Raw genomic sequence first — 115343 nt, forward strand, 5'->3', positions numbered from 1 at the left:
TTTCTTCCAAAAGCTGCCAAAAGGTAGCAACAATTGCATGTTTTGTTCGATTCATCTTTGCCCTCCTATTTTTTATATTATACAGAAAAAACCTCCTTCACACAATTGTATATCAAGCTTTTCAGAAGCCAAACCTTATAGAATAACAAGAAAAGCCTGCAATACCACCCTTTCAGGAGGTATCGCAGGCTTCCTTTACGCTACGACACGATAAGCACTATGTGCTTATACTATATATTTATAATGCGGACTTGCCGCGGGTGATTCTTATTCCTCTGTTCCGTACAGAGTGATCAGCTTCTGCAGATACTCATATCTTGCCTTAGCCTCAGACTGGTTCTTAGCGAACAGTCTTGCAGCCTTCTCAGGATTCTGACGCTGTAAGGAGTTGTAACGAACCTCACCATTTAAGAATTCCTGATAATCTGTCATATCCGGTGCTTTGGAATCAAGGCTGAACTTGCTTCCTTCTGCAGCAGGATTGAAGCGGAAGTTGTGCCAGTATCCACACTTAACAGCCAGCTCTTCCTCTGTCTGAGCTTTGGACATACCCTTCTTGATACCATGGTTGATACATGGAGCGTATGCGATGATAAGTGATGGTCCCGGATAAGCCTCTGCCTCTGCAATTGCCTTAATAGCCTGGTTGAAGTCAGCTCCCATGGAGATCTGAGCAACATATACATAGCCATAGCTCATTGCGATAGAAGCCATATCTTTCTTCTTGGTCTCTTTACCGCCAGCTGCGAACTGTGCGATTGCACCTGTAGGTGTAGACTTGGAAGACTGTCCGCCTGTGTTGGAATAAACCTCTGTATCGAATACCATAACGTTGATATCACGTCCGCTTGCGAGAACATGGTCAACACCGCCGAATCCGATATCGTAAGCCCATCCGTCACCACCGAAGATCCACTGGGATTTCTTAGCGAGGAAGTCTTTCTGTGTAAGGATGTCTTTTGCCTTGTCACATCCGCATGCCTCAAGAGCTGCAACCAGTTTCTCAGTTGCTGCACCGTTGGTAGCGCCGCAAGCGAAGGTATCCAGCCATTCCTGACCAGCAGCCTTAACGTCTTCGTTATTTCCGTTAGCTACAGCATCTTCAACCTTTGCTTTCAGACCATCACGAATAGCCTTCTGAGCAAGAAGCATACCATAACCAAACTCAGCGTTATCCTCGAATAAGGAGTTGCCCCATGCAGGACCCTGGCCCTTAGCATTTACGGTATATGGTGTAGAAGGTGAGGAGTTACCCCAGATAGAGGAGCATCCTGTAGCGTTTGCAATGTACATTCTGTCACCGAACAGCTGGGTGATCAGTTTTGCGTAAGGTGTCTCACCACATCCAGCACAAGCTCCTGAGAACTCAAGAAGCGGCTGTTTGAACTGGCTTCCCTTAACAGTTGTCTCTTTGAATTTTGCGATAACGTCTTCTTTAACCGGAAGAGTTACACCGTAATCAAAGTATTTCTGCTCTCCCATGTTTGCTTCAAGGTTTTCCATAGCAAGTGCCTTAGCACCCTTCTTACCTGGGCAAACGTTCGCACAGGAACCACATCCTGTACAGTCAAGAGCGGATACAGTCATAGTGAACTGATACTCTTTCATACCAGTCATTGGTAATGTCTTGATTCCCTCTGGAGCATTTGCAGCCTCATCAGCTGTAAGAGCTACCGGACGGATAACTGCGTGCGGGCAGACATAAGCACATCTGTTACACTGGATACAGTTCTCCGGATTCCATACAGGGATATTTACAGCGATACCACGTTTCTCGTATGCAGCAGCACCGGATGGTGTAGTACCGTCAACATAATCTTTGAATGCGGATACAGGCAGTGTGTTACCTTCCTGAGCATTAACCTTAGCCTGGATGTTGTTAACGAAATCAACAACTTCCTGACGTCCCTCTGTAGCGTGGGTCATGTGCAGACCTTCGTCAGCAGCATCTTTCCAGCTCTCCGGAACCTGGATCTCAACAACCTGCTTAGCACCAGCATCGATAGCTGCCCAGTTCTTCTGAACAACGTCATCACCTTTACGTCCGTATGTTGCTTTCGCAGCAGCCTTCATCAGCTCGATAGCCTGATCCTCCGGAATGATTCCGGTAAGTTTGAAGAATGCGGACTGAAGGATTGTGTTGATACGTGTTGGTCCCATGCCAGTCTCGATACCGATCTTAACACCGTCGATGGTGTAGAACTTGATACCGTGGTTAGCGATGAATGCCTTAACCTGTCCTGGAAGATGTTTCTCAAGGCCTTCCATATCCCAAGCACAGTTCAGAAGGAATGTACCGCCGTCAACTAACTCCTGTACCATGTTGTATTTATTAACATAGGAAGGATTGTGACATGCTACGAAGTTTGCTTTGTGGATCAGATAGGTAGACTTGATCGGTTTCTTACCAAAACGAAGGTGGGACATTGTAACACCACCGGACTTCTTGGAGTCATAATCAAAGTATGCCTGAGCGTACATATCTGTATTGTCACCGATGATCTTGATGGAGTTCTTGTTAGCACCTACAGTACCGTCAGCACCAAGTCCCCAGAACTTACAGTTTGTAGTTCCCTCTGGAGTAGTTACAAGCGGAGCGCCTGTCTCAAGGGAAAGGTTAGTAACATCATCCACGATACCAAGAGTGAATTTCTCTTTCTCAGTATTGTCATATACAGCTACGATCTGAGCCGGTGTTGTGTCCTTGGAACCAAGTCCGTAACGTCCGGTGAAGATCTTAACGCCGTCAAATTTGCTGTTCTTAAGTGCAGCAACAACATCAAGATACAGAGGCTCGCCCTGAGCTCCTGGCTCTTTTGTTCTGTCAAGAACTGTGATCTGTTTTACTGTCTCAGGAATAGCATCGATCAGAGCCTGTGCGCAGAATGGTCTGTAAAGACGAACTTTTACAACACCAACTTTTCTGCCGGCTGCCATTAAGTAGTCGATTGTCTCCTCGATTGTATCGTTTACAGAACCCATAGCTACGATAACGTGCTCTGCGTCTGCTGCTCCATAGTAGTTGAACAGCTTGTAATCGGTACCGATCTTAGCGTTAACTTTGTCCATGTACTCCTGTACGACTGCCGGAAGAGCATCGTAGTACGGGTTACATGCTTCTCTTGCCTGGAAGAAGATATCCGGGTTCTGAGCGGAACCTCTCTGACATGGATGATTTGGATTCAGTGCGTGATCACGGAATGCCTGGATAGCGTCCATGTCTGCCATATCTTTCAGGTCTTCATAATCCCATGTCTCGATCTTCTGGATCTCGTGGGATGTACGGAATCCATCGAAGAAGTTGATGAATGGAACTTTACCCTTGATTGCTGCAAGGTGTGCTACTGGAGTAAGGTCCATAACTTCCTGTACGGAAGACTCGCACAGCATTGCGCAGCCGGTCTGACGACAGGCCATAACGTCGGAATGATCTCCGAAAATGGAAAGTGCGTGGGAAGCAAGTGCACGAGCGGATACGTTGAATACGCCCGGAAGCTGCTCACCAGCGATCTTGTAAAGGTTCGGGATCATCAGTAACAGACCCTGGGATGCTGTATAGGTAGTAGTAAGGGCACCAGCTGCAAGAGATCCGTGTACTGCACCAGCAGCACCAGCCTCAGACTGCATCTCTGTTACCTGTACTTCCTGTCCAAAGATGTTCTTTCTTCCCTGGGTTGCCCACTCGTCTGTAGCTTCAGCCATAACAGATGAAGGGGTGATCGGGTAAATTGCAGCTACATCAGAAAAAGCGTATGATGCATGAGCGGCTGCATGGTTACCATCCATGGTTTTCATCTTTCTTGCCATAGTTTGTTTTTCCTCCTTAAAGGTATGTTGAAAATAATATCTCTAGACACATCGTGTCTAAAAGTCCATATAACATTATAGCATAATCTTCCATTGATGTCCATTTTGTTTTTTGTACATTATCACATACAAAAAACGGTCATGAGGGAAAATCTCATGGCCGCTTCTGGCTTTAGCAGATATCCTGCTGCCAAAGCATTTATTCACTTCTTTTTAATTCTCCGGAGCAAAAACCTCCTGAAGATTCTTTCTTTTGAGCATTTTCCAAACACCCTGCTGAATCTCACAGAGCTCCCTGTGCATATAGCAGGGAAGGTGATCTCCCCTTCCATCTACCGGACATTCGTAACCGGATGCCATGCACTCAATGATAAACAGATCAGGGTCAATGGCACTGTACACATCGAATAATGTCAGCTCCGTCATAGATTTATTCATGGCATATCCGCCATGTACACCGCGGTATCCTTTTACAATGCCTGCTTTCTGAAGTTTCTTAAGGATCTTGTAGGCAAAGGGTGCGGTAATGGATTCCTTCTCACAGATTTCATTAACGCTAAGGCGGGTTTCCGCTGACAGTGCCCGAAGAACTCTTGCTGCATAATCGCATTCTCTCGTAATAAACATATCTGTAACCTTTCTCCTTACTGGACACGAATCATAATAAGATGTTAGGGTTAAAAAGTATTCTGGCCCTGACATCATAATAAAAAATGTATACTGTCCTTATGTGGTCTTCTTCCCCCAAAAACTTCCTAAAGTATAACAATTATTCTTACAATTTTCAACTGTTATTTAATTTTTTTAACATTTATTTCACGTTATTTTGTATTATCGTTAATTTCAAGACGTTCCTTTATTTCCTGGCAGATCTCTTTTGCGGTGCGTCCGTCGGTTTTCACTATGATGTCTGCGGCTGCTTCATATTTCGGTCTTCTGGCCTCCATCAGCTGTTCTATGTACTGGGGATTCATGTTTTTTTCCAGGAGGGGACGGTTGTGGCTGCCCTTTACCCTCTCGTAAACGGTCTGAGGGGTGGCGGTAAGAAGCACAATGGTTCCGTTCTTCTTCATTTCCTCTACGTTGCACTGGCGCATTACGGTACCGCCGCCGCAGGAAACTACAATGTTGTCCATGTGGGAGATTCTCTTCACAAGCTCTGTCTCCAGATTGCGGAAAGTTTCCTCGCCTTTTTGCGCAAAAATATCAGGAATGCTCATTCCCTGTTCCTGGACGATCTGCTCGTCCATCTCTATTTTCCGAAGGCCGCACAGCTGGTGCAGGCAGTTTAAAATGGTGCTTTTGCCGGTTCCCATAAATCCGGTCAGATAGATCTGTCTTTTCGGCATATCTTTTCCCTCTCTGTATTTCCTCATGGAAAAGCTTCCTAGCAAAGTTTTTCCACGTAAATTTTGATATTCCAGATATTATAGCAGTGGTTTTTTTCTTTGTAAAGAGCCTTATTGGGCTGCCGTCCCCTGTTTTAGCGTGTTTCTGCTACAAAACAGCGAAAAAACCAGAAATAATTGTTGCATATTTGCCAGTTTACGATAAAATGAAAATCGGCTATACTTATTATTATGTGTGTTCATTTCATAAGGATGACTTATTTAATAGGAGGATAATATGATTTCAGCAAACAATATTACTTTGCGAGTTGGAAAGAAAGCTCTTTTCGAAGATGTAAATATCAAATTTACAGAGGGGAACTGTTACGGCCTGATCGGTGCCAACGGCGCAGGAAAGTCTACTTTCCTGAAGATCCTTTCCGGCCAGCTTGAGCCGACTAAGGGTGACATCGTGATCACACCGGGACAGCGTCTCTCTTTCTTGCAGCAGGACCACTTTAAATATGATGCTTATACGGTTCTTGATACCGTTATCATGGGTAACCTTCGTCTCTACGAGATCATGAAAGAGAAGGAAGCCATCTATGCCAAAGAAGACTTCACCGATGAGGACGGAATCCGCGCCAGCGAGCTGGAGGGCGAATTTGCAGAAATGAACGGATGGGAAGCAGAGTCTGACGCTGCTACCCTTCTGAACGGTCTTGGAATTGACACGGAATTCCACTATGCGCAGATGGCTGACCTTACAGGAAGCATGAAGGTCAAGGTTCTTCTTGCACAGGCCCTTTTCGGAAATCCGGATATCCTGCTTCTTGACGAGCCCACCAACCATCTGGACCTTCCGGCTATTGAGTGGCTTGAGGAGTTCCTGATCAACTTTGACAATACCGTTATCGTAGTTTCCCATGACCGTTACTTCCTGAACAAGGTTTGTACACAGACTGCAGATATCGACTATGGCAAGATCCAGCTGTACGCAGGTAACTATGACTTCTGGTATGAGTCCAGCCAGCTGCTGATCAAGCAGATGAAGGAAGCCAACAAAAAGAAAGAGGAGAAGATCAAGGAGCTGCAGGAATTTATTTCCAGATTCAGTGCCAACGCTTCCAAATCCAAGCAGGCAACCTCCCGTAAGAGAGCCCTTGAGAAAATCCAGCTGGATGACATGCGTCCTTCCAGCCGTAAATATCCATACATCGACTTCCGTCCTAACCGTGAGATTGGAAACGAAGTTCTTATGGTGGAGAATCTTTCCAAGACCATTGACGGCGTGAAGGTTCTGGATAACATTTCCTTTACTCTTGGCCGTGAGGATAAGGTTGCTTTCGTTGGTGCAAATGAGCAGGCCATTACCACTTTCTTTAAGATCATTACTGGCGAGATGGAGCCGGATGAAGGAAATTACAAGTGGGGAATCACAACTACTCAGGCTTATTTCCCCAAAGATAATACCAAGGAATTCGATAATGACCTTACCATTACAGACTGGCTGACCCAGTATTCTGAGATCAAGGATGCCACTTATGTGCGTGGATTCCTTGGACGTATGCTTTTCCCGGGCGAGGACGGCGTGAAGCGTGTGCGCGTGCTTTCCGGTGGTGAGAAGGTTCGCTGCCTTCTTTCCAAGATGATGATCTCCGGTGCCAATATCCTGATTCTGGATGAGCCGACCAACCATCTGGATATGGAGTCTATCACAGCACTGAACAACGGTCTGATCAAGTTCCCAGGTGTGATCCTGTTTACTTCTCATGACCACCAGTTTGTTCAGACAACTGCAAACCGTATTATGGAGATTCTGCCAAACGGTACTATGATCGATAAGATCACCACTTATGACGAGTATCTGGCTAGCGATGAGATGGCTAAGAAGCGTCATGTATTTGAGATTAATGAGGAGGATGCACAGGATAACTAAGAGATGGGATTCCTGTGAATCTGCCATATAAAAAATAGGACGGTGTACAGATTTGTACGCCGTCCTATTTTTATAAATCTTCAATTGTATGTGACAAAATCAGGATGCTCTTCTTTTTTCTCCTGTTACTTTCAGATAATCGGATGGATAATAGTATGTGATCGTACCTCTCTTGGTAATCATATCTCCAGTGTAGGCTACACCCTTGGAATTTGCAGGGATCAGGCAGGAATAATACCTGGTAGAGCCATAGGCAGATGCATAAGAGCGGTTTTTCTTCATGGTACGTTTATTATTTACATATCTTCTGAAATACATATATTTGTCCTTGAAATCATACCGCTCAAAAGCATTCTTGTTCAGATTTCTCTGCATAACCACAGTGGAATTTCCGGAAATGATCAGCGGTAAGGTTGTGATGTTGCTGCCGGTACCCTTCAGCCAAAGCTTTCTGCCTTTTGTAACCTTCTGAGATTTCAACGGGCTGTGGTTTTTCATAATGCTTTTCTTAATTTTGACATTGGATTTCCTGGAAGTCGCTACCACACGGATTTCTACAGTACCCGAATTCGCTTTCACGCATGCGATGATTCCACGGTTCGCACTGCGGTTCGCCTTAAAATAAGTGGAATTGGTGATGCTGGATTTCTTGCGGCAGTCTTTCATGGCCATAGCTTCCGTGCCATACGCATACACAATATCATATCTCGCACCGGATGTTTTCGGAATCACCTGCAGCTCATATTTACTGATCGCATTTCCACTGATGTTCTCATTTACAATATGAAGGCAGTTTCCTTTCTGAACAGTAGCTGTGAATGTCTTCCTGGCTGCCGATACTGGTATAGCGCTCATCATAGTCATCACCGCAACCGCTGCTCCAAGCAGCCATTTCTTAATTCTTTTTCCTTCTTTCATAAATCCTCCTTGCCGCCCTTCGGGCTGACTATTTACATTGACAGGTAAGAGTTGTTTTCGGACACGTCTTCGTGTCTGCCGTTTTTATTTATGGATATTCTAGCATACTCTTTCCCTGTTTTTGTAAATTGGGATTACTTGGGATTACTCTTCCCTGGCTGTAATGTTGGCTAATTTTCCACCGGTTACTTTCAGAAGATCTTCTACCGGAACTTTCAGGGTCAGTCCGATTCTTCCGCCGCTCACATAAATTTCCTGGAAATTGCCTGCGGATGCGTCAAAAACGGTGGGAAACGGCTTCTTCATTCCAATGGGGCTGCAGCCGCCTCGAACGTAGCCGGTGATCTTGGTGATATCTTTTACATGGATCATATCTACCGTCTTCTCTCCCACTGCCTTGGCTGCGGCTTTTCGGTCCACTTCTTTTTCAATGGGGACTACAAAGACATAGTATCCGCCGCTTTTGCCCTCCATCACCAGAGTTTTAAAGGACTGGTCATAGGGCGCACCTGTAATGTCCGCGCAGTGGATTCCGTCAATAAATTCATCGCACTCATAGCTAAGTGCTTCATACTTTACTTTCTGTCTGTCAAGCATTCTCATTGCATTTGTTTTTGCTTCTTTTGCCATTCTGGGTCAACCTCCTGTTGTGTATTGGCATACTAATCATAATATGGCATGAGTGTCAAAAGGTCGATTTGATGATCTTTTAACTGCCTGGGAATATTCACAAAACAAAAGCACCTCCAATTTTGTTGAAAGTGCTTTGTTTTATCAGATAGTATTTATCCTCTTATTCAATTATCAGAACTTACCAGCCTTAGCAGCTTCCTCAACGGAAACAGCTACAGCAACAGTAGCACCAACCATCGGGTTGTTACCCATTCCGATAAGACCCATCATCTCAACGTGAGCCGGTACGGAAGAGGATCCTGCGAACTGTGCGTCAGAATGCATACGTCCCATTGTATCTGTCATACCATAGGAAGCAGGACCTGCTGCCATGTTGTCCGGGTGAAGAGTACGTCCTGTACCACCGCCGGAAGCAACAGAGAAGTATTTCTTACCCTGCTCGATACATTCTTTCTTGTATGTACCTGCAACCGGATGCTGGAAACGGGTTGGGTTAGTGGAGTTACCTGTAATGGAAACACCAACATTCTCATGATGCATGATAGCAACACCTTCCTGAACGTCATCTGCACCGTAGCATTTAACAGTAGCACGAAGTCCGTTGGAGTATGGCTTCTCATAAACAACATTTAATTTTGCTTCTTTGTAATCATACTTTGTCTCAACATATGTAAATCCGTTAATACGGGAAATGATCTGAGCAGCGTCTTTTCCAAGACCGTTCAGGATAACACGTAATGGTTTCTGACGTACTTTGTTTGCTTTCTCAGCGATACCGATCGCGCCCTCAGCAGCTGCGAAGGACTCATGTCCGGCTAAGAAGCAGAAGCACTCTGTCTCTTCCTCAAGAAGCATTTTACCAAGGTTACCATGTCCAAGACCTACTTTTCTGTGGTCAGCAACGGATCCAGGAATACAGAAAGCCTGAAGTCCTTCACCGATTGCAGCAGCAGCGTCAGAAGCTTTTCTGCAGCCTTTTTTGATTGCGATTGCAGCGCCTACTAAGTAAGCCCATGCAGCATTCTCAAAGCAGATCGGCTGAATCTTCTTAACCTGCTCGTAAACATCAAGACCAGCGTCTTTTGTGATTTTCTCAGCTTCTTCGATGGAGCTGATTCCATAGCTATTTAATACAGAATTGATCTGGTCAATTCTTCTCTCATATCCTTCAAATAATGCCATTTCTGTTCGTCTCCTTTCGCTTGTGGCTTACTCTTGTCTCGGGTCGATAATCTTAACAGCATCAGCTACACGGCCATACTGACCTTTTGCTTTTTCCCATGCAGTGTTAGGATCATCACCTTTTTTGATAAAGTCAGTCATTTTTCCAAGAGAAACGAACTGATATCCGATTACTTCGTTGTCTTCGTCAAGAGCGATACCTGTTACATAGCCCTCTGCCATTTCCAGATAACGAACTCCTTTTTCCTTGGTAGCGTACATTGTACCAACCTGGGAACGAAGGCCTTTTCCAAGGTCCTCAAGACCTGCACCTACAGCAAGACCGTCATCAGAGAAAGCACTCTGAGTACGTCCGTAAACGATCTGAAGGAACAGTTCTCTCATTGCTGTATTGATAGCATCACAGACAAGGTCTGTATTTAAAGCCTCAAGAATGGTTTTGCCCTGAAGAACCTCTGCTGCCATAGCTGCAGAATGTGTCATACCTGAACATCCGATTGTCTCTACAAGGGCTTCCTCGATTACACCGTTCTTAACATTTAAGGACAGCTTACAAGCACCCTGCTGAGGAGCACACCAGCCTACACCATGTGTAAAACCAGAGATATCTTCAATTTTTTTTGCATGGACCCACTGGCCTTCTTCCGGAATCGGAGCTGGCTCATGTTTTGCGCCCTTAGCTACTGGGCACATGTTTTCAACTTCCTTAGTGTAAATCATTTTAAGACTCCTTTCAGTGTTGATTACTTAATCGTTGTTAAAGACCTAACAACCTAGTGTTATTTTCTCACAAAATCCTCAATTCGTCTAGTCATATTTTGCAAAATTTACGAAAAAGTTGTCGGTACTGTTTAAAGGACTTCTATTGTGCAGTTTGCGGTTTCGTGTTAAAATATTCAAATATCTAATAAATTTCATTTACCGGAGGAACCATGACATTACAAACATCCACTTCATTTATTCCTGAAAAATACAGAATTTTAAGCGGAAGCGCCCTGAAGGTGCTGGCTATGGCGATTATGCTTATTGATCACACCGCTTCTTTTCTTCTGCGGTATTATCCGCCAGTCACCAGAGCCTGGTTTCAGATTGGAAGCACCTCCTATTCTTTGTACCGGGTGATGCGGAATGTGGGGAGGGCTGCGTTTCCCATTTTCTGTTTTCTTCTCGTTGAGGGCTTTCTTCATACCCATGACCGTTTTAAATATGGAAGAAATCTTCTGATTTTCGCATGTATTTCCGAGATCCCCTGGAATTTTGCGCAGAACGGCACATTGCTTTTTGCAGACAAGCAGAACGTATTTTTCACACTGTTCCTTGGTTATCTGGCATTCTGTCTTATCGACCGATTTAAAGAAAATCCAACCATGCAGCTTGTAAGCATGTTGGCGCTTCTGGCGGTTTCCTATTTCCTGAAGGCAGATTACGGCTACAAGGGCTATGTTTTCCTGCTGATCATGTTCTGGCTGCACCAGTATAAGCCAGCTCAGGCGCTGATCGGAAGCTGCTGGCTGATTTACGAATGGAAGGCATGCTTTGCTTTTATTTCTCTGAACATGTACAATGGCAGACGTGGCTTCATAAGAGGAAAATGGGCGAAATATTTCTTCTATGCATTTTACCCGGTTCATATTGCAATATTAACAATCATACGCAAAAAGTGGTTTGGAATTTAACCGAATCAAGTAAGTCCCCTGCTGGGGTTGCGAAAAGCAATAAGCAGTGGGTGGGGACTTGCTTGTATCAGGAGGAGTGCAGCTTCTTCTGATAAACTGCGGAGCAGTTATTCGGTTATGAGCAAGCAGCGAAGCGGATTGCGAATATCCGCTTGAACGCAATCCCGACAGCCTGCCTATCAACTGCAAGCTGCCGGGATTATTTTTTATTTATCTGATTTCACTGTTTGGTTACAATCTCGTCCTTGTTTTTATAAATACTGTTGGCCGGAACGCAGCCGCGTACCGGGGAAAGTGGATAGATGTTTGTGTTTCTTCCGATTACAGTTCCCGGGTTTAATACAGAACCGCAGCCAACTTCCACGTGATCTGCCAGCATTGCTCCGAATTTTTTAAGTCCGGTCTCAATCTTCTCATCACCGTCTTTTACCACAACAAGCTTCTTGTCAGATTTCACATTGGAACAGATGGAACCAGCTCCCATATGAGATTTATAGCCAAGAACTGCATCCCCCACATAGTTGTAATGCGGCACCTGAACATTATTAAAAAGCACTACATTCTTAAGCTCTGTAGAGTTTCCCACCACGCAGCCTTCTCCCACAAGGGCATTTCCGCGGATAAATGCACAGTGACGAACCTCTGTGTTTTTTCCGATAATAGCCGGCCCGTTAATAAAGGCAGTAGGTGCAACCTTTGCAGTTTTGGCAATCCAGACATTTTCCTCCACACAGTCGTATTCATCCGGGTCAAGTGTCTTGCCAAGCTTCACAATGAAATCACCAATCTCAGGAAGTACTTCCCATGGATAGGTCTTTCCCTCAAAGAGCTCTCCTGCAATCGTCTGGCTCATGTCCAGCATATTTGCAATTGTAAAATCTTTTAACATAATACATATCCTCCTCATTTCATTCTGGTTTTCTGTCCGGCTTTTTCGTGGTCTTCGCCGCAGCAGGCTTCTCCGGCTTCTTATAAAACTGAGCTGCTGCATCAAAAAACTGGCGCAGCGCATACTGGAAGTTGCTGTCCTCCACCTGCTTGGTGCGAAGGCGCACAAAACGCTCCAGCTTGTCCATGTACTCCTGCTCTGTGATAGAACCCTCAGCCACATAGGTAAGACCCTTTTCCCAGCTGGCTGTCAGCTCCGGATTAAGAAGCTGGCGGATGGAGCAGTTCACCACGTCATAGATCATTTCTCCCTGAAGGGTAGGTGTGATCACCTGAGTCTTCTTATTCAGGGAAAGATACTTAATGTTAAACAGCTTTTTCAGGATCTCCGCCCTGGTGGCACTGGTACCGATTCCGCTTCCCTTAATCTGGGAACGCAGATCCTCATCCTCGATCAGCTGTCCGGCATTTTCCATAGCCAAGATCATAGAACCGGAATTATAACGCTTGGGCGGGGAGGTTTCTCCCTCTTTGATACCCAGACCGTTTATGTTCAGTATATCACCCTTTTTCAGTTTCTGCAATGCAGCTAACAAAGCTTCGTCGCAGGAAACCTCCTCGCCTTCTCCCTCAGACGCTTTGCCGACATCTGCAGCCGTTTTTTTCGCAAAGGAATTGGTGGAAATCTTCAGATAACCTTCACTTAACAATACCTTGAAGGAAGAAAAGAAGGATTCATTCTGGATCTTTGTCACAAGGCTTACCTTCTGGTAAACAGCCGGTGGATAAAAAATACTCAGAAAACGTCTCACAATGGTCTCATACACCCGCTGGGCGGTTAGGGAAAGTCCCTTCAGGGCACCAAGCCCCTGTCCGGTGGGAATGATGGCATAGTGGTCTGTGATCTGCTTGTCATTGGTATAACGAGTGTTGGCAATGTTTTTGTAAGTGCCAAGCTCTAACACGCCCTGGACGGCATCTCCTGCCTGGGGATAACTGCGAAGTCCGGAAATATTCTTATAAATCTCCTTGGCTACAGCTGTGGATAAAACCCTGGCGTCGGTTCTTGGGTAAGTCACCAGCTTTTTCTCGTATAGATCCTGCACAATGGAAAGAGTCTCATCCGGACTGATCTTAAACAGTTTGGAGCATACGTTCTGAAGCTCCGCCAGGTTGAATAACAGAGGCGGGTTCTTATTTTCCTTCTTTCGCTCCACCTTTTCCACAATGCACACAAGGGGCTGTTCCCTGCTTAATTCCTGGATCAACCTTTCGGCGTCTTCCTTTTTCTTAAAGCCATTCTCTTTATATAAAACAGGGGATTGGAAATAACGGCTGCCTTCTGCAGCTCTCCACTCTCCCTCAAAGCTTTCTCCCTCAAGAGCAATGCTGCTCATAACTCTGTAAAAAGGGGTTTTCACAAATGCGCGGATCTCACGTTCCCGGCGCACCACCATTCCAAGGACGCAGGTCATGACACGGCCTACGGAAATCGCCTGGTATTTTCCCCCGAGATAATTAGTTACGCTGTTTCCATAGCGTAGGGTCAGAACACGGGAAAAATTAATTCCCATAAGATAATCTTCTTTTGCCCGAAGATAAGCGGCTGCGGCAAGGTTGTCATACTCGGAGATGTCCTTTGCCTCACGGATACCTCGTAGAATTTCCTCTTCTGTCTGGGAGTCGATCCACACACGCTTCTGTGTTTTATTCTTCACTCCCGCCATCTGTGCCACCAGGCGGTAGATATATTCTCCCTCACGCCCGGAGTCTGTACACACGTAAATAGTATCAATATCAGGTCGGTTCAGAAGCCCTTTGACGATCTGGAACTGTTTTTCCACTCCAGGAATCACTTCATACTTAAAATCACGCGGCAAAAAAGGCAGGGTATCTAAACTCCACCTTTTATACTTCAGATCATATTTCTCTGGATAACTCATGGTGACCAGGTGTCCTACACACCAGGTCACCACGCAGGTATCAGATTCCATATAGCCATCCCGTCTTTGTCCGCCGGATTTCAAAGCTTTAGCAAATTCCTGAGCCACGCTGGGCTTCTCTGCTATGTATAAAGCTTTTGACATATTATTTATCTGCACTCATCTTTCTTAATGGCCATGCCAGTAAAAGGGCTCCGCCCACCATATTTCCAATGGTGACAATCAGCATGCTTTTCAGCATAAGACCTACGGAAACGCCGTCTACCAGATTCAGGCTTATTACGAAAATTCCCATGTTTGCAATGCAGTGCTCAAATCCGCTGAAAACGAATGCGGAAATGCACATTACGATCATCAGGAATTTACCTGTTTCACTTTTCAGTTTGATTCCGCAGAGCACACCAAGACATACAAAGAAATTACAAAGTACTGCCCTAAAAAACATCTGACCCATTGGAATGGTCAGCTTGTTGTTGATAAAGCCTGCGAAATAATCACCAGTGCCGGATGCTCCTGCCCATACGAAAAACAGGCCGAACAGTGCACATCCAACAAAGTTGCCAAGGTAGCTCACCAGCCATACCTTGCCTGCATCCCCCCAGGATACGCTCTTGTCATAGGCGCCAAATGCCATTACCAGGTTGTTGCCTGTGAACAGCTCTCCGCCAACTAAGCTGATCAGAAGAACTGCGATGGAAAATACCAGTGCCCCCAGGAATTTCCCCCATGCCGGATCGGATCCTGAGAATACATTTCCCGCAACGTTGCTGTAGATCACGGCTACATCAATAAAGAAGCCAGCCATTACAGCCCGAAGGAAATACTTCAGGAAACTGGTGTTCAGCAGACCGATCTTGTTTTTGGCTGCGTTTGAGACTTTTTGTACATCTTCATAGTTCATGAAAAAACACCTCCGCTTTGTTTTTTCTCATTATAGCACTTTCGTATATTATTCACAATAGATAATGATAAAATTTTATCAATTAAGAGTTATTTCACAAATATCAGATGTTTTTTTTGTAAATCTGTCACTTTTCCTATGATGGCGCAGGGAAGGGACAGGGTGGAAAGTCTCTGGATTGCGGTATGGGCATCGGCAGGGTCTATGCTAAGAAGAAGGCCGCCTGAGGTCTGCGGATCAAAGACAAGGTCTTCGCGGGCTGCAAGCTCAGACAGAGCATCAGCTGTCTGTTCTCCGGATTCTTCCGGAAGGAATTCAGACAGTCTATTGTCCGGATTCTTCCATGCAAATTCACATTCCGTTCCTGCAAATTCCCGGTTGCGGTATGCACCTGCAGGAATCAGTCCCATTGATGCGTAATCAAGAGCGCCTGTCATAATCGGAAGGGCACTCAGGGAAATGGACAGGGTCCGTCCGCTTCCTTTGGCCATTTCCAAGGCATGTCCTGCAAGGCCAAAGCCCGTCACATCTGTGCAGGCGTGAATCTTCAGGTCTGCCACCTGGTCTCTGGCATATTTGTTCAGGGTTGCCATCACAGAAGCCGCATAAGCAGCTTCTTCCTGGGATGCCATCTCTCCCTTCACTGCAGTGGAGAGGATTCCGGTTCCCAGGGGCTTGGTCAGAATCAGGATGTCTCCTGTCCGGGCTCCCACATTTTTCCACATGGAGGCGGGATTTACAAAGCCAGTGACGCAAAGGCCGTATTTGGGCTCTTCGTCCTGAATGGTGTGTCCGCCAGCAAGGGTGGCACCTGCTTCCAATACTTTGTCTGCTCCGCCTCTTAAGATTTCTCCTAAGATTTCCGGGTCCAGGCAGTTTGGAAATGCCGCAATGTTCAGGGCAAGCTTGGGCTCGCCGCCCATGGCGTACACGTCGCTTAATGCGTTGGCTGCTGCGATCTGTCCGAAAGTGTAAGGATCATCCACGATCGGCGTGAAGAAATCTACCGTCTGGATCATGGCCAGCTCATCGGAAATGCGGTATACAGCAGCATCGTCGGAAGACTCGGTTCCAACAAGTAAATTTGGATCATAAAATTTCGGCAGCTTACCCAGAACCTGGGCAAGGGTCCCCGGACCAACTTTCGCCGCTCAGCCGGATGTATGAGAATACTGGGTAAGACGGATTCGCTCTCTGTCGCTCATGGATTCACCTCCCTGATTTTCAAACGTGTTATCTATTCTAACATGAATCCTCAATTACGTAAACGGTCATTTTTTAATTCAGTCGTTTATCCCGTTGAAGCCAAAAAAAAAGAAGAATGCCATCATTTCTGATCGCACTCTCCTGATTTTCTTTTCTTATATCATTCTGACAGCTTCTTATTTCGCCTGGATATATCCCTGAGCCTTCAGTGTCTCAGCGCAGAGAACAGCACCGCCAGCGGCACCTCTTACGGTATTGTGGGAAAGTCCGATAAACTTCCAGTCATATACAGTATCCTCGCGAAGTCTTCCGATAGATACGCCCATTCCATTCTCAAAGTTTACATCCTCTGTAACCTGAGGACGGTTGTCCTCCTCAAGATACTGGATAAACTGCTTCGGTGCGCTTGGAAGGTTCAATTCCTGCGGAACTCCCTTGAATTCAACAAGTGCTTTTACAAGCTGCTCCTTGGTAGGTTTCTTTCTGAATTTCACAAATGCAGCTGCTGTATGGCCGTTCAGAATCGGAACACGGACACACTGGCATGTGATAACAGGCTCTTTCGCCGGAACGATCACGCCGTCCTCAACTTTACCCCAGATACGAAGGGGTTCTTTCTCACTCTTCTCTTCCTCGCCGCCGATGTATGGAATGATGTTGTGTTCCATTTCCGGCCAGTCCTTGAATGTTTTTCCAGCTCCGGAAATTGCCTGGTATGTAGTGGCAACTACTTCATATGGCTCAAATTCCTTCCATGCGGTAAGTGCCGGTGCATAGCTCTGAATGGAGCAGTTTGGCTTTACAGCAATAAATCCGCGCTTTGTTCCAAGGCGCTCCTTCTGATGCTCAATAACCTTGAAATGCTCCGGATTGATTTCCGGGATTACCATCGGAACATCCGGTGTCCATCTGTGGGCACTGTTATTGGAAACAACAGGTGTCTCGGTCTTTGCATATGCTTCCTCAATAGCCTTGATCTCGTCCTTGGACATATCTACAGCAGAGAATACAAAGTCTACAGTTTCTGCAACCTTCTCTACTTCATTTACATTCATAACAACAAGCTTCTTAACAGCCTCCGGCATTGGGGTATCCATTTTCCATCTGCCGCCAACAGCTTCCTCATAGGTCTTACCTGCACTTCTCGGGCTTGCTGCAACAGTCACTACCTCAAACCATGGATGATTCTCTAACAGGGAAATAAATCTCTGTCCTACCATTCCGGTAGCACCTAAAATACCAACTCTAAGCTTTTCACTCATAATATGCTCTCCTCATTCTTTCCTCTGCGTACATGTGTATTTCTATGACATACTATACCATGTATGAGAAAAATGCAAGTACTTTCTTGAATTTTATTGAATTAAAGTGATAAAAAATGAAATTTATTATTTCATGCAAGCCATTTCGGCATAATGGAAATGGCTGAACTGCTGGATTTCTTAATTTTCTTCCAGGTATTTCTTATTACCAGCAATAACTTTCTCCATCACATCCGGTCCCGGTGCACCGAGGGTGATACGCTTCTCCACACAGGTTTTCATGCTGATAGCCTCATAAATATCCTGCTCAAAGACCGGACTGATTTCCTTATATTCCTCAAGTGACAGCTCATCCAGGGAAATTCCCCTGTCAATACATTTGAGCACAAGCTGTCCTACGATTCCATGTGCATCACGGAAAGGAACACCGTGATTCACCAGATAATCTGCTGCATCTGTGGCATTGGTAAAGCCATTCTTTGCGCTGGCTTCCATGTTTGCCTTATTAAACTGCATAGTGGATACCATTCCGGTAAACAGCGCAAGGCAGCCCTTTACTGTGTCAATGGCATCAAAGGTCAGTTCCTTGTCCTCCTGCATATCTTTGTTATATGCAAGGGGAATGCCTTTCATGGTAGTGAGAATAGACATCAGCGCACCGTAAACACGGCCTGTTTTTCCTCTTACCAGCTCTGCAATATCCGGATTCTTCTTCTGCGGCATAATACTGCTTCCGGTGCTGTATGCATCATCAATTTCCACAAAACGATACTCATTGGAATTCCACAAAATGATTTCCTCTGAAAAACGGCTGAGGTGCATCATAATAGTAGAAAGGGCACATAACAGCTCAATGACATAATCTCTGTCAGATACGGAATCCATACTGTTTCTGGTTGGCTCGTCAAAATCCAGAAGCCTGGCGGTATATTCTCTGTCAAGAGGATAGGTAGTTCCTGCAAGGGCACCTGCTCCAAGGGGACAGGTATTCATTCGTCTGCGGATATCAAAAAGACGTCCTCTGTCACGGCGGAACATCTCAAAGTATGCACCCACATGATGTGCCAGGGTTACCGGCTGTGCCTTCTGCAAATGGGTAAAGCCAGGCATATAAGTATGCACATTCTCTTCCATGATCTTCTGAAGAGCCTCAAGAAGTGCCTTCACCTCCTGGTCAATGGCGTCAATCTCATCGCGCACATACAGCTTCATATCCAGCGCCACCTGATCATTACGGCTTCTTCCGGTGTGAAGCTTCTTACCCGGATCTCCGATTCTGTCAATGAGATTGGCCTCCACAAAGCTATGAATATCCTCGTATTCAGATGTGATTGCAAGTCTGCCTGCCTTTACATCTGCAAGGATTCCCTCAAGTCCCTCAAGGATCTTGTCTCTTTCTTCTTCTGTCAGAATGCCCTGTTTGGCAAGCATTTTTACATGTGCCTTACTGCCGCGGATATCCTGCTCATAAAATTTCTGATCAAATGAAATGGACGCATTGAAATTATAAACCAGTTTGTCGGTTTCTTTTGTGAAACGTCCGCCCCAAAGCTGTGCCATATATTTTTCCTCATTTCTTTCTAACTTTACTACATTCAAGTGCTAGTTTAACACACTTTATCTAAATTGCAAAGAGAATTTCCAGGTTTCTTCTACTTTACTGCATTTTAGAGCCACATTCGCATTTTTCCTCTTCTTCCCTTTGTCGCTGCTTTTCCATGCTCTCCCGTTTGGAAAATACACAGCCGCAGTAATTCTGCCTGTACAATCCGTATTCATGGGAAAGCTCAATAGAACGTTTATAGCCGTTTTTCTTTTTAAAATCAGAAGGCAGATGTTCCACCTTGTAAATTTGGGACAGCTCCTGTCCAATCTCATTTATTTTTCCGGCATTTTTCAAAGGACTGATAGAAAGCGTAGTTGTAAAATAATCGTAGCCTCCCTGTTCTGCCAGTCTGGCAGCCTCCTCCATGCGAAGGCGGTAACATCTAAAGCACCGCTCCCCGCCTTCCGGTACATCCTCAAGTCCCCTTGCCATTTCATAAAAATCTTCTGGCTTATATTCTCCCTCTACAAATGCTACCGGATGAACAAATTCCATCTCACTAATCAGGCGTTGAATCTCTGATACTCTTTTTTCGTATTCCTCTTTTGGAGAAATATTGGGATTATAAAAAAATACTGTAACAGAAAAAAACCTGGAAAGATATTCCAGGACGTAACTGCTGCAGGGTGCGCAGCAGGCGTGAAGGAAAAGTCTGGGGACTCTTCCCGCCTTCTGCTGCCCTTCAATTAATTTTTCAAGCTCTTTTTGGTAATTTACATTTGCCAATTCTCTCACCCATTCTTACAATTGTTTCGTAACCGTTCTCTGAATTCTCCACAAGATCCGCATCCAGTCTTACCTTTCCATGCTGAATCAGCAGCACAATAGTGGAACCGCCGAATTCAAAATAACCTTTTTCTTCGCCTTTTTTTACCTGGCAGGCTTCCGGATGCAGGTTGGTGATCTTTCCTACCATCATAGCTCCCACTTCCATCAGCACAAGCGTGCCGAACTGCCCCGTCTTTAATAGGCAGTACTCCCGGGTGTTCTCATGGTAAATGGGATACACCTCATTGGCAGCCGGGTTCACTGTGTGGAAAACCCCAGGAATCTCCACTGCCTGTGATTTCATTCCGTCTGCCGGATAACAGTAATGATGATAATCGTCTACAGTCAGGCGAAGGATCAGGGCATAGCCACCAAGATACCGCTCTGTCAGCTTCTTATTTCCCAGAAGCCGTTCCAGAGTGTAGGGAGTATCTTTAATAAAAAACCGGGAATCACTTCCGATCCGGCTGACTGTCACCTTGCCGTCGCAGGGACTAACCAACACGCTTTCGTCCTCTGCAATCGGACGCTGGCCATCTTTCAGCCGTCTGGTGAAAAAATCATTATAAGAGCGGAAGCTGTCTCTGGTGCACACAGACAGATCAATGCCGTTTCGCTGTACAAATCCCGGCACCATTCCGGCAGAAAACCTGGTATTTAAAAACCAGCCGCCCAGCTTTGTCACAAAGGGCTGCACCAGGATCCGAAGACAAAGCCGACCGCCCCAGTCGTTGTAAAGGTGGCGGAGGAATTTGTCCTGCTCATTCTCTTCTATGGTAATGTTGCCTTTTCTGTCTATATACTTCATAGGTACCTCCCAAACTTCTCTGAAATCAGATAGTTTCTGATCCTGATGCTGAAAATCTTACAGCAAATGGAACATCATGGACAGCGCAAGTGCCACCAGGGCAACCAGGAGGATCACCATAGGATTCTGAGGCTTCTTCACTTTAATGTCACTGATAAAAAGTACGCCGACCACAACCACTGCCACATGGATCACCAGAAGGAAGTTCGCTCCGCAGCCCTTCCGCAGAAGATAAATAAAGGGAAGGATAATCGCCATAGAGGTGATAGGCAGTCCCTGGTAATACTGACGCAGCTCAGAAGTCTCATTCTGGCGCTTCTCTTCCATTACATTAAAGTAGCCAAGACGAATCACGGATGCCACACAGTACAGACACAAAATGATGATTCCAGGAATGCGGTCCATTCCCAGACAGTAGCAGATCAATGCCGGAAATACGCCAAAACATACCACATCGCACAGGGAGTCGATCTGAATTCCGAATTTCTTCTCATCCTCTGTACGGTCCTTCTTGGTCCGCGCGATCTTCCCGTCAAACATATCACAAAGTCCGGACAGTGCCAGACACAAAATTGCAACCTTAAAATCCCCGGCCAGTGCCCTTGTCATGCCAAATACTGAAATTACCAGGCTTATGTAAGTAAGCACCACCGTATAATCATAAAATCCAAGCATATCCTGTTTCTCCTTCTTCAAACGTTCTTCTTCCTTCATAGCAGCAAATCATATCCTTATTTTCTATTTCTGTCTTCCTATGGTCATGTGGGCCACGCAGGTCATCACTGCACTGATCAACATCTGCCCGTAATAGGAAATTCCGCGGCTCAGCAGCATGGACGGCAGCATCAGGCTTCCAAATACGGGAACAAACATCACCATATACAAGGTCTCGCTGATTCCCATGCCTCCCGGCAGAGGAAGCATATCCACAGACACAGAGATCACGGCTTGCAAAATGGTAATCGTCAGGATTCCATAAGAATGAAGTCCCAGGGCACGGTATACCCAGTAGGTCACAGTAAACAAAATGCATCTCTGGACAAAGGTGATCAGAAACACATTCAGGATCACTCTTTTGTGGCTGGCCCAGAATGCTGCAGTCTCGTGGTACTGATCCATGGAAGCCTCCAGCTTCTCAAGTCTGCTCTTCCTTGGCTTCAGAATCCGGATGTGCTCGATAAGCTTCAGCCCCGTTACCATGATCCATTTGGCAAGCCCGGGAGCAAACACCAGTATCATCATAAAAGTGACGCAAAATACATTCAGGCCTACCCCAAGGTAGAACACCCACATGTAATCTCCCAGATAACCACGAAGAAATCCTCCGCCAAACAGGCAGATCACAAGGCCGATCACAACCAGCACCGCCTTGTAGGTGATGGTGACGATCATCAGCACCAGGGTGGTAACCGGAATGGGCAGCTTATCCTTCTTCATATAAAAAATCTGCATAGGCTGTCCGCCGGAGGCAGACGGTGTGATGCAGCTGAAGAAAAATCCTACAAAGGAATACAGTGCACAGTGTCCCATTTTCACACTGGTGCCAAGGGTTCTCATCATATAAAAGATGATCACCGATTCTCCCAGTATAAAAAGCACCACGCACACAATGCTAAGAAGCAGATATCTTGCATCTGCTTCCCTGGCTGTACTGATAATGTCCCCGATATCCTTACCGCGAAATACCAGATACATGGTAAGTCCGAAAACCACAACCAGAAATAAAAGGTTAAAAACCGTTTGCTTCTTACTCATAATATTTTTCTTTCCTGAAATCAAATTATTTCGCTTCACGGGAACCGCGAACTCCGCTTCGCTGCGTTTGCGTAGCGTAATATATTCGTGCTATGCCCGAATATATTACTTCATTATATCATACCCACCACCAAAAGCATATCATAAATTATAGAAAAATGGAGGTTTCGATATGAATCCGCTTCTGGAAGTAAAGGATGTCAGCCTTTCTTACCATAGTCTTTCCGGGGAGACCGCTGCCCTTTCTCATATATCCTTTGATCTGATGCCCCAGGAGTTCCTGGCAATTGTAGGGCCCTCCGGGTGCGGCAAATCCACTTTGCTGAATCTGATCTGCGGACTGCTCCGCGCGGAGCAGGGAACCATTCTTATGGATGGAAAGCCTCTCACAGGCGGCAGCTCCCGCATTGGCTATATGCTGCAAAAAGACCATCTCTTAGAGTGGCGCAGCGTCTATCGCAATGTTCTCCTTGGACTGGAAATACGGGGGGAGCTTACAAAGGAAAAGCTCTCCTATGTAGATGAACTGCTGAAGCTTTATGAACTGGATAAGTTCCGGAACAGCCGTCCAAGCCAGCTCTCCGGCGGCATGCGTCAGCGTGCGGCACTGATCCGTACCCTGGCGTTAAAGCCGGATCTTCTGCTCCTTGATGAGCCCTTCTCGGCACTTGACTACCAGACACGGCTGAATGTAAGTGATGACATTGGAAAAATCCTAAAAAAGCAAAAGAAGCCGGCAATTCTGGTTACTCATGATATTTCCGAAGCCATCAGCATGGCAGACCGGGTACTGATCCTTTCCCGGCGTCCTGCCTCTGTGGTAAAAATCGTTCCCATAGATCTGGATATGGAAGAGCGCACGCCTCTTGCATCAAGAAATGCGCCTGCTTTCAAATCCTATTTCACCTTAATCTGGAAGGAGCTGAATCAGAATGCATGAGCCCTCCCACGCACAAAAAGCATATCTTGCGCGGCAGAAAAGGGACCGTTGTCTTGTTGTTGGTGCAAGGCTTCTGGTCTTTCTTATTTTCCTGGCACAGTGGGAGATCTTCTCACGGCTTGGCTGGATCGATTCCTTTATTTTCAGCAGCCCCTCCATGATCTTCCAGACCTTTGTGAAAATGGCACAGGACCAGTCTCTTTTTGTCCACATTGGCGCTACCTTAAAGGAAACCCTTCTTAGCTTCGCCTTTGTAGTTCTGGCAGGGCTTGGAATCTCCGTTTTACTGTGGAGCTGTCCCCGTCTTGCAAAGGTGCTGGAGCCGTACCTGGTGGTCCTGAACAGCCTGCCAAAGTCCGCCCTGGCGCCTCTTCTCATTGTATGGCTGGGTGCCAGACAGCGCACCATCATTGTGGCCGGAATGTCCGTGGCCATCTTCGGCTGCATCCTGAACCTGTACACAGGCTTCGGGGAAGTGAACCCGGAAAAGCGGAAGCTGATCCGCACTCTCGGCGGGGGCAAAAAGGAGGAGCTTCTGAAAATCGTTCTTCCTTCCTGCATCCCTCTGATCCTTGCAAATATGAAGGTGAACATCGGCCTTTGCCTGGTGGGCGTGATCATCGGGGAATTCATCGGCGCCAGACAGGGACTTGGGTACCTGATCATATATGGCAGTCAGACATTCCAGCAGGTATGCATTCTGAAGCTTTTTCGTATTCTATTTTACACATTTCATCTTTCAAGCTGTTATTTCCAGTTACAGCTGTGTTCTCTTTTCTTTCCACTTCTTATAACGAATCGTTTTCCAATTTTCCTTCAAAAAAGAAAATATTTTTTTCAAAAACAGGGTGTTCTTTTTTTACCCTTCCAGGCAGTCAAACGCGATTCTTTCATCTCCTCTTTCCAGGTGAATGATTCCGCATTCCTGAAAGCCAAATTTCTTCAAAGCCCCCTGCATAGGCTTGTTGTCCCTGTGGGTGTCGATGCGCAGATAGCCGCTTCTTTCCATTCCAAAAGTAAAGGCGGCACGGGTGACGCCTTTGGTCTCTCCATCAGATGCTACTCTGTGGATTACGCCGTAGGGCTTCTGGCTGCTGTGCCATGCACCGTTTTCAATCACGCGGTAAGTTGGATCCTCTCCCATAAAAAATACGAAGGTGCCCACGATTTTGCCTTTTTCCTCGCACACGTAGGAAATCCCCTGTTTTACATCATTTTCTACCGTAGAGACCTCCGGGTAGCGGTCCTCCCACTGGTTGGGGTTTCCGTTGTTTTTCATAAATTCTCTGGCGATTTTATATAAATTCAGAATCTGGGGCAGATCCTGGGAAGTGGATTTTCTTATGTTCATTGTTTTATATCCTTTCTTGTTGATCCGACTTTTTGTTTCCTATCTTCGGAAAAATAGTACGCCGTCTGGCGCTTAATCTGTAGTATAGCATATTCTGCAAAGCTCACACAAGAATATTGTCTGTCCCAGTTTTCCTTTTTGGAGAACTTCCAGCCTTTCCGGGAATACCGTGATTTTTTCTACAGTTTCCAGCATGCCAAAAACACAGGCTTTTGAAATGCACTGATTTTGCAGGAGAAACTGACGGATCGTTTCCAAGCGTTCTTCCGGCGTGGGGAAAGATCTGTGAGAGTTTTCCTTTGGAATATTCCGTATGTTTTGTTCCTGTATTTTACTTTGCAGGTCAAGCTGTTTTTCTTTGTAAAGGGATTCGTCAATGAGACCTTCTAAATATTTTTCCAGGAGAAGGGACTGCTGCTGGCGGAGCTTTTGATGGTATTGCTGGGAGTGTGCCTGTTCTTTTTGCCGGGTTTCCTGCAGGCATTCTTTTAGAAGCTTTAGAAAGATTTTTGCCAGTAACTCTTCTGCTTCACAGCAACTGCTGTTAGTAAAAATAGAATTCGCCAGAAAAGAAAACAGACCGTTTTCTTCCAGATGAATATTATCACAGCCGCCTTCTTTTCCGGGTTTGGTTCTGCCTTGTTCCAGGTAGGTACGGCATTTCCACTGACAGATTTGGTCATGCTTTCGCTTTCTGGTAGTGCGGTAAAAAGGAGCGCCGCACAGACCGCAGACCAACTTGCCGCTTAATATATGTTTTCCAGGGTTAATGCCTACTGTTTTTTTTCCTGCCCGTTTATCGATTTCCCGATTTGCTCTCTCCCACAACTCCTTGGAAACAATGGCGGGAATCCGGTTTTCGTAGACATATTGGTCCTCATTTGGATTTTTCACCATCTGTTTGGTGTCGAAATCAAAGTGCCTGCGGTTCATCACCACTGTCCCTTTATTGATGGGATTGCGGATCATCCGGCGGATGTCGGAGTCGGAAAAACAGGTTCCGTTTCGTTTTCGAATTCCTTTTTCCCGGAGGAGCCGGGCGATGGTCCTGCTGCCGTAGCCCGCGGCACACAGCTCATACATCTGGCGTTTCACCTGCGCTTCCTCTTCGATGATTTCGAAACTTTTATCTGGCAGTTTCCGGTAGCCGTAAGTGTTGGAAGTGAGCATCAGGGCATTCCCCGTCTGCTGGCGGTGCTTATGGGCATTGTTTATTTTGCGGCTTAGCTCCCGGCTGTACTCCTCTGCCAGAATGGCCTTGATCCCTGTGATCAGACTGTCATCTGCCGTGTAAAACCGCTGTTCCAGGTACAGATACAGCTTTTTCCTGCAGGATACCAGCCGGTCGATAAAAATGTACCAGTCTTTTGTGTTGCGCATGAGACGGTCCTGGGATTTGATCACCACCACGTCAAACCGTTTTCCAAGAAGATCCTCAAAAAGCCGCTGGTACTGTTCCCGTCCCCGAACGCTGGTGCCGGATCTGCTTTCAATGTATTCGTCTGCCAGAAACCAGTTCAGGCGGCGGACGCATTCTCTTGCCTCCGCCGCCTGTCTTACCAAGGCGTCCCTCTGGCACTCTTCCTCCGTGCTGCATCTGCAGTAGATTACGGCGCGGATCATAAAAAAGTGCCTTCGTATTTATTTATTTTTTCTTTCAGGGCTATTTTCTCAAGAGGAGATATCAAATTCTCGTCCTCTAAAATGTCCGCAAGATATTCCAGAATTTTCCTCTTGGAAAAAACGGCAGACCTTTCTTCATCACAAACATTTTTCCCATTTCCTTCACTTCTGTTTTCACACGGAAGCATAGCACATTTCTCCTCTGGCTGACAGCAGATTCAGGGAATCCGTCTCCTGTTCCCTAATTCGCTTTTTGTCATTATATGCAGGCCGCTTAACCAAATAGCACTCCCATATTTGCATCAACTACTGCCGCCGGCTCAGTTGCAACATATATGGACTGTCGTCTCCAGGCAAATTATTTGCTTGGCGGCGTATCGATCATGTGCCATTCCCACTCCGGGTCGATGACTGCATCCGCACTTTCCAGAACTGCACAGTCTTTATCGCATCCGTCCACCGCGCAGGAACAGGCCATGCCAGCCTTCTCAAAATGTCCTGGTTCTCCCTCGTAGCGCACACACCACAGTCCCCGGTAATGCATCCGCTTGCAAAGACCGTATTCATACTCGTATTTTACTGTTTTTTCTCCCATATTCTATGTGTCTCCTTCTACTTTAGTCCGTCCCACAAAATGTTCTTTCCATTCTTATATTTGCAATTCATTGCCAGTCGTACCTGGGGTCTGTCAGTCATAGGATCTTCGATTCCTACAGACAGGCGGTAACCTTCCCTCAGAAGATTTGTCACCTTTTCTGTGGCGAACAAGATGGCTGTCTTCACCTGTTCTCCGGGCAAAATCTGTGACAGCGTAATGTCTGCCTGTGGATTCTCCACAATTTTGCCTTCTGGATTTTCCAGATACAGATACACCTTCCAGTCTCCATAAAAAGGAGCCACCCCGTCATTTTCCCAGGTCAGTTCCAGAAGGTTTCTTTTCCATCTGGCTTTCGAAATCCAGAGCCGGTATCCCATGTTTCCCAGAAGCTGGTCGTAACCCTCTTTATAAGTCTTATCTGCAATATTCGGTCCCAGAAATGTAGTGTGGGACGAACGAATCAGCTCCATTGTCTCCTCAAGATCTATCTGCAGCATTTTTTCCATAGACAGGGCACTGGTCAGTTCCCCTCCGGAAGGTGCCTTTTTCCAGAAATCCAGCATAGCACACAGAGCGTTTTCCTCCATGGTCTGGCTGTAGGTGCCGCCCTCCCGGATCCACTGAAGCCACTCCTCGGTATCCTCTTTTTTCCCGGCAACGTCATTGTACAGGCCCATACTGCACGCTTCTGCAATGGCAAAGGGCCTTCTCATAAGGAAAAATGCTTCTGGAAAAGCTTCCAGCCAGGGCGTTACATACTGGTTTCTCACCGACTCCTTTGGCATCCGTCTGATGCCCTGTCCATAGTTCACATGCCACTCACCCCAGTGTCCCAGGCTTCCAAGCTCAACAAAGGCAATGAGTCCGTCTTTGCCCAGATGCTCTCCCATCGCCTGTACCGCAAGGCTGTGATACCGAATCAGAAGTTCATTGTTATAGTCCGGGGCAAAGCCTTTTCCGTAAGCACCCTCATACCAGGTTCCGTCTCCCCCGGTCTTTTCGTACAGCCACTTGGGAATGTCCATATGAGGCTTGTCCCCTGGAAGATCACAGACAAAGCGCAGCACCAGATGCCTGCCCTCGCTTCGCCATCTTGCCAGCTGGTTTTCCCTCTCGATGGTTTCCCAATCAAAAACGCCTTCCTCTGGCTCAAGCTTTGCCCAGGTAATGTCCATATAGAGAAGGGAAATATCCTGGCTGATTTCCAGGTTCCACGCACCGGGCGCATATCCCATAAGAGGATTGCCGAACGCTTCCTCTGATTTTTTAAATTGTTTTATGTTTTTCCTTCCAAACTGCCACATAGTTTCTCCTGCTGCCAGAGCGTTTCTGCACTTTTTTTCCTGTCAGAATGTGCAGTCACTGCTTCAAGCTTACCTGGGTTCTCATGTCCATTGTGATCCTTTGCATCATTGCCATGCTTCTCTACGGCATCCTGGCTTTTATTGAAAAATACTATCAGAAAAAGCTGTAAAAAGCACTGCTTTTCTTTCTGAATGTAATAAGGCAGGGAATGTGCTTTCATGGAACATTCTCTGCCTTCTATACAACTTAGATTATAGTTTCTGCTGCATCCAAACTCGCCATGGATGCAAAACCGTTAACTTTCCTTCCTGACGATGCCGCACATATTCCTTTCCTCAATCCGCCATCTCAGCCAGTGCGCTGATCCAGGTTACTGCGTTTTCTGTGTGTTCGGAGTTTACCAGGATGCTGATCTTGATTGGTTCGTATGCTACCTCAAGCTCAGATGCCAGTTCCTGGGAGGTAATGGAAATGCTGTAGGGATCTTCCGGGTCACCTAACTTCTCGAAAACATCTTCCGGAAGAAGATCTCTTAAATTGGCGAAATACTCTTCCTTGTTCTCAAAGCTGTCGATATAGATCTCGGAACCTACCAGCACATCTATGGCCCTTGCCGCCACCTTGGTGGTAAAGGACATCTGGCTGTAGGATTCCAGGGCTGCCCCGTCTCCTTCTGTGCGAAGGCTCTCATCTACTGCAACGATCTGGTAAGGGTCATCCTGGATTCCCAGAATATTTTCAACCGCTTCCTCTGCACCGGCCTGTTTCATGCCATAGGAATCAATGACCATCATCGTAAGGGCAGTTTCAATCTGGGCATTGTCATAAATATCCTTCGCCGCAAAAATAAGTACGATCACGCTTACGATGGCTGCCATCTGCGGCTTATAATAAGCCCAGATATAGCCAAGCTTGGCGCCAAGGCCCATGCCTGCCAGCTTCTCTTTTTCTAACTGGCGCTTCTCCTTTTTCGTCAGATCAGATTCGTGTTTGTTGTGGATATCATTCTCATCGATCTGCTTTGGTTCTTCCTGATTCTCATCCTTTAATTCGATTCTCATTTGTTCTCCTGTGTTCTGTGATCTTAATGTTACTATTCTAACACCATTTTAAAGTTTTGAACAGTCTCACATGAGAAATCACAGTTCTTTCACACTTTTTCACAAAACGGGCATGTCGCCTGCCGGCATCACTTCTCATGCCCGCAGCCAGCTTGTATCCAGTCTTGCCAGCAGCCTTGCGTTGTGGTACGCCATGCGAAGGGTCAGGCATGTCCTGCCAAGATATTTGGTACCGTCCGGGGTTTTCATACAGGCAAGGGCAAGGTCCGGGACGCCGGGATTTTGCAGGCAGATGGGAATCAGGAGCTGGATGGAATGATTATAATACTGAGGGATTGCCGCCTTGTAGTCCGACTCCAAGATTCGCCTTGTCTGCTGCAGCGCCCCGTCAAAAAGCTGCACCCGCATGCCGCTTTCCCGCACAGCCGCAGGCAGGCGCTGCACATTTTCCTCATCATCAAAAATATGCTCATACTGGGGCACCACAGGCAGCTTGGTGTCGAACACCAGATCCGAAGGATTTTCCACGTAGCTGGCACGCGGAGGCAGGTCCTTTATTTTGATTTTCAAAAGCGAATAGTCCGTGTAGAATCCTTCCAGAAACCATTTCTGTCTGTCCGGCACAACATTGGGAACAAAGTAAGCATAAATAGGCTGATAATACTGATTAAAGAGTCCTGTATGAAAAAGGGCGTATTCTTTTTCCTCTGTCACCTTGCCCTCCTCATACAGTCTGCGAAAGGTGTTTTCCAGATACCCTTTCAGGATCCCGTTGTCCCCGGAGTCTCCGAAACTCCACTTTTCCGGGGCGATCCTGGCCAGGTTCTGAATCTGACGGTTATAATTTCCGCAGTAGGTGAAATCGAATAGATTCATATTGACCTCCTGTCCGTTTTTCTTCTCTTCTTTACATTTTATTGTGGAAAATAGCTGGCAGAACTGCCAGTTTCAGGAAAAGGTCCCGCGTTTGCGGCCTTGGATAAAGGGTAGCATATTCGGTGGAAAAGCTCAAGAAAAAACGTTCGACTCATTGTGACAACATAAGCCGACAACACTCATAATCGTGCAAAATCAGCGAAAAAGACGGCATTAGACTGCATACGGTTGTCTGCAGCTATCCTTCCCCCTTGCGCATCGAACTTATATTTCTTATAATACTGCTATAGAAAAAGGGTCGGGCAGCTTTCCCGGCCCGGGAGGTATCCTTTGAAAAAAGACGGCTACTATTCTTCCGGTCAGTTCGCGCGGATGGCAGGGGTGACCCTTCGCACCATCCGGTACTATGACCAGCACGACATTCTCAAACCATCCCTTGTCACAGAGGCAGGGGCAAGATTTTATACAGACGGGGATTTTGCAAGGCTGCAGCAGATCCTGCTTCTGAAGTACCTTGGCTTTTCCCTGGAGGATATCCAGGAAATGACAATCGAAGACCCGGACAGCCATTTTATGCTGAATGCCTTAAATATCCAGCTGAAACTGGTCCAGGACCGGATCGAGCAAATGCAGCTGGTGGAAAAAACCTTAAAGGACACGGCACAGGCCATTTCCGAGGAACACACCGTGGACTGGAGCCGCATGCTGGACCTGATCCACCTGACCGTCATGGAAAAAAGCCTGAAAAACCAGTATCAGAATGCATCCAACATCTCCTCCCGGATCAACCTGCACAGCCTTTATTCCGTAAATAAGGAAGGCTGGTTTCCCTGGATCTTTACCCGTTGCCAGATTCAGCCGGGCATGCGCATTCTGGAGCTTGGCTGTGGAGACGGCGCCCTTTGGACCCAGAATCTTTCCCGGCTTCCAAAAGATGTGCACATTACTTTGTCGGATATTTCAGAAGGCATGCTCCGTGATGCCAGACGTGCCATCGGAGGAAAAGATCCCCGCTTTTCCTTCAAGGCATTTGACTGCCACAATATTCCATCCAAGCTTGGCACCTTTGATCTGGTGATCGCCAACCATGTGCTTTTCTACTGTGAGGATGTGGGAAAAGTGTGCCAAGGCGTCAGCAAAATCCTAAATCCAGGGGGAAGGTTCCTTTGCAGCACCTACGGCTCCGGCCACATGCGGGAAGTCAGCCTGCTGGTCCAGTCCTTTGACGAGCGCATTGTCCTTTCCGCGGACAGCTTGTACGAGCGCTTCGGCCGGGAAAACGGCGCAGATATCCTTTCCCCGTATTTCGGAAAAATCACCTGGCAGTCCTATGAGGATGAGCTGATCGTCACAGATGCGGAGCCTTTGATTTCCTATATTCTGTCCTGCCACGGCAACCAGAACCAGTATCTGCCCGACCGCTACAAGGATTTTCGCGCCCATGTGAAGAAAAAAACCGAGCATGGCTTCCACATTACCAAAGACGCAGGGGTGTTTCTTTGTGAAAAAGTAACAAATTTGAAATAATTGTAAAAAAGCCCTTGAAGGTAACGTAAGGTCACCTTTTATAATGTAGTTACACAGCAAGGGTCAGGATCTGCGTAAATTTTGTCCTGACTGTAGAAATCATGCAAAGGAGAATGTTTTATGAAGGGAATTATTTTAGCCGGAGGATCCGGTACCAGACTTTACCCGTTAACCATGGTTACTTCCAAGCAGCTTCTTCCAATTTATGATAAACCAATGATCTACTATCCAATGTCCGTTCTCATGAACGCAGGGATCCGTGACATCCTGATCATTTCCACACCGCAGGATACCCCTCGTTTTGAGGAGCTTCTTGGCGATGGTCACCAGTTCGGCGTTCAACTTACCTATGCGGTACAGCCAAGCCCGGACGGACTTGCGCAGGCATTTATCATCGGCGAAGATTTCATCGGGGATGACTCTGTTGCCATGGTTCTTGGCGACAATATTTTCGCAGGACACGGCCTGAAAAAACGTCTGAAAGCAGCGGTTGAGAATGCAAGCACAGGCAGAGGCGCTACTGTATTTGGCTACTATGTAGACGATCCGGAGCGTTTCGGTATTGTGGAATTCGACCAGAACGGCAAGGCCGTTTCCATTGAAGAGAAACCGGCTCATCCAAAGAGCAACTACTGCGTAACCGGACTTTACTTCTACGACAACAAGGTAGTAGAATATGCAAAGAACTTAAAGCCAAGCGCAAGAGGCGAGCTTGAGATCACAGACCTGAACCGCATTTACCTGGAAAAAGGCCAGTTAAATGTAGAACTTCTTGGTCAGGGCTTCACCTGGCTGGATACTGGTACACACGAGAGCCTTGTAGATGCTACCAACTTTGTAAAAACCGTAGAGACTCACCAGCATCGTAAAATCGCATGCCTGGAGGAAATCGCTTACTTAAACGGATGGATTTCCAAAGAAGAGGTTATGGAAGTTTACAATATTCTCAAGAAAAACCAGTACGGCCAGTACTTAAAGGACGTTCTTGACGGCAAGTACATGGATGTACTTCACTAAGCACCTCAAATTAGGGGCAAAATATCTTTTGCTTCTAACTTTATAATGACACGAAAAGGAGAATTCACAATGAACATTATCGTTACCGGCGGCGCCGGATTCATCGGAAGCAACTTTATTTTCCACATGTTAAAAAAATACCCGGACTACCGCATCATCTGCCTGGACTGCCTGACCTATGCAGGCAACCTTTCCACTTTAGCTCCGGTTATGGACAACCCCAATTTCCGTTTTGTAAAAGAGAGCATCACAGACCGTGAGGCCGTTTACAAGCTTTTTGAGGAAGAGCATCCGGATATGGTTGTAAACTTCGCAGCAGAAAGCCATGTTGACCGTTCCATCGAAAACCCGGAGGTTTTCCTGAACACCAACATTATCGGTACCGCAGTGCTGATGGACGCATGCCGCAAATACGGCATCAAACGTTATCATCAGGTTTCCACTGACGAGGTTTACGGCGACCTGCCTCTTGACAGACCGGACCTGTTCTTCACAGAGGAGACCCCGATCCATACAAGCAGCCCGTACAGCTCCTCCAAGGCATCCGCTGACCTTCTGGTACTTGCTTACCACAGAACCTACGGCCTGCCGGTTTCCATCAGCCGCTGCTCCAACAACTACGGACCATATCATTTCCCGGAAAAACTGATTCCGCTTATGATCGCAAACGCATTAAATGACAAGCCTCTTCCAGTTTACGGAAAAGGTGAGAATGTCCGCGACTGGCTGTATGTTGAGGACCACTGCCGTGCCATCGACCTGATCATCCACAAGGGCCGTGTCGGTGAGGTTTACAACGTAGGCGGACACAACGAGATGAAAAACATCGACATTGTCAAGATCATCTGCAAGGAGCTTGGCAAACCGGAAAGCCTGATCACTTACGTAACAGACCGTAAAGGACATGACATGCGCTACGCCATCGACCCGACCAAGATCCACAACGAGCTTGGCTGGCTGCCGGAGACCAAATTCGCTGACGGCATCAAAAAGACCATCCAGTGGTACCTGGACAACAAGGAGTGGTGGGAGACCATTATTTCCGGCGAATATCAGAATTACTACGAAAAAATGTACGGCAACCGCTAAGGAGGGCTGACAGATATGAAACTGTTTGTAACAGGTGTGGCAGGTCAGCTTGGCCACGATGTAATGAACGAGCTTGATAAGCGCGGATACGAAGGGGTAGGCTCTGACCTTGCCCCCCAGTACAGCGGAATCCAGGATGGATCTGCTGTTACCAGAATGCCTTACGTTTCCGTGGATATTACAGATGCAGCTGCTGTAGAAAAAGCCATCACAGAGGCTGGCGTGGACGGCGTGGTCCACTGCGCGGCATGGACAGCTGTAGATGCAGCTGAGGATGAGGACAAGCAGGAAATCGTCCGCCGCGTCAACGTTCTTGGCACAGAGAACATTGCAAAGGTCTGCAAAAAGCTTGGCATCAAAATGATGTATCTTTCCACAGACTATGTGTTTGACGGTCAGGGCACCACTCCGTGGGAGCCGGACTGCAAGGCATACAAGCCTCTGAATGTTTACGGTCAGACCAAGCTGGACGGCGAGCTTGCCGTTTATCACAATGTTGATAAATTCTTCATCATCCGTATTGCATGGGTATTCGGCAAAAACGGCAAAAACTTTATCAAAACCATGTTAAACGTGGCAAAAACTCACGATACCTTAAAGGTTGTCAACGACCAGATCGGTACCCCTACTTATACCTATGATCTCGCCCGTCTCATGGTGGACATGATCCAGACAGACAAATACGGCTATTATCACGCAACTAACGAGGGCGGTTACATCAGCTGGTATGATTTCACAAAAGAAATCTTCCGTCAGGCTGTAGAGCTTGGACATACAGAGTATGCAGAAGACAAAGTTACAGTTCTTCCGGTAACCACTGCAGAGTACGGCATTTCCAAGGCTGCACGCCCATTTAACAGCCGCCTGGATAAGAAAAAGCTGGTGGAAAACGGATTCACTCCTCTTCCAACCTGGCAGGACGCACTGTCCAGATATTTGAAGGAGATTGAGTTCTAAAGCACAGCGGAGCCGCGACAGTTCACACTTGCTTGATATACGAAACTCAAAATAATAAAGAAAGCAGCCAGTTCTTTCAGGTTCTGAACACAGAACTTATATATTAAAAGAATTGGCTGCTTTTTTATCTGCATTTTCGTCAGCATCAGAAGCCGCGAAACCGCCTTTTATTTTCTTGTTTTTCTCTGGTACGGACTGGCGCTGTTTTTCTTCTTTTTCTTTTTGTTTTCGCCGTAGTAGTCCTCTAAGTACTCTTCAATTACCTCATCCTCATCCACCGAATATTCATCCAGAATCTCTTCCATAGCATCCGGGTCATCCTCCGGAAGCTCATCATTTTCCAGGTCAAAACCGTTCACTCCATAGTCCAGATCATCCTCCTGGTCATATTCCTCGTAGGTGTCCCGGCGCTTTCTTCCTGACTGGCGAACTTTCCTTGGTGCTTCGTCCTCTTCCTGGAAATCGGTGTCCGGTTCTTCTTCGTATACTGCAGGTCTTCTCTTTTGGAAAGTTCTTCTGGAATTCTCAGCTTCTCCCTCGTCCTCATCCTCGTATTTCAGCCTGTTGATTGCAAACTGAATCAGCATTCCCACCAGGGCAAAGCCGATGGAAAAGATGATTCCAAAAGGAATTTCCTCCATATTTGTCAGCTTGGCAGTGGCAAAGCCGCTTAAAATTCCGCCGAGGATACTGGTTCCCACAATGATCACTTCCCGCTCATAGCGAAGGGCAAGAAAACCAAGCCCCACACCGGTCAGCAGGCACAGGAAAAAGGTAAAGGATGTGGTAGGATGGATCAGGTAAATGGTTACTGTCAGCCCAATTCCGGCACCGATGATAAAAATACCAGCCTTAAAGATGGCAAAGGATATTACCGCAAGGACTACGCCTGCGATCAGCATAACCACCACATAAATGGTTTTGTCGCTGGCTCCCGCCTCATATACGCCGAAGAAGCCAGCCCCGGCGCCCATCAGAAAGCCAAAGATCATCATCCAGAACCGAAGAAGCCGGTAGCCCAGAATACAGTTGACCAGACCAAATACAAGCACGATTCCAAAGAACGCCATTGCCAGCGTCCCGGCTGCCTGCATGTCATGGATTCTGGCGGCAATATTTAAAACATTTTTCAGAATATCTGTCATAAGTAACGCCTCCTCCCACAATTGATTCTATGATGTTAGGGGCAAAAGGTCTTTTGCCCCTAACTTGATATCCACGAATTGCTCCACTGCAAAGCAGCTTCCGCAATCCTCATTATATACTATTTTTTTCAAAACACTGTAATCAGAACATATAATAAATAGTTTTCATATTTTCCAGAATGCCATAGTGATATTCCACCTGATTCATTCCATATAGGGTCATATAATATCTGGCAGTTTCCTGAATGGAGTCCCCGTTGATCCACTCTGCCTTGGCCGCATCAAAAGCTTCCTGAGTGGAAAACTTAAATCTCACTACCGCCGCCCCGTTATTCAGCCGCATCTGACAGTACGCCAGGATCTCCTGGTAATCATAGGTGTCAAAGTACCCCTGGTTCAGCACATAGAAATTCTTAGCAGTAGCCGTACATTCCGGTAAAGTAAATTCACTGGACGGCGTGTAAGTCATCTCATATTCCTTTGGGAAGGGACATAGATAATCATACAGGATCGTCTTGTGTTCTGCAAGCTGAACCGCATCTCCTTCCAGAAATTCCGGCTGATCCCCGTTGGTGGCATCAAAATAATAGTAATCCCCATCCAGCAAGATGATGTTCCAGGCATGCCCCTCTGTGCTTCCCGCCGTGCTGCCCTCCACATAGATGCAGGGAACTCCCAAATATTCCAGAAGATACTGGGCAGCGCCTGCGTACCCGGCACACACCGCCTGTTTTTTCCAGAAGATGCCTGCCATGCTCTGGTCATCCTCAGACTCCTGGTACTCTGCGGTATTGATCAGATAGGTATACACTGTTTTGGCTTTTTCGTAGTCATCTGCCCCCTCTGGAAGCAGCGCACTTACCTCCTGACAGGCATTTTCCGCCGCCTTTTGGATTTCTTCGATCTCTTCCTCTGTGTAGCTGTATCCCGGGGAAAAGGTACAGTAATTGCCGTCTGAGAATGTGGTTTTGTAAACCGACTTCCGGTTATGGACCCAGAACAGTTCCGGGTGATCCATAAGAACCGCATGATAGACCCGGTTTACCGTGTCATCTTCATAGACCGTAAGGTAAAATTCCTTCTCCCGGTTCTGGATCCCGGTAAGCATTTCCCGGTATCCCCGCTGCTCCTCCTCTGTCAAAAGCCCGAAATAATATTCCTGGCGGCCGGACTGTTCATCCGTCCCGGCAATCTCCTGCTTTCTTAGCTCCCGCACTTCTTTGGGCTCTCCCGAAAAAATCTCAGGAGCATTTTCAAAAAGCTTTTCTCCCGCATTTTCCAGCAGGCTTCCAGGCTCATACTGCTGCTGATACACATAAATTCCCACCAGAACCGCCGCTGCAAACAGAATGATAAAAATAAGCTTCCAGGGATTTCTTTTTCGCATTTGGCCTCCTTATCCCAGCTGCCGGATCCGCTCCAGAATGTCTCTGGTATTTTCCCGGAACAAAAGTTCCTTGTTGTAACGGTAATATCTCTCGCAGGAGTACTCCTGAAGGAAGGAAACTGCCGGGCTGCTGGTATTCAGCTCTGTGATAAACACCACCAGCTCCTGTCCTCCTGCAAAAGCGCTTTCCATAAAATCAAAGGCATATTCCAGCTGTCTGGCTGCCTGGTCAAAATCTTCGTCATACTTTTCCTTAGACTCATTAAACCACTGGCGAAGAAAAGCGAAGGCTGCTTCCCCGTCCTGGACATTTTCTTTTTTCAGGTTCATCACGTAGCGCTCCAGAGTGTCCAGCACCTGCTGGTCGTGATGAATGTCTTCCCTGGACAAAAGCCCTGCCTTCTTTCGGGCGGCGGACTCTGCCTGATAACGGTTCTTCACATCCTCAAGATAAACCACAGGCTGCTCCCTCTGGCCTTCCATAAGAGGCTCCTTGCTTTCCTTTAAAATATCAAAAACAGCGGCAAGCACATCTTCTTCCTCGCGGACCATTCCAAACCCCTTGTTCAGCCCGGAAAGAAGAAGTCCGGTGACGCTCAGCTTCTCGTCAAAGGATGCGTGAGCTGCCTTTTTCACCAGAATATCGTCGATGCGGCCATTTAATACCTCATTGATCGGATAATCTGTACGGTACTTATAAAACAGCTCCAGATAATTGGCAAAATCACGGGCGATCTGAGGATGCTGGATGTACTGGCCAGCCACCTCCCGATCCACCGTTTTATCCAGCTTCTCGTAGACCTGGATCAGCCTGGAAAGATCCTCCCAGCCTCTTGGTGTGGCGAAATTTTTGCCGTCCACAGTACTTTCCATCTTGTAGAAATTGGCAGGCCTTGTGTTCAGATAGGAAATCACGGCAGGGTGCACACCAGCTGTATAGGCATACTCTCTCCACGCATCAAAATCCGGCTCCACCTGGATCTTTTTCACACGGTCCATGGTCACCACATCAAATTCCCGGACGGATTTGTTGTATTCCGGCGGGTTTCCTGCTGCCACGATCAGCCAGCCCTCCGGGATCTTATGGCTTCCGAAGGTTTTGCACTGGAGAAACTGCAGCATGGCAGGGGCCAGCGTCTCGGAAACGCAGTTGATCTCATCAATAAAAAGGATTCCTTCCCTTAGTCCGGATTCCTGGATTTTTTCATAAATGGAAGCCACGATCTCACTCATGGTATACTCTGTAACCGCCATTTCCCTGCCGTCAAATTCCTTTTTGGAAATAAAGGGCAGGCCGATGGCGCTCTGTCTGGTGTGATGGGTGATGGTGTAGGATACCAGGCCCACCTTGCATTCCCTGGAAATCTGCTCCATGATCTGGGTCTTGCCGATTCCAGGTGCCCCGATGAGAAAAATGGGACGCTGTGCCATCACCGGGATCTCGTACTCCCCGTACTCATTTTTCAGAAGGTAAGCTTCTATTGTATTTCGAATCTCTTCTTTCGCTCGCTTAATATTCATAATCTCTCTCCTCGTATTGCCAAAATCCACATCCACGTCTGGATCATCTTACTTCTCCAGATCCTCACTGTCCAGAATCAGTTTAATAGCCCAGGGCGGCACATCAATGTCCTGGTAATCCTCCTTCATGAAAACGAAAGCCGTCTCGTAAGGAGGCATTTTGGCAGGATAGATTCCATAGCCGTCTGTAAAATAGATCAGTCCCCGAAGCTTTGTAAATTTCTTCGCCCTCATCAGCTGCTCCACATAGGCAAAGGCCGGTCTAAAATCCGTACCCCCTCCCCCTTTCACAGTAAAATGGGACATATATTCCTTTAACTGCATGGCATTCTCAATGACCACATCGGACTGGATCTTCTCATCGCACTGGAGAATATGCACATGGATCCGCCTGAAATAGCTCTCCGATTCACTGAGCACGCTGTAGGTCTCCTCCAGAAACTTCTGTACCAGTTCACCCTTACAGGACATGGAAGTGTCGATGACGATGACGAAATCCTCCACCTTCCGTTCTTCCTTGGTCTCCAACGGCTCGATCAGGGGCATGTTGCCATACAGATTCATTCCATAATTGTAAAATATATAATCGAAAGTGTCCATATCCACTTTCATTTCTTCTTTCAAAACAGAGAACTTCCGCAGAAATTCCCTGTAATCATAGCGGTTCCGGTTCTGCGCCCGAAGCTGGTCCGCAAGGGTCTCCCCGCCCTGTCCAGCTTCTTTGGAAAAGGTCTCCATCTCGGTCTGCATGCGATTCCTGATGTCATCCCAGTTCTTTTTCCTCTGGGACATCTGAGGGCTGTTTGGATGGTTCTCGTACCATTTACTATGGTCATCCTGGGAAAATTCCCTTCGCAGCTCCTGCATTTTGTTCTCCGGCAGATGCAGGGTCTGAAGCCGTCTGTAAATCCGCTGAGCGGTAGGCACTTTGCCCTCTTCTAAGATCAGGGAAAGTGCCTGGCGCTTCACCATGGAGGCTGGCTGATGGACGCATTTCAGATAAAGGCCGTCAATCATGTTCTCCACCGCAATGTCGCAGGCAAGATTCCAGTACTGGACATCCACTGCCGGATTCCCCTCACTGTCCCGCTCTGGAAACACATGGAGAAAAATACAGTGCAGCAGGCTGTGCAGATAAACACGGTTCACCTTCTCCGTCCCTTTTTTGAACAGCTCCATCAATTCTTCCGGCTGATAATACAGCACGTTTCCATCCGTTCCCACAGGATGTATGCCCATCTCCCCTACAAAAGGAAGGGCCGCCAGCGCACTGTCCAGAAACCGCATGTTCAGATACAGCTGGTTCCTTGCTCCGGTCAGGATATCCTGGCAAATGGCCTCTGCCGCAAGGGCCCGCTGCTGGGCATCGTGAATGGGATTTACCTTAAATGTTCCTGAATCACTCATAAGTCAAAGCTTCTCCTTCTGGATGGAAAATGGACTCTCTGGTATTCCATCAGCATACTGAGGATTTCTGAGGCGTGGGAAGCATTTGCCTGATCCATAAGACCGGCAAACAGCTCTCTTTGGTCCGGCGTTAAAGGGTAAGTATGAAGAAGCCATTCCAGCTCTTTGCCCCGCTTCTGCCGGATAAACGCTGAAGCGATCTGTGCCATATGCTCCTGCAGATACTGTTCATACTGGGCTTTGGCCTTGGCGGTAAGTCCTACTGGCCAGTACAGCCTTCCGTACACCATTTCCCGGAGAAAATCCGGAGATTCCTGGGCCCTGGCAAGCTCAAAGCGCTTGTCGTATTCCAGGAAGTGGAACACTTTTCCCTGAAAACAGTTCCGGTAATAAAGGCCGCTTCCGTGTACCTCAGTCATTAAAATCCTGGCGGGGGTATTCTCCACGCCCTCCTCGTAATATTCCGGGAACCAGAGCATGGCCTCCACCTCCCCGTAAAGGTGCACCTGCAGTTCTTCTCCCATCTCGGAAAGAATCTCCTTCAGACCGGATTCCTGGCTGTTCATCTGCACTTCCATCCTGCGGATCTTGTGACAGCCTGTGAAGGCTCCGCTTCCAAGATCTGTGAAATCACTGGAAAACCACAGTTCTTCCAGCTCCCGGCAATTGTAAAAGCCGTATCTGCCGATCTTCCATACGCCGGAAGGAATGCGGATCACCTGGCAGCTTTTGCCGGAAAACAGATATTCCGCCAGCTCGGTAACCGGAACTCCATCAATTTCACCGGGAATTTCCACGATCTGCGGATTCCCGTCTATTTCCATGACCACAGCGTGATCCCCCTGAATGTCAAAGGTAAATCCGCTGTCTGTATGCTTTTTCATGTTGGATAAGCTCCTTTAATATGGTAATGTAAAAAAGACGTAACTGTTCAGTACCTTCACAGTTACACGCTTCGCGATGCACAGAAAGCATGCTTTGCATGATTTCGCGCCGCAATTCTCGGGTTTTCTGTGAACTACGTTCACAAAAAACACCTCGCGGAATGCTACCTTCTGAATAGTTACAAAAATACTTGCTATTTTTTCTCATTAAGATTAAACTCTATAACATGATGTTAGGGTCAAAAAGTCTTTTGCCCCTAACTTGATATCCACGAATTGCTCCGCTGCAAAGCAGCTCCCGCAATTCTCATCATAACATATAACGATTTCAGTGAATCAAAAAACGTCACTTCGGAGGAATTTTTCATGAGTACCAAAATCCCTATTGAAACTTCAGCCAGGCATATCCATGTCTCCCAGGAGGATTTCCGTTTCCTTTTCGGGGAGGATGCCCAGCTTCATTATACGAAGGAACTAAGCCAGCCCGGACAATACCTCTGCCAGGAACGCCTTACCGTAAAAGGTCCCAAAGGCGAATACCAGAATATGGCTCTTCTTGGTCCCTTCCGTAAAGAGACCCAGGTGGAGCTTTCCCTTACCGATACCCGGAAGATCGGGCTTCCCGGCGTGATCCGCCAGTCCGGCGACACTACTGGCTCCCCAGGCTGCACTCTGATCGGCCCCAAGGGTGAACTGACCATCGACCACGGCGTGATCGTTGCCAAGCGGCACATCCACATGACCCCGGCCGATGCCGTCACTCTTAAGGTAAAAGACAATGACGAGGTCTTCGTCCTTACCAAAAGCTACGGCCGCGCCTTGATCTATGCAGATGTGGTAGTCCGTGTGGACTGGAGCTACCGCCTTGCCATGCATGTGGATACCGACGAGGCAAATGCTTTCTCCAACCAGACGGAGCCTTACGGCGTGATTGTAAAGTTCTTCGACGGTAATTATAATACGGACAAATGGATCGAGGATGTATTATCCGGTATCAACCGATAAGGGAACCTCCCCGATTGCTATTGTTCTTTGCCTGCACAGTAACTTTTCAAACGCACATTCCTACGATAGCAAAAGTGCTTCCTGCCCGCCATCGGGTATGGAAGCACTTTTTTCATCACTGAACAATTGTCGCTAAAAGCATCTCCTGGAGACGGTTGGCAACCATAATGCCTGTAAAGTCTCCCTCCTGCAGCATCTCCGCTGATACGCTGCCATCGGAGCCGACACTCTGGACTTCCATCTCTGCCGCATCTCCATATGTCACCTGATTGAATACGCTTACCTGCTTGCCGGCGTCAAACAGCTCCTGAAGGCTGTTGGCCACATACAGACTGCTAGGTGAAATCGTTCCGTTTCCGGAAGGATCTATGGTAACGGTATCCAGGTCTCCTGTATTGGACAGATTTGCGTTGATCAGACTCTGAAGGTTATTGGATACGTCAATTCCTGTAATATACTGTGCACTGGTGATTGCCTGGCCGCTCTTTCTCATCTCCTCTACCTGCTGTGCATTCGGATAGAAGGAGGGCTGACGAATATAACGGAAGCTTGCACTGTATGCCTCTCCTACAGTAACGCCATTCTTACCGGAAGAACAGTGGACTACGATCCAGTCTCCCGCATCTGTCTTGCCGCAGATAATACCCACGTGGTTGGAGCTGCCGGCTTCCGGACCTCTCTGGAAAACCAGGTCTCCAGGCTGGGCGTCTGCCTCGCTTACCACATTGGCTCTCTCCCACTGGTCTGAGGTTCCGTTTCCCACCGCTGCGATCATGGCCTGGTCCCTGTAACCGTTGATCACAGACCAGGTAACAAAGCCGCTGCAGTCAAGTCCGTAGGCACGAAGAGATCCGGTACTCTGACTTCCCTCTGCAGTCACCTGCTCCACACTTCCCCAGTATGGGTCCATGCCGATGGTGGCGGATTTGCCGCCCCAGAAATAGCCAACCTTGCCCACCAGGGAATAGGCAGCTGTGATTACATTCACACGCTCCTCTGAAACGTCATCTCCCACGCTCTGTCTTACAAACCCCCTGGCAGCTGTGACAGTGGCGCAAAGAAGCTTGCAGTCTGTCTCCAGGTACTTCTTGAGCACACCTCGCTCTTCCTTGGGAATCTTGTTCTTCTTGATGTAATCATTAATATGGTAGCAGCCATATGTAACCCTACGGGAATCATTCTCATCCCGCACAACCGGATTCATCTCTTCAAAAATCCGGGCAAGAGCTTCCTTACAAGACCCATCCAGTGTGTAGGAGGTAACGCCCTGAAGGCTCTGCTCATAGATATACACGGCAAGAATGTCCTGCCAGTTGCGTACCAGAAGAGAATCTGCGGAGGTGGTCACACCCCCTGTGGTATCGGATACATCTGTAAGCAGTTTCTTCACCTTGTATTCAGACTCGATCTGATCCATGATATCTGCAAAATCATCGGAAAAGGTCAGCTGATAATTATCCTTAAGACTGTTCAGATAAAACTCCTTGCCGGCATGAAGATTGGTGGCATAATAAACAGGGGTTCCCTGGATTGCCTGGACATCTTCCGGAGTCACGGTAGGCGTAGGTGTGGGCGTAAGATTGATGGTCGCCTCCATCTCGGTCAGCAGCTGGTAATTGGTAACCGCTGCCTTCTCCTGATCTGTAAAGCTGTCGTAGGTCGCCCGAAGCTGCTTTACCTCTTCGATCTTCCCTTCGCTGAGTTCTTCCTGGAAGGTCTTATCAATGGATTCGATAAGGGCCTTTACTTTCTTCTGGCTCTCCTCAGATAATTCCGGGAGAATGGTGGGGGTTACACTGGGTTCCGGGGTCACGCTTGGTTCTGGTGTTATGCTAGGTTCCGGAGTAACCGTAGGTGTCACATCCGGGTCTTCCCCGGGTTCCGGCGTCACGGTAGGTGTTATATCCGGAGTCTCGCTGGGCTCTGGTGTCACGGTAGGCGTCACATCCGGCTCCTCCCCCGGCTCTGGTGTCACGGTAGGCGTCACATCCGGGGTCTCCCCTGGCTCTGGTGTCACGGTTGGTGTGTCATCCGGGGTCTCACTGGGCTCTGCTGATTCAGAAGGCTGCGGCGTCTGAGTAGGATCTGCCGGTACCTGGGCAGATGCTTCTGCTGCTTCTGCGGGCTGCGCTGCAGGCATCTGAGTAGGTGCCGCTGTAGGAGTCTGGGTAGGTGCTGCTGTCGGCACCTGTGTAGGCACCGTAGCCTTAGCTGCAGCTGTTTCCTGTGCTGTCTCATCTGATTGTATCGCTGCTTCTGTTACTGACAAGGATGTCCCGTCTGCTGCCAGGACACCAGCCGGACCTGCCAGAGACAGGGCTGCTGCCATGGTGACACATAAACATTTTGTCAGGTATTTATTCTTCATATTTAAAAGATGCTCCCTTCTATCTATGAACATCCCTTTACTCCCCTAATATAAAGGTATGCATTTTTACTGCAAAAACAGTTCGTCTTAAATATTAACACGAATTATTGTAGCATACTAGCCCTTCTAAATCAACCGTCCTCAAAATATCCGGCTGGATTTTCGTAAATTTTCATTTTTTGTTCACAGAATAAGGACAGAGCAAAAAGGTATTTCCCCCATCCCTTCTTTCCATAGAACAGACCTGTACGCAGGCAAAAAGAGCCGTCAGGATCGGTCTTCCGCAGAACAGATTCTGTGGATTCCCGGTACCTGACGGCTCAAAATGACTTCGATGCGATCAGCACGCAACCGGAAACAGAATATTCTCGCTGCCCAGCCGGACTGCTGCCAGCTGCAGGATTCCATGAATGACCTGTGAACAGATTCTGAGAATATACTGAATATCTTCTACAATATTTCTTTCCTTGAGAAGATACCCTTCATGCGCTTTCTTAATGTATGCCACAAGCTCCTGGAAACTTCCGAAGTAAACCGGAATGATGGTCAGCTGTGCTGCCGCTCCGCTGTTTATGTAGCGCTTCAGATAGTTCTTAAGGTGCTTCTCGTATTTATTATGTTCATACAGATTGCCAGTGAAGTTCTTATTATGGGGAAAAGTGAAATAATCCGCCATATAATGCATGACTTCTCCGGCTCTGCGCCAGTAAACGCGTTCCTTGCACTCCTGGGGACTACTGTTGACAAGAGCCTCCATCTTCCTCTGCACCTCATCAAAGGTACCGAAATACTCATGCTTCTTCGTCAGAAAAGACGGCTTGATGTCTGGAAGGATACTTCCCAGGCAGAACGCCTTTCTGTGGGACTGCAGGCTCTTTGTAGCAGGCATCTGGTCTGCCAGATATCTAGCTACCAGTATATGGGATTTCTTACGCAATCGTTTCCTCTTCTTTCCTGTTCTTATCCATTGTACCAGATAAGAATCATCAAACTGTAAAAAGCGTTTGTATGTGCTTTTTCGGTTAACGTCATCAATATCTAATATAGCAGAAACTTATGTAAATTTCAAAATAAATTTTCATGATTTTCTGTGAATTTTTTTCCTTCTGCACGAACAGGTTGCACAAGAATTAGTCTTGGCTTACCACCTGAACGATAACCGGAATTTTGCAGCTGCAACCTGCTCTTGTTTTTTCATGTCATATATTGTATGATTAGAAAGAATGATGCCAGGCGGCAGACACTTCTGGCATCCTACTATAATGAGTTTCATAAAGGAGGAATTTTATGTCAGGCCATAAACCGCATACGAACAAGGGGCTGGCAGTTGCAGCTGTTCTTATGTGTCTTGGCTGCGGAATTGCCTTTACACAGTCTTCCGCAGCGCCCTCTCCCATTGAGGACACCAAGGCGCCGGATATGTTCGTAGCAGGGAATGCGGATGATTCCGCACTCCAGTCTGGTGGCGGGACAGCTTTGGATACCGATCATACAGAAGGGGAACAGCAGACAGAAGAGCCATCTTCGGCACCTGCCGATACCCCCACCCCGGAGCCATCTCCTACAGAACAGCCGGAAGCCGTGATCACAGCTTCACCGGAAGCTTCTGAAGGAACCTGGACCCCAGTTGGAAGCAGCTGGTACTTCATGGTAAACGGCGCAGGATACACCGGATGGCTGACCGATACCGACAGCCGCCGCTATTATTTTGACGCAAACGGCGTGATGCAGACCGGATGGCTGGAGCTGGATGACAGCCGCTACTATCTGAACGCCGACGGAGTTCTGCAGACAGGTGATGTCACCATAGACGGACAGGTTTATCATTTTGATGCCAACGGGGTACAGCAGGGTGATCCTACAGACGGCAGTTCTGATACCGGACTGGTATTTTATATGAACACAGCTTCCGGGGAACAGGCTTCTTCCGCAGAAGGCACCGCAGATCCTATAGCTTCTGCAGCAGGTGATTCCTCATCTGCAGCGGAAGCTTCTGTTTCATCTGAAGGGGACGGTGAGCAGCCGCCAGAACCAACACCTACGCCAGAACCAAAGGGAATGATCGCCCTTACCTTTGACGACGGGCCAAGTGATTTCACCGACCGTCTGCTTGACTGTCTGGAAGCCAATAATGCAAGGGCTACTTTTTTCCTGGTAGGCCAGGAGATCGAATACTTCCAGGAGCCTCTGTCCAGAATGGAGGAACTTGGCTGTGAGATTGGCAACCATTCCTTTGATCACGCAGATCTTGCCACCCTTTCCGCAGAGGACGTGACCAGCCAGCTTTCCCGCACAGATGAAGAGATTCAGAATCTGGTGGGACATAGCGCTACTGTGGTGCGCCCGCCCTATGGTTCTTTTAATGATACTGTAGCAGGGATTGCTGCAAGACCTCTGATCATGTGGTCTGTGGATACCCTGGACTGGGAGACGCAGAATGCGGATTCTACTGTCCAGAATGTGATGGATAATGCCCAGGATGGCGCGATCATCCTGATGCACGATATTTTTAAGGAATCTGTAGATGCTGCGGAGGTCTTTATTCCACAGCTGATCCAGGAGGGATATCAGCTGGTTACAGTCAGTGAGCTGGCTGCGGCCAAGGGTATCACACTGGAAGCCGGAACTTCCTATGGAGCTTTCTGATTTTTAACCTGTTTAAAATACTTCAGGAAAAAACCTGTTTCTCTGCAAAAAAAGAACTGCCCCAAATATACGGCAGTTCTTTTTATTTTGCATTATTCAGTTTTCTCTTGGAGAAGGCTGTTGTGAACGTAAGCTTCTGTACCATCGTAATCGATCTGTACCCACTCACCGTCCTCGCCTTTCTTCTCAACCTCAGTACCGGCGGATAAACCTCCCAGTATCTCCGCATCACTGCTGGCTGCTGCACGGACATTACAATCCTCTGTAACTACCAGAATCGTTCCCTCTGCTGTGTCCTCAGATCCGGTGTCATCTTCACCAAGTCCTTCAAGGAATGTGGTAAGTGCCGGGTCGGAAGCCTGTGCATCGTCATACAGCTTCTTCACCTTGTCCTTCAATTCCTTGACATCATCATCCTGTCGCAGAGAAACTTCATATTTCGTTATTTCGTCGCTGTCATCATGAACAGCGCCATCAATCTTCCAATTCCCGTCTGTGTCCTTCACTACGTAGAACTCAGCAAGCGCAGGTACCTTTGTATCAATCCCCTGACAGATGTAGTAAAAACAGGAATATACTACATAGGAATCGTCATCAAGCCCCTTTTTCGTGTAGATATCTCCAGCCTCATACCCTTCAATGTATTTCGCATTGGTAATCTTGGACTCATCTGATGGTGCAAGATTATCCACAAGAGTACGCAGCGTCGCAATATCTTTATCCCCCAGAGCTTTATAATAGCTCTTGATCAATGAAGTAATCTCTTCATTAGCCGTCTCCATGGGATTGGCGTCTTTCTTCCCGTCAGTCTCCCCATCATTTGCCGGAGAAGAAGGAACATTTCCCTGGTCGTTGTCTGCTGTCGTCTGATTCTCCACTGTGTCCTTACTGGAATCGCCCTTCCCGCTTCCCATAAATGCACGGACACCGAAGAACAGGACAACCACGATTAACAGAATCGCTCCGCCAAGCATAAAATAGCGAAGGTTATCTGATAACCATTCTCTGAAATTATCCAAGTTCTTGTCCTCCTTAATACAACGCACCGGAACGCCCGATCGTTCCAGGCAATACACCTGAAGGGAATCGAACCCCCGCACATGGTACCGGAAACCACTGCTCTATCCACTGAGCTACAGGTGCATAAAAAACTCGAGTTGTTGAATTATCAATGTACAACCACTTCGACTTTGAAAAGTATAGCACAATATCGGGCTGATGTAAAGTTTTTTCTTTTGGTTGAATATTTAGGTTTAATGGTGAAATAGGAAGAGAAATCCGGGTGAGGATTTCTCTTCGCCGATAATCCACTGTATTTCTTTCTCAGCCTGAAAAAACATCTGCTCCTGTCTTTACTTCCCGCTGAAATCCGGTGTTCCGTACAGGTTGTACGGGGTTGCCTGGTAGACGTAGTAATTCAGCCAGTTTGTGTACAGATTATTAGCGTGGGCTCTCCAGAGAAGCTGGGGGCCGTTATCCGGATTGTTATCCCTGTAATAGTTCTTTGGCATTTCGATGGGAAGGCCTTTAGAAAGGTCGCGCTTGTACTCGCCATCCAGGGTGACCCGGTCGTATTCCGGATGGCCCATGACGAAGATCTTGCGGCCATCTTCTGCCATGGCAAGGAACAGGCCTGCCTCGTCGGATTCTGCCAGAACAGTAAGGTCCTTGCAGGCGTGTACGTCCGCAATGGGAACCTCTGTGTGTCTGGAGTGCGGTGCCAGGAACACATCATCAAAGCCTCTTACCAGCGGGATCTTGCGGTTCATTACCTTGTGCCAGAAAAGGCCGAACATTTTCTTGTCCAGCATACGCTTTTTCAAGCCATAGAAATGGTAGAGCGCTGCCTGGGCTGCCCAACACAGGAAAATGGTGGAGGTCACATGGGTCTCGGACCAGTCCATGATCCTGGTCACCTCTTCCCAGTAATCTACCTCTTCAAATTCCATCTGCTCAACAGGTGCGCCGGTGATGATCATTCCGTCGAATTTCTTGTCCTTCAGCTCTGTGAAGGTCTGATAGAATTTGTTCAGATGGCTTCGGGATGTGTTCTTTGCCTGATGGGACTCTACGGCCATGAAGCTTACATCTACCTGCAGAGGGGTGTTGGAAAGGGAACGAAGCAGCTGAAGCTCGGTCTCTTCCTTCAAAGGCATCAGGTTCAGGATCAGGATGTAGATCGGACGGATGTCCTGGTGCATGGCACGGTTCTCATCCATGACGAATAAGTTTTCTTTTTCCAGTATTTCCTTGACCGGAAGGTCACTTTGTATTTTAATTGGCATTTTATTTCCTCCTCTATGTGAATTCTTACTCTCCCGCTAATTCCAGGAAATCCTCTTCTGACAGAATAGGAATTCCAAGCTCCTGTGCTTTCTTATTTTTGGAAGAGCCGGAAGTTTTATCGTTGTTAATTAAATAGTCGGTTTTCTTGGTCACGGAGCCGGTCACCTTGCCGCCTCTTGCCTCAATAAAGGCTTTCGCCTCAGAGCGGTTGGCAAAATGCTCCACGCTTCCCGTGATGACAAAGGTTTTGCCCGCAAATACCTGCTCCCCAGCGGTCTCCTCACGGATCAGGTGAAGATGGCCAAGCAGATGGTCAAGCTTCTTATTATTCTCTTCACTGGAAAAATAATCTGCCAGGCTGCCTGCCAGCACCGGGCCAATCCCCTCAATGGAGTTGATCTCTTCTGCATCCGCATGGCGGATTTTCTCAATGTCATCGTCAAAATATCTGCAGATCACTCTGGCATTGGCAAGACCGATTCCTGCGATTCCAAGGCTGTAGATCACCTTGGCAAGAGTGGTCTCTTTGGCTTTCTCAAGGCTTGCCATCAGGTTGTCAAAGGACTTTTGTCCGAAGCCTTCCATCTCTACGATCTGATCCTTATATTTTCCGATTTCAAAAATATCTCCCAGATTGTGGATAAAGCCCATGGCAATAAATTTCTCCAGGGTTGCCTCGGAAAGGCCGTCAATGTTCATGGCATCCCGGCTGGTAAATAGGCTGAAGGACTTGATCTTCTTTGCCACACAGTCCGGGTTCATGCAGTAAAGGGTCTCCACATCGTTCTCCTTGCGGATTCTGGCCTCGTGACCGCATACGGGACATTTGTCCGGAATTACCAGGTTGCCGCTTCTGGTAAGGTTCTCCGCGATCTGGGGAATGATCATATTCGCCTTATAGACCTTGATGGTATCCCCGATTCCAAGCTGCAGTTCCTTTACAATGCTGATGTTGTGCACGCTGGCACGGCTCACTGTGGTGCCTTCCAGCTCCACAGGCTCAAAAATCGCCACCGGGTTGATCAGTCCGGTTCTGGACGGGCTCCATTCCATATCCACCAGCTTGGTCTCCCGCATTTCATCCGCCCATTTGAAAGCGAAGGAATTCCTTGGAAATTTGGCAGTGCTTCCAAGAGATTCGCCGTAGGCAATGTCATCATAGGTAACCACCAGCCCGTCTGATGGAAAATCATTGTTCACGATTGCGGTGGAAAAATAATTCATTGCCTCATCAAGGCTTGTGGAAGTTACCACCTTGTATTCCACCACCTCAAAGCCCTGCTCCTTCAGCCAGATAAACTGCTGTTCCCGGGAATTATGGAAATCCACATCCTGGACGCTTACCAGGGCAAAAGCATAGAACCGCACATTTCGTCTGGCTGTGATCTCGTTGTTCAGCTGGCGCACGGAACCGCTGCACAGATTTCTGGGGTTTTTATATTTGGCATCTGCATCTCCGATGGTCTCATTGATGCGCTCAAATTCTGAGTAAGTAATAATGGCCTCTCCCCGGAGCACAAGCTGTCCTTTGTAGGGAATGCGAAGAGGAATGTTCTTAAACACTTTTGCGTTGTTGGTGATGACCTCGCCTACGATTCCATTGCCTCTTGTGACGGCTTTCACAAGCTCTCCGTTTTCATAGGTAAGAACAATGGTCAGGCCGTCCAGCTTCCAGGACAGAAGGCATCTGTGCTCTCCGATAAAGCTTCTTAATACCTCACGGTCCTTTGTTTTGTCAAGGGACAGCATGGGGCTTGGATGCTCTTCCTTGGGAAGCTCGTTTACTGCCTCATATCCTACGCGGACAGTGGGGCTATTTGTGAGAACGGTGCCTGTTTCTTTTTCCAGCTGCTCCAGCTGGTCGTACAGGCTGTCGTACTCCTGATTGCTCATGATTTCCCTGTCTTCCTGGTAGTACGCCTTCGCGGCGCCATTCAGGGTTTCTACCAGTTCTTTCATTCGCTGTAGAGAATTTTCCATGATGTCCTCCTGTTTTTTGATGATTGCTGCTGGGAAGCTGTGAAGAATTTGCAATTCCTTTCTCCAGCTTCGCCCACTCTTCCCGGGAAGCCTGCCGGTACTCGCCTTCCTTCAGCCCGTCCAGGGTCAGTTCCATGATCCGCACACGCTTCAGGGTCTGCACCTGATAGCCAAGGTACTCGCACATTCGGCGGATCTGGCGGTTCAGGCCCTGGGTGAGAATAATGCGAAAAGAAGTCTTCCCTGTTTTTTCTACAAAGCAGCGGCGGGTTATGGTGTCCAGAATAGGAATTCCAGACGCCATTTTTTTCACAAAAGCGCTGTCTATGGGCTTATCTACGGTCACCAGGTATTCCTTCTCGTGATAGTTGCCCGCGCGCATGATCTTATTTACCAGATCCCCCTGGTTGGTCAGAAGCAGAAGCCCCTCGGAGTCCTTGTCAAGACGTCCAATGGGGTAAACCCGCAGGGGATAGTTCAGATATTCCGTCACGGTGGTCTCCTGGCGCTGCTTCTTGGTGCTGCACACAACGCCGCGGGGCTTGTAAAATAGAAGAAGAACCTTCTCTTCTACTTTTTTCACAGCCTTCCCGTCTACGTAAACCACTGTGTCTGATGTAATTTTCTCTCCTGGCTCTGCCCTGCGGCCGTCCACGGTAACCCGTCCCTCCTGGATCAGGCTGTCCGCTTCCCGCCTGGAACAAAAGCCGGCTTCACTTAAATATTTGTTGATTCTGATTTTTTCGTCCATTGCTCCATTATATATTTTTTCCCGGACATATGCAAGGCAAACATCATCTGGAAATCGGAAAGCCAAAAAACAGACCCGCTCTTTGCAGTCAAAAATACCAGACATATATTTTGAGTATTTTTGCACTCACGCAAAGAACTGGCCTGTATTTTATTTTCTACGAAACTTATGGCAATCCTCTGTTATCAGATACCTTCGTAATCTCTGCGGCCGCCCCGTCAGGCGTTTTTCAGATCGCTGAATTTAAACTTGATCACAAACATTGCACCCATCATCAGCGCCACGCCAATGATCAGGCACAGCGGACTCTGGATGAAGCCGGCGAAAATGTAGGTGATAAAAGATACCACTGCTGCCACAATGGCATAAGGCAGCTGGGTGGATACATGGTTTACATGATCGCACTGGGCGCCTGCGGACGCCATGATGGTAGTATCGGAAATCGGAGAGCAGTGGTCACCGCATACAGCACCTGCCATGCAGGCAGAGATGGAAATAATCATCAGATTTCCAGGTGTGTTTTCAAATACATGTACTACAATGGGGATCAGAATACCAAAGGTTCCCCAGGAAGTACCGGTTGCAAAAGCCAGGAAGCATGCCACAATGAAAATAATTGCCGGAAGCATATTTACCAGTCCGTCTGCAGAAGATTTTACCAGCTCTGCTACAAACTCTGCTGCCCCAAGACTGTCTGTCATACTCTTTAAGGTCCATGCAAAGGTCAGGATCAGTATTGCTGGAACCATGGATTTGAAGCCCTCCGGGATACATGCCATGCAGTCGCGGAACGGCAGCACCTTGCGTACCATATAAAGAAGAATGGTGATCACCAGTCCGAAAAAACTTCCCAGCACAAGGCCTACAGACGCATCACTCTGGGAAAAAGCAGTTACAAAATCAGTACCACTGAAAAATCCGCCTGTGTAGATCATTCCAATGACACAGCAGATTACCAGGGAAATAATGGGAATCAGAAGATCCATTACTTTTCCCCGTGGATTCACAGGGTCTTCTCCCTCACCGGAAGCATAGGGGCGGGCTGCAGTTGTAAACAGGTCTCCTTTTAACGCGTTGGACTCATGAACGCCCATAGAGCCAAACTCTTCTTTCATCAGAACCATGGACACCATCATCACAATGGTAAGGATTGCATAATAGTTGTAAGGAATAGCTCTCACAAAAACGGACATTCCGTCTTCTCCCGGTACAAATCCGCTGACTGCTGCCGCCCAGGATGAGATCGGCGCAATAATGCAGATAGGCGCTGCTGTGGCATCGATCAGATATGCCAGCTTGGCACGGGAAACATTGTGCTGGTCTGTGATGGGACGCATAACGCTTCCCACAGTCAGACAGTTGAAATAGTCGTCAATAAAAATCAGAACGCCAAGTAAAATCGTAGCAAGCTCGGCGCCCACTCTTGTTTTGATGTGCTTGCTTGCCCAGCGTCCGAATGCGGCAGATCCGCCAGCACGGTTCATCAGGCACACCATGGTTCCAAGAATTACCAGGAACACCAGGATACCTACGTTGCTGGATGAGGACAGCACGCTGATCATTCCGCCGGAAAAAATCTGGTTTACGGTAACTTCGAAATTGCCGCCGGAATACAAGATTGCTCCTACCAGGATTCCCACAAACAGGGAACTGTAAACCTCCTTTGTGATCAGTGCCAGAACGATTGCCACAACAGGCGGTACCAAAGACCAGAATGTGGCGTAAACAGCCGGACTGCTTACTTCCTCCTCTGCAGCTGCAAGTACGGTCGCCGGACATGCCAGAACGAATACTAAAACGGCTGCAAACAGAGCATAAATTTTGCTGCGTTTGTACTTCATTATCGATTTCCTCCCTCTTTTACTATGAAAGTCCCAGACGGCAACCAAGAATGAACCATGCCCCGCATGAGCGAATTCTTGGATATCGGATGGGCTAGACCGTATGAGTAAGTAGGGCGATAGCCCGGATTACGAATGCGGTCGGCAGCTGTGGGAGCGTCCATAGGCGCGGAACAGCTGGCTTTCATACATGGTGATGTCGCCATAGGCGACATATCCTTTTTGCGAATACGACAAAAAAGCCATGAACGCCGCCCCGCTATGGGACACATTCATGGCATTTATTCTTCACAGGATCCATACCTTCGATAGCGCTCCACAACAGTGACAGTCTGCCGCATATTCTGCGTCAGCCCAGAGCTCTCTTCTCATGGCGAAAACAAACCCTTCGGCGGTATTCCCTTTCTTCCCGGCCAGCCTGCCAGACAGCCTGGATTCTGATGCTTCACAAATCTACAGAATCTCACAGCCGGAATTACTGATGAAGCCCGCGCCTCTATCATAACTTCCCGTATTCAGTTTCCTTCATCATGCCAGGGGAAAAGTACCTGACCTGGCATCTTGTAACTACTGTAACAGCTTTCCCGGATAATTGCAAGTCTTATTTTCTATCTATCCCACAAATCGAAAAATATTATAAGAGGCTGTTTCTCCAATCCGTTCACAGTCATTTTCTTCCAGAACCTTCTGGAGTTCCTCGTTCTTTGAGACTACCACAAATTCTGTTCTTGTCTCCTGCAATGCTTTCTTAAATGCTTCCATATCGTCATACAGCTGATAATCCACCACATCCAGAAGCGCCTTCTGCCGTTTGTATCCATCGCTGTTTTCATCATATACGCCTGTCACAGTGCTTCCTGCACGGTAAATACTGGAATTTCTGCTGATGATCAGACGCATGCTGGCATCATACTGCCGCACTTTATTGTTCAGGGTGCCGTCAAATACTACCCTTGCCATCTGCTCCGGATTGTTCTGGTTTTCATGGATGATCCCGCAGACCTGTATCAGTTCATCCGGGACTTTATAGATATTTTCTGCAAACGCGAAGTTGTTCACCACCCTGTCCAGCGGATTGCCAAAGAGCACAAAAATTCCAAGAAGCACAGCCGCAGCTGCAGCTTTCATCCACCTTTTTGGGAAAAGACACACCGCCTTAACTCCGTAATACGCCACCCCCGGTATTACCGGAAGCAGCCAGATAAAGCGGTAATATTCCTTGTCAAAGCCCAGCTTTGCTATGATATATTTCACAACAACCGGGTTATACACCGTCAGGAACAGAACAGCCGAGCAGCCAATAAAAATCATGGAGCTTTTTTTCCGTCCCCAGATCAGCGTGGCAATCAGTCCAATGGCAAAAAGGACCGGATACCAGCAGGGACCCCAGTACAATTTCATACAGGCATCCACAAATTTCATTCCCAGCTCTTCAATTGTTATTCCACCCATTCTTCCGCTCCTTTCTACGATGCAGCCAGACTGAGCAGTCCAAGCTTACACGCAAAATACACACCTGCATAGAGAACAGAAGGAACCATGCACAAAATACAGTAAGGCAGGCCGGAAAGCTTGCGCTTCATCCGCATAACCGGTACCATCCCAGCCAGAACTGCAGCTGGAAGGATAATGGCAGAGCCGGAAAATCCCAGAGCGCTTACCGCCGTAATAAACAGCACCGCCCACACCCTACGGTCCTCTTTTTCTTCGTAAAGCCACAGGGCGCACATAAGAACAACCGGAAATACAATATTTGCAAGAATGGCTTTTCCCTCGTAGCTTCTGGTAAAGAAAAAGGTTCCTGCCGTGTAGATCGTGCCGCAGAACAACTGAAGGACGCACACAAACAGCACCATCAGATCCGCTTTCTTGCGGTTTTTCCCGAACAATCTTTTTCCAATCTGATAGATGACCAGGTTTGCAATGATCACATTTTCACAGGACATTACAATTTTGGCCTGTACAATGGGATGGATTCCCAAAAGCCTGCACCACACTGCATTATTCATAGGATAAGCGGACAGAACATATCTGGCCTGAAAATTCTGCAGGATGCCGCCTCTGAACGGATCAAATCTGCCAAGGGTGTTCGTGTATACAGAGGTACTGACCGTTCCTACATAGTAGGCAGCATCCACAGTGATATCTTCATAAAAAATAACGATCAGGCACTGAAGAAAAATCACCGCTGCCAGGAGCAGAAGCATCACGGAGTGCTGTTTCCATACTGCTTCTGCTTTCACTCTCACAGTCTGTCCCGGAGTGCCATCCATATGCCTGTGCCGTCTTATGCAAAGAAAAGCCCCAAGCACAGCTACAGCCATGATCACGGCCCATATGCCTGCTGCAGTACTTAAAGGAACCCACAAAAGCGTCATGGGGGTAAACAAGATTTCAAATACCGCAAAGTACGCCAGATATCCCAGGATCAGCTGCAGGGAAATATCTTCCTTTAATTTCAGAACCCGAAACACAAGTCTGCCTGCCGCCAAAAATATCATCGTCTGAAGAATAAAACCTATGCATGCCAGACACACATCTTTCATCATTTATGATTCTCTCCCTCTAACTGCGCCTTCAAAATCCCCATGGCAACCTTCTCCGGTGTAATAGGAAGCTCTCTTACGCGCACGCCAGAGGCATTGTAGACTGCATCTGCAATGGCCGGACATGGAGTGTCAATGACCAGCTCGCCGATGGATTTGGCACCGAAAGGACCGCTCTTTTCGTAGCTGCTCTCAAACTCCACACGGATATTTCCGATGTCCACGCGGCTTGGGATCTTGTACTGCATGAAAGAGTTCTCGCGGATCTTACCCTCTTTGGAATATTGTACATTCTCCATAAGAGCCATTCCGATTCCCTGGGAAACTCCTCCCTCTGTCTGCACACGGGCAAGATTAGGGTTAATAGGAGTTCCGCAGTCTACCACTGCCACATAATCGATCAGCTCAATATTTCCGGTCTCTTTATCCACTTCCACCTCAGCTGCACCGATCATATACGGCGGCGGAGAAATCTTGGAAGAAAAGGCGGTGGTTACCTGAAGCTCCTGCGTATTGCCGCAGGTTCCCTTATAGGCAACCTCCTGAAGACTAACCTCTTTATCCCCTGCATAAACTCTTTTTCCGTCAAATTCAGCTTCTTCTGCATCTACCCCAAGCATTCCTGCGCCTACCTTGATGATCCGCTTCTTCAATTCACTGCAGGCATTGATTACCGCATTTCCTGTGGCATAGGTGGTAGCAGAGGCATAAGAGCCGGAATCATATGGGGAAACATCCGTATCCACTCCAAATGCGACCACATTGTCAAATTCCGTTTCCAGGCAGTCTGCTGCCATCTGAGAAAGAATCGTATCACATCCGGTACCCATATCCGCACATCCAAGGGATAATGTATAGGAAGCGTCCTCATTCAGCTTCAGGGTTGCACCTCCAACGTCTACATTAGAAATAGAGGAACCCTGCATTGCCATGGCAAGACCTACGCCTCTTACTTTTCCATTTCCCATGTCTCTGCATGGATATTTCTCATTCCAGCCAATCATCTCCTTGGCACGGGCAAGACAACGATCCATGGTACAGCTTGCCGTGTGGGTCAGATTGCCGTCATAATCGTACATTCTTTCCCCTTCAACAGGCATATTCAATTCGCGGATTCTGGCAGGATCCATGTTCATTTTGTGCGCCAGCTCATTTACAGCAGACTCTACTGCATATATACCCTGTGTAGCGCCATAGCCGCGGTATGCACCTGCAGCCTGAACATTGGTATATACAACTTCATAATCAAAGTTGTAGGCCTCAAGATTCCGATACAGTGCAATGGCCTTATGCCCTGTCAGGCCCACAGTTGTAGGGCTGTGATCGCCATATGCACCTGCATTGGAAAGGGCTTCCACCTTAATTCCCTTTACAATACCATTCTCATCCGCTCCAACCTGTACATGGACCTCCATCTCATGACGGGGAGATGCACAGATCAGGGCCTCGTGGCGGCTGTAAACGATCTTGGAGGGACGGCCGGTCAGCCAGGTAACAATTGCCGGGTAAATCTCGCAAACCTCTGTCTGCTTGGCGCCAAAGCCGCCTCCGATACGGGGCTTAATCACACGAATCTTAGAGGATGGAATTCCAAGGGCATTTCCAAGGATTCTTCGAAGATGGAAAGGAACCTGTGTAGAGGCTACCACATTCAGTCTTCCAAAATGATCCTTGGTACAGTAAGCACGGAAGGTTTCCATCATACACTGCTGGTCTGCCTTTGTATGGTAAACCTCATCTACCGTATATTTGCAGCTGGCAAGAACAGCGTCAATGTCACCCATTTCCTCATGGCCTTTGGCAGCAAGGTTTCGCTTGTTGTCAGCACCTACGGGGAACTTGGATTCCCAATTCTCTTCAGGATGAACAAGAACCGGATTGTCTTTGGCTGTATGCATATCCAGAACCGGTGTTTCCACACGGTATTTCACTTTAATACGTTTCAGGGCAAGGTCAACTGCCGCCTCTGTCTCACCTGCCACAATTGCTACTGCATCTCCTACAAAACGCAGATGCTGATCCAGAATCAATCTGTCATAGGGGCTGAATTCCGGATAAGTCTGCCCTGCAGAAGCAAACCTTTTCTTCGGAACATCTTCCCAGGTAAGAACGCAGGCAATACCATCTGTTTTCTTCGCATTCTCAGTTTTGATCTCCTCTATCCAGGCATTGGCATAAGGACTTCTTAATATCTTAATGATCAGGCATTCCTTAGGTGCCAGGTCATCGGTATATACAGGCTGTCCTGTAACCAGTGCCATGGCATCTTTTTTCTGCAGAGACTGATTCACATAGCTCATGCCTGCACCTCCTTCTCCTGATTCTTCTTATATTCCAGATATTTCAGAATGCTTCTGGTCTGTCCAACAAAACCGGAGCAGCGGCATAAATTTCCGGCCAGATACTCCTTGATCTCATCCTCTGTAGGATCTGCCAATTCCTTTGTCATGGCGATCACATTCATAATAAAGCCCGGATTGCAGAAGCCGCACTGCTCTGCGCCTTCATTGGCAAGAAATGTACCAAATTCTTTGGCTTCTTCCTGAAGACCTTCCATAGTCATAACCCTTTTGCCGTCAATACGTGCTGCCAGAACGGAACAGGAAAGCATAGGTCTTCCCTCCACCAGAACGGTGCAAAGACCACAGTTAGCAGTCTCACAGCCTCTTTTTACACTGTAGCAGCCAAGGCTTCGAAGGAAATCCAGAAGCAGGGTATCCGGACGGATTTCTTCTTCTTTTTTAACTCCGTTCAGCCAAAAATTAATTCTCATCACTCATACCTCCCACTGCTTCCAATGCTCTTCTTGTAAGGACCTTCACAAGAAGGGTTCTGTACTTAGCACTTCCTCTCATATTTCCTGAGGTTGGAACCTTTCTGGCCGCATAGTCTGCAAATTTCTCATAAGCTTCCTTCTTCTCTTCCTCAGAAAGTGTCTGCGCATCCTTCAAAATGTTCTCCTCATCCTCCAGAAGAAATGCCTTAGACGGACGGGCACCGTAAACAGCCTTCACGCCATCTTCAGACAGGCTTACACAGCAGGCAAGCACAGGAAAATCAGTCTTTGTGTTACGCTGGCTTAGGTATGCAGTCTTAATCGGAGTTTTCTTCACAATAATATGTACCAGAATGTCTCTGTCCTTTGGCATTTTTACAAAGTCCCAAAGACAGACTCTTCCTCCCTTAAAAAGCTCAACCTCTGTATCCAGGGCTAAAAACATAGTCAGAACGTCTGAGAAACCAAAACGCCCCCAGATACTTCCGCCCACTGTAGCACAGTTGCGGAACTGCACGCCTACAATGTGGCGCAGACTCTCCTTCATAGCTCCATGGGTATAGGCATGAAGTCCTTCGTGAAGCTCCAGATCACGTAAGGGAGTCATGCAGCCGATTACAAATTCTTTCTCCGTCTCTGTAATGGTGTCCAATCCAAGGCCTGAAAGGTCAATAGCTGTAGTTACATTGCGATTGCCCATTTTCAGCCATACCATTCCGCCCAGTACACAGGCGGTACGCTTCTGGTTCAGCTCATAGGCTTCTTCCAGGGATTCCGCTTTCACATAATTTTTTATTTTAAGCATGGTGATTTCCTTTCTTTTATTATCGACTTTAAGTATAACAAGAAAAAATCCAAATTTCCAGCGAAATGACAGATTCAGAATATTTTTTTATTTTGATTTTATGCAAATTATATAGAAATTTTCAAATAATTATGTTATAATACAAAGAAAGAACAGATAATATACCTTTTGCACTGTTTTTATCAAAAAGGAGGCGGCGTTTATGAGTAAATGCATCATAACAATCAATCGTATGTTTGGAAGCGGCGGACGTATTATCGGAAAGGCTCTTGCTGAGGAACTGGGCTTTAAATTCTATGACAAGGAATTGATTGAAATGGCAAGCAAGGAGAAAAACATCCCCTTTGATGAGTTTGCCAGAGTAGACGAGAAGAAAGCCAGCCAGTGGCTTTATCCGGTGGATTATGAGCTTCAGATGAATCCGGAGTATCATTTTGTTCCTATGAACGATGTGCTTTATGATCTGCAGAAGAAGAGCATTCTGGAAGCTGCTGACAAAGAGAACTGCGTAATTGTGGGACGCTGCGGCAACTATATATTAAAAGATTATAAGGATAAGCATATCAGCCTGTTCATCTATGCACCTTTTGAGGAACGAGTGAAAACGGTAATGGCCCGTACCGGTCGTGAGGAGAAGAGTGTGCGCAAGATGGTGAAGCGCACCGACAAGGACCGCCGTGCTTATTATGAATATTTCACAGACACCAACTGGCTGGATATGCTGCAGTATGATCTGTGCATCAACAGCAGCACTGTTTCCAAAGAACAGATTATCCAGATGGTAAAGAAGCTTCTGTAAAGGGATTATTCCTTTGGGACAACAAAAACAAAAAGCATAGAAACAGCCCCGCAAACCTGCGGGGCTGAAATTATGTTTCCGTAATATAGCTTTTTAAAAACTCATAGATTTCCTCTTCTGTAGGGGGACAGCCCTTGAGGTGACAGGTAAAGCTTCTGGTACAGTGACCGATGCCAAGAAGACCCTTTTGATTTCGGTAGCCTTGACCGATGGAGATTCGGGTGGTCAGGTTTGAAAGGAGACCTTCTTGCTTCAGGCGGTCAAGAGCGGGGATCAGGTTGCCGTAGCAGGCGCTGCAGGATTCTACTTCTTCTACAGCGTCGGCAAGCTCTACCACTTTCCGGGACTTGGGAATGGGAGCGCCGGGGTTGCCATCGAGGGCACGGATTTCTGCCTGGCGGATGTCGGCGCAGCCAACACCAAGGGCGGCAGCCTTTGTGATGTAGGGGACTTCTTCTGGCTGATAGTACATCATGTTGCAGACGTAAGCATCCATAAGAACCGGATCCACTGCTGCCAGAACGCGGTTCATCTCTACGGGGTTGCCGCCGTCTTCGAAATCCAGATCGCCGCAAATATTATCTACCATGATGAAATCCTGGTGGATAGCAAGGCCTAGGTGAGCGATAGGATCATGAAGGCCAAGTGCGTGGAAGCGGCGCTTCTCAGAGTTGGGCAAAAGACCTTTCATGTTCTTCAATGCACAGGTGATTTTGGTCTGACAGTGACCTTTTAGTACCGGAACATTAATAAGGAAGTCCAGATCAAGGACACTTTTGCAGATGTTTAAGGTCATATCGCCACATTGTACAGGCGCACCCTTTTCCTTTTGCATGTCAAGGAACGGAACGTTATATTTTTCACAGAGGGACTTGAAACCACAGACTTCGTAGGATTCGGAGGTCTTATCTCCTACCCAGGAACCTTCCATGATCACCAGATTGGAAAAACCTTTTTCCTGAAGATATTCTACGATTCCGACGACTACCTCCGGGTGAGTGGTGCCGCCCCAGTAGGCTTCCATGGGGGCGACCAGGTTTGGCTTGATGCCGATCCGCATATTGTACAAACCAAATTCTGAATTCTGTTTTTCCACAGAATCTGAAGAATAAAAACAGTCCACTTCTGCTTTAGAGCTGTCAATAAGACTGCTCTTTGTTTCAAACTTCGCTTTTGTTATAACCTTCTCACTATTCTGCTGTAAACCTGCCTCGAAATTTTCTGAAAGCGCCTTCAATCCGTATTTCACAAACTTCTTCTCTATCTCTCCTGCCAGATCACACGCCTCCAGCAGTTCTTTCGTCATCTCCTTATATTCAGTTCCGCATTTTATAAAAATCTGATTCTTCTTCATTTCCGGATCAGTACTCCTTTTTCTCCATAATCTTTATGGATATTGTACAGGAAATCAGAACCATTAGCAACATAAGAACAAACAGCATCGCCAGACAGACTGGGATTCCAAGGTTCCAAATGCGCAGGCCCAGATTTTTCAGACCTGAAAAATCCACTTTCATTTTCTGGCATAGTTCTACGCCAATCCATCCTACAGCCATGATGCCAAATACAAGAACAAGCAGCACCAGCCTTCCTGTAGAGCTTCCATATTTCAACTGTATCGGAAACACAACCGCATTTGCGAAAACAGCAAGAAAAAGACCGACAGCTGCAGAAGCGATCAGTTCTTCCCAGGACACCATACGATATCCGGAAGCATTTACGCCAATTGCAATTGCAACAGCAACAGCCCACAATACCGTGACCATCCCTGCACCCAGCAGATACTTCTCCTTCACATATTCTTTCCTGCTGATAGGAAAAGTAAAAATATAAGGCATACCATTATCCATATCATCACTTGCTATGGTATTCAGTGCCATAACAGCAGCCAGAACAGACACATAACTGATTAGAAAAGAAGGACCTGCGGAAGTACTAAGGAAACAGAAAATGGCTATAATATATACGCCAATGAACGTTTTCATGTTTCCCCTCATAATTTCCATGTCTTTTACAAACATACCTTTCATAATACTTCCCCCTTGATCATCATGGTAATAACATTGTCCACAGACCCACGTTCTATTGCAAGCTGCGGGTAGTTCTCCGCATAAAATGCACGCTCATCTGTGAGACAGCTGTAGCCGTATTGCTCCTTCTTCACCTTGAGAATATGCTGCTTATCAAGCAATTCATATTGCTTCTCGTCAGCCTTGATAAGACCATATTCATCCAGCAGCACATCTGTATTCTCATGAAGCACGATCCGTCCCTTATCAATCATATAAATATCATCACACAGGCTCTCCAGATCTGAGGAAATGTGGGAGCTGATCAGAATACTTCTTCCTTCCGTCTCCATATATTCCCGAAGGAGTTCCAGAATGCTATCCCTGGCAATCACGTCCAGACCGGCTGTAGGCTCATCCAGAACAAGAAGCCTGGCATCAAAGCTGGTGGCTGTCAGCACTTTTAACTTTGCTTTCATTCCTGTGGAAAACTCTTTCAGTTTCTTATCCATGGGGATGGAAAACAGGCTGCACCGCTTCTCAAACATCTCCCGATCAAATTTCTCATAAGTCTCTGTCAGAATATGCACAATCTGTTTCACGGTCAAACAATTGGAAAAACCGCTGTCAGAAAGTGTCGCGCCTATATCCGCTTTCTCTTTTTGGGAAATCTGCTCCATATCCTTATTAAACAGACGAATTTCTCCTGCATCAGGATGAACCAGCCCCAGAATAACCTTAAAGGTAGTAGACTTCCCTGCTCCATTGGCTCCGATCAGACCGGTGATCTGTCCTTCTTCTACTTCCATACTTACATCCAGGGAAAATCCAGGATAATTCTTCTGCAAATTCTTCAAACTCAACAGCATATCTACTCCTCCATAATAAGCTCAAACAGTTCCCGGATCTCTTCCTCAGACAATCCGCTGATCCGCGCTTTCCGGATCACTTCCTCCAGTTCTGTCTCAATCTCCCGCTTCCGCTCTTCCATAAGAAGTCCCTGGTTATTCTTGGCAATAAAGCTGCCTTTCCCATGCACCGTAACCACGAACCCCTCTTCCTCCAGAAAGTCATACGCCTTCTTCACCGTAAGAGCACTAATCTTCAGCTCCTTCGCCAAAGTTCTCACAGAGGGAAGCATTTCCTCTTCCTTTAACGTCCCGTCAATGATCATCGCCTTAATCTGATCTGTGATCTGCTCATAAATTGGCTGCATCGACGAGTGATTAATTATGATCTTCATGTGACCCCTCCTTATGCAAACAGCATATAACAGTATTATACTGTTGTCAAGTGTTATATGCTGTTTATTTTCAATTAATTCATAGTTACTTTGAACACACTGCCCCTCCCAGGCGTCCGCCTTCGCCACACAAAAAAAGACGTGCATACCTGAGTCTAAACTCACATACACACGCCAATATTTTTATTCAGCTTTATTAAACACTTCTTTATCCACAGCCCCATTCTGGCAAGCCACAATGGTCGTGCAAACTGCATCTCCTGTAATATTAACGGCTGTTCTGGCCATATCCAGAATACGGTCAATACCCATAATAATACCGATTGCTTCCACCGGAAGACCAACAGAGTTAAATACCATGGTCAAGGTCACAAGACCAACACTTGGAATACCTGCTGTACCAATAGAAGCCAGAGTCGCCGTACCGATAACGGTTACATAATCCATAGGTGTCAGATGAATTCCAAATGCCTGCGCTGCAAACATAACCGCAACACCCTGCATGATAGAAGTACCATCCATGTTAATGGTAGCTCCCAGCGGGATCGTAAAGGAAGAAATCTTTTTGGAAACACCCATTTTCTTATGCAGCGTATCGATGGAAAGAGGTATTGTTGCATTGGATGTTGCCGTGGAAAAAGCAAAAGCCATAACCGGGAAAAATTTCTTGATAAATCTGACCGGATTCAGGCCGGTAAATACCTTGAGCAAAATCTGATACACTCCAAAGCACTGGATTGCCAGCGCGATCAGTACCGCAATCATATACTTTGCCAGCGGAATAAACGCACTGAAGCCAATATTGGCAAAGGTTCTTGCAATAAGACTGAATACACCGATTGGTGCCAGACTCATAACCATCATGGTCATTTCCATCATAATGTCATTAAACTGGCTGATAAAGTTGGCAACTACCTCTGCGCGCTCTCCAAGCTTGGCAAGGATCACACCAACGACCAGGGCAAATACGATTACCTGAAGCATCTCGCCATTTGCCAGAGCTTTAAAAGGATTGTCCGGAATAATATTCAAAATGGTCTGTGCCAGTGAAGCAGACTCCATAGTTTCAATGTCAGAAGCATTCACCTGAATCTTACTCATGTCAAGACCGATACCAGGTCTTAAAAGGGTTCCGATTCCAAGGGCAACTGCAACGGCCACCGCAGTAGTAACCAGATAAAATGCAAGAGTCTTGCCGCCTACATTTCCCAGCTTCTTGGTATCTCCGATTGCCATGCTTCCGCAAACCAGAGAACAAAATACCAATGGAACAACCAGCATTTTCATGAGGCGGATAAATCCCTGACCCAATACATAAAGAACGCCTTCCACGATCACATCATTTTTAATATTACCATCCGGAACCAGATAATGAAGAACCATTCCGGTGACAGCACCAACGATCAGTGCAATAAAAATCTTACTGGTCAGACTGATTTTCTTTTTCTCTTTTGCATTTTCTTTCTTTGCTCCCATCTTAGCCTTCCATCCTCTCTTTCATAAATTCTGCCAGAGATTCTTTCCAATCCGGCATGTCGTATACATCAATAATGCGAAGAATGAAATTATCAAGAACTGCATATGCAGGTCTTGCAGAGGACAGATCTGACTGCGGCGTGGGAACCGGATTCAGCTGTTCTTTTTTTCCGGAAAGCCGAAGTACTTCCTTTGCAAATTCGTAACGGCTGCAAACGCCCTTGCAGGTAGCATGATAAGTTCCGTACTCATTAGTGCGGATCAGGTAAAGAATGATCCTTGCCAGATCCCTGGCACTTGTAGGAGAACCATACTGATCTTCTGCAACGGATAAGGCCTGCCCTTCATCTGCTGAGGCAAGCACGCGGTTTACAAAATTATTTCCGGTTCCGTATACCCAGTTGCTTCGGATAATAAAGTGCTTGTGGGTGAATTCCTTCACATATTTTTCTCCTGCGAGCTTTGATTTTCCGTAAACGGTGATAGGATTGGTATCATCAAATTCTGTATAAGGCTTTTTTCCCAAGCCGTCAAAAACGTCATCTGTAGACAGCTGTACCATCTTTGCCCCGGTTTTTCTTGCCACAATACTTAAGTTACGGGCACCCAGGGCATTTACGCGGAATGCATGCTCCGGCTCTTTTTCGCAAAGCTCTACATCGGTAAGTGCCGCACAGTTGATGATCACGTCCGGACGGTTGATCTCACCGAAACGGAGCACTTCATCGGTCTGGGTGATGTCAAGCTCATTCTTATCTGTATTCAGAGCTTCAATTTCCAGAGGGTTTAGCATTTCATTAATTGCTTCGCCAATCTGGCCTTCTGATCCTACGATCCATACTTTCAGCATTTCTCTTCCTCCTTTATCTCTGTCAAATGCATCGATTTCATCGCACAATTAATATTATTTTAGCAATGTTCAATAGTATCTGTCAAGGAAAAAGATTGCCCGGCCAGCCTTGTATTTCCATGCGGCAGGCTGTATAATCTTAGAGCGTGTTTGAAAAAGGCTTTCTGCAAGATGTGCGTCACAGATTGCAGGAATGATTTTTCAAACACGCTCTAGCATCTCTTAAAAGGTTTTTTCAGCTTTAATGAAATGGAAGGATTTACAGTATGAAACGAAAAATAGGGAAACGAAAGCGGCAGCTTAAAAGAAAGTACCTAATGAAAAAGCAGCTTCTCACAGGCGGGATTCTGGGCGCTGCAGCCCTTACCGTTTTTGGTGCCGCCCGGCTTGTGGGGAAATTCAAAGAATCTGCCAACACCGTCTCCATGGTTGCAGCCACTTCCGGGGACAGCGGGCTTAATATGGAACAAACCGACTCCCTTGCAGAGGTAAAGGCAGCTATGGCAAAGCCTGCCAGCTTTTCCCCCGCCTGTGTGGAATCCACAAAGCCCTCCCTTTACATAGATTCCACAGCCATCGAGGTAAATGGGCAGACCCTGGCAAATCTTTCTGATTACCAGTCTGCTGACACCCATTCCTTTGATGCAGGGATCAGCTACACAGATGTGGACGGAATTGTCACCTTCCGGGGCAATAATTTCCGCGACACCGCCTCCTATGGAAACACCCAGATCAAGGAGGGCAAAATAACAGATCTCTGGACCGCCAGCACAGGTTCCATCACGGTAGGCGATGCTACCTGGTCGGGAAGCGGCTGGACCGGACAGCCTCTTATGGAAAAATGGTCCAAAGAAGCCAAACAGTCCATGAACATGTACGACTGGGCCAAAGAAAAAGACGACCTTGTGGAAGTGATCTACGCCTGCATGGACGGATATGTGTATTTCCTGGATCTGGAAACAGGCGAGCCGACAAGAGAGGCCCTTTTCCTGGGCTACACCTTCAAGGGCTCCGGTGCACTGGACCCAAGAGGCTATCCAATCTTATATGTAGGTGCCGGCTACGACAGCAATGAAGGAACCGCCAGGGTTTTCGTGGTCAACCTTCTGGACTGCAGCGTCATGTACACCTTCGGAAATAACGATTCTTTTTCCCTTCGCGGAAACTTAAGCTATTTTGACTCCTCCGCACTTGTGGATGCGAATACCGATACTCTGATCTATCCTGGGGAAAACGGCATTCTCTACCTGATCAAATTAAATACCAGCTATGATCCAGCGGCAGGCACCCTGTCCATCGCCCCGGACCCGGTTGTGAAATGGCATTATTACGGAACCAGAACCAGTGTTGCTTCCTACTGGCTTGGCATGGAGGACAGTGCAGCCATCTACGACGGCTATATTTTCATGTCCGACAATGGCGGCAATCTGATGTGCCTGGATCTGAACACCCTGCAGCTGGTGTGGGTACAGGACATTCTGGATGACTCCAACTCCTCCCCGGTGCTTTCCGTGGAGGACGGACATCTTTACCTGTACATCAGCACCTCCTTCCGTCTTGGATGGCGAAGCAATTCCACAGCGGAAGTTCCGGTATGGAAAATTGACGCCGAGACCGGAGAGATCATCTGGCAGAAATCCTACGAGTGTTCTTCTGAGGACGGGGTCTCCGGCGGCGTCCAGTCCACCATCGCAGTGGGTAAAGAGGAATTGTCCGACTACATTTATGTGACCGTAGCCAGAACTGGAGGCCAGGCCGAGGGCGTCCTTGCCTGCATTGACAAAAATACAGGGGAAGCCGTCTGGGAGCATGCTGCTGCCTATGCCTGGTCCTCTCCTGTATGTGTGTACAATCCCGACGGCAGCGGCAAAGTGCTCTACTGCAACAGCACCGGACACATTTATCTTCTGGACGGAAAAACAGGAGAGGTTCTTGACTGCCACCAGATCAGTGAGGGAGTCATCGAAGCATCTCCTGCTGTCTATCAAAGTTATATGGTCGTGGGAACCCGCGACTGCAAAATATGGGGAATGGAACTGCAGTAATGCGGTTTCTCCCCCATTTTTCAAACAGGCTCTAGAGCATGTTTAAAAAAGGCTTTCTGCAAGATGTGCGTCACAATTTGTGGGAGATTTTGCCCGAATGAGGGCGTCGTAGCGGGCTACGACAACCGAATTCAGGTGAAATATACCGCAAAGTGGGGCGTGCAGATTGCAGGAATGATTTTTCAAACAGGCTCTAGGCTTTAATCGCCCATCTCATTTTTGTAGACCGTGCGCGGCCATTCTGTGCACATTCCTGTGCGGACGGACGAATTACATCTTTGGCGTAATCGGAATAAATTCCTGCCTTATATCCTGCCTTTAACGCTTTTTTTACCAGCTTGTCTTCCCCGGAATGGAAGGTCAGGATAGCGGCTCTTCCGCCTGGCTTTAAAGCATCCGGCAGCTTTTCCATAAATTCATAGAGGACCTCAAATTCCCGGTTCACATCAATTCGAAGAGCCTGGAAGGTACGCTGGCAGGTCTTCTTGATGGTCTCCTTCTTCTCTTTCTCCGGAAGGAAATCAAGGGTCTTCTCAATCACCTGGCGAAGCTTGGTGGTGGTATCCATGTGGTTTCCTCTGCGGATCTCATCAGTGATGGCCTTTGCCAGTTCTTCACAGTAGGGCTCGTCAGAATTCTCATAAAGCATTCCGGCAAGCTCGTCTCTTGTGATGGTCTCAAGACGCTCTGCGGCACTGATCCCGGCCTCCTGGTTCAGACGCAGATCCAGAGGTCCGTCCACCTTAAAGGAAAATCCTCTTTTCGGGTTGTCGATCTGCATGGAAGAAACGCCAAGGTCTGCCAGCAGGAAATCAAAGCCTCCCACTTCCTTTGCAATCTCATCAATGGTGCAGAAGTTCTGAAGCTTAATAGTGAGAATGTCCTCCCCAAATCCCAGCTCTTCCAGGCGCTTCTTGGTCTTGGCGGCTTCCTCATGATCCACATCTGTGGCATACACATGGCCTTTTCCCTGAAGACACTGAAGCATTGCCTTCGTATGGCCTCCGTAGCCTAAAGTAGCGTCAAAGCCTACCTGTCCCGGCTTGATTTCCAGGAAATCAAGGATTTCCTTTACCATAATGGAAATGTGCATGCCAGCAGGAGTGTTGCCTTTTTGCATCACATGCTGGATGGTATCCTGGTATTTCTCCGGCTGAAGCTCCTTATATTTCTCTTCGAATTTCTTCGGGTATTTGCCCTTGTAGCGCACACGTCTTTTGTGAGACTGCTGTGCGTCCTGTGAAGCAGCTTCCTGCCCCTCGTTGGAAGTTTTTATTTTCTCAGTCATTTCTGTCTCCTGTAGCTTTTCATCATTCTGTGACATCTGCATCTCCTGTAAAAGGTTCTAAGTCATGCTTTTTTCTTATCAGCCCTGTTTTCTTTTCTCCAGCTCCATGCTGATCTTGGAAACAAACAGGTCAAATGCCACATCATTTTTACCGCTGTTGATCACAATGTCTGCCTTGGAACGGGTAGGCTCTACATAAAGGTAATGCATGGGCTTCACCGTATTCAGATAATGGTTGATGATTCCGTTTAAGTCCCTTCCGCGCTCTTCCACGTCCCGGGAGATCCGGCGAAGGATACGCTCGTCTGCATCCTCTTCCACATACACCTTGATGTCAAGAAGCTCCCTCACCCTTGGATCTGCCAGAAGAAGGATTCCTTCCACAAGGATCACCGGACTTGGGGTAATGTGAAGAATCTTATCGGAACGGTTGTGCTGGGAATAATCATAAACCGGGCATTCTATGGATTTTCCTGCCTTCAGAAGCTTCAGATGCTCTACCAGAAGCTCGGTCTCCAGGGAATCGGGATGATCGTAATTGACAGTTACCCTCTGTTCAAAGGGAATTCCATCCTGTCTGCGGTAGTAATTGTCGTGATAAAGCACCACCACATCATCCCCGAAATGCTCTTTAATCCTGTTTGTAAATGTTGATTTACCAGAGCCGGAACCTCCGGCAATTCCTATAATCAGACTTTCCATTTTTTCGCTCCTACCTGTCAAGGCCGAATTCTTCCGGCATAAATCTTGGGCAAATGTTATCAGAGGTACAAATAACTGTAGAGGAAAGGCGGGTGCCGATGGCGCATGCCTCTCTTAAGGTCTTGCCGTATGTCAGTCCTACGCAAACACCTGCGAAAAAGGCATCTCCTGCGCCTGTGGTGTCCACCACATCCACCTTCTTGGCCGGATAAACACCGTGATTTCCTTCCTGGTCTGCGTAGGCTGCGCCTTCACTTCCCATGGTAACCACCATCTTGGGAATGTGCGCTGACTGGATGCGCTTTGTCAGGCACTCTGCCATTTCCTCCGGGGAAAGGCCGTCATAATCTTCAGAAAACAAAATTCCGGCCTCCTGCTGGTTGCAGACGAAGCAGGCTGTTTTCCGAAGAAAATCCCTGCGCTCCATGGCAATGGTCATGTTGGAAACCAGTGCGTAAACTTTTTTGCCGTATTTCTCCGCATAGTGGAAGGTTTTCTTCACGATTTCCTTGTCAATGTCAATCTCGATCACCACGCTGTCCGCATTCTGGAAGATCTCGTCTCCGCATTCCTCCAGAATCCGCTCAATGGGGCGGTGATCCGGTCTCTTGGAAATGGATGCCACCACATCCCCGTCCTGGTCAAAAACAGCCAGCCAGGTTCCCATGCCGTTTGGCACCTTGCGCATAAACCTGGTGTCTACCTTGTGGCGATCCAGCTTGCGGATCACTTCCTCGCCCATGGCATCGTCATCCACCAGACTGACAAATGTGGGCTTCAGCTCTATATTGGCAATATCCTCTACCACATTTCTTCCCACTCCGCCGTGGATCTGCTGGATCTCTCCCGCATTTCTTCCGCCTGTAATAAAAGGTGCTGTAGAATACCCTTTCACATCGATAAAAACATCACCGATTACAACAATTCCCATACTTTCTCTTTCTCCTTTGTTACCTGTTACATATTCACAATAATTTCTGTTACCAGTTCCTTGAAGGATTTGGCAACCCGATCTGCAGTCTCCTGGACTTCCTTGTGGTTTAACTCTTCCTTTGAAATTCCGGCTGCCATGTTGGTGATGCAGGAAATCCCGCAGATCTCAAGGCCCATGTGACGGGCTGCCATCGCCTCGCAGGCAGTGCTCATGCCAACAGCGTCCCCGCCCCAGATGGCTGCCATTTTCACCTCAGCAGGAGTCTCGTAGTTTGGTCCTGTAAACTGCACGTAAACACCCTCCTGAATGGAAATGCCGCATTTTTTCGCTGAGGTGCGGATCACATCCTGAAGCCGTCTGCTGTACACCTCACTCATATCCGGAAATCTGCAGCCAAGCTCCTCTATATTAGGTCCGATAAGAGGGCTTGGAATCCCGGTTGCAATGTGGTCTGTGATCATCATGAAATCCCCCGGATGAAAGGATGGATTCACGCCGCCTGCTGCATTGGTGAGAAACAGCTTCTTCGCTCCCATCATGCCCATCAGTCTTGCGGGAAGCACCACATCGGTCATAGGATAGCCTTCATAATAATGCACTCTTCCCTGCATGATCACAACCGGCACCTGTTTCACATAGCCGAATACAAACCTTCCCTTGTGTCCTGCAACTGTGGAGGTTGGAAAACCTTCAATTTCTGTATAATCAATTGTGGTCTCAATCTGGATCTCATCTGCATAATCACCAAGCCCGGAGCCCAGGATCAGCGCCACCTCCGGTTTAAAATCTGTTTTTTTTCTGACACTTGCAAGGCAAGTTTCAAGCTTCTGATATAAATCGTTCATGTACACCTTCTCCTTTTATACGCTGCCTATTTTCTCATCTACAGTTCTTTTCAGGCCTCTGTATTGTTTCTCGTTAATCCAGATCTGATTGCCTTTTTTGGTGATCAGATCATCCGCCTGAAATTTTTTGATGGCACGGCTAATGCTTTTCAGGCAGAGACCTGTCTCATCTGCCAGATTCTGACGGCTCTCATTGATGCAAAGCTGCTCATTTTTACTGTATTTTTCAAACCAGTCCGCAAACAGCACAGCCAGCCGGTCTGCACCTTCCAGAAACAGGTACAGCCGGTTCCGTCTCTCCTCCTCCAGAAGGGAAGCGCAGGTAAGCCTTGCTTCCGTGCGAAAGGCTTCCGTATCTGAATAGATCCATTTCTCATACTGGGCTCTTGGAAGCTTGGTCACAATGCATTCTGTCTCTGTCTGCAGGGTAGTCTGGTAGGTGTCCTGCCCCAGGATCACTTCCATTCCACCAAGTGCGATCAGATTCATGGGCTTCATAAAATCGTAGGCAATGCCAGACACCCTGTAGTCTGTGGCTTTGACCCTTCCCCTTGCCACAAAGAAAATAGTGTCTGCAGGCTCATTTTCCCGGATAAAGGTGATGCCAGCTTCCATCACCTCGCTCTGGAACAGATCCATCAGCCACAAGGGTGCTGTGCGGAAATAAGTTTCAAACTGTTTCTGTTTCTCTCTTTCCAGTTCCCGAAGAAACGGAAGTACATCATGCAAGTATGTGTGTTTCATATAGTTTCCTCATATTCTGCTGTCTGGAAGCATATCTGAAAAATGCTCTCTTAAACCAGCTTCTCCAAAATAGAGTGTCCGATGGTTCCCTCCGGCATTTTAACCTGGAAATTATCTGCAACAGAAGCGCCGATCACAGCAAAAGTATATTCGTTTTCGATGGCTCCGCCCTCTTTCATCTGCGGGGAATAAGCAAGGAATGGAACGTATTCTCTTGTATGGTCTGTACCTGTGTAGGTGGGATCATTTCCGTGATCTGCCGTCAGGATCAGAAGGTCATCCTCCCGAAGCGCTTCAAGAAGAACGCCCAGGTTTTTATCAAATTTCTCAATCTCTTTGCCGTAACCTTCCACATTTCGTCTGTGTCCCCACAGGGCATCGAAATCAACCAGATTGACAAAGCAAAGTCCCTTAAAGTCTTCTTTGCTGATGGCAATGGTCTGCTCCATGCCGTGTACGGAACTGTTGGAATGATAGGTCTTTGTGATTCCCTCGCCGCAGAAAATATCGTTGATCTTGCCTACGCCGATCACATCCAGTCCTGCATCCTTAAGTGCATTCAAGGTGGTTAAGCCAGTTGGCTTCAGGGCATAGTCGTGACGGTTGCTGGTGCGCTTAAACTCGCCTTTCTTTTTACCCACATAGGGTCTTGCAATGACGCGGCCTACCCGCCACTCATCCTTCATGGTGATCTCACGGGCAATCTCACAGCAGCGATACAGGTTCTGAAGGTCAAAGGTCTCCTCATTTCCGCATATCTGAAGGACAGAGTCTGCGGAGGTGTAGACGATCATGGCGCCTGTGTTGATTTCTTCTTCGCCCAGCTCTTCAATAATCTCCGTGCCGCTTGCGCTTTTGTTTCCAATTACGCGCTTGCCGCAGCGCTTCTCAAGCTCTGCGATCAATTCCGCCGGAAATCCGTGATCTGTAAAGGTGATAAAGGGTTTGGTTGTTCTGATTCCCATCATTTCCCAGTGCCCGGTCATAGTGTCCTTGCCGTTGCTGGCTTCTGTAATGCGCATGTAGCGGCCCATAGGATGCTCCACGCCTGTCATATTTCCGGCAGGATGCAGATTTAACATTCCCAGTTTTCTTAAATTTGGTATTTCCAGGGAACCCATTTTATCCAGAATATGTCCGAAGGTATCCACTCCCACATCACCAAACTTTTCGGAATCCGGCATAGCGCCGATTCCCAGAGAATCCAGGACGATCACAAAGATCCTTTCATATTTTTTCAAAATAAAATCCCCCATTTCTGCTGCTTTTTTTTATTTAACAGAATTGCCTCTGCCATGTTTTATTCAACAGGTCATTTATCGGCCTATATACAGTTTTCTGTGTAGTTTCTCTTTGACTTCTTCGCCTGCAAATGCAGTGTCTGCCGCATTTTTCATAAGGATCAGAATCTCCTCATCTGTAATTCCATAGGTCTTCTGAATGAACTGCAGTTCCTTGGTCAGCGTGGTATTGCTGACGGTGCGGTTGTCCGTGTTGATGGAAACCTTCAGGTCTGCATTTAAAAATTCACAGATGGGATACTGGGCAGTGCTCTGTACTGCCTTTGTCTGCAGGTTGCTGATGGGGCACATCTCAATTCCGATGCCCATCTGTGCAAGCTCCTTTTGCAGATCAGCGTAACCTCTCATGGCAATTCCATGACCGATTCTGCCAGCTCCTGCTTTTACAGAATCCACAATGTTCTGCACGCTTCCGCACTCTCCTGCATGGAGAGTAAAGGGCATTTCCAATTTGCAGGTGTCTGTAAACAGCTCCATGAACTGTGACATTGGGTAGGAGGCTTCCGCGCCTGCCAGGTCCGCGGCGCACACTCCATATCCCAGATACTCCCGGGCGGTTTTGATCATGCGGCTGTTGTCCTCCTGGCTATGATGGCGCATGGCACAGGTGATCACGCCGAAGTCCACGCCGAAATCCTTTTTGCCGCGCTCAAGACCTTTTAAAAGTGCTTCGATCACTGACCGGCAGTTCATGCTCTCTGTCTCGGATAAAAGAGGGGCAAAGCGGATTTCCGCATAGCACACATTCTCCTGGCTCATGCTTTTCAGCACGTCATAGCCAGCCCCTTCTAATCCCTTCTCATCCATAATGCACTGTCCGGGAAGGGAAAATTTCTCAAGGTATTCGGCCAGGGAGGTGCAGTCATCTGATACGCTAAGTTCTTCTGGCTGTACTGCCCGTCCAAGTCTTGATTCTATAAATTCCCGGCTGAGGGAGCCGTCCAGGTGGCAGTGAAGCTCCACCTTGGGGAGGGCCTTTAATTCTTCTGTTGTCATAATTTATTCTCCTACGGTCAGGCCAGATTAGTGGGGCCAAAGCCCAGAGGAAGCAGTTCCTTTAATGTGTAAATGTCGTAGTGCTCCTTGTCCACTGCCAGAATGATCTGGAAGGTTTCGGGATTGCAGAATTCCATCATCACCTGTCTGCATACTCCGCAGGGAGCTGCATATTCTGTAAGAACGCCCTCTTTTCCGCCTACTACGCAGATTGCCTGGAATTCCTTAACGCCTTCGCTTACAGCCTTGAAAAAGGCGGTTCGCTCCGCGCAGTTGGTGGCGGTGTAGCCTGCGTTTTCAATGTTGCAGCCGGTGTAGGTCTGACCATTTTTTGCCAGCAGGGCTGCGCCTACTTTAAAATTGGAATATGGTGTATAAGAATATTGCAGCTGCGCTATGGCAGTATCGATTAATTTATTTCTGATTTCTTTTTCCATTCTCACACCCCTTGTTTCTTTTTCATATCGCAACGGTTTCGTGTTTTCACCATTACGTGCCAAAATGCATTCCAAATTACCTTCGGTAATTGCATCTTGTAATCAATAGCCGGTAGCTTTCTCGTTCTTTACAATCTTGATAATACGGCTGGTTCCCAGTCTGTCGGCGCCAAGAGATAAGAATTTCTCAGCATCCTCAAGGGAGGAAATTCCACCTGCTGCTTTCATCTTCACATTTGGTCCGATGTGTTTGGAGAACAGCTCAATGTCTGCGAAGGTAGCGCCTGCGCCGCCAAAGCCTGTGGAGGTTTTGATATAGTCTGCGCCTGCTGCGGTTACGATCTCGCACATTTTGATTTTTTCCTCGTCTGTGAGGAAGCAGGTCTCAATGATCACCTTCAGGATTTTTTCTCCGCATGCTGCTTTCAGGGTGCGAATCTCTTTCTCGATCAGGTCGTATTTCTTGTCCTTGAGCCATCCAATGTTGATGACCATATCGATCTCAGATGCGCCGTTTGCAACGGCATCCTTTGTCTCAAATTCCTTGGCTGCTGTGGTCATGTAGCCATTTGGGAAACCGATGACTGTGCATACTGCCATTTTTCCGTCTACATATTCTGCTGCCTGTTTTACGTAGCTTGGGGGAATGCATACAGATGCTGTTCCATATTCCATAGCATCGTCACAGATCTGCTTGATTTCTTCCCAGGTAGATGGCTGGAGAAGAAGGGTATGATCTACATGTTTTAAAATTTCTTTTACGTCCATTCTGGTTCCTCGTTTCTTATATTCTCTCTATTTTCAATCTGCCTGGAGCATGTTTGAAAAAGGCTTTCTGCAAGATGTGCGTCACAATTTGTGGGAGATTTTGTCCGGATAAGGGCGCCGTAGCGGGCTACGGCAACTGAATTCGGGCAAAATATACCGCAAAGTGGGGCGTGCAGATTGCGGGAATGATTTTTTAAACAGGCTCTAGTCTTCTTTGATCAGCTTGCGGACAGCTTCTACTGCCACGCGGATTGCCATATCTGTATCGTGCACAACCGGGTTATCCAGTCCAAGCTTCTCTCTTTCCTGGTTTGCAAGTACCAGGAAGCAGGAGCCGGCTCTTGCGCGAAGCTTGCCTGCAGCAATGAAAAGGGCTGCGGATTCCATCTCGGAAGCCAGACATCCCATCCGCTTCCAGGCTTCCCATTTATTGATCAGCTCGTAGCCAACAGGCATGGCCTCCGGCTCGTGCTGTCCGTAAAAGGCATCCTTGCACTGTACCACGCCTGTGTGGTAGGAAAGTCCTTTTTCTTTTGCGGCTGCTACAAGGGCGTTTGTTACGTCCAAATTAGCTACTGCCGGATATTCGATAGGCGCATATTCCCGGCTGGTGCCTTCCATGCGGACGGCTCCTGTGGCAATGACGATATCGCCGCTTTTTACCTCCGGCTGCATTCCGCCGCAGGTTCCAATGCGGACAAAGGTGTCAGCGCCGCAGCGGGACAGCTCTTCCATTGCAATGGAGGCGGACGGGCCGCCGATTCCGGTGGAGGTTACACTGACCTTCACACCGTCTAAGGTTCCTGTATAGGTGATATATTCCCGGTTGTCCGCAATGAGAACCGGATCATCAAAATACTGGGCGATCTTCACGCATCTTTTGGGGTCGCCTGGCATAATCACATAGCGGCCAACCTCCCCTTTCGCCACCTGAATATGATACTGCCTGCTGGCATCCTCTGAGTAATTTTTCATAGTGTCACCTTCTCCTAATAATTTACTCCAATTTTACTCCGATACTACGGATTGCTCCGCTGCTGCGCAGCTCCCGCAATCCTCCAGCCATTCGGAGGTTTACCTCTGTCCCTTATCGTACGGAATACCTTCCGCCTTTGGTGCCCTGGAGTTCTTAGATACGAATACAAGGACGATCAGGGAAATGATGTATGGGAACATGTTGTACAGAGTACTTGGAAGCTTCAGTGCAACCAGTGCATCAAAGCCTGTGTATACGTTGGACAGGGCACGGAACAGACCGAACAGAAGGGCTGCCAGTCCGATGTTCACCGGTTTCCACTGTCCGAAGATCATAACCGCAAGTGCAAGGAAGCCAAAACCTGCAACTCCGTTCTCGAATTTCCACTCGCTGACGCCGGCTGTGATATAAACCAGTCCGCCAAGTCCGCCAAGAGCGCCGGAGATCAGAACGCCTGCATAACGCATTTTGAACACATTGATACCTACAGAGTCAGCTGCCTGGGGATGCTCGCCGCATGCCATAAGACGAAGTCCGAATCTGGTTTTGTATAATACAATATAAGAAGCGATCAGGATCAAAAGAGCAAACAGCATGAACCAGCTGAACTCAAATTTGCCGATTCTTACCAGGAATGCTTTCTTTGCCACCTTGTAAGCAACTGTGGAAGAAACGTTGTCCGGGTTCTCTGCCATGTTGATGGCACGCACGATAACAACTGCTGCCGCAGGTCCAAGAAGGTTCAGGGCAGTTCCAACCAGAGTCTGGTCTGCATTAAAATTGATGGCAGCTACGCCAAGAAGCAGGGAAAAGACCATTCCCACCAGTACGCTTGCCAGAACAACCAGAAGGATCACAACCGCTGCCGGAGCAGATTCCGGAAGATATTTCATCATCAGGGCACCGCCAAGTGCTCCCATAACCATAATTCCCTCAAGACCGATATTGATTACACCGCTGTGCTCAGAAAAACAGCCGCCAAGTGCTACGAGAATCAATACAGAAGCAAATATTAATGTATACTGAATCAATAATAACATTATTTTTCTCCTCCTTTTGCAGCTTTTTTCTCATCTCTCTTATCGAGATAACGGTTTAACCAAAGTTTGAAGAAGAATACAAATCCGCACAGATAAATAATAAATGCGGAGATCAGATCAGAGATCTGTGCACAGTACATGGTTTTGTCTACGTAGCTTCCGCCGCTTGTAATGTGCTGGATAAAATAAGAGGAGAAAATCGCTCCGATTGGGTTCAGACCTCCAAGGAATGCTGCCGCGATTCCGTTAAAGCCCATTCCCGGAACAGTTGTCTGCTGTACCATCCAGGTCTCAATTCCGCTAAGGTAGAAAACAGCAGCTCCAAGCCCTGCAAGACCACCTGCGATCATCATAGTTACAATTGTATTTCTTTTCTCCTTCATACCGCAGTATTTTGCGGCATTTTTATTCATACCTGTTGCCCGAAGCTCGAAGCCGAATTTGGTTTTTTCCAGAAGTACCCATACGACGATTGCCATAACCACAGAAATAATAAGACCTATGGAAACGAACTTGTTTCCGGAAAAGATCTGATCCAGTCCGCAGTTTGGAAGAAGTGCGCTTTTGTTTCCGCTGGAAAGATCCACGGTATATGGGGTGGACTCGGATTTTACCTGGGTCAGAAGCATATTGACCACATACAGGGAAATCCAGTTCAGCATAATACAGGAAATAACCTCATTTACATTAAAGTAAGCCTTTAATGCTCCGGAAATTCCACCAAGCAGTGCTGCGATCACAACGGCTGCGATCATGCACACATACCAGGGCATACCAAGCTTCAATGCGAAATAAAGGGATGCTCCTGCTCCGACTACATACTGTCCTGCAGCACCGATATTAAAAAGACCAACCTTGTAGGCAAACAGAACAGAAAGGGAACACATCAGAAGTGCAGACGCCTTTACCAGCGTAGTTCCCATGTATTTCATCATGGCCTTCTGGCTTGGATAATAAAAATAGTTTTTCAGAATAGCAGTAATTGCTCCTGCAGCACCTTTGGGGTTAATAATAAGAAGTACCACATATCCGATCAAAAGACCGATTACAATGCAAAGCAAAGAAGCAATGATGGTCTGAAATGCATTGTTTCTCAGAATGCCTGCTTTCTTTTTGGAATCATTATTCATTGCTCTTTGTCTCCTTTCTCTTTGATCCTGCCATGTAAAGACCAAGCTCCTCTACAGTTACCTTCTTCGGATCAAATTCTCCTACGATTTCTCCCTCATACATAACCAGAATGCGGTCAGATACATTCATAACCTCATCCAGCTCCAGGCTTACAAGAAGAACTCCCTTGCCTGCATCTCTTGCCTGTACCAGCTGCTTATGCACATGCTCAATGGCACCTACATCCAGGCCTCTTGTAGGCTGTACAGCAATAAGAAGCTCCGGATTTTTGTCTATTTCACGGGCAATGATGGCTTTCTGCTGATTTCCTCCGGACATGGATCTGGCCTTTGTAACAGCGCCCTGACCGGAACGGATGTCATACTGTTCAATCAGGCGGTTGGCATATTTGCGAATTTCCTTTCTTTTAAGGAATCCCAATTTGTTGGTAAACTGTGGCTCAAAATATCTCTGAAGAACAATATTATCTTCCAGAGAATAATCCAGTACAAGACCATGCTTATGGCGATCCTCCGGAATATGGCTCATTCCTGATGTAAGACGCTCACGGATAGGCATATGTGTAATATCTTTTCCATTCATGGTGATCGTACCGCTTTTCAGTGGTTCCAGACCGGAAAGTCCATATACAAATTCTGTTTGTCCGTTTCCATCGATTCCGGCAATACATACGATCTCTCCTCTGTGAACCTGAAGAGAAACACCGTTTACTGCATTGTTTTTGTGGCGCTTGGATGCCACTGTCATATCTTTAATATCAAGGACTACTTCTCCTGGCTTTGCTTCTTTCTTTTCTACAACAAAGCTTACATCTCGTCCGACCATCATTGCTGAAAGCTTTTCCGGATTGGTGTCCTCAATATTTACGGTGCCAATGTATTTGCCCTTGCGAAGAACGGTACAGCGGTCTGCAACCTGCATGATCTCGCCCAGCTTATGAGTGATAAACAGAATGCTCTTGCCCTCTGCTGCCAGGTTCTTCATGATCTGCATCAGTTCCTGGATCTCCTGGGGAGTGAGCACTGCGGTAGGCTCATCAAAGATCAGGATCTCATTGTCACGGTAAAGCATCTTGAGGATTTCTGTTCTCTGCTGCATACCAACTGTGGTGTCTTCAATGATGGCGTCAGGATCTACAGACAGACCGTATTTCTGGGAAAGCTCCATCACTTTTTTACGTGCGCCGTCTTTTTGAAGAAAACCATTCTTTGTGGTCTCCACGCCAAGAATGATGTTGTCAAGAACGCTGAAGCATTCTACCAGCTTGAAGTGCTGGTGCACCATACCAATTCCAAGGTCGTTGGCATCATTAGGGTCCTTGATCTCTACCTTTTTGCCGTCCTTGCGGATTTCTCCCTCTTCTGGCTGGTACAGACCGAACAGAACGCTCATCAGGGTGGATTTGCCTGCTCCGTTCTCACCAAGCAGTGCGTGGATCTCACCTTTTTTTAACTGAAGCGTGATATTGTCATTTGCGATGATTCCGGGAAAGCGCTTGGTGATTCCCAGCATTTCAATTGCATATTCACTCATCTTCGTTTTTCTCCTTCTTATTCATGGCAGAGTCACTGCCAGAAAGCATGGAACAGGCATCTTGCAAACATGCCTGTTCCGATAAAAAAGGGAAGTGGCCACTGCTCACTCCCCTTTCTATCACTTGCATGCCCCTTCTTTCATAGGACCATTAAGCCTTCCTGCCGGAACACTACCCGTGATTTATAACTGCATTTATCTATGCGGAGTAGTTGTCTTATTTGATGCTGCCGTAATCGTTTACTGCGATCTCAGTTTCCGGTAATGCAGTAATGTCGTTGCTTACTGTGATCTCGCCATTATATAATTTGCTTACAAGATCCTTGTAATCATCTACAGTAAAGTTGTCATCCCACTGTGTGGTATCCATTGGAAGCTGTACGTAGTTGTCTTCTGGATTCTCGGATACAAGACCAAGGTTGTCGATTTTTCCAGCATAGTCAGATTCCCAGTTACCGTCCTTGATTGCGTCAAGTGCAGTCTTAACAGTCGGTGCAAGACCTTTCATAGCGGATGTAACTGTGATGTCCTCGCCAATGATTCCGGACTGGTCGGAGTCAACACCGATTACCTTGCCGTCAACCTTAGCTGCTGCTTCTGCTGCAGATGTGTAGATTCCGCCGCCGCATGCGAATACAACTTCAACGCCCTTGCTGCCGTACCAGGTATCCATGTAAGCTGTGATGTCTGCGTCGCCGTAGAACTGTCCGCCGCATACATACTCAAGTTCAACGTCGTCTGTGATTCCAAGCTCTTTTGCTGCTTCATCAGCACCCTGGATGTAGCCATATCCGAAACGGGTAACGGCCGGTACAGACATTCCGCCAAGGAATCCAAGATGTTTGTATCCAAACTTCACTGCTGCGTATCCTGCCATGTATCCGGAAACCTCTTCCTGATAAGTACAGCAGTATACATTGTCTGCATTGTAGTAATCCGTTACTTCATAATCGTCCGGATTGTAGGTGTATCCTTCGCCAACACCTTTCTCGCAGATATCGCCTGCACTTACGTCTGGTGCGATGAACTTCACATCCGGGTACATCTCGGATTGCTCTACGATGGTAGCTGCGAACATGTAGCCAGGAAGAACGATTACGTTCGCGCCGTCTGCTACAGCCTGGTCAACACTTGCGTTACGTGCCTCATCGGAGTCACTCTCTGGTTTGTAATAGTTGAAGTCGCTTCCATTGTCAGCTGCCCATTCCTTACATGCCTCGTAAGTAGTCTGATTAAAGCTCTGGTCTGTGATATCACCGGAGTCAGTAACCATGGCGATCTTCATGTCGGATGCCTCTGCCTTTACCTCTGTTGCTCCATAAGCTGGTGCAAGGGAAAGTGCCATTGCTCCTGCAAGCACCATAGCTGCAATTCTTTTCTTCATTTTATATTTTCCTCCTTTTTATAATATCGATCCTGATAGTCTTACAATGACATATGTCTCACTTTTAAGACAGGACTCATGTCCCTTTTTCATTGTTTATTTTAATTTTTGTATAATTCGGCCAGTTTTTTTAAAGTTTTTTCATGCAATATTTTTGTTTTTCAAAATTCTAAAAGAACTTATGTCCCTTTTAGTTTATTTCAGTTTTCTTCCCGAAGCAGGCTATTGCCGCTCTCCTTCATTCGCTTCTTCAAGAGAAATCTTTTCCGGCAGCTGTGTGTCTGTATACTCAAGCCGAATAACTGCCTGAGGCCAGTTTATGCTGACTCTTGCAGTTTTATTTCGTTCTGCTCCTGCCTTTCGTATCAGCTCCAGAAGCTCGTCTAACACTTCACGGGTAAGATAACCGCCTCTCCAGTGAAAAATCAGGACCTTTCCCTTCTTAGCTGCCTGAAGGGAGCGCTTGTATACGTCTTCCTTTTTGGTAAAGGAAAGCTTTTTTTCTTTATAATAAAAATGATCATGATCCGTGCAGGAAGGCGCCGGTGCGATCAACGGTTCATGGTCGCGAAAAATCTGCTGATCATCCAGATTAAAATAGTCATAACGGATTTCTGAATTATGGTGATCTGTCCCAAGACTATTATCGAAGGTGGCATCCAGATGATAATATGTCCCCTCTATTTTTACAATATTCCAGGTATGACGGTACTTGATTCCTTTTTCCGGATTATTCCCGCAAATAGCAATCATACACCACACTCCCAATGCATCCAGAAGGACTTTCACCGCCTTGGCAATGCCTTCGCAGACGCCTACGCCCTGGCCCAGAGGGCCGATGATCTCATGGGAATAGGGTTTCTTCAGCTTGTCGTAGCGGACATTTTCGCAGATGAAATCATGCACATACTTCTCTTTTTCCCACTGGGAAAGCTTCATAGCAGGGCGGACAAGCTTTTCCACACGGGCTTCCATGGCTTTCTGATGCTCCCGGATCTTATTTTTGTCAAATAAATACTCAGGGATAAAAATCAGATTAGGGGAATCTTTATAATAACGGTACTTGAAGCTGATGACCCAGAAGATTTCCGGATGATCCAGCCGCATCTGGAAAAACACGTTGTAAAGCTCCTCCCCTGCAAGCGCCGGGATCTGAATTTCATCTGCAAGGTTCTTCACCCCGGCAAGGATGCTGTGATAAGCCGCCTGCTGGGGTTTGGTCATATGATTGTAGTAGTATGGTTCCATTTTGTTCTCTTTCTTCGTATAACTTTTTTCTAATTGTAGTATAACATTATTTTATTCTACTGTCATGCCGGGAGTCAAGCGGATATTCCAAGTCCGCTTCGCTGCTTGCTTGATTTGGTTAAATGTTTTATTTCCGGTACAACACCAGTTTTTCATTTTGCAGGTCGTTGCACAATTCACAGGAAACTTTGCTGGTATCATATACATGAGCAACTCCCTTTAGATCCGGATCATCTGTATAGAAATCTATAATATCCGGAAAATCAGCCAGCTTTTCGGGTGCAAACCGAAGTGTCTTTTCATTTGAAAATACTGCTGTATACAATATTTCCGCTTCAACCAGATCCTGGAAAATATGGCTTCCATAGGAAAGCTCCGGGTTATATCCAACAGATTTCTCCTCTACCTCACAAATTGCTTCAAACTCACTGATATCTGCAAAGGTTGTGGGAACACCAAGCTCTGGGGAAGAGGTTCCGATGCGGCCCGGCACGATCAGAAGCATATGCTTGTTCTTCCCCTTATTTTTCCAGTTTACTGCACCGATCAGCTTCGCTGCTTTTACTTTTTTTGCATACGGCATATTATAATAAGCTACGGGATCTATCAGAACAATAGTATCTATCTGCGTCTTCCTCGATAACCCCATGGAAGAATGTACATTTTCCAGAATAATATTTTCTTCCGGGATATTGTCCGGAATTTCCACATTCCCCGTATCCTTAAACACCTGCAATGGTCGGCACTGCAGCAGATTTATAGAGTATTCTCCTGTTTCAGATAAGTTTACCGTAAACTCAATGTCAACAGGATAGTCATATTCCTTCTGAATCAACTGCATGATCATTTGTATCTGCTGCATGAGAAGCTCTTTTTTTACAAGACCGCCGCATGAAATAAAACGGACCTCTCTGTTTATTCCTCTCTCCCTCATGGAAGCCTCCACCTCAAAATCATGTTCCAGAAGAAGTTTGTCCAGATATCCCGGAATATAAGCTTCAATCTGGTCCAGCTCCAGCTGTCTCAGACAGTGTCTGGTTGTATCCACAACTTCTATTTTCCGCTGTGAAAACTGATGTTTCTGGGCAATAGTCGTGCAGTTTGTTGCCTGAGGCATATCAAGGCTGACAAGTCTTGGATAAGAGCCTTCTGTCCTGTCTACTGCCGACGTTCCCAGCCCCATAACTAATCTGAGCATTCCAGCTTTCGGATCGATTTTCTCCAAAAACTTGTACGGACTGTAGGAGTATCCTACCCCTGCTGCGCATGGCATATAATAAGAGCCATAGTAAGAACCAGATACACGCTGTACAAGAAGTGCCATCTGTTCATCACGTTTATCAAGCCCCCGCCTCTTTCTGTAATCCAGCGCAGACAAGCTCATAGAGCTTGCATATACGGTCTTTATGGCATTCTCGAATTCCGCAAGGCGTTCTTCCAGGCTTCCACGATTTGCGCAAAAAACAGATTCATATTTTCCTGCAAATGCGTTTCCGAAGCCATCCTCCAGAATACTGCTGGAACGCACAATAAAAGGATCCTGTCCATAATATTCCAGAATATGTAAAAAATGATTTTTCATTTCCTCGGAAAATACACCATTTTTCAGACGTCTGGCAAATTCTTCTGCCAGAGAAAAATATTCTGTTTCCTCTCTTTGACGAACACGGATATCCCAAAATCCATTGTCCACAATATATGTATAATAAACATCGGAACCTATAAAGAAAGAATCATGTGGTTCCAGTACCTCATTGATGTCCCAGGCCAGATTTCGCACAATTGCTCTGGAAAGCAGCATACCGCAGGCTTTTCCGCCTATCATGCCGGTTCCGATCATATGATTCCGGACACTGAAATAGTCTTCAGGAGAAAAATGCTTTTTTACCATAAGACGCATTTTTCTGTCTCTGGTCATCATAATATCGCACATTGTATTGCAGGCCTCTTCTGTATTCATGTGATTGTCATACAGCATCCTGGCAGTATTGAAAAAACGATCCCAGGAATCTGTAAACTGTTCTTCGCCTGGTCTTTGAAATTTGCTGAGAATCTGATAAAAACGGCTGGACTGCACGCCATCTCTGATCGGACGAAATGTTCTCAGTTCTTTGTTGTAAATATGTGGCAGAAACATGGTTTCTGAATCTCTGTTCCACACTTTTGCAGGACGTACATAGATATTTTTGGGATCAGAATATACATCCAGAAGTAATTGTGTTGTATTTAATATCTTTTTTACCGCATGAAAGGAATGCTTCCCTCTGATGATAGGGAAAAAGGCAACCGTATCCAGGGAAAAAAGGAACGGACAGGTTACACGAAAAAAGTTGCCCATCATCAGGTCTGTCGCCCAGGCTGTCTGAAGCTCTGATAAACAGTCAAAAATGTAAAAGGTATCAATACCTTCCCTTTCAATGACTTTATGTATTTCCACCGTAAAGTTTTCAAATTGATGGGACAGCGGAATCTCTACTCTTTTCACCTCAGGGCATTCTTTTACCAATAATTCATGGCTTGCAAATCGAAAATATACAATATTTCGTTTGTCTTTAATCGCCTGTTCTACATAAGGTTCGCAGAAATATCGAAATTTCTCCAAGTGAGATACCCTCCATACCACGTTATCCCCCAGCCTGATATTGTCAAGTGCCTGATCCATTTCCGGAATTCCGGAAAGAATTCTATCAAAAGCTGCCATATTTTACCTCCTCTCCGATAAAAAAAGACACACAGACTTTCCATCTGTGTGCCCCATTGCACAAACTCCCACTTTTGAATTCATTATAGAAAGAATGCACCTGAAAGTCAAGAATATTTCTTTCATAGGTTAGAGGGCATTGCCCTCCACAGTTTTGCAGCATCACATGTTTGCTTGTAGCTTGAAAGCCTTTTATTTAACGGCTGACAGGCTTTTTTTATTTTTAAAATTAATCATATTTCACTGGCGTTTTATGACGTTTTGTGATATAATAAGTATTATTATACTAACAGAGGACCCCATTATGTATCTAAAAAAAACTCCAAACACCCATGGACGAATCCGTCTTTCCATCGTTGATAATTATTATGACAAAGTTAAAAAGTGTTCCCGGCAGAAAACAGTGGAGTCTATTGGCTGGCTTGATGAACTGGAAAAACAGTATGATGACCCGATTGCCTATTTTACAAAACGTGTGGCGCAGCTCAATGAAGAAAAACAGAAAAAACAGGCTCCAATCAACTTTACTTTTTATGATTCAGACAGACTTTGTATCGGTGATAACCTGCGAAAAAACTTCGGCTATGCTGCATTGAGCCAAATCTATCATGAGCTTGGCATCCATACATTTCTGATCAATCGGCAGCGCCATTCTAAAGAACAGTATGATTCCAATACTATTATGAAGATGCTTGTTTATTCCAGACTCCTTTTTCCAGCCTCAAAGAAATCTTCCTATGACAGCCGGGAACGTTTTTTTGAAAACACGGATTACTCACTGGATGATGTTTACCGCTGTCTTTCTTTTTTAGACAAGCACAGGGAAAACTTACAGATATGGATGAATGACCGCATCAAAAAGAATTATGGCAGGGATACAAGCCTGATTTATTATGATGTTACCAACTACTATTTCGAAACAGACGAACAAAATGACTTTCTTCGCAAAGGAGTCTGTAAAGAACACCGGCCCAATCCTATCGTACAGATGGGGCTGTTCATGGACAACAAGGGCATCCCCATTACTTATGAACTATTCCCTGGAAATATCAACGACTGCCTGACCTACCGGCCAAACTTAGGGCGCATAAAAAAACAGTTTGACCTTGGCCGGGTGATCACTGTTGCTGATAAGGGAATGACAACAGGTGATAACATCTGGTATACGATCAATACTCCCACTCATGATGGATATGTTTTCAGCATGTCCATCCGGGGAGCTGAAAAAAGCCTCAAAAACTATGTCCTCAAAGAGGAGGGGTATGAATGGCTCGGAACGGAATATAAACGAAAATCCCGTAAATGTCCAAGGACCATTCAGGTTACTTCTGTTACTGGAAAAAAGATAAAAAAACAGGTGGATGAAAAACAGGTTGTTTTCTGGAGCGAAAAATATGCAAAACGAGCAAAGGCAGAACGGGAAGCTGCTTTGATAAAAGCAAGAGATCTGGCAGAAAATCCAGGAAATTACTCAAGAGCTACTTCTTATGGAGCTGCCAAATATGTAAAAAAAATAGATTATGACAAAGAAACCGGAGAAATCCTCACTTCCTCCTCCATTCTGAACCTTGATGAGGAAAAGATTCGGGAAGAGGAGGCATTGGACGGTTATTACATGCTCCTGACCAGCGAAATGGAAGCGTCAGATGATGAGATTATTGACATGTATCGAGGATTATGGCGGATCGAAGAATCCTTCAAAGTAACCAAAAGCGAACTGGAAGCCAGACCCGTATATGTCTGGACTAAGGAACATATCGAAGCACACTTTCTGACCTGTTTTGTAGCCCTGACAATCGCAAGAATACTGGAAAACAAGCTTGAGCATAAATACAGCGTTGGAACAATCCTTGAATCCTTGTCAAAAGCAGAATGCAGTCTGGTTCAGCAAAACTACTACTTGTTTGACTACTATGATGAACTGCTAAAAGATATCGGATTGATTATGGACATTGATTTTGGGAAACGCATTCGGACTTTAGGAGAAATAAAAAAAATTTTGGCAAAGACAAAAAAGTAGAAAAAACACCATGAAAAAATGACAAAACAGAGAAGCCGCAATCCAGCATAAACACTTGGATTGCGGCCATTTTTAACCTACTTTACCTGCAAAAGTCAGGATATTTTAACTATTGATTATAGTCTATTATATATTATTTGGCACCTTTAAGCAACTATTGTTTGACAATTTATGGCAAATTTCCAATAGAAAAAGGAATGCTCACTCTGAACAATCCCTTTTTATAAAACTTTATTCATTTTTCACACGATACAAAAGGATGATTCTTTTTATTATCAGAAACAGCAGCCCTACTGCTATTGCATATGTTTCTCTACCTGTTTTTTCTCCAATCTGTCACTGATTCCTACAGCAAAGTAAAGCGGCTCCCCGATATATTCCAAACAATCCGAAGCTCAATAGAACACCTCCGATGATGTCTGTACACCAGTGTACACCACATAATAATCTTCCACATATCATAAACAAGGAAAAAAGAACAGAAAAAATATTAGTTCCTTTTCGTAACCAGTAATTCGAACTCCTATGATTTGCCTGATATATAAGCGAAAGCATGACACTTAACGTTAAAAGGGTAGTTGAGGATGGATATGAGGCTTCCAGGACTCCCTCGATCAGAACCGGGCGGTAATTAATGGGAACCATTTCAAAAATCAGATATCCCAAGATTACCAGTATATAGTATATTCCAAGCAAAAGAATATCCCGGTCTACCTTTAACAGGCTTCTTCTTTTTATAAGCTGGAATAGGCCAAGACCTCCAAATCCGATGGAAGTTTCCCTTTGACCGATTAGCTGTACATCCACCTTTTGGATCAGCAGGGTCCAGACGAGAAATGTCTTCCTTTTTCATCCTTGCGCAACGGTATCTTTACAGGTATGACATTCCGCCAGAACAAAATCTCCAACAGCAGGGTATTCGCATATAGAGATTGTCTCATATCTGAATTTTCCAGAAATCCTGGCAGAATATTCTCCCTTTTCAGTTAACAGCCGGTACCATTCTTTCCCCTGGGAAAGGATCCTGCCAAGACAATACTCGGGATAGCCGGATGCTACAGAACAGATTTCTTCTCCCACGCCCCATTTGGTCTCTTCCATGTTTGTCATCTCCTAACTAATCGGGTTAACCTCTCGATAACCTGGTCAAGTGTCTGTTGAAACTGTTTTTTTACCATTTCTTTGTTATTTGCACCATCATACAGGCTGTAGAAAAAAACATCACCGCATAAAACTGGTCTGCGTTTTCTTGTGGGTTTGAAATACCCATGTCCGAGAATAATTCTCTTACATAACCAGCAGGACCAGAAGCAAGATATTGTTTCCCATTTTGGGAGGCAGAGATATAAAGGTAGTAAATACTGCTTACATACTTCTCTTTTCCAGTCGGAAGAACGGAATTGTAATAGCTGCTAAGTACAAGTCTTGCTTGTCATGCAAAAAAATCAAAACAGATGTATAAAATCTTATCAGATGGTTATACTGAAAATAGAAAGATAGCTTCGACAACAACAGAATTATAAATTCGACAGCAAAACCTTACATATCTATTTCTTATCAGAAAGATTCACTTTCCAAAGACACAAGATTTTTTACAGCCTCTTTTGCACTGTCTGCTTGCTGATTTCTTCGCTGATTGCAATAACAGAAATCATTTCACATTTCTTTTGTTCGTCTGGCAGCAGTTGTAAAATCGGAGCAATTATTGTGTATCTTTCATATGTTTTTTACGGCTCTCTGGACACAGAGAATGTGAATCCATTTCTGACAGTCTTTCTAATAGCTCTGCATACTTCTTTGCATTCGAACAATGTTTTTTTCTCGCACCAATCTTTGTAGCCAATTTTACGCATAAGCACCTCTTGTATTATATTGCGGTTTTCCCAAAATTAAAATACAAATTATATTGAGAAAAATCACTTAAGTCAAGATTTCCACCACTCTATAAATCAAAAAAGACCCTGAGGGGCTGGAAATTCCAGTCCATCAAGGTCAATTTTTACGCTTGGACAAATTTATTTAGTTGGTTGGGCGATTTACCCTTTTACAGGATAGATCACTTTACCCTCTCACAAGAATGAATTATTTGTTCTTCTGAGCAATTGCTGCCTGAGCTGCTGCCAGACGAGCTACCGGTACACGGAATGGTGAGCAGGATACATAGTCAAGACCGATCTTGTTGCAGAACTCTACAGAAGACGGATCTCCACCGTGCTCTCCACAGATTCCGATGTGAAGGTTCGGGTTAACCGGCTTACCAAGTTTGATAGCCATATCCATAAGCTTACCAACACCAACCTGATCCAGTTTTGCAAATGGGTCATTCTCGAAGATCTTAGCATCATAGTAAGCGTTAAGGAACTTACCAGCGTCATCACGGGAGAATCCGTATGTCATCTGAGTTAAGTCGTTGGTACCGAAGCAGAAGAAGTCAGCTTCTTTTGCGATCTCATCAGCTGTAAGAGCTGCACGTGGGATCTCGATCATAGTACCTACTTCATATTTCAGATCTACGCCTGCTGCTGCGATCTCAGCGTCAGCTGTCTCAACAACAAACTTCTTAACATATTTAAGCTCTTTGATATCGCCTACTAACGGGATCATGATCTCTGGGCAGATATTCCAGTCAGCGTGAGCTTTCTTTACATTGATAGCTGCACGGATAACTGCTGTTGTCTGCATCTTAGCGATCTCAGGATAGGTAACTGCCAGACGGCATCCACGATGTCCCATCATTGGGTTGAACTCATGAAGAGAGCTAATGATTGTCTTGATTTCCTCTACAGTCTTGCCCTGAGCATCAGCAAGCTTCTTGATGTCTTCCTCTTCTGTAGGAACGAACTCATGAAGCGGCGGATCCAGGAAACGGATTGTTACAGGGTTGCCCTCGAGAGCCTCGAACAGACCTTCGAAGTCTTCCTGCTGATATGGAAGAACCTTAGCAAGTGCTGCTTCTCTCTCCTCAGCTGTTGTGGAGCAGATCATCTCACGGAATGCATCGATACGTCCCTCACCGAAGAACATATGCTCTGTACGGCAAAGACCGATACCTTCAGCACCGAGCTCAACTGCTTTCTTAGCGTCAGCAGGAGTATCAGCGTTTGTACGAACTTTCATTGTTCTGTACTTGTCAGCCCAGGACATAATACGTCCGAACTCACCAGCGATTGTAGCGTCTACAGTCGGGATGATTCCGTCGTAGATGTTACCTGTTGTACCATCGATGGAAATGAAGTCTCCCTCATGGAACTCTTTTCCGCCAAGTGTGAATTTCTTATTCTCTTCGTCCATAGCGATGTCGCCGCATCCGGAAACGCAGCACTCACCCATACCACGAGCAACAACTGCTGCGTGAGATGTCATACCGCCACGAACTGTCAGGATACCCTGTGCAGATTTCATACCTGTGATATCCTCTGGGGATGTCTCAAGACGAACAAGAACAACCTTCTCGCCTCTCTCAGCCCACTCTACAGCGTCATCAGCTGTGAATACGATCTTACCGCAAGCAGCTCCTGGAGAAGCTCCAAGACCTTTGCCCATTGGTGTAGCAGCTTTCAGAGCCTTAGCGTCGAACTGAGGATGAAGAAGTGTATCAAGGTTACGAGGATCGATCATAGCTACTGCTTCTTCCTCTGTTCTCATTCCCTCATCAACAAGGTCACAAGCGATCTTCAGAGCAGCCTGAGCGGTTCTCTTACCGTTACGTGTCTGCAGCATGTATAACTGGCCATGCTCAACAGTGAACTCCATATCCTGCATATCTCTGTAGTGTGTCTCCAGAGTATGGCAAACTTCTGTAAATTTCTTGAATGCTTCCGGGAACTTCTGCTCCATCTCAGCGATGTGCATAGGTGTACGAACACCAGCAACTACGTCCTCGCCCTGTGCATTGGTAAGGAACTCACCGAACAGACCTTTGTTTCCTGTAGCTGGGTCTCTTGTAAATGCAACACCAGTACCACAGTCATCACCCATGTTACCAAATGCCATCATCTGTACGTTAACAGCTGTACCCCAGGAATATGGGATATCGTTGTCACGACGATATACGTTGGCACGTGGGTTGTCCCAGGAACGGAATACGGCTTTGATTGCACCAACTAACTGCTCCTTCGGGTCAGATGGGAAATCAGAACCGATTTTTTCTTTATATTCAGCCTTGAACTGCATAGCAAGTTCTTTAAGGTCATCAGCTGTAAGCTCAACGTCAAGAGTAACGCCTCTGTCAGCTTTCATTTTGTCGATAAGCTCTTCAAAATATTTCTTACCAACTTCCATAACTACGTCAGAGTACATCTGGATAAATCTTCTGTAGCAGTCCCAAGCCCAACGCGGGTTGCCGGATTTCTCAGATAATACAGCTACAACGTCCTCATTTAAACCAAGGTTCAGGATAGTATCCATCATACCTGGCATGGAAGCTCTTGCGCCAGAACGAACGGAAACAAGCAGTGGATTCTCGACATCACCGAATTTCTTACCGGTAACTCCTTCCATTTTGGTGATTGCTTCCATGATCTGACCCATGATCTCGTCGTTGATCTGTCTTCCATCCTCATAGTACTGAGTACAAGCTTCAGTAGTGATTGTAAATCCCTGCGGAACAGGAAGTCCAAGGTTTGTCATCTCAGCAAGGTTGGCACCTTTACCACCCAGAAGGTTTCTCATATCAGCGTTACCTTCTGTAAACATGTAAACCCATTTTGCCATTTTACATTTTCCTCCTAAATATTTGTTCATTGAACATAAAACTATGTTTTATACGCACATAGTTATTTTATAGGCTTATTCGTCATTCGTCAAGGTTATTCTGGTAAAAAACAGTCAATTTTTTCTCATTTTGTTAATTTTTCTTTTTTCTGCCAGTATTCAGCACCAGATGACGGGGAACGCCGTTCACCATGATCGGCTGATAATCCCCCTGGATCAGAGGCTTGATGTAGTCGATGAAGTCCTTGGTCACATTATTGGCCTCTTTGTTCATCCAGTGCCTCGGAACCAGCTTCTCTTCATTCGCAATGCGGTGCACATCGTAAATTCCGGTGGCTGCCATGTACGGATCATCGGATACACGGTCGATAACTACCATCTTGCCGGTATCCCCTTCGTCTGCTGCCTTTACTGCAGCACCGCCAACCATCATGGCCTCATCAATATCCACCCGGGATGCCATGTGGGAAGCGCTTCTCTGAAGGGTGGAGAGTTCTACGGCACGGGTTTTGCAGCCGCACTCTGCTGCCAGGAAGTTGGCAAGATAGGTGGCGGTCCCCTGAAGCTGCTTGTGGCCGAATGCGTCCACGTAGTCTCCTACGCTTCCAAGCTCGCATACGTAGCGTCCGTCAGCCAGCTTGATTCCCTCGGATACTGCGATGACAACAGAGGATTTTTTCTTCAGGAGATCTTTTACCTTGGCAAGGAATTTCTCGATGTCAAAAGGAACCTCCGGCAGATAAATCAGATCCGGTCCTTCGCAGTCCTCAGACTTGGAAAGGGCGGTGGCACCTGTGAGCCAGCCGGCATTTCTTCCCATGATCTCCATGATGGTGATCATGTTTTTCTTATAGGTAAGGCCTTCCGCGTCGCGGATCACTTCCTTGGTGGAAGCTGCAATGTATTTGGCTGCACTTCCAAAGCCAGGGGTGTGGTCGGTAAGTGCAAGGTCGTTGTCAATGGTCTTTGGTACGCCAAGGAATTTCTGGGTCTGTCCGGTGATAATGGCGTAATCGGAAAGCTTCTTGATGGTGTCCATGGAATCATTTCCGCCAATGTAAATGAATGCGTAGATTTCCAGTTTGTTCAGGATCTCGAATATTTTCTCATAGATGGCTCTGTCTTCGTGGATCTCCGGAAGCTTATAGCGGCAGGAACCAAGAAAAGCAGACGGGGTCCTCTTCAGAAGCTCGATATCGAGCTCGGAATGGATCTGAGTAGAAAGGTCGATATACTGTTCATCAAGAAGGCCCTGAATTCCGTGAAGCATTCCATATACCTTGTCAAAGCCGCGCTCTACTGCGTTCTTGTATACGCCAGCAAGACTGGAATTGATTACAGATGTGGGGCCTCCGGACTGTCCTACAATAATATTTCTTTTCTTTGCCATTATGGTATTCCTCCTCTATTCCAATTGATCATCGGCGTCAGGATATTTTCTTTTTTGCGCCTTATAATTGTATAGTCTACCAAACGCGCATGGCAAAGTCAATGTATTATTGTGTATTTTGCATATTTATTTGTTGTTTATTCTCATTTTTATATCTATATTTTCGCATATGCGTGATTATCCTTTATTCCTTTTGACTAATTCGCGTATAATGTGTCTTTTTTTGTTTTATTTTCTAACATATTTTTGCATTTTCTTTTCCACATTACAGAAAATGAGCATAACCGCAAGCAATAAATTAACAATAGTTTCTGCCCCCAAAAAACACAACGAAAAAATCCCCCTGGTGATGCCGTTTTGCTCTGCCGCAACCATGGCATTCTTCACCAATGCCGGAGGAATATAACCGGAAGCAGAGATAAGTCCATTAAAAACCGCTGTAACAACTCCGGAAATTCCCACCATGATAATGCTATAAATTGACATGGACAGACCGTCACAGCGGAAGCCGTTTTTCTGCTCCAGGTAATCCAGAACGTCCGCAAAAAGAGCCATCATAACATAACATGCAGGAATCGTTCCAAGGGTTTTGACAAAAACGCCCAAAACCACCACCTTAAAATTACTCATATCTGTCATGGCAAACAATCCGCCGACACCAGACAGGATCAGCCCTGCAACAATGGAATTCTTTTTCCCCATTTTCTTTGCAAGAGGCCATGCAAACAATGCTCCTGCCGCAATGGGAATTCCGCTGATTGCCGCAACTGCCGTCTGTGTGATTCCATCCTGATAGCTTCCAAGGATATAATCGCAGTAATAGCTCATGGATAAATTTTTAAAGGCAGCAGCCATGTTAAAAAACAGATAAAACAAAATAATCATCCACCAGTACCTGTCAGACACCACAGCCTTCAGCTGTTTCTTTATGGACACCGTTTTTCCTGCTTTTTCCTCATTTTCCACATTAAGTTCTTCCGTAACCCGTTCTCTGGTAAAAAGGAATTCAAGCATGATTCCCACACAGGCAATAACACCGATCGTTCCCATACAAATCAGCCATGCCTTCTGATTCTTCAAGAGCGGATACAAAAGCATGGGGAAAAGCATGGTTGCAAACAATCCGGTAGACCCAAGGTTTGCAACCTGAGACGCAATAGAAAGCTTTCCCCTCTGATTGGACTTTCTGGTAGAAAGAGGGATCATCATGCTATGCGCCACAAAATATGCAGGATATGCAACAGCAAAGAAAAGATTATAGGAAATTGCGATCCAGCATAATTGTCCTGAGTCATTTCCTGTCGGAACAGAAAAGATCAAAAATATGGATAACAGCATAAGCGGTGCCGATATCAGCAGATATGGCCTTGCTTTTCCGGCTTTTGTATGCGTTTTATCGATCATGGTTCCCATTTTCAGATTGCCAATGATCACAAAAACCGTGGACACAAGAGGAAGCATTGTAATAAACAGCCCCTTCATTCCCAATATATCTGTGTAAAAACGATTAAGGAATGATACAAATATGGCATTTGCCAGCAGTGCACAAAATGGACCAAGGAAATATCCCAGTGCCAATTCCGGCATTGTAACATTCTCATCTTGTATACGGCTTCTGAAAACGCCTGAAAATTTATGTGTGCTCTTTTTATCCTGAAAAAATTTCATCCTATCTTCTCCTCATAGCAATAACTGCCGCTTCCTTCTGTAAAACTTCTGCCAGACGGAAGTACGATCTCGCACTGAGTTCCGGCAGGAATCTCTGCTGTCAGCTTAAAGCCTCCATCTTCTATAATCCAGCTGCATCGGATATATCCATACGGAGTATTCACATCCCCTTTTGCAAAGTCAAGACCGCCACCAGGCAGCGGGGCAATCCGAAACCTTCTGTACCCGCCTTCGACAGCTTCGATTCCCAGAATACGCCTGTAAAAGAAATCTCCCACTGCGCCATTTGCATAATGGTTGAAGGATACCATTCCACCGCTTCCGTTGTCCTCTCCCAGATTACAGCTGCCATCCTCCCGGAGTGCATCCCACCGTTCCCACATAGTTGTCGCACCTGCTTTCACCTCATAGAGCCAGGATGGACAGGTATCTGTAAGAAGCATTTTGTATGCATCCTCCAGATAGCCATTGTCTGCCAGGGCAAAAAGTACATAAGGCGTTCCGGGAAATCCGGTTTTTATGTTATAGTTATTATCACGGATCAGTTTTACCAGATTTGCTGCTGCCCTCTTTTTATCTTTTTCAAAAAGCATATTATACTGCAGCGGCAAAACAAATCCGGTTTGAAAATCGCCGCCTTTTATATGGCAATTTTCATTCATCAGAATATTCCGATAAGCCTGAGCCGTTTCCAGGCTCAGTTTCCGGTAAGCCTCTTCATCCTCTTTTTCTCCCAAAATCCCTGCGATTTCCGAAAGTATTGCAGATGAGTGTGCAAGACAGGCAGTTCCGGTCCATTTCCCCCGCTTCATCCACTCTTTATAGGTCATATCCGGTGCACACCAGTCCCCATAATGAAACAGCAGACTCCATATCCTCTTCTTTTTCTGCGCAGAAAAAAGTCCTGCCCAGAATTTACAGGCTTTTATATATTTTTTCATAGAAGGATACATTTTTCTCAAAAGCTCTATATCACCCCGGGCCATATATTCGGCCCACGGCACAAGAATACAGGCGTCCCCCCAGTGATCCACAGCTAACGGGAACAGCATTTCAAGCTGCCCCGGAATTTTTACCATAGGGATGATCATGGGAATCCCGCCTCCCGGATTCTGCTCTGCCCGCATATCCTTCAGCCACTTATCAAAAAAACGACTCATATCAAAATTATAAGCGGCTGTTGATGCAAAAAGCGCAATGTCACCGGTCCAGCCAAGGCGTTCATCCCTTTGCGGACAATCCGTCGGAATATCTACAAAATTAGATTTTGCACTCCATTCAATACAGCCCTGAAGCTTATTCAGCATCGGCTCGGAACAGGAAAAACTGCCGTTTTTTGAAATGTCAGAATACAACGCGGTTGCCTTTAATTTTATTTTGTCTGCCGAAATACCACTTACTCCTACATACCTAAATCCCATATAGGTCATACGGGGAGAGTACTGCTGACTGCCTTCTTTACAGATATAGACAGCTTGCTGCTTTGCACTGCGCAGCGGCTTAGTATAGAGTTCTCCGTTTAAAAGAACCTCTGCATGATAAAAAACTATTTTTTCCCCCGCCCTGCCCTGTATGTCAGCCTCAATCACGCCCGCCATATTTTGGCCAAAATCATAGATCAGCATACCGGATGGCGATAACTCACAGGATACGGGTTCAAACTGCTCGTGCGCTTTTACCGGGCTTCCATACTGTACCAGAAGCTGTGGTTCGATTTTCATTTTTTCAATATCGGCATTATGAAAAGAACTGTTTTCCAGCTTCACAGTTGCATCATAGACTTCTCCGTCATAAAACTCTGCTTCCAGAAAATTTCCCTCTTCTGTAACCTTCCATGTCTCATCTGTGCCAATGATCTCATGGCTGCCGTCCTTATACCGGATATGTATCTCCCCAAGAAATGCCTGACGCTTTGCATAAATCCGGTTCATTCTTTTGTAGGTGTATGAACCCACAGCCCAGCCTCCACCTACAATTACCATAAGCAGGTTCTGCTTTTGAAGATATTCTGTAATATCATACATCTGATACTGCAGCTGATTTTTATAGGAGGTATAGCCAGGTGCAAAATATTCATCACCAACTTTACGCCCATTGAGTTCCAGTTCATAGATTCCAAGAGCTGTAGAATAAATTCTCGCCTGCTCAATTTCTCCTTTTATGGAAAAATCCTTTTTGAAGGTCATCGGTCTTGGCGATTTTTTTCGCTCTTTAAACTGATAGGAACCATCTGTTATCCAGGCAGCCTTCCACTTACTTTCCATAAAACCGGTTTCAAATTCCAGGGAAGCTTTCGCAGTTTCCCCATGATCGTCCGTAATTTCCAGTATTGCCAGATATTTGGTAAAGGGAGTCAGCTCAGGTCCTTCATAAACAAGCCCGGTTTGTCTCTCAAACACTTCCATCCAGTTATTCACAGACAGAATTGCCTTTTTCAGTAAAACATTTTTCTCTGAGCTTATCATGGAAAAAGAAAATACAGGTGCCGGATTGTCTGTAAAGCAATCTGATGACAGATTTTCGATTTTAAATTCATTAATACGTAACATAAGCCAAACCCCTTCAAATATTTTATTTCTGCATATCCATAAAGGATGCCGCCAGATATCCCAGCCATGTAAGAATCGCAAATACTGCATAAAGGATAAATGCTTTCATATCTTCAAAACTGTATAAACCTGAAACCAGATATCCCAAACTGTCAACCTGCGGAATGATACTTAAAATAATAGCCGCCGAAAAAAGCAATGCATTCACAGTTGGTATCAGCATAAGCACTCCGGCTTTGCCGGTAAATCTGTTAATCGCAATTCCTGCCACTTCTGCAAGAATTGAGCATACGATCAGCGGCAGCACAGCAGCTCCCTGATTGTCGGCTCCAAGATAAAACAGCAGGCTGACAACAGATAAAATACCGGCTGATATTGACAGATAAAATCCAAATGTATGATTTGCAAGATGTTCCCTCATAATTACGCCTGCTCCTTTTTCTTTTTCCATAATTGTAAAACATATAAAATTCCAAATACAGTTGTCAGTATGCCCAGTCCGATTTCCACACCCAGAATTGTATTCTGCCACCAGGTTTTTACATAAACCGTTTCTGTATCACTGCTCTCCATAATTTTGCATGGGGCATTATTTTCTCCTCCTCAATAATTGATGTAAAAAATTCTTCCCAGGAATATATTTTATGTATCTTTTATAGCATATCTCAAGTACTCCTGCGGGAAATTACCCCAATGGCATCCTTTGTGTCCCCAATGGTAAATAAAGACAAAAAAAGCAGACCAGTTTATAGCTGACCTGCTTGATTCAGTGAATTAAAATCATATGTAGCTTTCACTTCAAACCATCCTTTTTCAGCGCGAAAAACTACTGTCCCGCCATATTGACTGACAATATTCCGGATACTCTTGGTGCCATATCCATGGTAACGTTTATCCTCTTTCTGTGTGACCGGCATTCCATGAGAAAATGAAATGTCCCCCTGATAGCTATTGCTTACACAAATGACCAAAAAATCCATTTTTCTGCGTATACTTACATGAATCCAGCGCTTGTCTTTCTCTTCTACTTTAGAAACACCTTCGATTGCATTATCAAGCATATTTCCAAAAAGCGCACTGATATCCATGGGATTCATGAATTCAATATATTTTCCATTTGCCACACAGGTGAGCTGTATATTTTCGTTCTGGCACTGAAGGCTTTTGGCAGTAAGGATTGTGTCAAGAATGTGGTTTCCCGTATGGTTCTGCGCTTCAAAAGCCTGGATATCCTGTTCCATTTCATTCAGATACTGCATTTTCTCATCGGAGGAAATATCAGATTTCAGAAATTCGATCTGATGTTTCAGGTCATGATATTTCTGATTGATCAGAGCAACACTCTGCTCGGACATCTGATAATTGGCATACTGTGCATCCATAGTCTGCCGAAGCATCTGAATCTCCAGTTTATCCTTAATATCCTGCAGCTGCATATGATAGGCATACAGCATAATAACCCCTCCCAAGGTTACAAGCGTCCGGATCAGAAGAATTTCCGACAGGACACTGCTGCTGAAGGGTGTATTCTTAAATATATTACTGATATTACTGAAGAGAAAAAAGGATACTGCGATCAGGGATGCATGTGCCAGTTCTTTTTTCCCGATGTGCAGCCTGAAGTTGCTCTCTTTGTATCTCTTCTCGAAGAGATTTACGATCACCACAGAACCGCTATGTACTGCCAGCAAGAAAACAGCGCTAAAAAGGATTGTATTTCCCGGCGCGATTTTCTCACGGAAATAGATTTCCAGCTGCCATTCCAGGGACGATGTAAATTCTCCGAGAATGAATGACCGGATTGTAAAATAGCATATATTATTCAGCGGCATCTCACATGTCAGATACAGCATCAAAAACAGCAGCAATATGGCAAACGCAAAGCAGGGCAAAAAATAAATTGCAAGGTTTGTGTCCGTCACAACTGAAAAGATTATGATGCAGACAAGAAATACAATCTGCAGCAGTACGGTGATGCCGGCTGTATGTTTCCTTTTATTCTCATAGCCAAATAATACAGCTGCCATCCAGTAACCCAGGGCACAATAATACCCCGGCGCACCAAGAAGCGGCATTTTTTCCATGCTAAGACCTCCTCTGGGTAAAATTAAAGTATCTGTGACAGCTTCTCCATGAACTCTGCCTTTTTCCTTCGGCTTACCGGAAGCATGTTTCCGTCTATTATACAACAGCCGTCTGAAACCCCGGTCACATAATGAAGATTGATCAGATATCCCCGGTTACTGCGGTAAAATCCATAGGGGGAAAGCTGTTCTTCAAGATCATCTAATCTTCCCCTGCTTTCCAGGATTCTGTCAGGAAGATGATAGGCCATAATGTGGCTGTGGCTTTCTATATAATGGATCTCCGTTACCTTAATCCTTAATGTTTCCTCACTTGTCTGAATGAGAAAATAATGTTCTTCCTGTCCATCCACTCTTAAAAGAGCACGGTTCAGCTTCTGCTCAAACATATTGTAGGACAATGGTTTCAGAATATAATCCAGAGCATCTACTTCATAACCTTCAATGGCGTAGGTTGCTATGCTGGTAATAAACATCAGAATTACTTTTTTGTCTAATTTTCGGATTTCACGGGCAGCTGTCATTCCATCCATAAAGCGCATCTGAATATCCATGAAAATCAGGTCAAAATCCGCTGTATAATTTTCGATTATGTCTTCCCCGTCCTGAAAAAAAGAAGTCTGTATCTGCTTACCGGATTTCTCACAATACTGTTCAATATATTCCCTCAGCTGTTTTCTATACTTCTCTTCATCTTCTACAATAGCTATATGTATCATGTTTCTCCTCCGTTATCTCTACCATAAAATATAGCAGATAATGAATAGCTTCGCAATTAAAGTTTGTTTCCGTTCTTTTCAAGGTATCCATACAATTATATTATCATTTTGCACATAAATATAAAATACATATATATTTAAATAGGATATACAAATTTCACCCGCCGTAGTATAATATACCCAACATCACACACGGAGGTTTTTCATCATGAAACGAATTATCGAAAATGATTTTCTGAAAGTGACCATCGACGACCATGGCGCTGAGCTTGTAAGTATCTATGATAAAGAAAAAGACAGGGAAGTGATCTGGCAGGGAGATCCCAAATTCTGGGGACGTCATGCGCCGGTTCTATTCCCTAATGTAGGAAAGCATTACAACAACCATTATCGCATTCACGGACAGGAATATGCTTCCAAGCAGCACGGATTTGCCAGGGATACGGATTTCACCTGCATTGATTCCACACCGGATTCCGTGACCCATCAGATCCGTTCTACCGAAGACACCCGTAAGGTTTATCCTTTTGACTTCGTGCTGCGCATCCGCCACATTCTGAAGGGCCACACTCTTACCGTCAGCTGGAAGGTGGCAAACAACAGCGAAGGGGACATGTATTTCGCCATCGGCGGACATCCGGCGTTTAATGTCCCGGTTCTGCCAGACACCAAGAGAAGCGATTACCGCCTGACCTTTGACGGACAGGACAGCCTTACCTACCTTCTTCTGGATCCTGAGACCGGCACAGCCAAGGCAGATGAAGAAGCCACTCTCAAACTGGAGAATGGTACCTGTCAGATTGATGACCATATGTTTGACCATGATGCGCTGGTATTTGACAACCAGATCACCAAGGCCGGAATTGCACTTCCGGACGGCACTCCTTATCTGGAAATGCGCTGCTTGGGCTTCCCGAACTTCGGCATCTGGTCCGCTTCCCAGGACGCACCCTTTGTATGCCTGGAGCCATGGATGGGCCGCTGTGATGACTGTGGATTTACAGGGGATCTTTCTGAAAAACCATTTATCAACCATCTGAAAATGGACGAGATGTTTGAGACTGCGTATACCATTGAGGTGTTCTAAAACCCGTTTTAAAAAGGCCTTCTGCACATAAACTGCAAATACTGTTGTTCAAAGCAGCCTGCAAACAATATAAAAATACAAAATATCCTGACAAGTGCACTGCCCATTACACAGATTTTATCACTTGTTCAGGATATTTTTATTGTCTACTTACAGGAATGTTTTTTCAAACACGCTCCAGTACAGCATTCCCTACTTTAACAGTAGAATTCTCCCTCAATTTTCTCTTCGCAGCTCCATAAGCCGCCACCAATACCACGGTAGCCGCAAAAACAAACATCATCCCATACTGTCTGTATCCTCTTGCCAGCATAGTATGCCTGCCTTTAAAGCACTTTGATAGCGCCTGCAGCACCGCATAATGCAAAACATAGATCAGCATAGAATAATCTTTCCCGATTTTTGCCATTATCCGGGTTACCACATTTTCCTTATAAAAATTCTGCCATCCTATAAAAAGAAGGAAGATACAGACTGCCAGAAAAATGGTTCCACCATACTCTTCTTCTGTTCCAAGAGCATTCATTTTCGTAAGCCATCTTTGCTCCATAAGTGCCATGTTCCAGAAAACCAGAATACCGCCCAAAAGCAATGTCATTTTCTTTTTGTCAAGACAGCCCTCCAAAGCTTCTTTTCTCTCTCCAAACAGGCAGCCCAGCCAGAAAAAGGGCAGGCCACAATACAGAAAATTTCTCGCATAATAAACATGGCAATAATCTTTTCCCAGAAGGAGCAGAGAATAATTTCCCTTTATCAGGTTTCCTGCCAACAGTACCGGAACTGCCAGATATGCAAGCTTCCTTAAGCCTAAATGTTCTACAATAAATGCGATCACCAGCACATACACAAGCGCCTGTAAATACCACAAATGTGGGGACAGTGGGGAAAAATTCCATAAAATGAAATCTTCTGGCATTCTTTCTTCAAACCTGGCCAGCAGTGCATCTTTTATATTATTTCCATTTTCCAGAGCCAACAGAACCTTCCAGATCAAGTAAAACAGATTAGCTCCTATGGTAATCGTAAGGATTTTTCCAATCTGCTTAAGCTCCCGCCTGTGTGCCACTGTTTCTGAGTAAAAGAAACCAGTGATCATAAAGAAAACCGGCACTGCAAACCGACACAGAATCAAAAGTTCCGCTCCGCTTTGCACCTTCAGTGGCTTATGAATCTCCACAACAGCAAGAGCAGCAAGACATTTCAAAATATCAATACACGTCCAACGTTGTTTCTTCATTTCCTCATAACTCCCAAAATCCAAAGAACTTAACTGCCACTACGGACAACACCATAAATATATCCAGCTAAGTTTCATCCATGGTATTTCATAACAGATGAAAGGGACTAACCTCCCATACAGATAGAAAGTCAGCCCCCTTTTATTCACTTTATTGGTCCGTCCGCGCATTACAAAATGCCTGACCGCATTAAACAATTCACAGTGCAGCTAAATGGGTTTTCCTCATCTTAGAATGTAAATTTATCTGCGAAGTAAGCATCCAGCTCGTCGATCTTAATACGAACCTGCTCCATGGAATCACGGTCACGTACAGTAACCATTCCATCTGTCTCGGAATCAAAGTCATAGGTTACACAGAATGGAGTACCAATCTCGTCCTGTCTTCTGTAACGTTTTCCGATGTTTCCACGGTCATCGAACTCACAGTTGTATTTCTTGGATAACTGTGCATAGATTTTCTCGGCGCCCTCATTCAGCTTCTTGGAAAGCGGAAGCACACCGATCTTAACCGGAGCAAGTGCCGGATGGAAATGAAGGACAGTACGAACATCGTTCTTCTCTGCATCCAGGACTTCCTCGTCATATGCGCTGCAAAGGAATGCCAGGACCACACGATCAGCACCAAGTGACGGCTCGATTACATATGGAATGTATTTCTGCTTCTTCTCATCGTCGAAATAGGTAAGATCCTGTCCGGATACGTTCTGATGCTGAGTCAGGTCATAGTCTGTTCTGTCAGCGATTCCCCAGAGCTCGCCCCATCCAAATGGGAAAAGGAACTCAACGTCTGTGGTAGCCTTGCTGTAGAAGCTCAGCTCCTCTTTGTCATGGTCACGGTAACGAACTTCCTCATCCTTCAGGCCAAGAGAATGCAGCCAGTTCAGGCAGAAGCTCTTCCAGTATGCAAACCACTCAAGGTCTGTGTCTGGCTCGCAGAAGAATTCAAGCTCCATCTGCTCGAACTCACGGGTACGGAAGGTGAAGTTTCCAGGTGTAATCTCGTTACGGAAGGATTTACCGATCTGGCCGATACCAAACGGAATCTTCTTACGGGAGGTTCTCTGTACGTTCTTGAAGTTTACGAAAATACCCTGAGCTGTTTCCGGTCTTAAATATACAGTATTCTTAGCATCCTCTGTTACACCCTGGAAGGTCTTGAACATCAGGTTGAACTGACGGATATCTGTGAAATTGTGTTTTCCGCAGGAAGGACATGGAACATTGTGTTTCTCGATGAAATTCTTCATCTCTTCCTGGGACCAGCCGTCTACAGAGCTCTCAAGTGTAATGTCGTTCTCCTGGCTGTAGTCCTCGATAATCTTGTCTGCACGGAAACGCTCGTGGCATTCTTTACAGTCCATAAGAGGATCGGAGAAGCTGCCAAGATGTCCGGAAGCGATCCAGGTCTGCGGGTTCATCAGAATGGCACAGTCAACACCTACATTGTATGGAGATTCCTGAATGAATTTCTGCCACCATGCACGCTTTACGTTATTTTTAAGCTCTACGCCAAGGTTTCCGTAGTCCCATGTATTGGCAAGGCCGCCATAAATCTCAGAACCCGGGTAAACAAATCCTCTTGCTTTCGCCAGAGCAATAATCTTGTCCATTGTTTTTTCCATGATATCTCTCCTCATTGTTTGATAGATGATTTTTAATCATTATACTCGTTACTTCTGCTTTTGTAAAGTTATAACGCGTACTCAATTCCGTACATTCCGGCACTTTGTTAGATCATAACCTCCAGAATCTGCAGGCTTTTGAACCTTTTGTCCGTGTTTGCGGCCACGTAGGTGCGGATGTGGTGCTCCAGTTCCCGCAGCACTTCCTTTGTCACCGTGAAATTATAAAGCCGGGTCATAGGCGAACTGACAATATACTGCATGGTATAAAGCACTGCCGGGGAAATCCGCCTTGCGCTTCTTGCCTCCGCCGCATCCGCCTTTCTCAGACAGTCTCCATCCAGAATTCCATGTGCCTCCTGGGAAAAAAACAGATTCTCTTTGCCCGCGATTTCCTCGCCGCAGTGCACACAGCGAAAAAGCTCCGGCATCAGTCCCTGCTCCGCCATAGTGCGAAGCTCAAAAATGCACCGCACCAGCCGCGGATCCAGCTCCGGATTCAGAAGGGCTTTCACAGTCAGGTAAAGAAGATTCATCATATTCTTCTCATCCGTCCCCTCATGTCCGAAGTAATCCGCAAGCTCCAGGAAATAATATCCATAGTAGATTCCCGGCTGCCTGGATGCCAGTTCCACAAAATGATGGGTCACGGTCACCTGGTTCAGATTGTAGCTGCTGCGCCCCTCAAAAAGGGTAAAATTCCCGAATACAAAGGGATTGGCTGCTGCCATAAATGGACTGTTCTGCCGTCTTGCCCCCTTTGCAAAAGCGGAAATTTTTCCCCGCTCCCTGGTAAGAAGAACGATCCGCTTGTCATACTCTCCCACGGGCTGGGCAGATAACACCACTCCCTGTACCGTGATCAGATCACTCATTTTCAGATTTCCTTCTTATCGTATCCAAAGTTTTTGATCATAAAGTCGCTGTCGCGCCAGTCTTTCTTTACCTTTACCCAAAGCTTTAAGTTCACCTTGGAGTCCAGCATGCGCTCCAGCTCGAATCTGGCGTTGCTGCCGATCTTTTTCAGCATGGCGCCGCCTTTTCCGATGATGATGCCCTTGTGGGAATCCCGCTCGCAGATAATGGTGGCTTCAATATCCACCATAGGATTTTTGCCCGGGCGCTCCTTCATCTTATCGATGGCCACAGCAATTCCGTGAGGGATCTCCGCATCCAGTGCATGAAGGGCCTTCTCACGGATCACCTCTGCCACGATCTGGCGCTGAGGCTGGTCTGTCACAGTGTCCTCGTCATAGAACATTGGTCCGTATGGAAGGTATTTCAGAATGCTGTCGATAATGTCCTCTGTATTCTGTCCCCGAAGTGCTGAGCAGGGAATGATCTCTGCAAAGTCGCAGATCTTGCGGTAAGTATCAATTGCCGGAAGGATTTCTTCCTTCTTTACTGTATCAATCTTGTTGATGATCAGAATTACCGGCACGCCAACGCCCTGAAGCTGCTCGGCAATGTGGCGCTCACCTGCTCCGATAAAGGTAGAAGGCTCTACCAGCCACATAATGGCATCCACCTCTTTCAGAGTGCGCTCTGCCACTGCGACCATATACTCTCCAAGCTTGTTCTTCGCCTTGTGGATACCTGGGGTATCCAGGAAAACGATCTGTCCCTTGTCGCAGGTGTAAACGGTCTGGATACGGTTCCTTGTGGTCTGGGGCTTCTTGGATGTGATGGCGATCTTCTGCCCGATGAGATGGTTCATCAGGGTAGACTTGCCCACATTCGGACGCCCGATAATTGCTACAAATCCGGATTTAAAATCTGGTGTCATGAAAATATATCCTCTTCTTTCTTAACAAATGGACGCAGCAGGCAAAAGGTACCTTTTATCTGCTGCGCTGTACTTAGCAGCTTACCAGCGGCTTTGTCTCCATAAATACGTCTTTCGCCTTCTCCACTGCGCTCTCGCTTCCCACAACGCAGATCTGGTCGTCTGCAAGAATGGCTTCGATCAGCGGTGCCAGTGCATGGATGTCCTCCACTGTGGCGTCTAAGATCTGATCTCTTTCCTTCTGCAGCATCTCTACAGTCAGGCCGCGGAAATATGCCATTCTGCCAAGTGTCCCCTGGGACTGCGGTGTTCTTGGAACATCCTTGCCGCTGATGGTTCCGATAATGTATTTGGTCAGTTCACGCTCATCTGCCTGGAAGGTGCGGACATACTCCGGTACGCCCTGGTAAACTTCCAGGGTGCGGCGAAGATGCGGATCTCTGTAGGATACGAAGTAGCTCTCACCGCTTCTTCTGAATCCGCTCATGCAGCCGTATGCGCCGCCTTTCACACGAAGATTGATCCAGAGGTAATCGTAGCTTAAAGCCACCTTCAGAATCTCAAGGGCACCAGTATAAGCGTAGCCCTTCTTTACAAAGTTTCCGCATTTTGCCACGTACTGCACCTGGCCGGAGGTCTTGAAGCCCTCATTCTTTTTCTCACAGGTAATAGAAACGGAAGGAACCTCTCTGGTGCGCTCTGGAAGGCTCTTTTTCAGTTCCCCGCAAAGCTTCTGGATCTGCTCCACAGATTCTCTTTCTCCTGTGTAGCTTACCATAAAGCTGTCCGGGCGGATGATCTCCTCCACTGCATTCAGAAGTCCTGCCACGATCTCGTCTTTTTTCTCCTGGAAGTTCTTGTCCAGATCCTCCACAAATTTGTAATAGCCCACTCCAGCCATCTCGTCCTGGAATTTCGCCATAGGAGATGCGTAGGAGCTGCCGCGGAGCACGGCAGTCTGATGGCCTGCGCCGATCAGGGAGGCCTGTCCTCTGGACTTGAGTTCTCCGATGATCTCACGGAGACGTTTGATATCCGTAAGCCTGGATGTATTTAAGATCTCTCCCATCATCTGGAAAAGAAAATCCATCTGGGAATAAAGCGCTTTGCCTCGGATAGTGAACATGGTGCGGAATACTTCCGGATCATTTGCCTTGTCAAAAACATCGACACCGCACTGGATTCCACCTGTTCTGGCATTGATCTCATTGAACAGCTGTCCGTAGGTGTAGTCCTTGGTGTCCACATAGCCAAGAACGGATTTCAGAAGACCAAGGTAATGTACCTTCTCCACTTCCATATCCCGGATTTCGAACATCACATTCACATAGCCGATTCCATTGGTACATACATCCTGATACAAAAACAGGCTGTCGTCCACTGCAAGCTCTTCGTTGGAAAATCCCTCAACCTCTCTTCGGATATCGGAGCGTTTAAGCATAGGGATGCATTCCAGATCCTCCGGATTCTCCTCAGATTCCTGATATGCTTCAAGAGCTTTTGTTTTTCTTACCAGTTTCTCCAGCTCTGCATCAGAAAGGCTGCTTCTGTACTTCTCAAGCATCTCCTCCAGATCCTTCTCTCTTTTGGCAGCAAGGCCACGCTTTGGAATCAGGGTAAGGATGGTGCCGTGGGTATTATCAAGAAGCCATTTCCGGATAATTTCTTCAAAGTATCCCTCGTTAACTGCTTCCTTCAGTCTGTCATAAATGGCAAGAAGCTTCACCTGGGCAAAAGGATTTTCATCATCATAGAGCCAGTTTCCCAAAATATCAAGACCGTACATCAGTCCCTTTGGATAGGAACCGAAATCAGCCTCGCGGTAACGGAATTCCATATAATTGATTCCCGCAAGAATCGCTTTTTTGTCAACTCCATTCTTCACAATGTCCTGAAGACATTTTCGGATAGTGGATACAAATTCTTCTTTCTGGCTGGTCTTGGCACCCTTTGCCACAATAGAGAAGAATGGCTGCAAAACTCCATCGTCATAAGAGCCATAAATATCCTTACCGATCTGTGCATCCAGAAGTGCTTTCTTCAGCGGAGCTCCCGGAGCGCTAAGAAGCGCATAATCCAGCACATCAAATGCTACTCCAAGCATGCTGTCCATAGCATTTCCCACAACCATATTAAAGGAAAGATAAGTATTATCCTCTTCGTCCTCATTCTCAGCCACAGGATACTCTTCCTCAAGATCCTTCACCTGAGAAAATGGAGCCTGCTCCAAAATGCGGGAATCCACAGCAAGAGCATCAAAAGCGGAAAGATATTTTTCATCGATAAAACGCAGCTTCTCCTCCATATCCATATTTCCGTAAAGATATATATAGCTGTTGGAAGGATGATAATATGTGCGGTGGAAATTCAGGAACTCCTCATAGGAAAGCTCTGGAATATTCTCCGGGTCGCCTCCGGATTCCACGCCATAAGTATTATCCGGGAAAAGGCTGCTCTTAATCTGCCTGTCCAGAACCTCGTCAGGGGAAGAAAATGCCCCCTTCATCTCATTGTATACAACGCCATTGTAGGTCAAAGGACCTTCTTTATTCTCAAGATGATAGCTCCAGCCTTCCTGACGGAAGATTTCTTCTTTCTTATAGATATTGGGATAAAAAACAGCATCCAGATACACATGCATCAGGTTCTGGAAATCCTGGTCATTGCAGCTTGCTACCGGATAGCAGGTCTTGTCCGGATAGGTCATGGCATTTAAAAAGGTGTTCAAAGAACCCTTTACCAATTCTACAAATGGATCCTTCAGCGGGAACTCGCGGGAACCGCAGAGTACGCTGTGCTCCAGAATGTGGGGAACTCCCGTGCTGTTGGCAGGAGGGGTGCGGAACGCAATAGAAAATACCTTGTTCTCATCATCGTTCTCGATCAGGATCAGCCTTGCTCCGGTTTTCTTGTGGCGGAGCAGATAGCCTGTGGAATGGATGTCTGTAAGATTTTCTTGTTTTACAACTTCGTATGCAGGAATGTTTTCTGTTTTCATTTTTTCCTCCGAAAGTCCAGTCTGGAGACAATGCCGCCAGATTGGTTTTATTTTCTATCATATCCAGGCCTGCAAAAACTATGCCCGGACTTTATTCATAAGGTATATTATACCATCTTCGCGCTGATAAGCGCAATATAAATAATTGGGGACCCGGCAATGCCGGATCCCTGTCATTTTGGCTATGCATTTTTCTTTCTGTTGCGTTGTATCACACAGCTTTTTAAAGCTTTATACATTGCAGGAGATAATTCCGGGGCATCTTCATCTGCTACGATTGGATACTTTTTGGCTTCCATAACCTCTTTCAGCTGTTCCTGTGTTGGTTTCTGTCCTTTTTCAATAGTAAATGTTCTGGTCATAATAAAGCCTCCTTTCAGTCTCTGTCGCAAGCCTTGCGGATATTAGCCGGATATTGTCTTTTCTCTCAGTAAAAACAACAAATAATACATCACCGACACACCCAATTGCTATATAACGGTCTTCCTCTATACTATGTTCGAAATCGTACATTTCAATGTAATTTTCATCTTCAAATACGTATGCTGCTGTTTCAAAGGATATCTTATGTTTTTTCTGATTAATCTGATTCTTTTCTTCGTCCCATTCAAACCTCAATGTCACATATTTCTCCTTTTCTACTAATATATCATACTTTCCTGTTTTCTTCCATCTTATATTTAAAATTTCAGGCGCGAGAATAAAAAGTATGGCAGGCTGCACGATGTAATCGGACAGCCGCCATATGGTTGGTTAAATTTCTTTACTGCTCTTTTTCTGCAGAGGTTGTTTCTGGCTCAGCTTTTTCTTCTGCAGCTTCTTCTGTAGCTTCTTCTGTAGCTTCTTCTGTTTCCACTTTTGCTTCTTCTGCTGCAGCGTCCATCTGTACAGCTGGGGTAAGGCCATAGGTTAAGGACAGTTCTACATTGGACATTGCCATTCCGCACACCTTACGTGTTACAGATACTGCCTGAACGCCTGTGATCTTTCCTTCCATTGTCTGGCCGCTTCCGCCGGACATCACAGTACTCCTGTTACTATCATGGTTCTAAATGCGCTGTTCTTCATTTTAGGTTCCTCTCTTTTTTATTTTGTAGCTTCTGTCATATAACCGTTTTCCACTTTATAAATCCGGTCTGCAATAGCCATTGTGGATTCCCGGTGTGAAACCAGAATAATGCTCTTTTTGCTCTTCTGCTGTGCCAGTGCCTTGAGAATGATTCCCTCATTGATACTGTCCACGTTGCTGGTTGGCTCGTCCAGCAGAATCAGCTGCCGTCCGCTAAGGAATGCTCTTGCCAGTCCCAGTCTTTGTTTTTCACCGGAGGATAAGGCATCTCCCATGGCTCCCACTCTCGTCTGATAGCCATTTGGAAGACTCATAACAAAGTCATGCACCGATGCCAGACGGCAGGCCTGTTCCATTTCCACCTGGGTAGCATCCGGCTTTGCAATCCTTAAGTTTTCTTCGATGGTATCGTCAAACAGATAGGTCACCTGGCTTACCATGGTCACATTGTCCAGAAGATTGTCACTGTTGATCTTTTCGATGTCGGTTCCGTTAAACAGGATTTCCCCGCTGTCTTTTGACCAGAAACGAAGCAAAAGCTTTAACAGTGTGGATTTTCCGCAGCCGCTTTCTCCGATGATTCCTACGATCTCGCCTTTTTGTGCCTGCATACACACATCTTTTAAGACAGGTTCATTTTTCTGGTAGGCAAAGGAAAGCTTCCTCACTTCCAGATTTTCGTATGTAATATTTTTTCCATCTGTGATTTCTTCTACAGCAGGTGCCTCCTCCAGAAGATTCAGGACACGGTCGCCACTGGCAAAGGTCTGGGTCAGATTACCAGGCAGAGCGGAGATGGCCACTACCGGTCCGAAGCTTCCAAATATGGCAACCACGCCAATGATCATTTTTCCAGAAGTCAAATTGCCGGTATAGACCAGAACGATTCCTGCGATCAATGTGAGCATTACAAAAACGGAAACAGCCAGTTCTGTGATTGCTGACGCTTTTCCGGTTTCCTCTTTCATTTTTCTTGTCTCTTCCAGAAGGCATTCTGATCTGCGGTTAACTTCCTGCTCTCTATTTTCTCCTGCATTGTGGAATAAAATATCTTTAATTCCCTTAATACTATCCAGATAATAGGCATTAAAAGAAGCAAACTCTCTTCGATAGGTAACACCAGGCTCTTTTAATGCTGCGGAAGAAATCATAGGCACCACAATGCCGATCACCAGATAACCAATCAATGCCACCAGTGCCAGCCACGGGCTTGCCGCAAGCCAGGTAAACAAACATACGCTAAAAGATACAAGAATGGCAATGCAGATTGGTGACAGGGTATGGGCATAAAATACTTCCAGTGTTTCAATATCAGATGTGAGCATGGCAATGATGCTTCCCTTTTGCTTGCTTTCCAGCTTGGCCGGACAGAGCTTTCGAAGTACGCCGAAAATTTTGTCTCTCAAAATGGCCAGCAGATGAAAGGCAATGTAATGGTTGCTGTACTGCTCAATATAGCGAAGCAGTCCGCGAAGAATTCCGCATCCTACTGCAAGAGCGATGATCCATTCATAAGAAAGCCAGATAGGTTCCCCCAGTGCCTTGGCTACGCCCAGTGCGCCGAACAGTGTTACGCTCATGGCGCAAAGATAACCGATGCTTCCGTTTATGACAGCCAGGATCAGGACTGCCGCAAAGCTTCCCAGAAGACTGATCAGATGGGCCATAATACTGATTCCACTTCTTCGAAGTGTCTGTTTTACCTGATTCATGCGCTCACCTCCACATATCCCTTTTCCAGTTCTTTCTGTCTGCGGTAAAGCACTGCATAGCCACCCTTTGCCTCCATCAGGGACTGGTGATTTCCACATTCTTTTACTTTTCCGCTTTCCAGATAATAGATCCGGTCAGCAGGTACGATATTTTCCAGACGGTGGGAAATGACGATCACATTCTTTTCTTTGGAAAGTGCCTTGATGTTTTTCATAATGATCTCTTCACTTTCGATGTCGATGTTGCTGGTGGCTTCATCGAAGATGTAAATGTCTTTATCTGCCACAAGATTTACAGCCAGTGCCAGTCTTTGCTTCTGTCCGCCGGAGATATTGGCTGCATCCTCGGAAATGCTCTTGTCCAGCCCACCGTTTTCTTCTATGAATTTCCACAGATTCACTTTCTTTAAGGCAGCTTCCATCTGCTCGTCCGTAGCCCATGGAGATGCCAGACAGAAGTTGTTTCGCACAGTATCATTAAAAATATAGGTATTACAGCTGACCACAGCCAGATGGCTATAATAGTCTGCCCGTGACAGCTGGCCAAGTTTTGTGTTTCCCACTGATACAGAGCCTTTTTGCGGTATCAGGTTTTCATTCATCAATCCTACAATGGTGGATTTGCCGCAACCGGACTCGCCTACGATCGCAGTCATTCCTTTTTCCGGGAAAGTCATGTTCACATCTTTTAATACTTCTCTTTTTCCATCATAAGAAAAGCTTACGTGATCCAGCACAACCTCATTTCCGGTTACGGATTCGCTTCCCCACTTGGGTTCTTCCATTTCCAACAGGGAAATAATCTTCTTCCCTGCACTTACACCGTTCATGGCCACATGGAAGGCACTTCCGAAGGCACGAAGGGGAAGGAAAAAGTCTACAGCTACCAGCATCAGAAATACTGCAGACATCACGGTGATCTTTCCGTCTGCCAGGTCTCTTACTGCAAATGCAATTCCGGTTCCCGCTCCGCCGTAAGCCACCAGATCCATAATGGTGGTGCTGGCTAGCTGCATGGTAAGAACCTTCATGGTAATCTCACGGAACTCTTCTGCATTCTGATTCATTTTTTCATGCTGTCTGGCATCTGCCTTAAAAATCTTCAGTTCTTTTAAGCCCTGTACGCTGTCCAGGAAGTAATCTCCCATGGCAGTATACTTGTCCCAGTATTTGGCAAAGATTTTCTTTGCCCACTTGGACACCGCAATAATAGACACCGGAATCAACGGCACGCAGCACAGCAGCACAATAGCTACTTTTGCATCCAGCCTTACGGTTACAATAAATAAGATTACCGGGGCCAGCATGGCATAAAAAAATTGAGGAATGTAATTGGAAAAATACAGATCCAACTGCTCGATGCCTTCCATACTTACCTGGGTCAGACCTGCCATACTCATTTCACTGGTGCTTTTCATACCCAGACAGATTATTTTGTTGTAGGTGCTGGCACGCAGATCCCGTTTTACCTCACGTCCGATACTATCCTTCAGACGGGCTGTGCATCTGGTGCAGACATAGCGGATTACCAAAGCCGCGATGCCGATCAGCAGCGTCGGCACATAGTCCCCCGGTGCTGCGTGTTCCAGCATCAGACGGATTGCCTGGCAGATACACATGGTGATTCCCAGATTGGCACATAGCCCGATCACCATACTGATGACCGTATATACAATGTACTTCTTCTTATCACCCAGAAGTCTTAGCAAGTCTTTATCAATCATACTTGTTCCCCCGAACTCTTTTTCTTGTTCTGCAACTTTAGTTAGCTAATTCTAATACAGGCAGTAAAAAAAGGGGGGAACGAATCCCCTCTTTTTGCTTCCATTTGATTAGTCTTTCCTAACGTCAGTACATTATGTATAACATACAAATAGCTGGTTGTCAATCGACTTTTTTCACAGAATATGTTAAATAGCAAATC

Annotated in this window: 101 protein-coding genes, 1 tRNA gene, 3 pseudogenes and 1 riboswitch (1 of these 106 cut by a window edge); of the genes and pseudogenes, 16 read left to right on the top strand and 89 right to left on the bottom strand. The window is 46.3% G+C overall.

From position 1 onward, the window contains the following. The 4 genes from DWZ38_RS13140 to DWZ38_RS13155 all read right to left on the bottom strand — a co-directional run. On the bottom strand, positions 1 to 55 hold the 5' portion of the coding sequence (locus tag DWZ38_RS13140) for a TetR/AcrR family transcriptional regulator C-terminal domain-containing protein (RefSeq protein WP_021925034.1). The gene continues 524 nt to the left of window position 1, outside the view; 55 of the gene's 579 nt are visible here — the first part of the coding sequence; its start codon is at positions 53 to 55; its stop codon lies beyond the left edge, outside the window. A gap of 212 nt (positions 56 to 267) precedes the next feature. Next, a complete protein-coding gene (gene nifJ, locus DWZ38_RS13145; protein ID WP_117853371.1) occupies positions 268 to 3807 on the bottom strand; it encodes a pyruvate:ferredoxin (flavodoxin) oxidoreductase in 3540 nt (1179 codons plus the stop codon). A 213-nt stretch (positions 3808 to 4020) separates the two neighbouring features. Further along, positions 4021 to 4434 (bottom strand): Rrf2 family transcriptional regulator, encoded by a 414-nt coding sequence (locus DWZ38_RS13150; RefSeq protein ID WP_021924614.1) that lies wholly within the window; start codon positions 4432 to 4434, stop codon positions 4021 to 4023. A 194-nt stretch (positions 4435 to 4628) separates the two neighbouring features. Next, positions 4629 to 5183, bottom strand: a complete 555-nt coding sequence (locus tag DWZ38_RS13155; RefSeq protein ID WP_243000261.1) for a shikimate kinase — start codon at positions 5181 to 5183, stop codon at positions 4629 to 4631. Positions 5184 to 5433: 250 nt separating this feature from the next. On the opposite strand from DWZ38_RS13155, the gene DWZ38_RS13160 reads away from it, so the two are divergent. Next, positions 5434 to 7074 carry an ATP-binding cassette domain-containing protein gene (locus DWZ38_RS13160; protein ID WP_021924616.1) on the top strand — a complete coding sequence of 547 codons (1641 nt, stop codon included), beginning with the start codon at positions 5434 to 5436 and terminating at the stop codon, positions 7072 to 7074. Between the two features lie 99 nt (positions 7075 to 7173). Here DWZ38_RS13160 and DWZ38_RS13165 read toward each other — a convergent pair whose 3' ends face one another. From DWZ38_RS13165 to DWZ38_RS13180, 4 genes are all read right to left on the bottom strand, one after another. Further along, entirely contained in the window at positions 7174 to 7992 is an 819-nt protein-coding gene (locus DWZ38_RS13165; RefSeq protein ID WP_021924617.1) for a hypothetical protein, read from the bottom strand. Between the two features lie 144 nt (positions 7993 to 8136). Next, positions 8137 to 8622 carry a Cys-tRNA(Pro) deacylase gene (gene ybaK, locus DWZ38_RS13170; RefSeq protein ID WP_021924618.1) on the bottom strand — a complete coding sequence of 162 codons (486 nt, stop codon included), beginning with the start codon at positions 8620 to 8622 and terminating at the stop codon, positions 8137 to 8139. A 174-nt stretch (positions 8623 to 8796) separates the two neighbouring features. Continuing rightward, positions 8797 to 9807, bottom strand: a complete 1011-nt coding sequence (locus tag DWZ38_RS13175; RefSeq protein WP_117853374.1) for a GGGtGRT protein — start codon at positions 9805 to 9807, stop codon at positions 8797 to 8799. A 27-nt stretch (positions 9808 to 9834) separates the two neighbouring features. Next, entirely contained in the window at positions 9835 to 10527 is a 693-nt protein-coding gene (locus DWZ38_RS13180; RefSeq protein WP_117853377.1) for an iron-sulfur cluster assembly scaffold protein, read from the bottom strand. A gap of 212 nt (positions 10528 to 10739) precedes the next feature. Between DWZ38_RS13180 and DWZ38_RS13185 the strand changes: the two genes are divergently transcribed. Further along, the gene (locus DWZ38_RS13185; protein ID WP_117853379.1) at positions 10740 to 11483 is read left to right on the top strand and encodes a TraX family protein; all 744 of its coding nucleotides are present in this window, start codon (positions 10740 to 10742) and stop codon (positions 11481 to 11483) included. A gap of 220 nt (positions 11484 to 11703) precedes the next feature. Here the strand turns inward: DWZ38_RS13185 and DWZ38_RS13190 are convergent, their stop codons facing one another. The 10 genes from DWZ38_RS13190 to DWZ38_RS13235 form a co-directional block, all read right to left on the bottom strand. Beyond that, positions 11704 to 12372 (bottom strand): UDP-N-acetylglucosamine pyrophosphorylase, encoded by a 669-nt coding sequence (locus tag DWZ38_RS13190; protein ID WP_117853382.1) that lies wholly within the window; start codon positions 12370 to 12372, stop codon positions 11704 to 11706. A 19-nt stretch (positions 12373 to 12391) separates the two neighbouring features. Beyond that, the gene (locus tag DWZ38_RS13195) at positions 12392 to 14458 is read right to left on the bottom strand and encodes a DNA topoisomerase (protein ID WP_117853384.1); all 2067 of its coding nucleotides are present in this window, start codon (positions 14456 to 14458) and stop codon (positions 12392 to 12394) included. 1 nt (position 14459) lies between these two features. Further along, a complete protein-coding gene (locus DWZ38_RS13200; protein WP_021926799.1) occupies positions 14460 to 15215 on the bottom strand; it encodes a formate/nitrite transporter family protein in 756 nt (251 codons plus the stop codon). 89 nt (positions 15216 to 15304) lie between these two features. After that, positions 15305 to 16420, bottom strand: a complete 1116-nt coding sequence (selD, locus tag DWZ38_RS13205) for a selenide, water dikinase SelD (protein ID WP_117853386.1) — start codon at positions 16418 to 16420, stop codon at positions 15305 to 15307. 177 nt (positions 16421 to 16597) lie between these two features. Beyond that, positions 16598 to 17683, bottom strand: a complete 1086-nt coding sequence (asd, locus tag DWZ38_RS13210; RefSeq protein ID WP_021926797.1) for an aspartate-semialdehyde dehydrogenase — start codon at positions 17681 to 17683, stop codon at positions 16598 to 16600. 180 nt (positions 17684 to 17863) lie between these two features. Beyond that, positions 17864 to 19243, bottom strand: coding sequence for an argininosuccinate lyase (gene argH, locus DWZ38_RS13215; protein WP_117853388.1), 1380 nt, complete (start codon positions 19241 to 19243; stop codon positions 17864 to 17866). A gap of 97 nt (positions 19244 to 19340) precedes the next feature. Further along, positions 19341 to 20015 carry an epoxyqueuosine reductase QueH gene (locus DWZ38_RS13220; RefSeq protein WP_117853390.1) on the bottom strand — a complete coding sequence of 225 codons (675 nt, stop codon included), beginning with the start codon at positions 20013 to 20015 and terminating at the stop codon, positions 19341 to 19343. Next, the gene (gene asd, locus DWZ38_RS13225) at positions 19984 to 20865 is read right to left on the bottom strand and encodes an archaetidylserine decarboxylase (protein ID WP_021926794.1); all 882 of its coding nucleotides are present in this window, start codon (positions 20863 to 20865) and stop codon (positions 19984 to 19986) included. Before asd (DWZ38_RS13225) ends, DWZ38_RS13220 begins: the two co-directional genes overlap by 32 nt. Before the next feature lie 57 nt (positions 20866 to 20922). Next, complete coding sequence (locus DWZ38_RS13230) at positions 20923 to 21579, bottom strand: CDP-alcohol phosphatidyltransferase family protein (protein WP_021926793.1); 657 nt, start codon at positions 21577 to 21579, stop codon at positions 20923 to 20925. 24 nt (positions 21580 to 21603) lie between these two features. Next, positions 21604 to 22620, bottom strand: coding sequence for a lysylphosphatidylglycerol synthase transmembrane domain-containing protein (locus DWZ38_RS13235; RefSeq protein ID WP_021926792.1), 1017 nt, complete (start codon positions 22618 to 22620; stop codon positions 21604 to 21606). Positions 22621 to 22792: 172 nt separating this feature from the next. On the opposite strand from DWZ38_RS13235, the gene DWZ38_RS13240 reads away from it, so the two are divergent. Together DWZ38_RS13240 and DWZ38_RS23560 are read left to right on the top strand one after the other, a co-directional pair. Then, a complete protein-coding gene (locus DWZ38_RS13240) occupies positions 22793 to 23560 on the top strand; it encodes an ABC transporter ATP-binding protein (RefSeq protein ID WP_021926791.1) in 768 nt (255 codons plus the stop codon). Positions 23561 to 23741: 181 nt separating this feature from the next. After that, positions 23742 to 24188: pseudogene (locus DWZ38_RS23560) on the top strand (ABC transporter permease subunit); the annotation flags it as partial. A gap of 34 nt (positions 24189 to 24222) precedes the next feature. On the opposite strand, the gene DWZ38_RS23135 reads toward DWZ38_RS23560, so the two are convergent. From DWZ38_RS23135 to DWZ38_RS13285, 9 genes are all read right to left on the bottom strand, one after another. After that, on the bottom strand, positions 24223 to 24345 hold the full coding sequence (locus DWZ38_RS23135; RefSeq protein ID WP_278309154.1) for a hypothetical protein: 123 nt from the start codon (positions 24343 to 24345) through the stop codon (positions 24223 to 24225). A gap of 74 nt (positions 24346 to 24419) precedes the next feature. Then, complete coding sequence (locus tag DWZ38_RS13250) at positions 24420 to 24911, bottom strand: N-acetyltransferase (RefSeq protein WP_117853536.1); 492 nt, start codon at positions 24909 to 24911, stop codon at positions 24420 to 24422. A gap of 72 nt (positions 24912 to 24983) precedes the next feature. Further along, complete coding sequence (locus DWZ38_RS13255; protein WP_021926789.1) at positions 24984 to 26534, bottom strand: recombinase family protein; 1551 nt, start codon at positions 26532 to 26534, stop codon at positions 24984 to 24986. Continuing rightward, the gene (locus DWZ38_RS13260) at positions 26531 to 26722 is read right to left on the bottom strand and encodes a hypothetical protein (RefSeq protein WP_021926788.1); all 192 of its coding nucleotides are present in this window, start codon (positions 26720 to 26722) and stop codon (positions 26531 to 26533) included. The genes DWZ38_RS13255 and DWZ38_RS13260 overlap by 4 nt, the downstream gene beginning before the upstream one ends. 170 nt (positions 26723 to 26892) lie before the next feature. Beyond that, positions 26893 to 27129, bottom strand: a complete 237-nt coding sequence (locus DWZ38_RS13265; RefSeq protein WP_021926787.1) for a hypothetical protein — start codon at positions 27127 to 27129, stop codon at positions 26893 to 26895. A 17-nt stretch (positions 27130 to 27146) separates the two neighbouring features. After that, positions 27147 to 28436: a DUF4832 domain-containing protein gene (locus tag DWZ38_RS13270; RefSeq protein WP_117853393.1), complete on the bottom strand. Its 1290-nt coding sequence runs from the start codon at positions 28434 to 28436 to the stop codon at positions 27147 to 27149. Beyond that, positions 28409 to 28657 carry a hypothetical protein gene (locus tag DWZ38_RS23565; protein WP_178105336.1) on the bottom strand — a complete coding sequence of 83 codons (249 nt, stop codon included), beginning with the start codon at positions 28655 to 28657 and terminating at the stop codon, positions 28409 to 28411. Before DWZ38_RS23565 ends, DWZ38_RS13270 begins: the two co-directional genes overlap by 28 nt. 115 nt (positions 28658 to 28772) lie before the next feature. After that, a complete protein-coding gene (locus tag DWZ38_RS13280; protein WP_117853395.1) occupies positions 28773 to 29498 on the bottom strand; it encodes a hypothetical protein in 726 nt (241 codons plus the stop codon). Between the two features lie 135 nt (positions 29499 to 29633). Continuing rightward, entirely contained in the window at positions 29634 to 30374 is a 741-nt protein-coding gene (locus DWZ38_RS13285) for a DUF3825 domain-containing protein (protein WP_021926784.1), read from the bottom strand. A gap of 330 nt (positions 30375 to 30704) precedes the next feature. Between DWZ38_RS13285 and DWZ38_RS13290 the strand changes: the two genes are divergently transcribed. From DWZ38_RS13290 to rfbD (DWZ38_RS13305), 4 genes are all read left to right on the top strand, one after another. After that, a complete protein-coding gene (locus DWZ38_RS13290) occupies positions 30705 to 31901 on the top strand; it encodes a methyltransferase domain-containing protein (protein ID WP_021926783.1) in 1197 nt (398 codons plus the stop codon). 120 nt (positions 31902 to 32021) lie between these two features. After that, on the top strand, positions 32022 to 32918 hold the full coding sequence (gene rfbA, locus DWZ38_RS13295; RefSeq protein ID WP_021926782.1) for a glucose-1-phosphate thymidylyltransferase RfbA: 897 nt from the start codon (positions 32022 to 32024) through the stop codon (positions 32916 to 32918). Positions 32919 to 32987: 69 nt separating this feature from the next. Further along, complete coding sequence (gene rfbB / locus DWZ38_RS13300) at positions 32988 to 34007, top strand: dTDP-glucose 4,6-dehydratase (protein ID WP_021926781.1); 1020 nt, start codon at positions 32988 to 32990, stop codon at positions 34005 to 34007. Positions 34008 to 34022: 15 nt separating this feature from the next. Then, entirely contained in the window at positions 34023 to 34964 is a 942-nt protein-coding gene (gene rfbD / locus DWZ38_RS13305; protein WP_117853397.1) for a dTDP-4-dehydrorhamnose reductase, read from the top strand. Between the two features lie 167 nt (positions 34965 to 35131). Here rfbD (DWZ38_RS13305) and DWZ38_RS13310 read toward each other — a convergent pair whose 3' ends face one another. From DWZ38_RS13310 to DWZ38_RS13330, 5 genes are all read right to left on the bottom strand, one after another. Then, positions 35132 to 36109 (bottom strand): DUF4203 domain-containing protein, encoded by a 978-nt coding sequence (locus DWZ38_RS13310; RefSeq protein WP_021926779.1) that lies wholly within the window; start codon positions 36107 to 36109, stop codon positions 35132 to 35134. A gap of 142 nt (positions 36110 to 36251) precedes the next feature. Beyond that, complete coding sequence (locus DWZ38_RS13315) at positions 36252 to 37496, bottom strand: transglutaminase domain-containing protein (RefSeq protein ID WP_117853399.1); 1245 nt, start codon at positions 37494 to 37496, stop codon at positions 36252 to 36254. A gap of 9 nt (positions 37497 to 37505) precedes the next feature. Next, positions 37506 to 39017, bottom strand: a complete 1512-nt coding sequence (locus DWZ38_RS13320; RefSeq protein ID WP_117853401.1) for an AAA family ATPase — start codon at positions 39015 to 39017, stop codon at positions 37506 to 37508. A 48-nt stretch (positions 39018 to 39065) separates the two neighbouring features. Continuing rightward, positions 39066 to 40424, bottom strand: a complete 1359-nt coding sequence (locus DWZ38_RS13325; protein ID WP_117853404.1) for a VWA-like domain-containing protein — start codon at positions 40422 to 40424, stop codon at positions 39066 to 39068. Continuing rightward, positions 40421 to 41308 carry a leucine-rich repeat protein gene (locus DWZ38_RS13330; protein WP_117853406.1) on the bottom strand — a complete coding sequence of 296 codons (888 nt, stop codon included), beginning with the start codon at positions 41306 to 41308 and terminating at the stop codon, positions 40421 to 40423. Before DWZ38_RS13330 ends, DWZ38_RS13325 begins: the two co-directional genes overlap by 4 nt. 366 nt (positions 41309 to 41674) lie before the next feature. On the opposite strand from DWZ38_RS13330, the gene pduL reads away from it, so the two are divergent. After that, on the top strand, positions 41675 to 42313 hold the full coding sequence (gene pduL, locus DWZ38_RS13335; RefSeq protein WP_021926774.1) for a phosphate propanoyltransferase: 639 nt from the start codon (positions 41675 to 41677) through the stop codon (positions 42311 to 42313). Positions 42314 to 42428: 115 nt separating this feature from the next. Here the strand turns inward: pduL and DWZ38_RS13340 are convergent, their stop codons facing one another. Then, positions 42429 to 44681 carry an NlpC/P60 family protein gene (locus DWZ38_RS13340; RefSeq protein WP_243000262.1) on the bottom strand — a complete coding sequence of 751 codons (2253 nt, stop codon included), beginning with the start codon at positions 44679 to 44681 and terminating at the stop codon, positions 42429 to 42431. A gap of 340 nt (positions 44682 to 45021) precedes the next feature. Further along, positions 45022 to 45618 (bottom strand): zinc dependent phospholipase C family protein, encoded by a 597-nt coding sequence (locus DWZ38_RS13345; RefSeq protein ID WP_021926772.1) that lies wholly within the window; start codon positions 45616 to 45618, stop codon positions 45022 to 45024. 350 nt (positions 45619 to 45968) lie between these two features. Here DWZ38_RS13345 and DWZ38_RS13350 point away from each other — a divergent pair, with 350 nt between their 5' ends. Beyond that, positions 45969 to 47327 (top strand): polysaccharide deacetylase family protein, encoded by a 1359-nt coding sequence (locus DWZ38_RS13350; RefSeq protein WP_021926771.1) that lies wholly within the window; start codon positions 45969 to 45971, stop codon positions 47325 to 47327. A 92-nt stretch (positions 47328 to 47419) separates the two neighbouring features. On the opposite strand, the gene DWZ38_RS22815 is transcribed toward DWZ38_RS13350, so the two are convergent. The 11 genes and pseudogenes from DWZ38_RS22815 to DWZ38_RS13405 all read right to left on the bottom strand — a co-directional run bounded on the left by DWZ38_RS22815 (position 47420) and on the right by DWZ38_RS13405 (position 60312). Next, on the bottom strand, positions 47420 to 48346 hold the full coding sequence (locus tag DWZ38_RS22815; RefSeq protein ID WP_243000263.1) for an SH3 domain-containing protein: 927 nt from the start codon (positions 48344 to 48346) through the stop codon (positions 47420 to 47422). A 52-nt stretch (positions 48347 to 48398) separates the two neighbouring features. Further along, positions 48399 to 48470, bottom strand: a tRNA-Arg gene (locus tag DWZ38_RS13360). 209 nt (positions 48471 to 48679) lie between these two features. Continuing rightward, positions 48680 to 49612, bottom strand: coding sequence for a homoserine O-succinyltransferase (gene metA, locus DWZ38_RS13365; RefSeq protein ID WP_021925548.1), 933 nt, complete (start codon positions 49610 to 49612; stop codon positions 48680 to 48682). A 25-nt stretch (positions 49613 to 49637) separates the two neighbouring features. Then, entirely contained in the window at positions 49638 to 51593 is a 1956-nt protein-coding gene (gene ligA / locus DWZ38_RS13370; protein WP_021925547.1) for an NAD-dependent DNA ligase LigA, read from the bottom strand. Between the two features lie 103 nt (positions 51594 to 51696). Next, positions 51697 to 52449, bottom strand: a pseudogene (locus tag DWZ38_RS13375) (pseudouridine synthase); the annotation flags it as partial. A 113-nt stretch (positions 52450 to 52562) separates the two neighbouring features. After that, on the bottom strand, positions 52563 to 54185 hold the full coding sequence (locus DWZ38_RS13380) for a Na+/H+ antiporter NhaC family protein (RefSeq protein WP_021925546.1): 1623 nt from the start codon (positions 54183 to 54185) through the stop codon (positions 52563 to 52565). Between the two features lie 301 nt (positions 54186 to 54486). Next, positions 54487 to 54692: riboswitch (Lysine riboswitch) on the bottom strand. A 105-nt stretch (positions 54693 to 54797) separates the two neighbouring features. Next, positions 54798 to 55637: a hypothetical protein gene (locus DWZ38_RS22275; RefSeq protein ID WP_021925545.1), complete on the bottom strand. Its 840-nt coding sequence runs from the start codon at positions 55635 to 55637 to the stop codon at positions 54798 to 54800. Positions 55638 to 55651: 14 nt separating this feature from the next. Then, positions 55652 to 56734: a DUF6077 domain-containing protein gene (locus tag DWZ38_RS13390; RefSeq protein ID WP_021925544.1), complete on the bottom strand. Its 1083-nt coding sequence runs from the start codon at positions 56732 to 56734 to the stop codon at positions 55652 to 55654. Beyond that, complete coding sequence (locus DWZ38_RS13395; protein ID WP_021925543.1) at positions 56731 to 59031, bottom strand: molybdopterin cofactor-binding domain-containing protein; 2301 nt, start codon at positions 59029 to 59031, stop codon at positions 56731 to 56733. Before DWZ38_RS13395 ends, DWZ38_RS13390 begins: the two co-directional genes overlap by 4 nt. Next, the gene (locus DWZ38_RS13400) at positions 59028 to 59504 is read right to left on the bottom strand and encodes a 2Fe-2S iron-sulfur cluster-binding protein (RefSeq protein ID WP_021925542.1); all 477 of its coding nucleotides are present in this window, start codon (positions 59502 to 59504) and stop codon (positions 59028 to 59030) included. Before DWZ38_RS13400 ends, DWZ38_RS13395 begins: the two co-directional genes overlap by 4 nt. Continuing rightward, complete coding sequence (locus DWZ38_RS13405) at positions 59494 to 60312, bottom strand: FAD binding domain-containing protein (RefSeq protein WP_117853408.1); 819 nt, start codon at positions 60310 to 60312, stop codon at positions 59494 to 59496. The genes DWZ38_RS13400 and DWZ38_RS13405 overlap by 11 nt, the downstream gene beginning before the upstream one ends. Before the next feature lie 202 nt (positions 60313 to 60514). Here DWZ38_RS13405 and DWZ38_RS13410 point away from each other — a divergent pair, with 202 nt between their 5' ends. Next, positions 60515 to 61111: a cytidylate kinase-like family protein gene (locus DWZ38_RS13410; RefSeq protein WP_021925540.1), complete on the top strand. Its 597-nt coding sequence runs from the start codon at positions 60515 to 60517 to the stop codon at positions 61109 to 61111. Positions 61112 to 61181: 70 nt separating this feature from the next. Here the strand turns inward: DWZ38_RS13410 and DWZ38_RS13415 are convergent, their stop codons facing one another. The 6 genes from DWZ38_RS13415 to rfbD (DWZ38_RS13440) all read right to left on the bottom strand — a co-directional run bounded on the left by DWZ38_RS13415 (position 61182) and on the right by rfbD (DWZ38_RS13440) (position 66689). Next, positions 61182 to 62465: a DUF362 domain-containing protein gene (locus tag DWZ38_RS13415; RefSeq protein WP_243000264.1), complete on the bottom strand. Its 1284-nt coding sequence runs from the start codon at positions 62463 to 62465 to the stop codon at positions 61182 to 61184. A 7-nt stretch (positions 62466 to 62472) separates the two neighbouring features. After that, positions 62473 to 63141 carry an ABC-2 transporter permease gene (locus tag DWZ38_RS13420; protein ID WP_117853410.1) on the bottom strand — a complete coding sequence of 223 codons (669 nt, stop codon included), beginning with the start codon at positions 63139 to 63141 and terminating at the stop codon, positions 62473 to 62475. Beyond that, on the bottom strand, positions 63138 to 63989 hold the full coding sequence (locus DWZ38_RS13425) for an ABC transporter ATP-binding protein (RefSeq protein ID WP_330385711.1): 852 nt from the start codon (positions 63987 to 63989) through the stop codon (positions 63138 to 63140). The genes DWZ38_RS13420 and DWZ38_RS13425 overlap by 4 nt, the downstream gene beginning before the upstream one ends. Before the next feature lie 2 nt (positions 63990 to 63991). After that, positions 63992 to 64363, bottom strand: a complete 372-nt coding sequence (locus tag DWZ38_RS13430) for a GntR family transcriptional regulator (RefSeq protein ID WP_117853413.1) — start codon at positions 64361 to 64363, stop codon at positions 63992 to 63994. Between the two features lie 183 nt (positions 64364 to 64546). Further along, complete coding sequence (locus tag DWZ38_RS13435; RefSeq protein ID WP_117853415.1) at positions 64547 to 65839, bottom strand: dicarboxylate/amino acid:cation symporter; 1293 nt, start codon at positions 65837 to 65839, stop codon at positions 64547 to 64549. Between the two features lies 1 nt (position 65840). After that, positions 65841 to 66689 carry a dTDP-4-dehydrorhamnose reductase gene (gene rfbD / locus DWZ38_RS13440; RefSeq protein ID WP_021924642.1) on the bottom strand — a complete coding sequence of 283 codons (849 nt, stop codon included), beginning with the start codon at positions 66687 to 66689 and terminating at the stop codon, positions 65841 to 65843. 266 nt (positions 66690 to 66955) lie between these two features. Between rfbD (DWZ38_RS13440) and DWZ38_RS13445 the strand changes: the two genes are divergently transcribed. Continuing rightward, complete coding sequence (locus DWZ38_RS13445; RefSeq protein ID WP_243000265.1) at positions 66956 to 68734, top strand: PQQ-binding-like beta-propeller repeat protein; 1779 nt, start codon at positions 66956 to 66958, stop codon at positions 68732 to 68734. A gap of 42 nt (positions 68735 to 68776) precedes the next feature. Here the strand turns inward: DWZ38_RS13445 and DWZ38_RS23570 are convergent, their stop codons facing one another. Then, complete coding sequence (locus tag DWZ38_RS23570; protein WP_347519821.1) at positions 68777 to 68878, bottom strand: DUF6783 domain-containing protein; 102 nt, start codon at positions 68876 to 68878, stop codon at positions 68777 to 68779. Here DWZ38_RS23570 and DWZ38_RS23575 point away from each other — a divergent pair. Next, positions 68837 to 68938: pseudogene (locus DWZ38_RS23575) on the top strand (DUF6783 domain-containing protein); the annotation flags it as partial. The gene DWZ38_RS23570 and the pseudogene DWZ38_RS23575 sit on opposite strands and share 42 nt — an antisense overlap. On the opposite strand, the gene rsmH reads toward DWZ38_RS23575, so the two are convergent. From rsmH to deoC, 9 genes are all read right to left on the bottom strand, one after another. Then, on the bottom strand, positions 68928 to 70022 hold the full coding sequence (gene rsmH / locus DWZ38_RS13450) for a 16S rRNA (cytosine(1402)-N(4))-methyltransferase RsmH (protein WP_202031032.1): 1095 nt from the start codon (positions 70020 to 70022) through the stop codon (positions 68928 to 68930). The pseudogene DWZ38_RS23575 and the gene rsmH sit on opposite strands and share 11 nt — an antisense overlap. A 78-nt stretch (positions 70023 to 70100) precedes the next feature. Beyond that, positions 70101 to 70724, bottom strand: a complete 624-nt coding sequence (udk, locus tag DWZ38_RS13455; RefSeq protein ID WP_117853419.1) for a uridine kinase — start codon at positions 70722 to 70724, stop codon at positions 70101 to 70103. A gap of 10 nt (positions 70725 to 70734) precedes the next feature. Further along, on the bottom strand, positions 70735 to 71655 hold the full coding sequence (locus DWZ38_RS13460) for a carbohydrate kinase family protein (protein WP_117853422.1): 921 nt from the start codon (positions 71653 to 71655) through the stop codon (positions 70735 to 70737). 26 nt (positions 71656 to 71681) lie between these two features. Further along, positions 71682 to 72503: a purine-nucleoside phosphorylase gene (locus DWZ38_RS13465; RefSeq protein WP_021924636.1), complete on the bottom strand. Its 822-nt coding sequence runs from the start codon at positions 72501 to 72503 to the stop codon at positions 71682 to 71684. A gap of 15 nt (positions 72504 to 72518) precedes the next feature. Then, entirely contained in the window at positions 72519 to 73247 is a 729-nt protein-coding gene (locus DWZ38_RS13470; protein ID WP_021924635.1) for a Crp/Fnr family transcriptional regulator, read from the bottom strand. 50 nt (positions 73248 to 73297) lie between these two features. Beyond that, entirely contained in the window at positions 73298 to 74488 is a 1191-nt protein-coding gene (locus DWZ38_RS13475; protein WP_117853553.1) for a phosphopentomutase, read from the bottom strand. A 75-nt stretch (positions 74489 to 74563) separates the two neighbouring features. Further along, complete coding sequence (add, locus tag DWZ38_RS13480) at positions 74564 to 75544, bottom strand: adenosine deaminase (RefSeq protein ID WP_021924633.1); 981 nt, start codon at positions 75542 to 75544, stop codon at positions 74564 to 74566. 17 nt (positions 75545 to 75561) lie between these two features. Beyond that, positions 75562 to 75981, bottom strand: coding sequence for a cytidine deaminase (cdd, locus tag DWZ38_RS22820; RefSeq protein ID WP_021924632.1), 420 nt, complete (start codon positions 75979 to 75981; stop codon positions 75562 to 75564). Positions 75982 to 76083: 102 nt separating this feature from the next. Next, positions 76084 to 76749 carry a deoxyribose-phosphate aldolase gene (deoC, locus tag DWZ38_RS22825; RefSeq protein WP_021924631.1) on the bottom strand — a complete coding sequence of 222 codons (666 nt, stop codon included), beginning with the start codon at positions 76747 to 76749 and terminating at the stop codon, positions 76084 to 76086. A gap of 74 nt (positions 76750 to 76823) precedes the next feature. On the opposite strand from deoC, the gene DWZ38_RS23580 reads away from it, so the two are divergent. Further along, positions 76824 to 76889, top strand: a complete 66-nt coding sequence (locus tag DWZ38_RS23580; RefSeq protein WP_347519824.1) for a DUF6783 domain-containing protein — start codon at positions 76824 to 76826, stop codon at positions 76887 to 76889. Positions 76890 to 76953: 64 nt separating this feature from the next. Here the strand turns inward: DWZ38_RS23580 and udp are convergent, their stop codons facing one another. From udp to DWZ38_RS13525, 7 genes are all read right to left on the bottom strand, one after another. Then, a complete protein-coding gene (gene udp / locus DWZ38_RS13495; protein WP_021924630.1) occupies positions 76954 to 77724 on the bottom strand; it encodes a uridine phosphorylase in 771 nt (256 codons plus the stop codon). A gap of 99 nt (positions 77725 to 77823) precedes the next feature. Then, on the bottom strand, positions 77824 to 78765 hold the full coding sequence (locus tag DWZ38_RS13500; protein ID WP_021924629.1) for an ABC transporter permease: 942 nt from the start codon (positions 78763 to 78765) through the stop codon (positions 77824 to 77826). Beyond that, positions 78765 to 79895 (bottom strand): ABC transporter permease, encoded by a 1131-nt coding sequence (locus DWZ38_RS13505; protein ID WP_117853424.1) that lies wholly within the window; start codon positions 79893 to 79895, stop codon positions 78765 to 78767. The genes DWZ38_RS13500 and DWZ38_RS13505 overlap by 1 nt, the downstream gene beginning before the upstream one ends. Then, complete coding sequence (locus tag DWZ38_RS13510; protein WP_021924627.1) at positions 79888 to 81429, bottom strand: ABC transporter ATP-binding protein; 1542 nt, start codon at positions 81427 to 81429, stop codon at positions 79888 to 79890. The genes DWZ38_RS13505 and DWZ38_RS13510 overlap by 8 nt, the downstream gene beginning before the upstream one ends. 217 nt (positions 81430 to 81646) lie before the next feature. Continuing rightward, a complete protein-coding gene (locus DWZ38_RS13515; RefSeq protein WP_117853426.1) occupies positions 81647 to 82813 on the bottom strand; it encodes a BMP family ABC transporter substrate-binding protein in 1167 nt (388 codons plus the stop codon). Positions 82814 to 83035: 222 nt separating this feature from the next. Continuing rightward, positions 83036 to 84061, bottom strand: a complete 1026-nt coding sequence (locus DWZ38_RS13520) for a transglutaminase domain-containing protein (RefSeq protein WP_117853429.1) — start codon at positions 84059 to 84061, stop codon at positions 83036 to 83038. Positions 84062 to 84188: 127 nt separating this feature from the next. Next, the gene (locus DWZ38_RS13525) at positions 84189 to 86762 is read right to left on the bottom strand and encodes a PEP/pyruvate-binding domain-containing protein (protein WP_117853431.1); all 2574 of its coding nucleotides are present in this window, start codon (positions 86760 to 86762) and stop codon (positions 84189 to 84191) included. A gap of 304 nt (positions 86763 to 87066) precedes the next feature. On the opposite strand from DWZ38_RS13525, the gene DWZ38_RS13530 reads away from it, so the two are divergent. Beyond that, positions 87067 to 88782 (top strand): IS1634 family transposase, encoded by a 1716-nt coding sequence (locus DWZ38_RS13530; protein ID WP_117853433.1) that lies wholly within the window; start codon positions 87067 to 87069, stop codon positions 88780 to 88782. 336 nt (positions 88783 to 89118) lie between these two features. Here DWZ38_RS13530 and DWZ38_RS23585 read toward each other — a convergent pair whose 3' ends face one another. The 11 genes from DWZ38_RS23585 to DWZ38_RS13575 form a co-directional block, all read right to left on the bottom strand. Further along, positions 89119 to 89427: a phosphatase PAP2 family protein gene (locus DWZ38_RS23585; protein ID WP_330608655.1), complete on the bottom strand. Its 309-nt coding sequence runs from the start codon at positions 89425 to 89427 to the stop codon at positions 89119 to 89121. Position 89428: 1 nt separating this feature from the next. Continuing rightward, positions 89429 to 89635 (bottom strand): hypothetical protein, encoded by a 207-nt coding sequence (locus tag DWZ38_RS23590; RefSeq protein WP_347519835.1) that lies wholly within the window; start codon positions 89633 to 89635, stop codon positions 89429 to 89431. Beyond that, positions 89632 to 89883: a hypothetical protein gene (locus DWZ38_RS13540; RefSeq protein ID WP_173765796.1), complete on the bottom strand. Its 252-nt coding sequence runs from the start codon at positions 89881 to 89883 to the stop codon at positions 89632 to 89634. Before DWZ38_RS13540 ends, DWZ38_RS23590 begins: the two co-directional genes overlap by 4 nt. 981 nt (positions 89884 to 90864) lie before the next feature. After that, on the bottom strand, positions 90865 to 93495 hold the full coding sequence (gene ppdK / locus DWZ38_RS13545; protein WP_117853440.1) for a pyruvate, phosphate dikinase: 2631 nt from the start codon (positions 93493 to 93495) through the stop codon (positions 90865 to 90867). A 133-nt stretch (positions 93496 to 93628) separates the two neighbouring features. Beyond that, the gene (locus DWZ38_RS13550; protein WP_117853443.1) at positions 93629 to 94885 is read right to left on the bottom strand and encodes a 6-phosphofructokinase; all 1257 of its coding nucleotides are present in this window, start codon (positions 94883 to 94885) and stop codon (positions 93629 to 93631) included. 228 nt (positions 94886 to 95113) lie between these two features. Continuing rightward, positions 95114 to 96553, bottom strand: a complete 1440-nt coding sequence (locus DWZ38_RS13555) for an MFS transporter (RefSeq protein WP_021924672.1) — start codon at positions 96551 to 96553, stop codon at positions 95114 to 95116. Beyond that, the gene (locus DWZ38_RS13560) at positions 96550 to 99102 is read right to left on the bottom strand and encodes a family 78 glycoside hydrolase catalytic domain (RefSeq protein ID WP_117853445.1); all 2553 of its coding nucleotides are present in this window, start codon (positions 99100 to 99102) and stop codon (positions 96550 to 96552) included. The genes DWZ38_RS13555 and DWZ38_RS13560 overlap by 4 nt, the downstream gene beginning before the upstream one ends. A 22-nt stretch (positions 99103 to 99124) precedes the next feature. Beyond that, on the bottom strand, positions 99125 to 99553 hold the full coding sequence (locus DWZ38_RS13565; protein ID WP_178105337.1) for a hypothetical protein: 429 nt from the start codon (positions 99551 to 99553) through the stop codon (positions 99125 to 99127). Further along, positions 99526 to 99675 (bottom strand): hypothetical protein, encoded by a 150-nt coding sequence (locus tag DWZ38_RS22485; RefSeq protein WP_178105338.1) that lies wholly within the window; start codon positions 99673 to 99675, stop codon positions 99526 to 99528. Before DWZ38_RS22485 ends, DWZ38_RS13565 begins: the two co-directional genes overlap by 28 nt. Positions 99676 to 99848: 173 nt before the next feature. Further along, on the bottom strand, positions 99849 to 101186 hold the full coding sequence (locus tag DWZ38_RS13570) for a sensor histidine kinase (protein ID WP_021924675.1): 1338 nt from the start codon (positions 101184 to 101186) through the stop codon (positions 99849 to 99851). A gap of 23 nt (positions 101187 to 101209) precedes the next feature. Beyond that, the gene (locus DWZ38_RS13575) at positions 101210 to 101905 is read right to left on the bottom strand and encodes a LytTR family DNA-binding domain-containing protein (protein WP_117853447.1); all 696 of its coding nucleotides are present in this window, start codon (positions 101903 to 101905) and stop codon (positions 101210 to 101212) included. A 208-nt stretch (positions 101906 to 102113) separates the two neighbouring features. Here DWZ38_RS13575 and DWZ38_RS13580 point away from each other — a divergent pair, with 208 nt between their 5' ends. Next, positions 102114 to 102992, top strand: a complete 879-nt coding sequence (locus DWZ38_RS13580; RefSeq protein WP_117853449.1) for an aldose 1-epimerase family protein — start codon at positions 102114 to 102116, stop codon at positions 102990 to 102992. A 166-nt stretch (positions 102993 to 103158) separates the two neighbouring features. Here the strand turns inward: DWZ38_RS13580 and DWZ38_RS13585 are convergent, their stop codons facing one another. From DWZ38_RS13585 to DWZ38_RS13630, 10 genes are all read right to left on the bottom strand, one after another. Beyond that, positions 103159 to 104229: an acyltransferase gene (locus tag DWZ38_RS13585; RefSeq protein ID WP_117853451.1), complete on the bottom strand. Its 1071-nt coding sequence runs from the start codon at positions 104227 to 104229 to the stop codon at positions 103159 to 103161. A 230-nt stretch (positions 104230 to 104459) separates the two neighbouring features. Continuing rightward, entirely contained in the window at positions 104460 to 105854 is a 1395-nt protein-coding gene (locus DWZ38_RS13590) for a glycine--tRNA ligase (RefSeq protein ID WP_117853454.1), read from the bottom strand. 107 nt (positions 105855 to 105961) lie between these two features. Then, on the bottom strand, positions 105962 to 106729 hold the full coding sequence (recO, locus tag DWZ38_RS13595) for a DNA repair protein RecO (RefSeq protein WP_021925368.1): 768 nt from the start codon (positions 106727 to 106729) through the stop codon (positions 105962 to 105964). Positions 106730 to 106731: 2 nt separating this feature from the next. Further along, the gene (gene era, locus DWZ38_RS13600; protein WP_021925367.1) at positions 106732 to 107640 is read right to left on the bottom strand and encodes a GTPase Era; all 909 of its coding nucleotides are present in this window, start codon (positions 107638 to 107640) and stop codon (positions 106732 to 106734) included. 73 nt (positions 107641 to 107713) lie between these two features. After that, positions 107714 to 110638, bottom strand: a complete 2925-nt coding sequence (locus tag DWZ38_RS13605; protein WP_117853456.1) for an insulinase family protein — start codon at positions 110636 to 110638, stop codon at positions 107714 to 107716. A gap of 182 nt (positions 110639 to 110820) precedes the next feature. Then, entirely contained in the window at positions 110821 to 111000 is a 180-nt protein-coding gene (locus DWZ38_RS13610; protein ID WP_021925365.1) for a hypothetical protein, read from the bottom strand. Beyond that, positions 110978 to 111262, bottom strand: a complete 285-nt coding sequence (locus DWZ38_RS13615) for a BrnT family toxin (RefSeq protein ID WP_021925364.1) — start codon at positions 111260 to 111262, stop codon at positions 110978 to 110980. Before DWZ38_RS13615 ends, DWZ38_RS13610 begins: the two co-directional genes overlap by 23 nt. A 139-nt stretch (positions 111263 to 111401) precedes the next feature. Then, positions 111402 to 111659 carry a hypothetical protein gene (locus DWZ38_RS13620; protein WP_117853458.1) on the bottom strand — a complete coding sequence of 86 codons (258 nt, stop codon included), beginning with the start codon at positions 111657 to 111659 and terminating at the stop codon, positions 111402 to 111404. Positions 111660 to 111724: 65 nt separating this feature from the next. After that, on the bottom strand, positions 111725 to 113419 hold the full coding sequence (locus DWZ38_RS13625) for an ABC transporter ATP-binding protein (RefSeq protein ID WP_117853461.1): 1695 nt from the start codon (positions 113417 to 113419) through the stop codon (positions 111725 to 111727). After that, positions 113416 to 115143 (bottom strand): ABC transporter ATP-binding protein/permease, encoded by a 1728-nt coding sequence (locus DWZ38_RS13630; RefSeq protein WP_117853463.1) that lies wholly within the window; start codon positions 115141 to 115143, stop codon positions 113416 to 113418. The genes DWZ38_RS13625 and DWZ38_RS13630 overlap by 4 nt, the downstream gene beginning before the upstream one ends. Between the last annotated feature and the right edge of the window lie 200 nt (positions 115144 to 115343).

Source organism: Ruminococcus sp. AF31-8BH (assembly GCF_003460605.1).
GTDB lineage: Bacteria > Bacillota > Clostridia > Lachnospirales > Lachnospiraceae > Blautia_A > Blautia_A acetigignens.

Excerpts from the sequence above, each read along its gene's own strand:
- DWZ38_RS13505 (WP_117853424.1), bottom strand. The coding sequence starts at position 79,895 with ATGAATAATGATTCCAAAAAGAAAGCAGGCATTCTGAGAAACAATGCA.
- DWZ38_RS13255 (WP_021926789.1), bottom strand. The coding sequence starts at position 26,534 with ATGATCCGCGCCGTAATCTACTGCAGATGCAGCACGGAGGAAGAGTGC.
- DWZ38_RS13540 (WP_173765796.1), bottom strand. The coding sequence starts at position 89,883 with ATGGAAGAGACCAAATGGGGCGTGGGAGAAGAAATCTGTTCTGTAGCA.
- DWZ38_RS13325 (WP_117853404.1), bottom strand. The coding sequence starts at position 40,424 with ATGAGTGATTCAGGAACATTTAAGGTAAATCCCATTCACGATGCCCAG.
- DWZ38_RS13565 (WP_178105337.1), bottom strand. The coding sequence starts at position 99,553 with ATGGAAAAAGAAAAAGGAGCAGGCGTAATTATGAGGGAACATCTTGCA.
- rfbD (WP_117853397.1), top strand. The coding sequence starts at position 34,023 with ATGAAACTGTTTGTAACAGGTGTGGCAGGTCAGCTTGGCCACGATGTA.
- DWZ38_RS13590 (WP_117853454.1), bottom strand. The coding sequence starts at position 105,854 with ATGGAAAAAACAATGGACAAGATTATTGCTCTGGCGAAAGCAAGAGGA.
- DWZ38_RS22485 (WP_178105338.1), bottom strand. The coding sequence starts at position 99,675 with ATGGAGAGCAGTGATACAGAAACGGTTTATGTAAAAACCTGGTGGCAG.
- DWZ38_RS13610 (WP_021925365.1), bottom strand. The coding sequence starts at position 111,000 with ATGACCAGAACATTTACTATTGAAAAAGGACAGAAACCAACACAGGAA.
- DWZ38_RS13185 (WP_117853379.1), top strand. The coding sequence starts at position 10,740 with ATGACATTACAAACATCCACTTCATTTATTCCTGAAAAATACAGAATT.
- DWZ38_RS13445 (WP_243000265.1), top strand. The coding sequence starts at position 66,956 with ATGAAACGAAAAATAGGGAAACGAAAGCGGCAGCTTAAAAGAAAGTAC.
- pduL (WP_021926774.1), top strand. The coding sequence starts at position 41,675 with ATGAGTACCAAAATCCCTATTGAAACTTCAGCCAGGCATATCCATGTC.
- DWZ38_RS13525 (WP_117853431.1), bottom strand. The coding sequence starts at position 86,762 with ATGGCAGCTTTTGATAGAATTCTTTCCGGAATTCCGGAAATGGATCAG.
- DWZ38_RS22275 (WP_021925545.1), bottom strand. The coding sequence starts at position 55,637 with ATGGGTGGAATAACAATTGAAGAGCTGGGAATGAAATTTGTGGATGCC.
- DWZ38_RS13320 (WP_117853401.1), bottom strand. The coding sequence starts at position 39,017 with ATGAATATTAAGCGAGCGAAAGAAGAGATTCGAAATACAATAGAAGCT.
- DWZ38_RS13585 (WP_117853451.1), bottom strand. The coding sequence starts at position 104,229 with ATGAAGAAACAACGTTGGACGTGTATTGATATTTTGAAATGTCTTGCT.
- DWZ38_RS13400 (WP_021925542.1), bottom strand. The coding sequence starts at position 59,504 with ATGAGAATTAATTTTTGGCTGAACGGAGTTAAAAAAGAAGAAGAAATC.
- DWZ38_RS13425 (WP_330385711.1), bottom strand. The coding sequence starts at position 63,989 with ATGCTGTTGAGTTTGAAGAATTTGCAGAAGAATTATCCTGGATTTTCC.
- DWZ38_RS13380 (WP_021925546.1), bottom strand. The coding sequence starts at position 54,185 with ATGAAGTACAAACGCAGCAAAATTTATGCTCTGTTTGCAGCCGTTTTA.
- DWZ38_RS13580 (WP_117853449.1), top strand. The coding sequence starts at position 102,114 with ATGAAACGAATTATCGAAAATGATTTTCTGAAAGTGACCATCGACGAC.
- DWZ38_RS13530 (WP_117853433.1), top strand. The coding sequence starts at position 87,067 with ATGTATCTAAAAAAAACTCCAAACACCCATGGACGAATCCGTCTTTCC.
- DWZ38_RS23565 (WP_178105336.1), bottom strand. The coding sequence starts at position 28,657 with ATGAAAGCACATTCCCTGCCTTATTACATTCAGAAAGAAAAGCAGTGC.
- DWZ38_RS13190 (WP_117853382.1), bottom strand. The coding sequence starts at position 12,372 with ATGTTAAAAGATTTTACAATTGCAAATATGCTGGACATGAGCCAGACG.
- DWZ38_RS13315 (WP_117853399.1), bottom strand. The coding sequence starts at position 37,496 with ATGCGAAAAAGAAATCCCTGGAAGCTTATTTTTATCATTCTGTTTGCA.
- DWZ38_RS13630 (WP_117853463.1), bottom strand. The coding sequence starts at position 115,143 with ATGATTGATAAAGACTTGCTAAGACTTCTGGGTGATAAGAAGAAGTAC.
- DWZ38_RS13555 (WP_021924672.1), bottom strand. The coding sequence starts at position 96,553 with ATGAAATTTTTTCAGGATAAAAAGAGCACACATAAATTTTCAGGCGTT.
- DWZ38_RS13195 (WP_117853384.1), bottom strand. The coding sequence starts at position 14,458 with ATGTCAAAAGCTTTATACATAGCAGAGAAGCCCAGCGTGGCTCAGGAA.
- asd (WP_021926797.1), bottom strand. The coding sequence starts at position 17,683 with ATGAGTGAAAAGCTTAGAGTTGGTATTTTAGGTGCTACCGGAATGGTA.
- DWZ38_RS13620 (WP_117853458.1), bottom strand. The coding sequence starts at position 111,659 with ATGTCCGGCGGAAGCGGCCAGACAATGGAAGGAAAGATCACAGGCGTT.
- DWZ38_RS13200 (WP_021926799.1), bottom strand. The coding sequence starts at position 15,215 with ATGAACTATGAAGATGTACAAAAAGTCTCAAACGCAGCCAAAAACAAG.
- DWZ38_RS13465 (WP_021924636.1), bottom strand. The coding sequence starts at position 72,503 with ATGAACGATTTATATCAGAAGCTTGAAACTTGCCTTGCAAGTGTCAGA.
- DWZ38_RS13625 (WP_117853461.1), bottom strand. The coding sequence starts at position 113,419 with ATGAATCAGGTAAAACAGACACTTCGAAGAAGTGGAATCAGTATTATG.
- DWZ38_RS13280 (WP_117853395.1), bottom strand. The coding sequence starts at position 29,498 with ATGAGAATCGAATTAAAGGATGAGAATCAGGAAGAACCAAAGCAGATC.
- DWZ38_RS23590 (WP_347519835.1), bottom strand. The coding sequence starts at position 89,635 with ATGAAAAAGGAAGACATTTCTCGTCTGGACCCTGCTGATCCAAAAGGT.
- rfbD (WP_021924642.1), bottom strand. The coding sequence starts at position 66,689 with ATGCTGAAAGTATGGATCGTAGGATCAGAAGGCCAGATTGGCGAAGCA.
- asd (WP_021926794.1), bottom strand. The coding sequence starts at position 20,865 with ATGAAGTATATAGACAGAAAAGGCAACATTACCATAGAAGAGAATGAG.
- DWZ38_RS13340 (WP_243000262.1), bottom strand. The coding sequence starts at position 44,681 with ATGAAGAATAAATACCTGACAAAATGTTTATGTGTCACCATGGCAGCA.
- DWZ38_RS13155 (WP_243000261.1), bottom strand. The coding sequence starts at position 5,183 with ATGAGGAAATACAGAGAGGGAAAAGATATGCCGAAAAGACAGATCTAT.
- DWZ38_RS13240 (WP_021926791.1), top strand. The coding sequence starts at position 22,793 with ATGAATCCGCTTCTGGAAGTAAAGGATGTCAGCCTTTCTTACCATAGT.
- rfbB (WP_021926781.1), top strand. The coding sequence starts at position 32,988 with ATGAACATTATCGTTACCGGCGGCGCCGGATTCATCGGAAGCAACTTT.
- DWZ38_RS13310 (WP_021926779.1), bottom strand. The coding sequence starts at position 36,109 with ATGACAGATATTCTGAAAAATGTTTTAAATATTGCCGCCAGAATCCAT.
- cdd (WP_021924632.1), bottom strand. The coding sequence starts at position 75,981 with ATGGAAAAAGAAATCAGAAATAAATTAATCGATACTGCCATAGCGCAG.
- recO (WP_021925368.1), bottom strand. The coding sequence starts at position 106,729 with ATGAGTGATCTGATCACGGTACAGGGAGTGGTGTTATCTGCCCAGCCC.
- era (WP_021925367.1), bottom strand. The coding sequence starts at position 107,640 with ATGACACCAGATTTTAAATCCGGATTTGTAGCAATTATCGGGCGTCCG.
- deoC (WP_021924631.1), bottom strand. The coding sequence starts at position 76,749 with ATGGACGTAAAAGAAATTTTAAAACATGTAGATCATACCCTTCTTCTC.
- DWZ38_RS13510 (WP_021924627.1), bottom strand. The coding sequence starts at position 81,429 with ATGAGTGAATATGCAATTGAAATGCTGGGAATCACCAAGCGCTTTCCC.
- DWZ38_RS13230 (WP_021926793.1), bottom strand. The coding sequence starts at position 21,579 with ATGAAGGAAGAAGAACGTTTGAAGAAGGAGAAACAGGATATGCTTGGA.
- DWZ38_RS13575 (WP_117853447.1), bottom strand. The coding sequence starts at position 101,905 with ATGATACATATAGCTATTGTAGAAGATGAAGAGAAGTATAGAAAACAG.
- udp (WP_021924630.1), bottom strand. The coding sequence starts at position 77,724 with ATGAAAAATTACTCAGAGGATGCCAGCAGGCAGTATCATATTCAGGTG.
- DWZ38_RS13395 (WP_021925543.1), bottom strand. The coding sequence starts at position 59,031 with ATGAGCTATGTGAATCAGTCTCTGCAGAAAAAAGATGCCATGGCACTG.
- ybaK (WP_021924618.1), bottom strand. The coding sequence starts at position 8,622 with ATGGCAAAAGAAGCAAAAACAAATGCAATGAGAATGCTTGACAGACAG.
- DWZ38_RS13550 (WP_117853443.1), bottom strand. The coding sequence starts at position 94,885 with ATGGCAAAGAAAAGAAATATTATTGTAGGACAGTCCGGAGGCCCCACA.
- DWZ38_RS13175 (WP_117853374.1), bottom strand. The coding sequence starts at position 9,807 with ATGGCATTATTTGAAGGATATGAGAGAAGAATTGACCAGATCAATTCT.
- DWZ38_RS13460 (WP_117853422.1), bottom strand. The coding sequence starts at position 71,655 with ATGGGAATTGTTGTAATCGGTGATGTTTTTATCGATGTGAAAGGGTAT.
- DWZ38_RS13570 (WP_021924675.1), bottom strand. The coding sequence starts at position 101,186 with ATGGAAAAAATGCCGCTTCTTGGTGCGCCGGGGTATTATTGTGCCCTG.
- DWZ38_RS13180 (WP_117853377.1), bottom strand. The coding sequence starts at position 10,527 with ATGATTTACACTAAGGAAGTTGAAAACATGTGCCCAGTAGCTAAGGGC.
- DWZ38_RS13605 (WP_117853456.1), bottom strand. The coding sequence starts at position 110,638 with ATGAAAACAGAAAACATTCCTGCATACGAAGTTGTAAAACAAGAAAAT.
- DWZ38_RS13410 (WP_021925540.1), top strand. The coding sequence starts at position 60,515 with ATGAGTAAATGCATCATAACAATCAATCGTATGTTTGGAAGCGGCGGA.
- DWZ38_RS13390 (WP_021925544.1), bottom strand. The coding sequence starts at position 56,734 with ATGATGAAAGATGTGTGTCTGGCATGCATAGGTTTTATTCTTCAGACG.
- DWZ38_RS13500 (WP_021924629.1), bottom strand. The coding sequence starts at position 78,765 with ATGTTATTATTGATTCAGTATACATTAATATTTGCTTCTGTATTGATT.
- DWZ38_RS13250 (WP_117853536.1), bottom strand. The coding sequence starts at position 24,911 with ATGAACATAAGAAAATCCACTTCCCAGGATCTGCCCCAGATTCTGAAT.
- DWZ38_RS13330 (WP_117853406.1), bottom strand. The coding sequence starts at position 41,308 with ATGAAAAAGCATACAGACAGCGGATTTACCTTTGACATTCAGGGGGAT.
- udk (WP_117853419.1), bottom strand. The coding sequence starts at position 70,724 with ATGGAAAGTCTGATTATAGGAATTGCCGGAGGTTCCGGCTCTGGTAAA.
- add (WP_021924633.1), bottom strand. The coding sequence starts at position 75,544 with ATGACAACAGAAGAATTAAAGGCCCTCCCCAAGGTGGAGCTTCACTGC.
- ppdK (WP_117853440.1), bottom strand. The coding sequence starts at position 93,495 with ATGGCAAAATGGGTTTACATGTTTACAGAAGGTAACGCTGATATGAGA.
- DWZ38_RS13160 (WP_021924616.1), top strand. The coding sequence starts at position 5,434 with ATGATTTCAGCAAACAATATTACTTTGCGAGTTGGAAAGAAAGCTCTT.
- rfbA (WP_021926782.1), top strand. The coding sequence starts at position 32,022 with ATGAAGGGAATTATTTTAGCCGGAGGATCCGGTACCAGACTTTACCCG.
- DWZ38_RS13150 (WP_021924614.1), bottom strand. The coding sequence starts at position 4,434 with ATGTTTATTACGAGAGAATGCGATTATGCAGCAAGAGTTCTTCGGGCA.
- DWZ38_RS23585 (WP_330608655.1), bottom strand. The coding sequence starts at position 89,427 with ATGGTTCCCATTAATTACCGCCCGGTTCTGATCGAGGGAGTCCTGGAA.
- DWZ38_RS13560 (WP_117853445.1), bottom strand. The coding sequence starts at position 99,102 with ATGTTACGTATTAATGAATTTAAAATCGAAAATCTGTCATCAGATTGC.
- DWZ38_RS13435 (WP_117853415.1), bottom strand. The coding sequence starts at position 65,839 with ATGGGAGCAAAGAAAGAAAATGCAAAAGAGAAAAAGAAAATCAGTCTG.
- DWZ38_RS13260 (WP_021926788.1), bottom strand. The coding sequence starts at position 26,722 with ATGCTTCCGTGTGAAAACAGAAGTGAAGGAAATGGGAAAAATGTTTGT.
- DWZ38_RS13165 (WP_021924617.1), bottom strand. The coding sequence starts at position 7,992 with ATGAAAGAAGGAAAAAGAATTAAGAAATGGCTGCTTGGAGCAGCGGTT.
- DWZ38_RS13430 (WP_117853413.1), bottom strand. The coding sequence starts at position 64,363 with ATGAAGATCATAATTAATCACTCGTCGATGCAGCCAATTTATGAGCAG.
- rsmH (WP_202031032.1), bottom strand. The coding sequence starts at position 70,022 with ATGACTGAGAAAATAAAAACTTCCAACGAGGGGCAGGAAGCTGCTTCA.
- DWZ38_RS13515 (WP_117853426.1), bottom strand. The coding sequence starts at position 82,813 with ATGAAGAAAAGAATTGCAGCTATGGTGCTTGCAGGAGCAATGGCACTT.
- DWZ38_RS13285 (WP_021926784.1), bottom strand. The coding sequence starts at position 30,374 with ATGAATCTATTCGATTTCACCTACTGCGGAAATTATAACCGTCAGATT.
- DWZ38_RS13520 (WP_117853429.1), bottom strand. The coding sequence starts at position 84,061 with ATGGAACCATACTACTACAATCATATGACCAAACCCCAGCAGGCGGCT.
- DWZ38_RS13415 (WP_243000264.1), bottom strand. The coding sequence starts at position 62,465 with ATGAAGAAGAATCAGATTTTTATAAAATGCGGAACTGAATATAAGGAG.
- argH (WP_117853388.1), bottom strand. The coding sequence starts at position 19,243 with ATGGCACAGCTTTGGGGCGGACGTTTCACAAAAGAAACCGACAAACTG.
- DWZ38_RS13265 (WP_021926787.1), bottom strand. The coding sequence starts at position 27,129 with ATGGGAGAAAAAACAGTAAAATACGAGTATGAATACGGTCTTTGCAAG.
- DWZ38_RS13235 (WP_021926792.1), bottom strand. The coding sequence starts at position 22,620 with ATGAGTAAGAAGCAAACGGTTTTTAACCTTTTATTTCTGGTTGTGGTT.
- DWZ38_RS13470 (WP_021924635.1), bottom strand. The coding sequence starts at position 73,247 with ATGAAACACACATACTTGCATGATGTACTTCCGTTTCTTCGGGAACTG.
- DWZ38_RS13270 (WP_117853393.1), bottom strand. The coding sequence starts at position 28,436 with ATGTGGCAGTTTGGAAGGAAAAACATAAAACAATTTAAAAAATCAGAG.
- nifJ (WP_117853371.1), bottom strand. The coding sequence starts at position 3,807 with ATGGCAAGAAAGATGAAAACCATGGATGGTAACCATGCAGCCGCTCAT.
- ligA (WP_021925547.1), bottom strand. The coding sequence starts at position 51,593 with ATGGAAAATTCTCTACAGCGAATGAAAGAACTGGTAGAAACCCTGAAT.
- DWZ38_RS13350 (WP_021926771.1), top strand. The coding sequence starts at position 45,969 with ATGTCAGGCCATAAACCGCATACGAACAAGGGGCTGGCAGTTGCAGCT.
- metA (WP_021925548.1), bottom strand. The coding sequence starts at position 49,612 with ATGCCAATTAAAATACAAAGTGACCTTCCGGTCAAGGAAATACTGGAA.
- DWZ38_RS13405 (WP_117853408.1), bottom strand. The coding sequence starts at position 60,312 with ATGCTTAAAATAAAAAATTATGTGAAAGCGGAATCCCTGGAAGAAGCC.
- DWZ38_RS13420 (WP_117853410.1), bottom strand. The coding sequence starts at position 63,141 with ATGAAAGGTATGTTTGTAAAAGACATGGAAATTATGAGGGGAAACATG.